Annotated in this window: 103 protein-coding genes, 1 tRNA gene and 1 riboswitch (2 of these 105 running past the window's edge); of the genes, 75 read left to right on the top strand and 29 right to left on the bottom strand. The window is 73.2% G+C overall.

Going from position 1 to position 113,833, the window contains the following annotated elements:
• Positions 1-967: the 5' portion of an iron chelate uptake ABC transporter family permease subunit gene (locus tag AA0Z99_RS07805; RefSeq protein ID WP_413316532.1), read on the bottom strand. The gene continues 203 nt to the left of window position 1, outside the view; 967 of the gene's 1,170 nt are visible here — the first part of the coding sequence; its start codon is at positions 965-967; its stop codon lies off the left edge, out of view.
• Positions 964-1,971, bottom strand: coding sequence for an ABC transporter substrate-binding protein (locus AA0Z99_RS07800; RefSeq protein ID WP_413316531.1), 1,008 nt, complete (start codon positions 1,969-1,971; stop codon positions 964-966). Before AA0Z99_RS07800 ends, AA0Z99_RS07805 begins: the two co-directional genes overlap by 4 nt.
• A gap of 197 nt (positions 1,972-2,168) precedes the next feature.
• Here AA0Z99_RS07800 and AA0Z99_RS07795 point away from each other — a divergent pair, with 197 nt between their 5' ends.
• From AA0Z99_RS07795 to AA0Z99_RS07760, 8 genes are all read left to right on the top strand, one after another.
• Entirely contained in the window at positions 2,169-3,017 is an 849-nt protein-coding gene (locus tag AA0Z99_RS07795) for a nitrilase-related carbon-nitrogen hydrolase (protein ID WP_413316530.1), read from the top strand.
• A gap of 9 nt (positions 3,018-3,026) precedes the next feature.
• Positions 3,027-4,463 carry a dihydropyrimidinase gene (gene hydA, locus AA0Z99_RS07790; protein WP_413316529.1) on the top strand — a complete coding sequence of 479 codons (1,437 nt, stop codon included), beginning with the start codon at positions 3,027-3,029 and terminating at the stop codon, positions 4,461-4,463.
• A 13-nt stretch (positions 4,464-4,476) separates the two neighbouring features.
• Positions 4,477-5,511 carry a TIGR03842 family LLM class F420-dependent oxidoreductase gene (locus AA0Z99_RS07785; protein WP_413316528.1) on the top strand — a complete coding sequence of 345 codons (1,035 nt, stop codon included), beginning with the start codon at positions 4,477-4,479 and terminating at the stop codon, positions 5,509-5,511.
• 120 nt (positions 5,512-5,631) lie between these two features.
• Entirely contained in the window at positions 5,632-6,975 is a 1,344-nt protein-coding gene (locus AA0Z99_RS07780) for an aspartate aminotransferase family protein (protein ID WP_413316527.1), read from the top strand.
• Positions 6,976-7,014: 39 nt separating this feature from the next.
• Entirely contained in the window at positions 7,015-7,725 is a 711-nt protein-coding gene (locus tag AA0Z99_RS07775; protein ID WP_413316526.1) for a Type 1 glutamine amidotransferase-like domain-containing protein, read from the top strand.
• A complete protein-coding gene (locus tag AA0Z99_RS07770; protein ID WP_413316525.1) occupies positions 7,722-8,456 on the top strand; it encodes a uracil-DNA glycosylase in 735 nt (244 codons plus the stop codon). Before AA0Z99_RS07775 ends, AA0Z99_RS07770 begins: the two co-directional genes overlap by 4 nt.
• Positions 8,453-8,848 carry a hypothetical protein gene (locus AA0Z99_RS07765; RefSeq protein ID WP_413316524.1) on the top strand — a complete coding sequence of 132 codons (396 nt, stop codon included), beginning with the start codon at positions 8,453-8,455 and terminating at the stop codon, positions 8,846-8,848. The genes AA0Z99_RS07770 and AA0Z99_RS07765 overlap by 4 nt, the downstream gene beginning before the upstream one ends.
• Positions 8,845-10,329 carry an amidase gene (locus AA0Z99_RS07760; RefSeq protein ID WP_413316523.1) on the top strand — a complete coding sequence of 495 codons (1,485 nt, stop codon included), beginning with the start codon at positions 8,845-8,847 and terminating at the stop codon, positions 10,327-10,329. Before AA0Z99_RS07765 ends, AA0Z99_RS07760 begins: the two co-directional genes overlap by 4 nt.
• 59 nt (positions 10,330-10,388) lie before the next feature.
• Here the strand turns inward: AA0Z99_RS07760 and AA0Z99_RS07755 are convergent, their stop codons facing one another.
• Positions 10,389-10,889, bottom strand: coding sequence for a hypothetical protein (locus AA0Z99_RS07755; RefSeq protein WP_413316522.1), 501 nt, complete (start codon positions 10,887-10,889; stop codon positions 10,389-10,391).
• Between the two features lie 34 nt (positions 10,890-10,923).
• On the opposite strand from AA0Z99_RS07755, the gene AA0Z99_RS07750 reads away from it, so the two are divergent.
• Entirely contained in the window at positions 10,924-12,183 is a 1,260-nt protein-coding gene (locus AA0Z99_RS07750; protein ID WP_413316521.1) for a glycosyltransferase, read from the top strand.
• Positions 12,184-12,309: 126 nt separating this feature from the next.
• Here the strand turns inward: AA0Z99_RS07750 and AA0Z99_RS07745 are convergent, their stop codons facing one another.
• The 4 genes from AA0Z99_RS07745 to AA0Z99_RS07730 form a co-directional block, all read right to left on the bottom strand.
• Positions 12,310-13,113, bottom strand: coding sequence for a PspA/IM30 family protein (locus tag AA0Z99_RS07745; protein ID WP_413316520.1), 804 nt, complete (start codon positions 13,111-13,113; stop codon positions 12,310-12,312).
• A 136-nt stretch (positions 13,114-13,249) separates the two neighbouring features.
• Complete coding sequence (locus AA0Z99_RS07740; RefSeq protein ID WP_413320811.1) at positions 13,250-15,361, bottom strand: TPM domain-containing protein; 2,112 nt, start codon at positions 15,359-15,361, stop codon at positions 13,250-13,252.
• 133 nt (positions 15,362-15,494) lie between these two features.
• On the bottom strand, positions 15,495-16,325 hold the full coding sequence (locus tag AA0Z99_RS07735; RefSeq protein WP_413316519.1) for a hypothetical protein: 831 nt from the start codon (positions 16,323-16,325) through the stop codon (positions 15,495-15,497).
• A complete protein-coding gene (locus AA0Z99_RS07730) occupies positions 16,322-16,882 on the bottom strand; it encodes a sigma-70 family RNA polymerase sigma factor (RefSeq protein WP_413316518.1) in 561 nt (186 codons plus the stop codon). The genes AA0Z99_RS07735 and AA0Z99_RS07730 overlap by 4 nt, the downstream gene beginning before the upstream one ends.
• A gap of 270 nt (positions 16,883-17,152) precedes the next feature.
• On the opposite strand from AA0Z99_RS07730, the gene AA0Z99_RS07725 reads away from it, so the two are divergent.
• Positions 17,153-18,085 (top strand): hypothetical protein, encoded by a 933-nt coding sequence (locus tag AA0Z99_RS07725; protein ID WP_413316517.1) that lies wholly within the window; start codon positions 17,153-17,155, stop codon positions 18,083-18,085.
• Positions 18,086-18,250: 165 nt separating this feature from the next.
• Here the strand turns inward: AA0Z99_RS07725 and AA0Z99_RS07720 are convergent, their stop codons facing one another.
• The gene (locus AA0Z99_RS07720) at positions 18,251-20,122 is read right to left on the bottom strand and encodes a phosphoenolpyruvate carboxykinase (GTP) (RefSeq protein WP_413316516.1); all 1,872 of its coding nucleotides are present in this window, start codon (positions 20,120-20,122) and stop codon (positions 18,251-18,253) included.
• 170 nt (positions 20,123-20,292) lie between these two features.
• Between AA0Z99_RS07720 and AA0Z99_RS07715 the strand changes: the two genes are divergently transcribed.
• Together AA0Z99_RS07715 and AA0Z99_RS07710 are read left to right on the top strand one after the other, a co-directional pair.
• Positions 20,293-21,726, top strand: a complete 1,434-nt coding sequence (locus tag AA0Z99_RS07715) for a helix-turn-helix domain-containing protein (protein WP_413316515.1) — start codon at positions 20,293-20,295, stop codon at positions 21,724-21,726.
• Positions 21,727-21,907: 181 nt separating this feature from the next.
• Positions 21,908-22,576 carry a low molecular weight phosphatase family protein gene (locus AA0Z99_RS07710; RefSeq protein ID WP_413316514.1) on the top strand — a complete coding sequence of 223 codons (669 nt, stop codon included), beginning with the start codon at positions 21,908-21,910 and terminating at the stop codon, positions 22,574-22,576.
• Between the two features lie 178 nt (positions 22,577-22,754).
• On the opposite strand, the gene AA0Z99_RS07705 is transcribed toward AA0Z99_RS07710, so the two are convergent.
• From AA0Z99_RS07705 to AA0Z99_RS07680, 6 genes are all read right to left on the bottom strand, one after another.
• Positions 22,755-25,013 carry a heavy metal translocating P-type ATPase gene (locus AA0Z99_RS07705; RefSeq protein ID WP_413316513.1) on the bottom strand — a complete coding sequence of 753 codons (2,259 nt, stop codon included), beginning with the start codon at positions 25,011-25,013 and terminating at the stop codon, positions 22,755-22,757.
• A 107-nt stretch (positions 25,014-25,120) separates the two neighbouring features.
• Positions 25,121-25,459: a heavy-metal-associated domain-containing protein gene (locus AA0Z99_RS07700; protein ID WP_413316512.1), complete on the bottom strand. Its 339-nt coding sequence runs from the start codon at positions 25,457-25,459 to the stop codon at positions 25,121-25,123.
• Positions 25,460-25,497: 38 nt separating this feature from the next.
• Entirely contained in the window at positions 25,498-25,812 is a 315-nt protein-coding gene (locus tag AA0Z99_RS07695; RefSeq protein WP_413316511.1) for a metal-sensitive transcriptional regulator, read from the bottom strand.
• 41 nt (positions 25,813-25,853) lie between these two features.
• Positions 25,854-26,447 carry a TetR/AcrR family transcriptional regulator gene (locus AA0Z99_RS07690; RefSeq protein WP_413316510.1) on the bottom strand — a complete coding sequence of 198 codons (594 nt, stop codon included), beginning with the start codon at positions 26,445-26,447 and terminating at the stop codon, positions 25,854-25,856.
• Between the two features lie 182 nt (positions 26,448-26,629).
• Positions 26,630-26,705, bottom strand: a tRNA-Arg gene (locus tag AA0Z99_RS07685).
• A 64-nt stretch (positions 26,706-26,769) separates the two neighbouring features.
• Entirely contained in the window at positions 26,770-27,402 is a 633-nt protein-coding gene (locus tag AA0Z99_RS07680) for a TetR/AcrR family transcriptional regulator (RefSeq protein ID WP_413316509.1), read from the bottom strand.
• Between the two features lie 156 nt (positions 27,403-27,558).
• Between AA0Z99_RS07680 and AA0Z99_RS07675 the strand changes: the two genes are divergently transcribed.
• A complete protein-coding gene (locus tag AA0Z99_RS07675) occupies positions 27,559-28,350 on the top strand; it encodes a transglutaminase-like domain-containing protein (RefSeq protein ID WP_413316508.1) in 792 nt (263 codons plus the stop codon).
• Between the two features lie 73 nt (positions 28,351-28,423).
• Here AA0Z99_RS07675 and AA0Z99_RS07670 read toward each other — a convergent pair whose 3' ends face one another.
• Positions 28,424-29,011: a hypothetical protein gene (locus tag AA0Z99_RS07670; RefSeq protein ID WP_413316507.1), complete on the bottom strand. Its 588-nt coding sequence runs from the start codon at positions 29,009-29,011 to the stop codon at positions 28,424-28,426.
• A gap of 61 nt (positions 29,012-29,072) precedes the next feature.
• Here AA0Z99_RS07670 and argS point away from each other — a divergent pair, with 61 nt between their 5' ends.
• Positions 29,073-30,731, top strand: a complete 1,659-nt coding sequence (gene argS / locus AA0Z99_RS07665; RefSeq protein WP_413316506.1) for an arginine--tRNA ligase — start codon at positions 29,073-29,075, stop codon at positions 30,729-30,731.
• A gap of 136 nt (positions 30,732-30,867) precedes the next feature.
• Here argS and AA0Z99_RS07660 read toward each other — a convergent pair whose 3' ends face one another.
• Positions 30,868-31,536, bottom strand: a complete 669-nt coding sequence (locus tag AA0Z99_RS07660; RefSeq protein WP_413316505.1) for a DNA-3-methyladenine glycosylase — start codon at positions 31,534-31,536, stop codon at positions 30,868-30,870.
• A 102-nt stretch (positions 31,537-31,638) separates the two neighbouring features.
• On the opposite strand from AA0Z99_RS07660, the gene lysA reads away from it, so the two are divergent.
• The 12 genes from lysA to AA0Z99_RS07600 all read left to right on the top strand — a co-directional run bounded on the left by lysA (position 31,639) and on the right by AA0Z99_RS07600 (position 43,308).
• On the top strand, positions 31,639-33,093 hold the full coding sequence (gene lysA / locus AA0Z99_RS07655) for a diaminopimelate decarboxylase (protein ID WP_413316504.1): 1,455 nt from the start codon (positions 31,639-31,641) through the stop codon (positions 33,091-33,093).
• Entirely contained in the window at positions 33,090-34,400 is a 1,311-nt protein-coding gene (locus AA0Z99_RS07650; RefSeq protein ID WP_413316503.1) for a homoserine dehydrogenase, read from the top strand. Before lysA ends, AA0Z99_RS07650 begins: the two co-directional genes overlap by 4 nt.
• A 9-nt stretch (positions 34,401-34,409) precedes the next feature.
• Complete coding sequence (thrC, locus tag AA0Z99_RS07645) at positions 34,410-35,486, top strand: threonine synthase (protein WP_413316502.1); 1,077 nt, start codon at positions 34,410-34,412, stop codon at positions 35,484-35,486.
• On the top strand, positions 35,483-36,439 hold the full coding sequence (gene thrB / locus AA0Z99_RS07640) for a homoserine kinase (RefSeq protein WP_413316501.1): 957 nt from the start codon (positions 35,483-35,485) through the stop codon (positions 36,437-36,439). Before thrC ends, thrB begins: the two co-directional genes overlap by 4 nt.
• A 156-nt stretch (positions 36,440-36,595) precedes the next feature.
• Positions 36,596-38,818 carry a transcription termination factor Rho gene (gene rho, locus AA0Z99_RS07635; RefSeq protein ID WP_413316500.1) on the top strand — a complete coding sequence of 741 codons (2,223 nt, stop codon included), beginning with the start codon at positions 36,596-36,598 and terminating at the stop codon, positions 38,816-38,818.
• 1 nt (position 38,819) lies between these two features.
• Entirely contained in the window at positions 38,820-39,902 is a 1,083-nt protein-coding gene (prfA, locus tag AA0Z99_RS07630; protein WP_413316499.1) for a peptide chain release factor 1, read from the top strand.
• Between the two features lie 64 nt (positions 39,903-39,966).
• Complete coding sequence (locus AA0Z99_RS07625) at positions 39,967-41,178, top strand: MFS transporter (protein ID WP_413316498.1); 1,212 nt, start codon at positions 39,967-39,969, stop codon at positions 41,176-41,178.
• 9 nt (positions 41,179-41,187) lie between these two features.
• On the top strand, positions 41,188-41,433 hold the full coding sequence (locus tag AA0Z99_RS07620; RefSeq protein WP_413316497.1) for a PLDc N-terminal domain-containing protein: 246 nt from the start codon (positions 41,188-41,190) through the stop codon (positions 41,431-41,433).
• Positions 41,434-41,461: 28 nt separating this feature from the next.
• Positions 41,462-42,013 carry an AAA family ATPase gene (locus tag AA0Z99_RS07615; RefSeq protein WP_413316496.1) on the top strand — a complete coding sequence of 184 codons (552 nt, stop codon included), beginning with the start codon at positions 41,462-41,464 and terminating at the stop codon, positions 42,011-42,013.
• A gap of 79 nt (positions 42,014-42,092) precedes the next feature.
• Entirely contained in the window at positions 42,093-42,443 is a 351-nt protein-coding gene (locus AA0Z99_RS07610; protein ID WP_413316494.1) for an SdpI family protein, read from the top strand.
• 51 nt (positions 42,444-42,494) lie between these two features.
• Positions 42,495-42,558: riboswitch (guanidine-III (ykkC-III) riboswitch) on the top strand.
• Between the two features lie 10 nt (positions 42,559-42,568).
• Positions 42,569-42,883 carry a DMT family transporter gene (locus AA0Z99_RS07605; RefSeq protein WP_413316492.1) on the top strand — a complete coding sequence of 105 codons (315 nt, stop codon included), beginning with the start codon at positions 42,569-42,571 and terminating at the stop codon, positions 42,881-42,883.
• Positions 42,880-43,308: a DMT family transporter gene (locus tag AA0Z99_RS07600; protein WP_413316490.1), complete on the top strand. Its 429-nt coding sequence runs from the start codon at positions 42,880-42,882 to the stop codon at positions 43,306-43,308. Before AA0Z99_RS07605 ends, AA0Z99_RS07600 begins: the two co-directional genes overlap by 4 nt.
• Before the next feature lie 24 nt (positions 43,309-43,332).
• Here AA0Z99_RS07600 and epsC read toward each other — a convergent pair whose 3' ends face one another.
• Positions 43,333-43,887, bottom strand: coding sequence for a serine O-acetyltransferase EpsC (gene epsC / locus AA0Z99_RS07595; RefSeq protein ID WP_413316488.1), 555 nt, complete (start codon positions 43,885-43,887; stop codon positions 43,333-43,335).
• Between the two features lie 6 nt (positions 43,888-43,893).
• Positions 43,894-44,823: a cysteine synthase A gene (gene cysK, locus AA0Z99_RS07590; protein WP_413316486.1), complete on the bottom strand. Its 930-nt coding sequence runs from the start codon at positions 44,821-44,823 to the stop codon at positions 43,894-43,896.
• Between the two features lie 169 nt (positions 44,824-44,992).
• On the opposite strand from cysK, the gene prmC reads away from it, so the two are divergent.
• The 14 genes from prmC (at position 44,993) to AA0Z99_RS07520 (ending at position 56,956) form a co-directional block, all read left to right on the top strand.
• Positions 44,993-45,859 (top strand): peptide chain release factor N(5)-glutamine methyltransferase, encoded by an 867-nt coding sequence (gene prmC / locus AA0Z99_RS07585; RefSeq protein WP_413316484.1) that lies wholly within the window; start codon positions 44,993-44,995, stop codon positions 45,857-45,859.
• 25 nt (positions 45,860-45,884) lie between these two features.
• Positions 45,885-46,583: an L-threonylcarbamoyladenylate synthase gene (locus tag AA0Z99_RS07580; RefSeq protein WP_413316482.1), complete on the top strand. Its 699-nt coding sequence runs from the start codon at positions 45,885-45,887 to the stop codon at positions 46,581-46,583.
• Between the two features lie 4 nt (positions 46,584-46,587).
• Positions 46,588-47,796 (top strand): glycosyltransferase family 4 protein, encoded by a 1,209-nt coding sequence (locus AA0Z99_RS07575; RefSeq protein WP_413316480.1) that lies wholly within the window; start codon positions 46,588-46,590, stop codon positions 47,794-47,796.
• Complete coding sequence (locus AA0Z99_RS07570) at positions 47,793-48,254, top strand: hypothetical protein (protein WP_413316478.1); 462 nt, start codon at positions 47,793-47,795, stop codon at positions 48,252-48,254. The genes AA0Z99_RS07575 and AA0Z99_RS07570 overlap by 4 nt, the downstream gene beginning before the upstream one ends.
• Before the next feature lie 165 nt (positions 48,255-48,419).
• Positions 48,420-49,247: a F0F1 ATP synthase subunit A gene (gene atpB, locus AA0Z99_RS07565; protein WP_413320809.1), complete on the top strand. Its 828-nt coding sequence runs from the start codon at positions 48,420-48,422 to the stop codon at positions 49,245-49,247.
• Between the two features lie 40 nt (positions 49,248-49,287).
• A complete protein-coding gene (gene atpE, locus AA0Z99_RS07560; protein WP_072313035.1) occupies positions 49,288-49,527 on the top strand; it encodes an ATP synthase F0 subunit C in 240 nt (79 codons plus the stop codon).
• Positions 49,528-49,534: 7 nt separating this feature from the next.
• Complete coding sequence (locus AA0Z99_RS07555; RefSeq protein WP_413316475.1) at positions 49,535-50,080, top strand: F0F1 ATP synthase subunit B; 546 nt, start codon at positions 49,535-49,537, stop codon at positions 50,078-50,080.
• The gene (locus tag AA0Z99_RS07550; protein WP_413316473.1) at positions 50,080-50,865 is read left to right on the top strand and encodes a F0F1 ATP synthase subunit delta; all 786 of its coding nucleotides are present in this window, start codon (positions 50,080-50,082) and stop codon (positions 50,863-50,865) included. Before AA0Z99_RS07555 ends, AA0Z99_RS07550 begins: the two co-directional genes overlap by 1 nt.
• 26 nt (positions 50,866-50,891) lie before the next feature.
• Positions 50,892-52,526, top strand: a complete 1,635-nt coding sequence (atpA, locus tag AA0Z99_RS07545; protein ID WP_413316471.1) for a F0F1 ATP synthase subunit alpha — start codon at positions 50,892-50,894, stop codon at positions 52,524-52,526.
• 23 nt (positions 52,527-52,549) lie between these two features.
• Positions 52,550-53,437, top strand: coding sequence for a F0F1 ATP synthase subunit gamma (locus tag AA0Z99_RS07540; protein WP_413316469.1), 888 nt, complete (start codon positions 52,550-52,552; stop codon positions 53,435-53,437).
• 18 nt (positions 53,438-53,455) lie between these two features.
• A complete protein-coding gene (gene atpD, locus AA0Z99_RS07535) occupies positions 53,456-54,919 on the top strand; it encodes a F0F1 ATP synthase subunit beta (protein ID WP_413316467.1) in 1,464 nt (487 codons plus the stop codon).
• Complete coding sequence (locus AA0Z99_RS07530; RefSeq protein WP_413316465.1) at positions 54,919-55,179, top strand: F0F1 ATP synthase subunit epsilon; 261 nt, start codon at positions 54,919-54,921, stop codon at positions 55,177-55,179. The genes atpD and AA0Z99_RS07530 overlap by 1 nt, the downstream gene beginning before the upstream one ends.
• Positions 55,176-55,910 carry a YaaA family protein gene (locus tag AA0Z99_RS07525; protein ID WP_413316464.1) on the top strand — a complete coding sequence of 245 codons (735 nt, stop codon included), beginning with the start codon at positions 55,176-55,178 and terminating at the stop codon, positions 55,908-55,910. Before AA0Z99_RS07530 ends, AA0Z99_RS07525 begins: the two co-directional genes overlap by 4 nt.
• Positions 55,911-56,002: 92 nt before the next feature.
• On the top strand, positions 56,003-56,956 hold the full coding sequence (locus AA0Z99_RS07520; protein WP_413316462.1) for an aldo/keto reductase: 954 nt from the start codon (positions 56,003-56,005) through the stop codon (positions 56,954-56,956).
• 78 nt (positions 56,957-57,034) lie between these two features.
• Here AA0Z99_RS07520 and AA0Z99_RS07515 read toward each other — a convergent pair whose 3' ends face one another.
• The 3 genes from AA0Z99_RS07515 to AA0Z99_RS07505 all read right to left on the bottom strand — a co-directional run bounded on the left by AA0Z99_RS07515 (position 57,035) and on the right by AA0Z99_RS07505 (position 62,025).
• Complete coding sequence (locus tag AA0Z99_RS07515; protein ID WP_413316460.1) at positions 57,035-58,057, bottom strand: LCP family protein; 1,023 nt, start codon at positions 58,055-58,057, stop codon at positions 57,035-57,037.
• 102 nt (positions 58,058-58,159) lie between these two features.
• Positions 58,160-59,893, bottom strand: a complete 1,734-nt coding sequence (locus tag AA0Z99_RS07510) for a gamma-glutamyltransferase family protein (protein ID WP_413316458.1) — start codon at positions 59,891-59,893, stop codon at positions 58,160-58,162.
• The gene (locus AA0Z99_RS07505) at positions 59,890-62,025 is read right to left on the bottom strand and encodes a heavy metal translocating P-type ATPase (RefSeq protein ID WP_413316456.1); all 2,136 of its coding nucleotides are present in this window, start codon (positions 62,023-62,025) and stop codon (positions 59,890-59,892) included. Before AA0Z99_RS07505 ends, AA0Z99_RS07510 begins: the two co-directional genes overlap by 4 nt.
• Before the next feature lie 158 nt (positions 62,026-62,183).
• Here AA0Z99_RS07505 and AA0Z99_RS07500 point away from each other — a divergent pair, with 158 nt between their 5' ends.
• The 9 genes from AA0Z99_RS07500 (at position 62,184) to AA0Z99_RS07460 (ending at position 79,723) form a co-directional block, all read left to right on the top strand.
• Complete coding sequence (locus AA0Z99_RS07500) at positions 62,184-63,257, top strand: hypothetical protein (RefSeq protein ID WP_413316454.1); 1,074 nt, start codon at positions 62,184-62,186, stop codon at positions 63,255-63,257.
• 9 nt (positions 63,258-63,266) lie between these two features.
• Positions 63,267-64,451, top strand: a complete 1,185-nt coding sequence (locus AA0Z99_RS07495; protein WP_413316452.1) for an NAD(P)/FAD-dependent oxidoreductase — start codon at positions 63,267-63,269, stop codon at positions 64,449-64,451.
• Between the two features lie 58 nt (positions 64,452-64,509).
• Entirely contained in the window at positions 64,510-65,352 is an 843-nt protein-coding gene (locus AA0Z99_RS07490) for a PP2C family protein-serine/threonine phosphatase (protein WP_413316450.1), read from the top strand.
• A complete protein-coding gene (locus tag AA0Z99_RS07485; RefSeq protein ID WP_413316448.1) occupies positions 65,352-66,710 on the top strand; it encodes a serine/threonine-protein kinase in 1,359 nt (452 codons plus the stop codon). Before AA0Z99_RS07490 ends, AA0Z99_RS07485 begins: the two co-directional genes overlap by 1 nt.
• Entirely contained in the window at positions 66,707-72,427 is a 5,721-nt protein-coding gene (locus tag AA0Z99_RS07480; RefSeq protein ID WP_413316446.1) for an Ig-like domain-containing protein, read from the top strand. Before AA0Z99_RS07485 ends, AA0Z99_RS07480 begins: the two co-directional genes overlap by 4 nt.
• A 17-nt stretch (positions 72,428-72,444) precedes the next feature.
• Positions 72,445-73,395: an AAA family ATPase gene (locus AA0Z99_RS07475; RefSeq protein ID WP_413316444.1), complete on the top strand. Its 951-nt coding sequence runs from the start codon at positions 72,445-72,447 to the stop codon at positions 73,393-73,395.
• A 57-nt stretch (positions 73,396-73,452) separates the two neighbouring features.
• Complete coding sequence (locus tag AA0Z99_RS07470) at positions 73,453-74,631, top strand: DUF58 domain-containing protein (protein WP_413316442.1); 1,179 nt, start codon at positions 73,453-73,455, stop codon at positions 74,629-74,631.
• A complete protein-coding gene (locus tag AA0Z99_RS07465) occupies positions 74,628-76,781 on the top strand; it encodes a transglutaminase-like domain-containing protein (protein WP_413316440.1) in 2,154 nt (717 codons plus the stop codon). The genes AA0Z99_RS07470 and AA0Z99_RS07465 overlap by 4 nt, the downstream gene beginning before the upstream one ends.
• A gap of 170 nt (positions 76,782-76,951) precedes the next feature.
• Positions 76,952-79,723, top strand: coding sequence for an FtsK/SpoIIIE domain-containing protein (locus tag AA0Z99_RS07460; RefSeq protein ID WP_413316438.1), 2,772 nt, complete (start codon positions 76,952-76,954; stop codon positions 79,721-79,723).
• Here AA0Z99_RS07460 and ald read toward each other — a convergent pair.
• Both ald and AA0Z99_RS07450 read right to left on the bottom strand, forming a co-directional pair.
• On the bottom strand, positions 79,690-80,802 hold the full coding sequence (ald, locus tag AA0Z99_RS07455) for an alanine dehydrogenase (protein ID WP_413316436.1): 1,113 nt from the start codon (positions 80,800-80,802) through the stop codon (positions 79,690-79,692). The two genes, AA0Z99_RS07460 and ald, sit on opposite strands and share 34 nt — an antisense overlap.
• Complete coding sequence (locus AA0Z99_RS07450; protein ID WP_413316434.1) at positions 80,802-82,136, bottom strand: aminotransferase class III-fold pyridoxal phosphate-dependent enzyme; 1,335 nt, start codon at positions 82,134-82,136, stop codon at positions 80,802-80,804. Before AA0Z99_RS07450 ends, ald begins: the two co-directional genes overlap by 1 nt.
• A 47-nt stretch (positions 82,137-82,183) precedes the next feature.
• Between AA0Z99_RS07450 and AA0Z99_RS07445 the strand changes: the two genes are divergently transcribed.
• Both AA0Z99_RS07445 and dxr read left to right on the top strand, forming a co-directional pair.
• Positions 82,184-82,684, top strand: coding sequence for an OsmC family protein (locus AA0Z99_RS07445; RefSeq protein ID WP_413316432.1), 501 nt, complete (start codon positions 82,184-82,186; stop codon positions 82,682-82,684).
• Positions 82,681-83,775, top strand: a complete 1,095-nt coding sequence (gene dxr, locus AA0Z99_RS07440; RefSeq protein ID WP_413316430.1) for a 1-deoxy-D-xylulose-5-phosphate reductoisomerase — start codon at positions 82,681-82,683, stop codon at positions 83,773-83,775. The genes AA0Z99_RS07445 and dxr overlap by 4 nt, the downstream gene beginning before the upstream one ends.
• A gap of 39 nt (positions 83,776-83,814) precedes the next feature.
• Here dxr and AA0Z99_RS07435 read toward each other — a convergent pair whose 3' ends face one another.
• The gene (locus tag AA0Z99_RS07435; protein WP_413316428.1) at positions 83,815-84,408 is read right to left on the bottom strand and encodes a hypothetical protein; all 594 of its coding nucleotides are present in this window, start codon (positions 84,406-84,408) and stop codon (positions 83,815-83,817) included.
• A gap of 46 nt (positions 84,409-84,454) precedes the next feature.
• Here AA0Z99_RS07435 and AA0Z99_RS07430 point away from each other — a divergent pair, with 46 nt between their 5' ends.
• A complete protein-coding gene (locus tag AA0Z99_RS07430; protein WP_413316426.1) occupies positions 84,455-85,783 on the top strand; it encodes a M50 family metallopeptidase in 1,329 nt (442 codons plus the stop codon).
• A 104-nt stretch (positions 85,784-85,887) separates the two neighbouring features.
• Here the strand turns inward: AA0Z99_RS07430 and AA0Z99_RS07425 are convergent, their stop codons facing one another.
• Positions 85,888-86,838 carry an RNase H family protein gene (locus tag AA0Z99_RS07425; protein ID WP_413316424.1) on the bottom strand — a complete coding sequence of 317 codons (951 nt, stop codon included), beginning with the start codon at positions 86,836-86,838 and terminating at the stop codon, positions 85,888-85,890.
• Positions 86,839-87,014: 176 nt separating this feature from the next.
• On the opposite strand from AA0Z99_RS07425, the gene ispG reads away from it, so the two are divergent.
• The 9 genes from ispG to AA0Z99_RS07380 all read left to right on the top strand — a co-directional run bounded on the left by ispG (position 87,015) and on the right by AA0Z99_RS07380 (position 96,476).
• Positions 87,015-88,157 carry a flavodoxin-dependent (E)-4-hydroxy-3-methylbut-2-enyl-diphosphate synthase gene (gene ispG, locus AA0Z99_RS07420; RefSeq protein WP_413316422.1) on the top strand — a complete coding sequence of 381 codons (1,143 nt, stop codon included), beginning with the start codon at positions 87,015-87,017 and terminating at the stop codon, positions 88,155-88,157.
• A 20-nt stretch (positions 88,158-88,177) separates the two neighbouring features.
• On the top strand, positions 88,178-89,404 hold the full coding sequence (locus AA0Z99_RS07415) for an MFS transporter (protein WP_413316420.1): 1,227 nt from the start codon (positions 88,178-88,180) through the stop codon (positions 89,402-89,404).
• Between the two features lie 82 nt (positions 89,405-89,486).
• A complete protein-coding gene (locus tag AA0Z99_RS07410) occupies positions 89,487-90,494 on the top strand; it encodes an AAA family ATPase (RefSeq protein ID WP_413316418.1) in 1,008 nt (335 codons plus the stop codon).
• A gap of 41 nt (positions 90,495-90,535) precedes the next feature.
• The gene (locus AA0Z99_RS07405) at positions 90,536-91,390 is read left to right on the top strand and encodes a DUF58 domain-containing protein (RefSeq protein ID WP_413316416.1); all 855 of its coding nucleotides are present in this window, start codon (positions 90,536-90,538) and stop codon (positions 91,388-91,390) included.
• The gene (locus AA0Z99_RS07400; RefSeq protein ID WP_413316414.1) at positions 91,377-91,898 is read left to right on the top strand and encodes a hypothetical protein; all 522 of its coding nucleotides are present in this window, start codon (positions 91,377-91,379) and stop codon (positions 91,896-91,898) included. The genes AA0Z99_RS07405 and AA0Z99_RS07400 overlap by 14 nt, the downstream gene beginning before the upstream one ends.
• A complete protein-coding gene (locus AA0Z99_RS07395) occupies positions 91,889-92,878 on the top strand; it encodes a hypothetical protein (RefSeq protein WP_413316412.1) in 990 nt (329 codons plus the stop codon). The genes AA0Z99_RS07400 and AA0Z99_RS07395 overlap by 10 nt, the downstream gene beginning before the upstream one ends.
• Positions 92,878-93,870 carry a VWA domain-containing protein gene (locus AA0Z99_RS07390; protein WP_413320807.1) on the top strand — a complete coding sequence of 331 codons (993 nt, stop codon included), beginning with the start codon at positions 92,878-92,880 and terminating at the stop codon, positions 93,868-93,870. The genes AA0Z99_RS07395 and AA0Z99_RS07390 overlap by 1 nt, the downstream gene beginning before the upstream one ends.
• Complete coding sequence (locus AA0Z99_RS07385; protein ID WP_413316410.1) at positions 93,867-94,652, top strand: hypothetical protein; 786 nt, start codon at positions 93,867-93,869, stop codon at positions 94,650-94,652. Before AA0Z99_RS07390 ends, AA0Z99_RS07385 begins: the two co-directional genes overlap by 4 nt.
• A 60-nt stretch (positions 94,653-94,712) precedes the next feature.
• Positions 94,713-96,476 (top strand): proline--tRNA ligase, encoded by a 1,764-nt coding sequence (locus tag AA0Z99_RS07380; RefSeq protein WP_413316408.1) that lies wholly within the window; start codon positions 94,713-94,715, stop codon positions 96,474-96,476.
• A 51-nt stretch (positions 96,477-96,527) separates the two neighbouring features.
• Here AA0Z99_RS07380 and AA0Z99_RS07375 read toward each other — a convergent pair whose 3' ends face one another.
• Entirely contained in the window at positions 96,528-98,003 is a 1,476-nt protein-coding gene (locus tag AA0Z99_RS07375; protein WP_413316406.1) for an alanine/glycine:cation symporter family protein, read from the bottom strand.
• Positions 98,004-98,156: 153 nt separating this feature from the next.
• Here AA0Z99_RS07375 and nusA point away from each other — a divergent pair, with 153 nt between their 5' ends.
• The 5 genes from nusA (at position 98,157) to AA0Z99_RS07350 (ending at position 102,948) form a co-directional block, all read left to right on the top strand.
• A complete protein-coding gene (gene nusA, locus AA0Z99_RS07370; protein WP_413316404.1) occupies positions 98,157-99,146 on the top strand; it encodes a transcription termination factor NusA in 990 nt (329 codons plus the stop codon).
• 26 nt (positions 99,147-99,172) lie between these two features.
• On the top strand, positions 99,173-99,457 hold the full coding sequence (locus tag AA0Z99_RS07365; protein WP_413316402.1) for a YlxR family protein: 285 nt from the start codon (positions 99,173-99,175) through the stop codon (positions 99,455-99,457).
• A gap of 70 nt (positions 99,458-99,527) precedes the next feature.
• Positions 99,528-102,293: a translation initiation factor IF-2 gene (gene infB / locus AA0Z99_RS07360; protein WP_413316400.1), complete on the top strand. Its 2,766-nt coding sequence runs from the start codon at positions 99,528-99,530 to the stop codon at positions 102,291-102,293.
• Positions 102,294-102,358: 65 nt separating this feature from the next.
• Positions 102,359-102,802 carry a 30S ribosome-binding factor RbfA gene (gene rbfA / locus AA0Z99_RS07355; protein ID WP_413316398.1) on the top strand — a complete coding sequence of 148 codons (444 nt, stop codon included), beginning with the start codon at positions 102,359-102,361 and terminating at the stop codon, positions 102,800-102,802.
• Complete coding sequence (locus tag AA0Z99_RS07350; protein ID WP_413316396.1) at positions 102,802-102,948, top strand: hypothetical protein; 147 nt, start codon at positions 102,802-102,804, stop codon at positions 102,946-102,948. The genes rbfA and AA0Z99_RS07350 overlap by 1 nt, the downstream gene beginning before the upstream one ends.
• Positions 102,949-103,098: 150 nt before the next feature.
• Here AA0Z99_RS07350 and AA0Z99_RS07345 read toward each other — a convergent pair whose 3' ends face one another.
• Positions 103,099-104,511, bottom strand: coding sequence for an RNB domain-containing ribonuclease (locus AA0Z99_RS07345; protein ID WP_413316394.1), 1,413 nt, complete (start codon positions 104,509-104,511; stop codon positions 103,099-103,101).
• 90 nt (positions 104,512-104,601) lie between these two features.
• Complete coding sequence (locus AA0Z99_RS07340) at positions 104,602-105,474, bottom strand: A/G-specific adenine glycosylase (protein ID WP_413316392.1); 873 nt, start codon at positions 105,472-105,474, stop codon at positions 104,602-104,604.
• Positions 105,475-105,511: 37 nt separating this feature from the next.
• On the opposite strand from AA0Z99_RS07340, the gene AA0Z99_RS07335 reads away from it, so the two are divergent.
• Both AA0Z99_RS07335 and AA0Z99_RS07330 read left to right on the top strand, forming a co-directional pair.
• Complete coding sequence (locus AA0Z99_RS07335) at positions 105,512-107,023, top strand: DUF418 domain-containing protein (protein WP_413316390.1); 1,512 nt, start codon at positions 105,512-105,514, stop codon at positions 107,021-107,023.
• A gap of 96 nt (positions 107,024-107,119) precedes the next feature.
• Positions 107,120-107,821, top strand: a complete 702-nt coding sequence (locus AA0Z99_RS07330) for a uridine kinase (protein ID WP_413316389.1) — start codon at positions 107,120-107,122, stop codon at positions 107,819-107,821.
• A gap of 348 nt (positions 107,822-108,169) precedes the next feature.
• Here the strand turns inward: AA0Z99_RS07330 and AA0Z99_RS07325 are convergent, their stop codons facing one another.
• Positions 108,170-109,174, bottom strand: a complete 1,005-nt coding sequence (locus AA0Z99_RS07325; protein WP_413316387.1) for a ketopantoate reductase family protein — start codon at positions 109,172-109,174, stop codon at positions 108,170-108,172.
• A 97-nt stretch (positions 109,175-109,271) separates the two neighbouring features.
• On the opposite strand from AA0Z99_RS07325, the gene AA0Z99_RS07320 reads away from it, so the two are divergent.
• The 7 genes from AA0Z99_RS07320 to AA0Z99_RS07290 all read left to right on the top strand — a co-directional run.
• Positions 109,272-109,982: a 4a-hydroxytetrahydrobiopterin dehydratase gene (locus AA0Z99_RS07320; RefSeq protein ID WP_413316385.1), complete on the top strand. Its 711-nt coding sequence runs from the start codon at positions 109,272-109,274 to the stop codon at positions 109,980-109,982.
• A 9-nt stretch (positions 109,983-109,991) separates the two neighbouring features.
• Entirely contained in the window at positions 109,992-110,885 is an 894-nt protein-coding gene (truB, locus tag AA0Z99_RS07315; RefSeq protein ID WP_413316383.1) for a tRNA pseudouridine(55) synthase TruB, read from the top strand.
• A 9-nt stretch (positions 110,886-110,894) separates the two neighbouring features.
• Entirely contained in the window at positions 110,895-111,266 is a 372-nt protein-coding gene (locus AA0Z99_RS07310) for a hypothetical protein (protein ID WP_413316381.1), read from the top strand.
• Positions 111,267-111,338: 72 nt separating this feature from the next.
• The gene (locus AA0Z99_RS07305; protein WP_413320805.1) at positions 111,339-111,752 is read left to right on the top strand and encodes a hypothetical protein; all 414 of its coding nucleotides are present in this window, start codon (positions 111,339-111,341) and stop codon (positions 111,750-111,752) included.
• Positions 111,749-112,729, top strand: coding sequence for a bifunctional riboflavin kinase/FAD synthetase (locus AA0Z99_RS07300; RefSeq protein WP_413316379.1), 981 nt, complete (start codon positions 111,749-111,751; stop codon positions 112,727-112,729). Before AA0Z99_RS07305 ends, AA0Z99_RS07300 begins: the two co-directional genes overlap by 4 nt.
• Positions 112,730-112,808: 79 nt before the next feature.
• Positions 112,809-113,819: a deoxyribose-phosphate aldolase gene (gene deoC / locus AA0Z99_RS07295; RefSeq protein ID WP_413316377.1), complete on the top strand. Its 1,011-nt coding sequence runs from the start codon at positions 112,809-112,811 to the stop codon at positions 113,817-113,819.
• A gap of 7 nt (positions 113,820-113,826) precedes the next feature.
• Positions 113,827-113,833: the start of an aldehyde dehydrogenase family protein gene (locus tag AA0Z99_RS07290; protein WP_413316375.1), read on the top strand. The gene runs 1,433 nt beyond the window's last position; 7 of the gene's 1,440 nt are visible here — the first part of the coding sequence; its start codon is at positions 113,827-113,829; its stop codon lies off the right edge, out of view.

The raw sequence follows: 113,833 nt of genomic DNA, 5'->3' as shown, positions 1-113,833 counted from the left end.
GCGGCACGACGAGGCCGATGAAGCCGATCGCGCCGGAGACCGACACCAGCACGCCGGTCACGAGGGCGCAGGCGACGAGCAGCAGCCACCGCGTGCGGCGGGCGTCGACGCCGAGCGCGCCGGCCGCGCTGTCGCCGAGCGCGAGCGCGTCGAGCACTCGCCCGCTCGCGAGCAGCGGCAGCGCGAGGGCGACCCCGGCGAGGGCGATCGCCGCGCTCGTCCAGGTGATCGACGCGAGCGAGCCCAGCAGCCAGGCGAGGATCTCGCGGAACGCGTCGCCGGCGGCGCTCCAGAAGATGACGAGCGAGACGACGGCGCTGGCGGCGGATGCGACGACCACGCCCGCGAGCACGGTGCGGGTGGGTGTCGCCCCGCCGGCCGCGCCCGCGAGGCCGAGGGTCGCGAGCAGCGCGAGCAGCGCCCCGGCGAAGGCCGCGACCGGCAGCAGCGCGCCGAGCCCGGCGATCAGCACGAGCACGGCGCCGACCGACGCGCCGGAGGAGACGCCCAGCAGGTAGGGGTCGGCGAGCGGGTTGCGCACCAGCGCCTGCATGACGACACCGACGATCGCGAGGCCCGCGCCCACCGCGCAGGCGGCGAGCACGCGGGGCAGGCGCAGGTCGGCGACGATCGCGTCGTCGATGGCATCGAGCGGGGTCGCGCCGATGCCCGCGCGGGCCGCGAGGGCGGCGAGCGCATCGCCCGGCGCGATGCCCGCGACGCCGAAGCACACCGCCGCGAGCGCGAGGGCGAGCAGTCCGACGCCGAGCAGCGGCAGCGCCCAGCGGCGCCCGCGACGCGGACGCTGCGGGATCGCTCGCTGCTGCTGCGCCACCGAGGGGGCGACGCGCGCTCCCTCGGGGCTCGAGGCAGCGCTTCGCCCGCTCGCTGCCTCGGCGGCGTGCGCGAAGGGTGCGCCGTCGCGCTCGCCGGTGCGCTCCGGGCGTGTGCGCTCCGCGCGCGTCATCCGAGCGCCATCGGTCGCACCGCGTCCGTCACCAGCTGCACGGCCTCGACCGAGCCGACGCCGGCCTCCGCCATCGGGAAGGGGATGGTGACGAAGCGCTCGGCCTGCACGGCCTCGAGCTGGGCGGTCGCGGGGTTGGCGCGCAGCCGATCGATCTTCGACGCCGCCGTGTGCCAGGGAGCGTCGACGAGCACGATCACGTCGGGGTCGCTCGAGGCGAGCGCCTCCCACGACATGGTCGTCCAGGTCTCGTCGACCTCGGCGGCCACGTTCGTCAGCCCCGCCGCGTCGAGCACCAGCTGCGGTGCCCCGGAGCCCGCGCCGACGTACGGCGCATCCTCGCCGGAGGAGTACCAGAGGGCAGTCGGTGCTGCACCCGCTCCCTCGTCGGAGACCGGCTCGATGGCCTCGAGCGCAGCGCGCTGCTCGTCGGCGAGCGCTGCGCCGGCCTCGGGCACGCCGAGCGCCGCGCCCGCGTCGCGCAGCTCGGTCAGCAGGGCGTCCCACGTCAGCGGCGGTACGTCCGTCGACCAGCACGCGGCGGGGGAGACCCACGTCTGCACGCCGAGCGCGTGCAGCTGCGCGCGGTCGCCGACCGCCTCCGGCGCGAACGCCGACTCCCAGCCCGCCACCACGGCATCCGGATCGAGGTCGAGCACGGCCTCGCGCGAGGGCATGCCCTCGATGGTGGGGGCGTCTGCGCCCTCGAGCGGCCCGTCGAGGAAGGCGGTCGAGACGAGCGCATCGCCCAGGCCGAGCGCCACGACGAGCTCTGCCGCAGTCGACTTGATGGCGACGATGCGCTCGGCGGGCTCGGCGAGCGGCGGCACCTCGATGCCGCAGTCGTCGATCCCGACAGGGACGACAGCGGCGCCTGCGCTCGGCTGCCCGCTCGGCTCGCCGACCGGCTGCACGCCCGACGGCGCGCATCCGGCGAGCGCGAGCGCACCGAGCGTCACGGCGAGGGCCGCGAGGCGGCGAGGGGCGGGCATCGGGTGGGGCACGGATGTCTCCTGGGCATGCTGACGCGAACGGTGTGATGCGGTTCGCGCGCGGTGGTGATGCCCGGCGCGCCATCGAGTCTACGGGAGTCGCCGGGCGCTGGTGGCGTCAGCGCCAGCGCCCCTACCCATTCGCGCCCCGGTGAGGTTGACTGGCCCTTCGGCGACTGCCGACTCCTGACGACGAAGCGGAGGACACGATGACGACGGTGCGCGCAGCGATCACGCAGACCACCTGGACGGGCGACAAGGCGTCGATGCTCGATCGCCACGAGGCGTTCCAGCGCGAGGCCGCCGCGCAGGGCGCGCAGGTCATCTGCTTCCAGGAGCTCTTCTACGGGCCCTACTTCGGCATCACGCAGGACAAGCGGTACTACGACTACGCGGAGCCCGCCGACGGCCCGATCGTGCAGCGCTTCGCGGCCCTCGCCAAGGAGCTCGGCATGGTCACGATCCTGCCGATCTACGAGGAGGAGCAGACCGGCGTCTACTACAACTCGGCCGTCGTCGTCGATGCCGACGGCTCGATCCTCGGCACCTACCGCAAGCACCACCTGCCCCACCTCGACCGGTTCTGGGAGAAGTTCTACTTCCGCCCAGGCAACCTCGGCTACCCCGTCTTCGACACCGCCGTCGGCACGGTCGGCCTCTACATCTGCTACGACCGGCACTTCCCGGAGGGCTGGCGAGAGCTGGGCCTGAACGGGGCGCACATGGTCTTCAACCCCAACGCCACGAAGCCCGGGCTCTCGAACCGCCTGTGGGAGGTGGAGGGCCCCGCTGCGGCCGTCGCGAACGGGTACTTCGTGCTGCAGCCCAACCGGGTCGGCCGCGAGGACAACGAGTACGGCGACCTGGCGGTCGACTTCTACGGCACCAGCCAGGTGATCGACCCTCGCGGCGAGTTCGTCGGCGAGCGCGGCTCCGCCACCGGAGAGGAGCTCATGGTGCGCGACCTCGAGATGGATCTCGTGCGCGAGATGCGCGACGACTGGCAGTTCTACCGGGATCGCCGGCCCGACTCCTACACCCGGATCGCGAAGCCGTAGGGGGCGAGCATGGGCACCACCCTCATCCGCGGCGGCACCGTCGTGACCGCCACCGGCCGCTCGCTCGCCGACGTGCTCGTCGACGGCGAGACCATCCGGGCCGTCCTGCAGCCCGGCAGCGAGCTCCTCGGGGTCGACCTCGCCGCATCCGTCGACACGGTGGTGGATGCCACGGGCAAGTACGTGATCCCCGGCGGCATCGACGCGCACACCCACATGGAGATGCCCTTCGGCGGTACGCAGGCCAGCGACACCTTCGAGACCGGCACGCGCGCCGCGGCGTGGGGCGGCACGACCACGATCATCGACTTCGCCGTGCAGACGGTCGGTCAGCGAGTGCAGGACTCCCTCGCGGCGTGGCACGAGAAGGCCGCGGGGAACTGCGCCATCGACTACGGCTTCCACCAGATCGTCGGCGACGTCGACGACGCATCGCTCGCCGCGCTCCGCGGCCTCGAGGCGGAGGGCGTCACCAGCTACAAGCTCTTCATGGCCTACCCCGGCGTCTTCTACTCCGACGATGCGCAGATCCTGCGGGCGATGCAGGTCGGCGCCGACACGGGCCTGATGACGATGATGCACGCCGAGAACGGGCCCGCGATCGACGTGCTGGTGCAGCAGCTGCTCGCCGAGGGCAAGACCGATCCGTACTACCACGGCATCGCCCGCGCCTGGCAGATGGAGGAGGAGGCGACGCACCGCGCGATCATGCTCGCCAACCTCACCGGCGCGCCGCTCTACGTCGTGCACGTGAGCGCCAAGCAGGCCGTCGCGCAGCTCGCCGCCGCTCGCGATGCGGGTCAGAACGTCTTCGGCGAGACGTGCCCGCAGTACCTCTACCTCTCGCTCGAGGATCAGCTGGGCGCCTCGAGCGACGAGTGGGGCAGCTTCGAGGGGTCGAAGTGGGTGTGCTCGACGCCGCTGCGCTCGAAGCACGAGCACCACCAGGACGAGCTGTGGAGCGCGCTCCGCACGAACGACCTCCAGATGGTCTCGACCGACCACTGCCCCTTCTGCATGAAGGATCAGAAGGAGCTCGGGCTCGGCGACTTCTCGAAGATCCCGAACGGCATCGGCTCGATCGAGCACCGGATGAACCTGCTCTACCAGGGCGTCGTCGACGGCCACATCACCCTCGAGCGCTGGGTGGAGATCACCGCGACCACGCCGGCGCGCATGTTCGGCCTCTACGGCCAGAAGGGCGTGATCCAGCCCGGCGCCGACGCCGACATCGTGGTCTACGACCCGAGCGGCCACACCTCGATCGGGCTCGAGAAGACCCACCACATGCAGATGGACCACGCCGCATGGGAGGGGTACGAGATCGACGGCCACGTCGACACCGTCATGAGCCGCGGCCGCATCGTGGTGGACGGCGACCGATACCTCGGCAGCGCCGGCGACGGCAGGTTCGTCAAGCGCGGCCTGAGCCAGTACCTGCTGTAGGGCGAGGAGCACCATGGACATCGGCGCCGTCTTCCAGACCAACCCGCCGTCGGCACGGGTCGTGCAGCTCTCGCAGCTCGCCGAGGCGCACGGCTTCAGCCACGTCTGGACCTTCGACTCGCACGTGCTGTGGCAGGAGCCCTACGTGATCCTGTCGGCCGTGCTGGCGGCGACCCGGCGCGTCACCGTCGGCACCTTCGTGACGAACCCCGCGACGCGCGACTGGAGCGTCACGGCCTCGACCTTCGCGACGCTCAACGAGATGTACGGCAACCGGACGATCTGCGGCATCGGCCGCGGCGACTCGGCGGTGCGCGTCGGCGGGGGCGAGCCCACGACCCTCCAGCAGCTGCGCGAGGCCGTGCACGTGATCCGCGAGCTCGGCTCCAGCCGCGCGGTCGCGGTGGGCGACGCGACGCTGCGCCTGCCGTGGTCGGAGGGCTCGGAGGTGCCGGTGTGGGTCGCCGCCTACGGGCCGCGCGCGCTGGCGCTGGCCGGCGAGGTCGGCGAAGGGTACATCCTGCAGCTCGCCGACCCCGAGATCACCAAGTGGATGATCGAGCACGTGCGCACCGCCGCCGACGACGCCGGTCGCGACCCGATGTCGGTGAAGATCTGCGTCGCCGGCCCCGCCTATGTCGGGGACGACCTCGCGCACCAGCGCGACCAGTCGCGATGGTTCGGGGGCATGGTCGGCAACCACGTCGCCGACATCGTCGCGCGCTACGGCCACAGCGGCGCCGCGAGCGGCAGCGGCGCGATCCCCGCAGACCTCGCCTCCTACATCGAGCAGCGCCAGGGGTACGACTACAACTCGCACGGCAGGGCCGACAACGACCACGTCGACTTCGTGCCGGATGCGATCGTCGACCGCTTCTGCGTGCTCGGCACCGCCGACGACCACATCGAGCGGCTCACGCAGCTGCGCGACCTCGGGGTCGACCAGTTCGCCGCCTACGTCATGCACGACGACAAGGAGGAGACGCTGCGGCAGTACGGCGAGCGCATCATCCCGGCCCTGCGCGCGAGCGCGAAGGCGCGGTCCTGACCGGCGCTGGCGCCGGATTTGCGAGATATCTGATCTCACCGCGCATCCGCCCGATAGCCTACGGACGAGGGGCCCGCTGCGCCGAGGCGCGGGCTGCCTGACTCGAGCGAGGAGCGACCCATGACGACCCTGTTCCACCACGACGCCCAGGGCACCAGCGACCTGCGCGCAGAGGACGGCGAGCGCGCCCGCGAGCTCGACCGGCACATCCTGCACTCCTGGTCGAAGCACGGCAGCACCAACCCCTTCACGATCGCGCGCGGCGAGGGCGTGCGCCTCTGGGATCACGAGGGCCGGGAGTACCTCGACTTCTCCAGCCAGCTCGTCAACGCCAACATCGGCCACTCGCACCCCAAGGTCGTCGCCGCCATCCAGCGGCAGGCGGCCGAGCTCGCCACCATCGCGCCCGCCACGACCAACCTGCGCCGCGGCGAGGCCGCAGAGCGCATCCTCTCGAAGATCGAGGGCATGGCTGCCGTCTTCTTCACGAACGGCGGCGCGGATGCGGTGGAGAACGCCATCCGCATGGCGCGCGTGCACACGGGCCGCACGAAGGTGCTCTCGCACTACCGCTCGTACCACGGCAACACCGGCGCGGCGATCAACGCGACGGGCGACACCCGGCGCGTCGACAACGAGTACGCGCTGGGGCACGTGCACTGCTTCGGCCCCTTCGCCTACCGCTCGGAGTTCTGGGCCGAGACCGAGGAGCAGGAGTGCGAGCGGGCGCTGCAGCACGCCCGTCGCGTGATCGAGTCGGAGGGTCCTTCGACGTTCGCGGCGATCCTCGTCGAGGCCGTGCCCGGCACCGCCGGCATCCTGGTGCCGCCGGCCGGCTACCTGCAGGGCCTGCGCGAGCTGGCCGACGAGCACGGCATCGTGCTCATCGTCGATGAGGTGATGGCAGGCTTCGGCCGCACCGGCGAGTGGTTCGCGCACCAGCACGACGGCGTGCGGCCCGACCTCGTGACCTTCGCGAAGGGCGTGAACTCCGGCTACGTGCCCGTGGGCGGCGTGATCATCAGCCCCGAGATCCTCGCGACCTTCCAGGAGCGGCCGATCCCGGGCGGGCTCACGTACTCGGGCCATCCGCTCGCCGCCGCGTCGATCGTCGCCTCGATCGACGCGATGACGGAGGAGGGCATCGTCGAGCACGCCGCCCACCTGGGGGCCGACATCCTCGGCCCGGGCCTGCGCGAGCTCGCCGAGCGCCACCCCATGATCGGTGAGGTGCGCGGCCGCGGGTGCTTCTGGGCGCTCGACCTCGTCGCCGACCGCGCGACGCGGGCGCCGGTCGACGCATCCGTCATCGCCTCGCTGAAGGGCGCGCTGCTCGAGCGCGGCTACCTGCCCTTCGCGGCCGACAACCGCCTGCACGTCGTGCCGCCGCTCGTGATGAGCGACGAGGATGCGCGCCGCGGGCTCGAGATCCTCGACGAGGTCCTCTCGGCGCACGGCTCCTGACCGAGCAGCTCCCGCGTCGAAGGATGGCAGACTCGATCCATGAGCATCCACCTGCTGGGCGGCGGCTGGGCCGACGACGAGTCGACATGGACGGGCCGCTTCATCGACGAGGCGCGAGAGCGAGCCGGCGGCCCGCCCGTGATCGCCGTCGTCCTGTGGGCGGCCGACGAGGCTGAGGGCGCCTCCTGGCACGCCGACTACGTCGACGACATGACGAGGCTCGGCGCGGGAGAGGTGCGGGTCGTGCAGCTCACCGCCGAGCGCACCCTGCTGCCCACCGACCTCGGCAGCGCCGACGGCATCTTCATCGGCGGCGGGCTCACGCCCGGCTACCACGCAGCGGTCATGCCGGCGGCGGACACGATCCGCGGGCTGGTGTCCACCGGTGTGCCCTACGCCGGCTTCTCGGCGGGGGCGATGATCGCCGGCGACGTGGCGCTGCTCGGCGGCTGGCGCATCGGAGGCGTGCCCGTCTGCCCCGAGGCGTGCTCCGAGCAGCTCGACGACGTCACGCTCGACGCGGGCCTCGGCCTCGTCGACCTCGTCGTCGACGTGCACGCGGCGCAGTACGGCACGCTCTCGCGCGCGGTCGCGATCGTGCACGCGGGGCTCGCCGACCGCGTCGTCGCGATCGACGAGAACACCTCGCTCATCGTCGCGGCCGGCGGGCTCGTGGTCGCGGGCGAGGGCAGCGTCTGGACGGCCGACCGCGACGGCGAGCGCGTCAGCGTCGGGGTGCTCGCCGCATGACGGCACGCCCGCTCGCCCAGCTCATCGAGGCGGGATGGGCGGATGCGCTGGCGCCGGTCGAGCACGTCGTGCACGACCTGGGCGAGCGGCTGCGCGCCGAGACCGCCGCTGGCCGGCACTACCTGCCGGCGGGCGAGCGCGTGCTGCGCGCCTTCGCGCAGCCGCTCGAGGACGTCAGGGTGCTGATCGTCGGCCAGGACCCGTACCCGACGCCCGGGCATCCGATCGGCCTGTCGTTCGCGGTCGAGCAGCACGTGCGGCCGCTGCCGTGCTCGCTGCAGAACATCTATCGAGAGCTGCACGACGACCTCGGCATCGCTCCGGCCGAGCACGGCGACCTGAGCGCCTGGAGCGAGCAGGGCGTGCTGCTGCTCAACCGCGTGCTCACGGTCGAGGCGGGGCAGCCCGCCTCGCACCGCGGCTGGGGCTGGGAGCAGGTGACCGAGGCGGCGATCAGGGCCCTCGTCGCCCGGCGCGGTCCCGACGGCTCTCCCGCACCGCTCGTCGCGATCCTCTGGGGCGCGCAGGCGCAGTCGCTGACGCCCCTGCTCGAAGGCGCATCCGTCATCGCCTCGCCGCACCCCTCGCCGCTGAGCGCTCGCCGCGGCTTCTTCGGCTCCCGGCCGTTCTCCCGCGCCAACGACGCGCTCGTCGCGCAGGGCGCGCATCCGATCGACTGGCACGTGCCCGCCGCGGGCGTGTCAGTGTCCGATGGCACGATGGCGCCATGACCGAGTTCGACCAGTGGCGCGCTGATCGTGAGCGTGCCGATGTGCAGGCAGCGGCGCTCGCGGGCGACATCGGGGCGACGGTGACCGACCTCGGTCCCGGCTTCTGGATGGTGTCGGTCAGCGGGCAGACGCGCGGCTTCGTGATCCAGGTCGAGGTGAAGGGGGAGGTGCGCTTCGACGCGCGCCTGCGCCACCTGAACCCGCGGCAGGGCACGCGCATCGGGGAGTACTGGGAGCTCGCGAAGGCGGTCGCCGCCATCGTCGCCGAGCCGCCGCGCTACGTGGGGCGCGACCCGTTCCGCGAGCTCACGAACTACGTCAGCCGCGACGAGATGCGCGAGCGCACCGAGCGCAAGCGGCTGCAGCGCCGCGCCGGGCGGTTCCTGGGATGAGCGACGCCTTCGCGCAGCCGACGGCGATCCACGAGCTGGGCGCGCTCGAGCTCTGGCGGTTGCTGCACGCGCGCGAGCTGAGCGCCGTCGAGGTCGCCCAGCACCAGCTCGACCGCATCGAGCGGCTCGACGCGGCTTCGGCCTTCGTGCACGTCGACGGCGAGCTCGCCCTCGAGCGCGCCCGCGCCGCAGACGAGTCGAGCGACCGCACGGGCATCGTCCACGGGCTGCCCTTCGCCGACAAGGATCTGACGCCGCGCGCCGGGCAGCCGGCGTCGATGGGCAGTCGCTGGCTCGAGGGCGCCGTCGCCGACGCCACGCACCCGGTGGCGCAGGTGCTCGACGACGGCGGCGGTGTCGTGCTCGGCCGCACCGCTGCCCCCGAGCTCGGATTCGCGGGCTACACGCGCTCCGCGCTGCACGGGGCCACGACGCTGCCCGGCCACCCCGGCCTGCACGCGGGCGGCTCCTCCGGCGGCGCCGCGGCCGCGGTCGGCCAGGGGCTGCTGCCCTTCGCCCCCGGCTCCGACGGCGGCGGCTCCATCCGCATCCCCGCCGCGACCTGCGGGCTCGTGGGCCTGAAGCCCACCCGCGGCCGCATCCCCGCGCAGGGCGGCGTCGGCGCGGTGGGCGGCCTCGTGACGGCGGGGGCGATCGCGCGCTCGGTCATCGATGTGGCGCTCCTCACCGACGCCCTCATCGGGCGCCGGAACGGCGTCGTCCGGCATCCGCTGGTGCTCCGCTCGCCCGAGCGCGACGACGGGTCGCTGCTCGCGCCGGCGATCCGTGGCGAGGGCCGCTTCCGCATCGCCGTGCTGACCGGCGGCACGCCCTGGGACGCGACGCACGACATCCGCATCTCTCCGGAGGCGACGGCCGCCGTCGACGTGACCGTGCGAGCGCTCGCGGCCCTCGGGCACGAGCTGGGCGAGGTGGCGCTGCCGGATGCCTCGGGCGACCTGGGCGTTCCGGGCGTCGGCGGGTACGCGGCCGCCTTCACCGACCTGTGGCGGGGCGGCGCGGCGACGATCCCCATCCCGGTGGGGGAGCGGGATCGGCTCGAGCCGCTCGCTCGCTGGATCGTGGAGACGAGCGACGCCCTCACCGCAGGCGGCCTGGCGCGGGCGCAGCTGTGGGCGACGGAGTACGAGCGGCGCGTGCTCGCGGCGTTCGGGCCGTGGGATGCGGTGCTGACGCCGACGACCGCGCTCACGCCGCGGCCGCTGGGCTGGTACCCGATCGACGACGGCGAGGCCGACTTCGACGCGCAGGTGCTGCACACGCCGCACACCTCGTTCGTCAACCTCACCGGGCTGCCCGCGATCACGCTGCCCGTGCACGAGACCGTCGAGGGGCTGCCGATGGGCGCGCAGCTGATCGGGCGGCCGGGGGAGGAGGGCACCCTGCTCGCCATCGGCCGCCAGCTCGAGCGCCGCATCCCGTGGACGGCGCGGGCCCTCGCCCGATTCCCGACCGGCTGATCGGTCGGGTCGTACCTGGTGGGGCGCGGGCAACCGGTCGACCGGTCGAGCGGCGGGGATCAGGCGTCGCGCTGCGCGTCGGGGCCGCGCTTGGGCAGGTAGCCCCCCTGCTCCAGCCCCGCCTCGATCTCGAAGCGGTTGCGCTTCGCGTCGATGCCGGCTGCGTAGTACATCGGGATGAACCAGAGGCCGTAGCGCTCCCACTGCTGGCGGTGCACGTCCTCGTGCTCGAGCACCGCGGGCGAGTCGGATGCGCGGGTCAGGAAGGTCGCGCCGACGGTCGTGCCGCCGCGGCCGAACGCCCACTGCGGCAGCCCGGTGATCACGTGCAGCTGCCCGACGCGTCGCTCACGCCCGCCGAGGGCTCGCCCCCACAGCCGTGCGGCCTGCGTCGCGAACCTGGCTCCCGCGCGCGCGACCGGTGGCGCGGTGATCGCGCGGAAGGCGGGGCCGCCGACCGTGCGCCCGAGCGCTCCGACGGCGGCGCCTGCGCGAGCGAGGGGGCGCGTGCGCGGGCCTGCGCCGGGCGCTGCTGCCTGCGCGGATCGGGATGCTGCCATGCCGCCGACGATAGCGCGCGGATATCCTGGGACCATGCGCCACGAGCCCTCCGGCATCCCCCATGCGGCGCCTCCCGAGCCGCCGCTGCGGATCGCCGTCGTCTCGATGCACACCTCGCCCGCGGACCGACCGGGCAAGGGAGACGCAGGCGGCTTGAACGTGCTCGTGCTGGCGAGCGCGATGGCGCTGGCCGCGCGGGGCAACCGGGTCGATCTCTTCACCCGATCGGCGGGAGCCGAGCACATCGAGTCGCTCGCGCCGGGGGTCACGCTCCACTGCCTCGACACCGGCGGAGGCATCGTGCGCAAGCACGAGCTGGCCAACCTCGCCGACGCGTTCGGCGAGCGGTTCGAGCGGTTCGCCCTCGCGGCGCCGGAGCCCTACGACGTGATCCACGCGCACTACTGGCTGTCGGGGCTCGCCGCGCTGCCCGTCTCGCTGGCGCTCGGCATGCCGATCGTGCAGACCTTCCACACGCTGGCGGAGGAGAAGAACCGGCGCCTCGGCGACGGCGACCGGCCGGAGCCCGAGCGGCGCCTGCTCACCGAGCGCTACCTCGCGAACGAGGTCGACGCGATCGCGGCGGTGTCGCGGGCAGAGGTCGACGTGCTCTGCGACCGCGTCGGTGCCGCCGCCGAGAGGATCTGGCTCGTGCCGCCGGCCGTGGACACCATGCTCTTCCAGCCCGGCACGATCGCCTCGCGCACGGATCTCCGCGCGCGGCTGGGCGTGCGGCCGGAGGACGGACTGGTCGTCTGCGTCGGCCGCGTGCAGCCGCTGAAGGGCCAGGATCTCGCGGTGCGGATGCTCCAGCACCTGCCCGGCGCTGTGCTGGTGCTCGCCGGTGATGCGACGCCGGGCGACGAGCGCTACCTGGAGGCGCTCCACGACCTCGCGCGCGAGCTGGGCGTGGAGCGCCGCGTGCGCCACATCGGCAGCCTCGCACGCGAACCGCTCGCGCAGCTGCTCGACGCCGCCGACGTGGTGGTGGTGCCCAGCCGCACCGAGTCGTTCGGCCTCGTGCCGCTCGAGGCCGCCGCATCCGGCACCCCCGTGGTGGCCGCGCGTGTGGGCGGGCTGCTCGAGTCGGTCGTGGACGGCGAGACCGGCATCCTGATCGACGGCCGGGATCCGATGGACTGGGCGCTCGCCGTCGGCTCGATCCTCGACGACGACGATCTGCAGGTCGAGCTGGGGCTGGCGGGCAGGCGCGTGGCCTGCCGGCGCGACTGGCAGGATGTCGCGCTCGAGCTCGAGCAGCTCTACCGCACCGCGATCCGCGCCCGAGCCTGACCAGTCCGCCGGCCGGCGCGCGCGGCCCAGGCCGCACGCGTCACGAGAACAGCCCGCACGCCAGAGGGGGCCGGCCCGCAGGCCAGCCCCCTCCCGACGATCAGCGCGATCGTTCGATCACCGCGATCAGCGGTCGACGACCTCCGCGTCGACGGCGTCGCCGGAGCCCTGCGAAGCACCCTGCTGCGACCCCGTCGCGCTCGCGCCCAGCTGCCCCTGCGCACCGCCGTGCTTGAGGGCGGCGAGGCGAGCCTCGATCTCGGTCTCGCGGCCGACGTCCTCCAGCGCCTCGAACTGCGCGTCGAGCGATGACGCGGCGAGCTCCTGCTGGCCCATGACCCGGGCCTCCTCGCGGCGGATCTTCTCCTCGAAGCGACCGATCTCGCTCGTCGGGTCGAGGATGTCGATCGACTTCACGGCATCGTGCACCTGCGTCTGCGCCTGCGCGACCTTCGAGCGCGCGATGAGCTCCGAGCGCTTCGACTTGAGCTCCTCGAGCTTGCCCTTCATCGTGTCGAGGCCGGTCTTCAGCTTGTTGACGACCTCGTTCTGCGACTGGATCGACGGCTCGGCGGCACGTGCCTCCGACTCCGACTGCATCTGCTTGCCGATGGCGACCTTCGCGAGGTTGTCGAACTTCGCGGCGTCGGGCGAGCCCGAGGCGCGCAGCTCCTCGGCGCGCTGCGATGCGGCCAGTGCCTTGCGGCCCCAGTCGTCGGCGGCGCGCACGTCCTCCTGGTAGTCCTGCTCCTGCAGGCGCAGGTTGCCGATCGTCTGCGCGATGGCGGCCTCGGCCTCTGCGATCGAGTTCGTGTAGTCGCGCACCATCTGGTCGAGCATCTTCTGCGGGTCCTCGGCCTGGTCGAGGAGCGCGTTGATGTTGGCCTTCGCGAGCTGCGCGATGCGGCCGAGGATGGACTGCTTGGACATGGTGTTCCTTCCTGCGGGTGCCGCCGTGGCGGCCTGGTCCGTCGATGTGCCTGATGTGTGGATGAGGACGGGTGGATGGGGACAGGTGGATGGGTCGGGCTCGTGGGGTGGAGCGCCCGGCTGCGGTCGCCGCGGCTCAGTCGCCGAAGCTCCCGCCTCCGCCGCCGAAGCCGCCCCCTCCGCCGCTGAAGCCGCCGCCTCCGAAGAAGCCGCCGCCTCCGCCGCCGAAGGAGCCACCGCCGCCGGAGAACAGGTCGCCGAGACCGCCGCCCCCGCCGCCGCCCGAGCCGCCCGCGAACGGGTCGGAGTAGGCGCCGCCGGAGCCGCCGCGGCCGGCGTCGTTCATGATGTCGCCGAGGATGTAGCCGAGCAGGCCACCCGTGAGCATGTCCTGCCCGCGCCCGCCGCCACCGCCGCCCCAGTTGCTCCCGCCGCGACCGCGCCGACCGTAGTAGGGGTTCGGCGACATGCCGCCCCAGCCTTCGATGTCACCGGAGGCATCCTGCATCGCCTGCTCGGCGTGCTGCGAGGCCGACTGCGCGAGCTGCGAGGCCTGCGCAGGGTCCTGCTGCTGGATCCGCAGCGCCTGCGCCAGCTCCTGCTGGGCGGTGGCGAGCAGCTGCCGCGCGTGCGATCCGACGGCGATGCGCCGGGTGGCGATGTAGTCCTCGGCGCGGTCGATGTTGGCCCGAGCGGAGGCGATCCACCGCTCGAGGTTCGCGCGGTGGCGCTGCGCCTCGGCGCCGCCCTGCCGCACCTGGCCGGTGGCCTCGTCGAGGCGCTGGTTCGCGCGCTGCAGGTTCGCGAGCACGGTGAGCGTGTCGGTGGGGCGCTGCTGCGCGATCGCGACCTGCTCCTCGACGTGGCGGATGAGCGGCGCCAGATCCGTCGTCGGCGTGCTCTTGAGCGTCTTCGCGGCAGCGATGTCGCCGAGCGAGTCCTGGACGAGCTCGGTGAGCTGGCGCGCGGAGGTGCCGAGGTCGCCCTCGGCGCGCTCGACCGCCGCGATCAGGCCGGAGGCCTGCGCGAGCGCCGCCTCTGCCGCGTGCACGGCGAGCGCCGCCTCGGAGCCGTTGGAGGCGGCGACGGCTGCTCGGCCCGCGGCGATCGACTGGTCGATGTTGGGCAGCTGCCGCTCGGCTCCCGCGATGTTCTCCCGGACCGGGTCGATCGAGGCGCCTGAGTGCACGTCGTCGAGACGGTCGAGGATCTGCTTGGCGTTCGCGATGCGCCCATCGAAGGCCTGGCGCGACTGCGCGAGCTGCTCGAGCACCTGCGGCGCGGTGCGCTCGAGGTCGCGCAGCTGGCCGAACGACTCGGCGTGGCTCGCGAGCTCCTCGCCGGCGCCCTGCGCGATCTGCAGGATGCGGCTCGACCAGTCGTGCACCTCCTGATCGGTGTCGGGGAACGCGTCGTCGAGCTGCTGCTGCAGCCCGAAGGCCTCCTGCAGCCCGCCCTTCGCCTTGTCGAGCGCCTCGCGGTAGGGCCGCACGGCGTCCTCGCCGAACTGCGCGCCCGCGAAGGCGAGCTCCTGCTCGCTCTGCTGCACGGTGTCGTCGAGCTGCACGAGCGCGATGTCGGCGCGCTGCTTGAGCTCCTCGAGCCCCAGCTGCTGCTGCTTCGTGAGCTCTCGCTGCTCCTTCTTCTGTTTCGAGCGCTTCGCCCCGCGGTAGGCCAGGAAGCCGCCGCCGCCGACGACGGCCGCGCCGCCCACGAGCGCCACGACCGGCCAGACGGCCGATCCGTCGACGTTCACCTCGGTGCCGCCGCCCCCGCCGGTGCCGCCGCTCGCCAGCGCCTCGTCGATCGCGCCAGCCATCGCCGTCACACCGCCTGCCACGTCACCGTTGTTGAGCGCCGGCACGAGCGCCTGCTGGGCGACCTGGTCGACCTCGGCCTCGGAGAGCGGGTAGGCGTTCGCGACCGCGCGGCCCCACTGCCCGTCGTCCCACGCGATCGCCACGAGCAGCGCATCCTGCGGCAGGCCTGACGCCTCGGCGCTCTCCACGGCCCACTGGCCGCGGTCGACACCGTCGAAGCTGTCCACGACCACGGCGAACAGGTCGGCCTCCGACTCCGCGTTGTGCTGCTCGAGCGCGGCGGCGACATCGGCCACGTCGCCCGAGAACTGCCCGGTCGTGTCGACGAAGGTGTCGCCGCCGAGGTCCACGGGCGCCTCGGTCGCGAGGCCTCCGGGCACGAGAGCGCTGGCCGAGAGCCCCAGCAACCCGGCGGCACCCAGTGCCACGACTGCCAACGGGCGGACGATCCGGACCTGCATGTGCGCTCCCAGCCGCCGACGTCTCGGGTGTCGGCTTGGCGCGAGTCTAGCCACGGCAGATTGCCGGCAACCTTGGAATCGAGGGCCCGTGGTGCCGCTGTCAGCGAACGTCGAAGGGCTCGCCGAGGAGCGTCACGCGCTCGGCGGCGCCGCTGCCGCCGCGCGCGATCTCGACGGTGAGGAGCGGTGCGACGAGGGCCTCCGCGTCATCTGCGCCCGGTTCGGGCCCGGGGGCGACGGATGCGCTCAGCGGGCATGCGCTGCGCGGCCCGAGCTCGACCGCGACGACCTGCGCGCCGCCCGCGGGCAGCTGGATGCTGCCGGTCGGGCCCTGCCGGATCCCCGCATCGATGGTGCGGCCGCCCGGCGCGATCGTCGCGCTGCCCGTCGCCAGCACGCGCACGCTCACCGGCGCGCCCGAGCGATCGACGACCTCGAGCTCGGCCGCGCCATCGGCGGGGTCGTCGAGGAACCGCAGCGCGAGCCCCGCATCGCCTGCGGTCAGCGCGGCGCACGGACCCGAGCCGGGCGAACCCGTGCCGTCGCTCTCGGAGGCACCGGTGTCGCCCTCGCCCGCGTCGGCGGGAGCCCCCGGCGTCCCCGACTCGGTGCCGGGCGCAGCGGGCCCGGGCGCCTGGGATGCGGCACCGGATCCCTCGCTCGACTCCTCCACCCCTTCCTCCGCCCCCGACTCCGGCTGCCCGCCGGAGTCGCTCGAGGTGGAGGCGATGCCGCCGGCGCCGAGGCCCTGCAGCCCGGTCACCGCGAGCGGCGCCACGATCAGCGCCCCCGCGATCGTGGCCGCCGACGAGAGCGCGACGGTCTTCGGTCGTCGCCGACGCTTCGCGGCTGCGATCGCGGCGTCCGCGTCGAGCCTGGCGGTCGGCGCGGGCACGTCGCGCAGGCGTCGCCGCAGCTCGTCGTCGCTCATGCGCCGGCCTCCTTCGACCGCGGTGCCGCGGGCTGCTGCTCGCCCAGCGTGCGCGCCTCGCGCTCCTGCTCCCGCGCGAGCATGACCCGCAGCTTGCCGAGCGCGTCCGAGAGGTACCGCTTGACGGCGCCGGATGAGATGCCGAGCTCGCCCGCGATCTGCTCGACGGTGCGGTCCTCGTCGTAGCGCAGCACGATGCAGGCGCGCTCGCGCGGCGAGAGGCGCTGCAGCCGCGCCGCCATGTCGAGCCGCTCGCCCGTCAGCGTCGAGCCCGAGTCGACGCGCTCGCGCTCGCCCACGAGCGGCGCGATGCGGCGCCACCGCTGACCGCGCCGGGCGCGATCGAGGAATCGGTTGGCGATCGCCTTGCGCACGTAGGCCTCTGCCTGCGTGACCTCGAAGCCGTTGCGCAGCCGGCCGAACGTCGCTGCCAGTGCGTCCTGCACCATGTCGCGGGCCTCCTGTTCGTCCCCGGTGAGCAGCATCGCGTAGCGCACCAGTGCTTCGCCGCGCTCGGAGACGAGCTCGGCGACGACCAGCTCCCACTCGGCGCTCACGCGCAGCTCCCTCTCCTCACCACGACGAACGACCGCAGCCGAAGGTTGGGGTCGCAGCCAGCAGCATCCCCACATCCTCCCCGATCAGCGCGCCTCCCGCCCCCCTCTCTCCCCCTCTCACCCCCTCGATCGCCGCAGAGTTGCAGTGCGTGGCCCGTGCTTCGCGCATCCGCGAGCCGATCGCTGCAACTCTTGCGCTTGCCTGCGCGCTCTCCACACATGGGGGGCCGTGAGGGGCGCGGATGAGCGTCGGGCGGGCATCCTGCGCGCATGGGGTCTCAGCTGCCGCCGCCGTTCGATCGACGGCCCTTCCTCGTGCGCGACGCGCTGCGAGCAGGGGTGGGCCGCGGCAGGCTGCGCGGCAGCGACCTGGCAGCACCCTTCCGGGGTGTGCGCGCCCCTCCGGTCGGCGACCTGCACGCCCTGATGCGGGCGTACGCGCCGCTCATGCCGCTCGAGCACTCGTTCGGCGGCCTGACGGCGGCGCGCTTCTGGGGCTTGCCGATCGCGAGCGCCTGGGCGCAGGACGAGCCGCTGGTGATCGCTCGGCCCAAGGGCGCGACCCGTGGGATGACCGCCGGCACGCGGCACATCGCCTACGACGGCGAGCGGCTGTCGGTCGTCGAGGTCGACGGGCTGCGCGTGCTGGAGCCGCTCTCCGCCGCGCTGGTGCTCGCCCGCGAGCACGCTCACGAGGCGATGGTGCAGGTCGTCGACGCCCTGCTCACCCCTTCGCGCTGGTATCCGGGGCTTCGGCTGCCGCGCGAGCGGAGCCGTCCGTTCACGACGCCCGAGCGCATCGTCGCCTTCAGCGCCGCGTGCAGAGGCCTCGCGGGCGTCGCCGCGCTGCGGGCGGCGGCCGCGGATGCGCGGGTGGGCGTGGACTCGCGCTTCGAGACGATCACGCGACTGCTGATCGTGGAGGCGGGGCTCCCCGAGCCCGTCGTGCATCCCGCTGTCGTGATCGACGGCGTCGCCTCGAGCCCAGACCTCGGCTACCCCGAGCTGCGCATCGCGATCGAGTACGAGGGCGACGGCCATCGCGACGCGAAGCAGTGGCACGTCGACATCGAGCGCTACGCCCGCTTCGAGGCCGCTGGCTGGATCACCGTTCGCGTCACGCGCGACCACATGGCGCGACGTGGCGCTCACTTCGTGCAGCGCATCCGCGCTGCGCTCGCCCGGCGCGACCGCGCACGCTGAGCGTCGCGCTCTGAGCGTTGCGCTCTGAGCGTTGCAGTGAGTGGCGCCGGATCGCTGGGCCTTGGCGCCGCTCACTGCAACTCTGCGGTGGCCGGGGGGAGAGGGGGAGGGAGGGAGGGAGGGAGGGAGGGAGGGAGGGAGGGGAGAGGGGGGAGGGGAGGGGCGTCAGACGAGCGCGGGCTGCGACTGCTGCGCGTGCTCGAGGCGCCACCGCACGTGGTTCAGCTGGCGCACGAGGCCCGTCGGCAGCGAGTGGCCGAACTGCCCGAAGAAGGCCTCGACGTCGACGAGCTCCCCCAGCCAGGCCTTCGGCTCGACGGCGAACAGCTCGTCGACCACGGCCGGGTCGAGGTCGAGGCCGTCGAGGTTCAGCGCGCCCTCCGCCGGCATCACGCCGATGGCGGTGTCGATGCCCGTGGCCTCGCCCGAGACGCGCCCCGCGATCCACTCGAGCACCCGCGCGTTCTCGCCGAAGCCCGGCCACAGGAATCCGCCGTCGTCGTCGCGGCGGAACCAGTTGACGGAGAAGATCTTCGGTGCGTGCCGACCGAGCCGGTGCCCCATGTCGATCCAGTGCGAGAAGTAGTCGCCCATGTTGTAGCCGCAGAAGGGCAGCATCGCGAAGGGGTCGCGACGGATGTCGCCGACGGTGCCCTCCGCCGCGGCGGTCTGCTGGCTCGAGACGGTCGAGCCGATGTAGACGCCGTGCTCCCAGTCGCGCGCCTGCATCACGAGCGGCACCTGCGTGGGCCGGCGACCGCCGAAGATGATCGCGTCGAGCGGCACGCCCTCGGGCGCATCCCAGTCGGGAGCGATCGACGGGGCCTGCTCGGCGCGCACGGTGAAGCGGGCGTTCGGATGCGCTGCCGGTCCGTTGGCGGGGTCGTGTGGGCGCCCCTGCCAATCGACGAGCCCTGCGGGCGCCTCCTTCGTCATGCCCTCCCACCAGACGTCGCCGTCGGCGGTGAGCGCCACGTTCGTGAAGATCGTGTCGTGGGTCATCATCGCCATGGCGGTGGCGTTCGTCTGCTCGCTCGTGCCGGGCGCGACGCCGAAGAAGCCGTTCTCGGGGTTGATCGCCCACAGCCGCCCGTCGGGGCCCGGGCGCATCCACACGATGTCGTCGCCGATGGTCTCGACGCTCCAGCCGGGGATCGTCGGCTGCAGCATCGCCAGGTTCGTCTTGCCGCACGCCGAGGGGAAGGCGCCGGCGAGGTGCAGGACGCGGCCATCCTCGTGGCGCATGCGCAGCAGCAGCATGTGCTCGGCGAGCCAGCCCTCGTCGCGGGCCTGCACCGAGGCGATCCGCAGCGCGAAGCACTTCTTGGCCAGCAGCGCGTTGCCGCCGTAGGCGGAGCCGAAGGACCAGATCTCCCGCGTCTCGGGGAAGTGGGAGATGTAACGGGTGGTGTTGCACGGCCAGGGCACATCCTGATCGCCCTCTGCGAGCGGGGCGCCGATCGAGTGCACGGCGGGCACCCAGTCGCGCGTGCCGTGCATCGCCTCGAGCGCGGCGGTGCCGACGCGCGTCATCGCGTGCATCGACGCCACGACGTAGGGGGAGTCGGTGATCTCGATGCCGAGCTTCGAGATGGGGCCGCCGACGGGCCCCATGGAGAAGGGGATGACGTACATCGTGCGGCCGCGCATGGCGCCGTCGAACAGGCCGCCGAGCACCTGCCGCATCGACGCCGGGTCGCGCCAGTTGTTCGTGGGGCCGGCGTCATCCGCATCCTCGGCGCAGATGAAGGTGCGGCTCTCCATCCGAGCGACGTCGTCGGGGTGGGAGCGCGCGAGGTAGCTGCCGGGACGCTTCGGCACCGGCACGATCGTGCCGGCGTCGAGCATGACGTCGATCAGCCGCTGGAACTCCTCCGGCGTGCCGTCGGCCCACTCGATGCGCGCCGGCTCCGTGAGCTCGGCGATCGACGCCACCCAGGAGACCACGCCGGGGTCGGCGCCCTCGGGAGCGCTCACCAGATGCGGCTTGACGGGCTTGGCGGTGGAGCGCGTCGGTGCTGGGGGGAGGATCGTCATGCCCCGAGTCTTCTCCGCGCCGGGCACGCAGGGGCGCTTGGTGAGGAGAAGGATCGACGCATCCTTCACGTCGACGAAAGTTGCAGCGTCGAGGCCCATCCTGAGCGAACCGTGACGCTGTTCGTCGGGAATGCTGCGAAGATTCGCGAGAAGTTTCGTATGCTGGTGTCATGGTCGACGCCGCAGTCCTGGGACACCGCATCCGTCACTTCCGCGCATCCGCCGAGCTCACCCTCGACGCCCTCGGGGAGCGCATCGGGCTCGCTGGCAGTCAGCTCTCGCTCATCGAGAACGGTCACCGCGAGCCGAAGCTCAGCCACCTGCAGGCGATCGCCGACGTGCTGGGGGTGACGACCTCGCAGCTGCTCGACCCCGAGCCTCCGAGCGAACGCTCGCGCCTCGAGCTCGACCTCGCTCGCCTCCAGGAGGGCGCGAGCTACCGCCGCCTCGGCCTGCCGGCGGTGCGGCCCACGCGCTCGATGGGCGACGAGGTGCTGCGGGCGCTCGTCGGCCTCCACCGCGAGCTCGACCGGCGCGCCCGCGAGGCGATCGCCACCCCCGAGCAGGCGCGGCGCGATGCCACCGACCTGCGCCACGCCATGCGTGCCCGCGACAACGCGCTCCCAGAGCTCGACGAGCTGGCCGAGGAGCAGCTGCGGGCAGTGGGCTACGAGGGCGGCAGCCTCACCCACCGCACCGTGAGCGAGATCGCGGCTCGGCTCGGCTTCGAGCTGGTCTACGTCACCGACCTGCCGCACTCGACGCGCTCGGTCACCGACCTCGAGACGGGACGCATCTACCTGCCGCCGGCGTCGATCCCCGGCGGCCACGGGCTGCGCTCCATGGCGCTCCAGGCGATCGCGCACCGCCTGCTCGGCCATCGCGAGCCGCGCGACTACCGCGAGTTCCTGCAGCAGCGCCTCGAGATCAACTACTTCGCCGCGGCCACGCTGATGCCGCGCACGAAGGCCGTCGAGTACCTCACGCGAGCCAAGAAGGAGCGCAACCTCGCGGTCGAGGACTTCCGCGACGCCTTCGGGGTCACGCACGAGACCGCGGCGATGCGCTTCACGAACCTCGCGACCCGCGACCTCGACCTGCGCGTGCACTTCCTGCGCGTGCAGGAGGACGGCGCGCTGTCGCGGGTCTACGAGAACGACGGCCTCCCCGTGCCGGTCGACGCCTCCGGCCACGCCGAGGGGCAGCTGGTCTGCCGCAAGTTCGCCGCCCGCAGCGCGTTCGAGCGCACCTCGCGCACGACGGAGTTCTACCAGTACACCGACACCCCGGGCGGCACCTTCTGGTGCTCGACGCAGATCGGCTCCGGCGCTGACGGGGAGTTCTCGATCTCGTTCGGCGTGCCCTTCGACGCGGCGAAGTTCTTCCGCGGCTCGCAGACCGCGTTCCGGCAGAGCTCGACCTGCCCCGACGACCGGTGCTGCGCCCGACCCGATGACGCGCTGGCAGGGCGCTGGCGCCAGAAGTCGTGGGCCTCCGCCCGCATGCACCAGCACACGCTCGCGCCTCTGCCCAGCGGCACCTTCCCGGGCGTCGACGACGCCGAGCTCTACGAGTTCCTCGAGCGCCACGCGCCGGCGCTCTGATCGGTCAGGGCTCCTCCGGCACCGCGCAGGGCGAGCGGATGCGACGGCGTCGCCCGCTCGCGCCGCGCCTTGGCACGGGGCGGGGGCGGCCATAGCCTGATCTCGTCACGCCGCCAGAGGAGCTGCCATGCCCCACGATGCCGATGGTCCGCACACCGATGGTCCGCGCCCGGAGGCCTCGATGGCCGCGTCCCGGAGCACGGGCGACCGGGCTGCGCACGGCGGAGCCACTGACGGACTGCGCTCGCCGGAGGAGGCGCTCCGCCGCGGCGCCGCGCATCTCGCCCAGCAGCACCCGGCGCTGCCGCCCGCCCTGGTGGAGCGCATCGTCTTCGAGTCGCACGAGGCGCTCGCGCGCGGGGCACGCGTGCGCGCCCAGCTGCCGGCGCTCGCCCTCCGCTTCGCCGGCGATCGGCTGCGGGCCCTCGAGCGCGCGCAGGGGGTCGCCACGGGCGAGAGCGCTCCGCTGCGGGTGCTGGTCGAGTCGATCCGCAACGACGGCATCTCGCAGATGGCTGCCGCCTACCTCAACGACCTCGGCGCCGGGCGGCTCGAGGCGCTCTCGGCGGCGATCAACCCCGCCGACGAGGTGCTGCGCACCGTCGCCGACGTGATGGACGAGGATGGCGTGCCGCTCGACGACAGCTTCCCGAAGCCGATCACCGACGACGTCGCGAACGCCGCCGATGTCATCGTGACGATGCTGATCGAGCATCCCTTCGCGCTGCGCGCCGGTCAGCGCGTCGAGGCCTGGGACTTCGACGACCCGGCCGGACTCGGCACCGAGGAGGTGCGGCGCATCCGCGATCGCGTGCGGGCTCGAGCGCAGGCCTTCGTCGACCGGCTCTGACTCGGCGGCGGGCGCCGAGGGCCGTCGCGCCCGCCGTGCTCTGATCCGCGCCGTGCACCGTGCGCCGTGCGCCGTGCGCCGTGCGCCGTGCGCCGTGCGCCGTGCGCCGTGCGCCGTGCGCTGATGCGCGCCGAGGGCCGTGCCCCGATCCGCGCAGCGCGCCCGGTGCCGCGTGCGCCTACGCGCGGGGCGAGAACCGCCGCAGCGTCAGCGAGTGCAGCACCACGAACACGCTCGAGAGGGCCATGGCGGCCCCGGCGATCAGCGGGTTCAGGAGCCCTGCCATCGCCAGCGGGATCGCTGCCGCGTTGTAGCCGAACGCCCAGAAGAGGTTGCCGCGGATCGTGCGGAGCGTGCGCCGAGACAGCGCGATGGCGTCTGCCGCGCCGGCGAGGTCGCCGTGCACGAGGGTGATGTCGGCCGCCTGCTGCGCGGCGTCGGTGCCCGTGCCCATCGCGAGCCCGAGGTCAGCCACCGCGAGCGCCGCCGCGTCGTTCACGCCGTCGCCGGCCATCGCCACGCGGCGTGCGCGCGAGCCGTCGCCGCCGGCCTGCTCCTCGCGCACCGCCTCGACCTTCTCGGCGGGGCTCACGCCGGCGATGACGCGTTCGATGCCCACCTCGTCGGCGACGGCGCGGGCGGCGCGCTCGTGGTCGCCGGTGAGCATGACCACGTCGATCCCGAGGGCTGCGAGCCGCTGCACGGCAGCCCGGCTCGTCGCCTTCACGGTGTCGCGCACCGCGATGATCGCGCGGAGCTCCCCGTCCCAGGCGACGGCGAGCGCCGTGGCGCCCTTCGCCTCCGCCGCCTCGAAGGCCTCCGCGAGCGGGGCCGGCGTCGAGACGGACCAGTCGGAGGCGAGCCACGCGGGCTTGCCGACCTGCACCGGGAGGCCGTCGACGAGTCCCACGACGCCGGCACCCGGTGCCGCCTGCACGTCGGTCGCGCGGAGCATCGGGCGCCCTGCCGACGCGCCTGCTGACGCGCCTGCTGCGTGCGCCTCGGCCGCATCCGCTGCGTCGACGATCGCGCGCGCGATCGGGTGCTCGCTCGCGCGCTCGACGGCTGCCGCGATCCGCAGGGCCTCGCCGGCCTCCTGGCCCGCTGCCGCGACGACCTCCTCCACGCGCATCCGCCCCTCGGTGACGGTGCCGGTCTTGTCGACGAGCATCGCGGTGATGCCGCGGCTCGACTCGAGCACGCGCGCGTCGCGGATGAGGATGCCCAGCTCGGCACCGCGGGTCGTGCCGGCGAGCAGTGCCGTGGGCGTCGCGAGCCCGAGGGCGCACGGGCAGGCGATGATGAGCGTCGCGACGGCGGCGGTGAACGCGGCGGTCGCGTCGCCGGTGAGGACGAGCCAGCCGACGAGCGCGAGGAGTGCGAGCACGAGCACGGTCGGCACGAAGAACTGCGAGACGCGGTCGGCGAGGCGCTGCACATCGGCCTTGCCCTCCTGCGCGCGCTCGAGCAGGGAGGCGATGCGGCTGAGCTCGGTGTCGGCGCCCACGCGGGTGGCCTCGACCAGCAGCACGCCGTGGCCGTTGATGGTGGCGCCGACGACCTCGCTGCCGGCGCGCACCTCGACGGGGAGCGACTCACCGGTCAGCAGCGATGCGTCGATCGCCGAGGCCCCCTCGACGACGACGCCGTCGGCGGCGACCTTCTCGCCCGGCACGACCCGGAACCTGTCGCCCACGCGCAGCTCGGCGGCGGGGATGCGCGACTCGACGCCGTCGCGGATCACGCTCGCCTCCTTGGCGCCGAGCCTGGCGAGCGAGCGCAGCGCCTGCTGGCTGGAGCGCTTGGCGCGATGCTCGATCACGCGGCCGGCGAGCAGGAACGCCGTCACGATCGCGGCGACCTCGAGGTAGAGCTCGTCGCCGTGGCTGCCGAACCACTGCATCTCCATGCGCATGCCGATGCGGCCGGCATCGCCCACGACGAGCGCCCAGAGCGACCAGCCGACGGCGGCGATGACGCCGAGCGAGACCAGGGTGTCCATGGTCGCGGCGCCGTGGCGCAGGTTGACGGCTGCAGCGCGGTGGAACGGCCATGCGCCCCAGGTCGCGATCGGCAGGGTCAGCGCGAGCGCCACCCACTGCCAGCCGGCGAACTGCAGCGCGGGTGCCATCGAGACCAGCAGCACCGGTGCGCCCATGACGGCGGATGCGACGAGCCGCGTCACGAGCTTCGGCCCGCTGGTCGTGGGCTCGACCTCGGGCTCCGGCACCGCGGCCGTGTAGCCGGTCTGCTCGACCGTGCGGATCGCGTCCGCGACCGTCGTGCCCTGGGGGAGCGAGACGTGCGCGACCTCGGTCGCGTAGTTGACGGTGGCGGTCACGCCCGGGAGCCTCTGCAGCCTGCGCTCGATGCGGTTGGCGCAGGAGGCGCAGGTCATGCCGCCGATCTCGAGGTCGATCGAGGTGGGATCCGTCATGACCCCAACGATACCCCTGGGGGGTATCACCCGCAACCCAGGCGGAGGCCCAGACGCGCAGAGCGCCGATCCGTGGGGGGATCGGCGCTCTGCGCAGGCGGCGGAGGTCAGCGCTCGACGAGCGTGTACCCGGCCTCGGTGACCGCGGCGCGCACGTCGTCGAGGCGCAGCGGCGCGTCGGATGCGACGGTGACGCTCGAGCGCCCGCCGGCGACGAGCTGCACGTCGACGGCCTCCACCCCGGCGAGACCGGAGAGCTCCTCGGTGACCGAGGAGACGCAGTGGCCGCACGTCATGCCCTCGACCTCGAAGCGCTGGGTGGTGCTCGCCTCCGTCGCGCTGGCGACCGAGTCGGTGGAGCAGCAGCCCCCGCCGCAGCAGCCCCCGGCCTGCTCGTCGGCCTGCGGTCCGCCGTCGCGGCTGGTGATCTCGATGTTCTGCAGCATGGGATGCCCTTCTGGTCTGGTCGGTGAGTGGTGCTCGCTCAGGAGCGGACGAGCCGCGCGATCGCGGCGCTCGCCTCTGCGAGCTTCTCCTGCGCGACGGGGCCGCCCTGCTCGGCCGCCTCGGCGACGCAGTGGGCGAGGTGATCCTCGAGCAGCTGGAGCGCGACCGTCTCGAGCGCCTTCGTGGCGGCCGAGACCTGCGTGAGCACGTCGATGCAGTACGCGTCCTCGCCCACCATGCGCGCGATGCCGCGCACCTGGCCCTCGGCGCGGCTGAGCCGCTTGAGCAGGGCTGCCTTGTCGGCGGCGTAGCCGTGCGTCGACGGGCTGGAGGGTGCGGTCTCGATGGTCATGATGCCGCCATCATACCCCCAAGGGGTATGACCGACAAGCGTCAGGCAGCGATGGCGCTGACGTGCTCGGGCGTGGCCCAGCTGCGCCAGATGGCGGCGAGCATCGCACCGAACAGCGGCTCGGCCTCTTCGGCGGGGAAGTGGCCGATGAGCTCGAGCGCGATGAAGCCGTGCACGCCGGCGAAGATCGTGCGCGTGGTCGTGTCGGGGTCGCCGTGCAGGATGCCTGCCTCGATCGACTCGGTGACCGCCGCGAGCAGCGGCTCGGTGGTGCTCGCGCGCGCCTCGGCGATCGCGGGGGAGTCGTTGGTGCGGCCGAAGACGACCTGGAACATCGCGGAGTGCTCGCTCGCCCAGGAGCGCATCGCGTGCACCAGGGAGACGATGTGCTGCACCGGATCGGCGACCTGCGCAGCCGCCTGCGCCTCCACGAACGAGCGTGCGGCGCGGACGGTGATCGCCTCCAGGAGCTCGCCCCGCGAGCCGAACAGCGAGTAGACGGCAGAGGTGGAGGTGCCGACCGAGGCCACGAGCGGTCGCAGGGAGAAGTCGGGCCCGTCCACAGCCATCAGGTCGGTCGCGGCCTCGAGCAGTCGCTGGCGCAGATGCTCGTCGTGGAGTCGAGGTCGTCCCATGCTCATAATCTTACGCTGTTTTGAGGGTTTGCTCAGCATTGCGGTCGAACTCGCAGGATCCGCAACTCTTGCATCGACGCAAACGAGGTGGTGTGGCAGGATGCGCGCCTGGGCGGTTCCTGAGGCCGCGTTCCGCGGCGGTCGGGAGCATCGAGCTGCTGACGCGCAGCGATCGACGTGCGTGGTGCCCCCAGCAGGATTCGAACCTGCGGCCTTCTGCTCCGGAGGCAGACGCTCTATCCCCTGAGCTATGGGGGCCGGGCTGCCGTGGGCAGCGTCGACCAATCTAGCACCGCCCGAGCGGGTGCTCAGGACGCGCGGCTCACGGCTCGTGCGTGAGGCCCTGGGCGAGCTCGACGAACGCCGCGTCGATCAGGTCGGGGATCGTGCCGGCTGCGCCCTCCGTCGTGTCCCAGACGCGGATCGCGGTCTTGACGGCGGCCACCGCGGCGCCGGCGAGCAGTCGCGGGTAGGCGGCGGTCGCGGGATCCTCGCCGGCGCGCTCGGCGATGGCCGCGCGGATCGCGTCCTCCAGCTCGTCGTACTGCGCCATCCGATGCGGCAGCAGCACCGGGTAGCGCCGGATCAGCGCTTCCTTCTCCCGCAGCATCTGCAGCCGCTCAGGGGACCACGCGCGGATCGCGTCCCGCAGCACGACGCTCAGCGACTGCAGCGGCAGCTCCTCCGACGGGCGGTCGGCGAGGCCTGCGACGAGCTCGTTCGGGCCGATGTCGTGCGCCGCGACGACGGCGGCCTCCTTCGAGACGAAGTAGTTCGAGACCGTGCGCGGCGAGACGAAGGCCCGGTCGGCGATCTGGTCGATCGTGACGGCGTCGAGGCCGAGCTCCAGCGCGAGCGAGTACGCAGCATCGGCGATGGTGCGGTGCGTCAGCAGCTTCTTGCGCTCGCGGAGGCCGAGCTGCGGCTCATCGGCAAGCGGCTCAGTCTCAGACATCAGGCTCCTGGGTCAGGGCCGGCGAGCGTCGGCGGGCGGGGCGAGTCTGTATCGTAACAGTGTTCGCGACGAGGTGCGATCCGTTTCGGCAAGCCTGCGCTCACCGCATGCCGATGGCAGGGTCTGGCGGGCATCGCTGTGGGAGGATCGACCTTGATGCGAACCGCGCGTGCTGCCTTCTCGATGTCGCTCGTCGGCGACACCGAGTTCGTGCTGCTCGCACTCCCTGCCGAGGCGTACGGGTCGCAGGACAGGATCAGCGTCGCCGTCGACGGCGCTCCCGTCGAGTGGCGCATCGCCGCCGGCGCCCACGACACTCGGCAGCTGCTGTTCACGGCCCCGGCGGGCCAGCTCGAGGTGGACGTCGCGTCGAGCCTCCAGAGCCTGCGGCGACCGATCGGCGACGGCGACCCCGCGCGCTACCTCGAGGACTCCCGCTACGTCGAGGCCAGCGCGCTGCGCGGCTTCGTCGACGAGCGGTTCGGGCGTGCGAGCGGGTTCGAGGCCGTCGACGCGATGCGCAACTGGATCGCGCGCGGCTTCACCTACTCCCCGGCGATGTCGGCGATCGACGACACCGCCGTGTCCTCGATGGAGAAGGCCGGCGGCATGTGCCGCGACTACGCGCACGTCATGATCGCGCTCGCCCGCGCGGCAGGCATCCCGGCGCGCTACGCCGGCGTCTACGCCCCAGGGCTCACGCCTCCCGACTTCCACGCCGTCGCCGAGGTGCACCTCGACGACGACTGGTGGGTCGTCGACGCCACCGGCCTCGCCCCTCGCGGCAGCCTCATCCGCATCGCCACGGGCGCCGACGCGCTGGAGACGGCGTGGGCGACGACGACGGGCAACCCGGTGCGGCTGACGAGCCTCGCGGTCGAGGCGACCGACGACGCCCTCCCCCAGGGGACGATCGACGACCCGCGCCAGCGCTACCGCATCCTCTGAGCCGCGCGCCGAGCGGACCCAGCGCGGGCGCTCCGCGAACTGCTGCCCGGCGCGCGTGGCTGTCGCGACCGGGTCAGGAGAGGTTCGCCGCGACCTGCTCCAGCACCGTCGCGGCATCCTGCTCCGTCACGAAGTACTCCGAGGCGACGCTCAGCAGCGCGTCGCCGTCGAGCGTCGTCGCGACACCCACCTCGCCGACCGCCTCGAACGTCGGCCCCGTCGCCCCCTGCGCCTGCGGCAGCACGGCGATCACGAGCCGGTCGGGCCCCGTGACGTGCTGGTAGGCGCAGACCGTGCCGCCGGCATCCGCGATGTCGGCGGTCGTCCCGGGCAGCTCGCCCCGCTCGCCGGTCGGCGCGAAGTTCGGGTTGAAGGCGTAGAGGTCGTCGGCCGTGAACACCTCGGAGCACGCGATCTCACCCGCGACCGGCGGGGTCGTGGGCTCCGCCGGCTCCGAGCCGGCGGGCTCGCTCGGCGTCGGCGTCGGCGTCGGCTCGGCCGAGCCGCCCGCGGAGGGCGTCGGCTGCGCGCTCGAGGACGGCGTGGGCGAGTCCGTCGGGGCCAGTGCGCCGGGCTCGCAGCCGGTCAGCGCGACGGCCGCGGCGGCCGCGACGATCGCGACGGGGAGGAGGCGACGGATGCGGTGACGAGGGCTCGGCATGCTGCCAGCGTACGGCGCAAGGACGGCGGGCCGAGGCAGCCGCGCGCACTAGCATCGAAGGATGCAGCCCTTCGAGATCTCTGCCGCCGTGCTCGCCGCCGTCCGCTCCGCGGTGGGGCGACGCGCCGCCGAGATCGAGGTGCGCGAGCGCGACATCGTGCTCGAGCGCCCGCGCAACCGCGACCACGGCGACTGGGCGACGAACGCCGCGATGCGGTTCGCCAAGAAGGCCGGCGCGAACCCCCGCGAGCTCGCCGAGGAGATCGCGGCGGAGCTCGCCGCGGTCGAGGGGATCGCCGGCGCCGACGTGGCTGGCCCCGGCTTCATCAACCTGCGCCTCGCGGCCGGCGCCGCGGGCGAGCTCGCGCGTACGATCGTCGAGGCGGGCGAGGCGTACGGGCAGGGCGACGCGCTGCAGGGCGTGCGCATCAACCTCGAGTTCGTCTCCGCCAACCCGACCGGGCCCATCCACATGGGCGGTACCCGCTGGGCGGCGGTCGGCGACAGCCTGGGGCGCGTGCTCGAGCGCCAGGGCGGCCTCGTCACCCGCGAGTACTACTTCAACGACCACGGCGGCCAGATCGACCGCTTCGCCCGCAGCCTCGTCGCGGCGTTCCGCGGCGAGCCCACGCCCGAGGACGGCTACGGCGGCGCCTACATCGCGGAGATCGCGCGCAAGGTCGACGACGCCTACGACGGCGACCTCCTCGACCTGGGCGATGCCGAGCTGCAGGAGGCGTTCCGCGCCAACGGCGTGCAGCTGATGTTCGAGGAGATCAAGCGCGACCTGCACGAGTTCGGGGTCGACTTCGACGTCTACTTCCACGAGCACCAGGTGCAGTCCGACGGCTCCGTCGAGCGGGCGATCGAGACGCTGCGCGAGCGCGGCCACATCTTCGAGCAGGAGGGAGCGCTCTGGCTGCGCACCACCTCGTTCGGCGACGACAAGGATCGCGTCGTCGTGCGCTCGAACGGCCAGCCCGCCTACTTCTCCGGCGACCTCGGCTACTACCAGAACAAGCGCGAGCGCGGCTTCGAGCAGAACATCATCATGCTCGGCGCCGACCACCACGGCTACGTCGGCCGCATGATGGCGATGTGCGCGGCCTTCGGCGACACCCCCCACGAGCACCTCGAGCTGATGATCGGCCAGATGGTCAACCTGATGCGCGACGGCGCGCCCGTGCGCATGTCGAAGCGCGCCGGCACGATCGTCACGATGGAGGACCTGGTGGATGCCGTCGGCGTCGACGCCGCCCGCTACGCGCTCGTGCGCTCGAGCGCCGACACGCCTCTCGACATCGACCTCGAGCTGCTGACGCAGCGCACGAACGACAACCCCGTCTACTACGTGCAGTACGCGCACGCGCGCATGTCGGCGGTGGGCCGCAACGCGGCGGCGGCGGGCGTCGACCGCAGCGAGTTCGACCCCTCGCTGCTCGAGCACCCGAGCGAGTCGGCGCTGCTGGGCGCGCTCGCCGACTTCCCGCGCGTGCTCGCGCAGGCGGCCGAGCTGCGCGAGCCGCACCGCGTGGCGCGCTTCGCCGAAGAGCTCGCGGGCCTCTACCACCGCTGGTACGACGCGTGCCGCGTGACGCCGGTCGGCGACGAGCCCATCACGACGGTGCATCGCACGCGGCTGTGGCTGAACGACGCGACCGGGCAGGTGCTGCGCACCGCGCTGTCCACCGTCGGCGTCTCGGCGCCGGAGCGCATGTAGCGCCGGCCCCTGCACGCCTCGCCAGCGCCCTGCTCGCGGCCGCAGGCGTCCTCAGGGGAGGACGGATGGGCGAAGCGCACCGGATCCATGGCGCACTCGCTGCCTCCGCGGCGGCGCCCTCGTCTCGCGACTCCGCTCAGCGCGCGCGCGTGCGGGGCACCGCGGCGCGGTAGGTCGAGACGCTCGGCTCGCCCGGCACCCAGAAGCGCCACGGGAAGTCGGAGGCGTCCCCGCCGGGACCGCTGACGCCCACGCGCGGCCCCGTGCGGAAGGGCAGCGGCGCCGCGGCGGGCACGAACGACCAGCGCGCCGCCTCGTCCTCCGCCCGCTCGCTTCTGGCGGCCTCGGCCGCCGGACCCAGGCGCGCCCCGTCGTCCGCGAGCGTCGCCCCGAGGGCCTGCGCCACGTTGCCCGGCCCGCGGGCGGGCTCGCCGACGAGGGGGGAGCGGCGCCGGGCCGCGCGCCGCTCGAGCGCCAGTGCGAGCCCCTCGACCACCTCGCCCGCCCGCACGAGCACGCCCCACCCGCTGCCGGCCGGCCCGGCGACGATGTTCACCGCGTGGTGCATGCCGTACGTGAAGTAGCAGTAGACGTGCCCGCCGGGCCCGAACATGGTCGCGTTGCGGGCGGTCCGCCCGCGGAAGGTGTGCGCCCCCGGGTCGTCGCTGCCGCGGTAGGCCTCGACCTCGGTGACGCGCACGGCCACGGCCCCCGCAGCATCCGCTCGACGCAGCACGCCCCCGAGCAGCAGCGGCGCGAGCTCCACCGGATCGCGCTCGAACCACGTCGCGTCAGGTGTCGGCACGCACGGCACGGTATCCGACGGTTGCCTAAGATGGTGTCAGCGCCACAAGCGCAGACGCCGCCTGCCAGACAGGCCACCACCCCTCGTACGGACGGAGCCCCCGTGCCGCATCCGCTCGCCCTGGAGCTGCCCGAGCTGCCCGACCGGGCCGACGCCAACGCGCTCGCCGAGGGCGTCTGGCCGGCGGGTGCTGCGCGCGACGGCGGCGTGCTGCACGTGCAGGGCGCCTCGGTGGTCGACATCGCGGCAGAGCACGGCACGCCCTTCCTGCTCGTCGACGAGACCGTCGCCCGCGACCGCGCCAGGCGGATCCGCATCGCCTTCGAGACCGCGTTCGCCGCGCCCGAGGGCGCAGCCGCCGTCGACGTCTACTACGCCGGCAAGGCGCTGCTGACCGCCGACGTGGCGCGGTGGATGCGCGCGGAGGGACTGCGCATCGACGTGTGCACCGGCGGCGAGCTCGCCGTCGCGCTCCGCGCGGGCGTCGAGCCGAGCGCCATCGGGTTCCACGGCAACAACAAGTCCGTCGGGGAGATCGAGGCGGGCGTGGCCGCGGGGGTCGGCACCTTCGTCATCGACTCGCCGATCGAGGTGGAGCGGATCGCAGCGGCCGCCGAGGCCGCTGGGCGCGTGCAGCGCGTGCGGCTGCGCATCTCCGTGGGCGTGCACGCCTCGACGCACGAGTTCCTCGCCACGAGCCACGAGGATCAGAAGTTCGGCATCCCCGTCGCCGATGCGCCCGCCGTCGTGCGGCGCATCCGCGCGCTGCCGAGCCTCGAGCTCGTCGGCCTCCACACGCACATCGGCTCGCAGATCTTCGACCACGAGGGCTTCGCCGCCTCGGCCCGGCGCATGCTCGCGCTGCACGCCGAGCTCGCCGACGGCGACGAGCCGCTCGCCGAGCTGAACCTCGGCGGCGGCTTCGGCATCGCCTACACCGCGGCCGACAGCCTCGAGCCGATCGAGGCAATCGCCTCGAGGCTCGCGGCAGCGGTGCGGCAGGCAGCGAACGAGCTCGGCATCGCGGTGCCGCGGATCGCGATCGAGCCGGGCCGCTGGATCGTCGGGCCCGCCGGCATCACCGTCTACACGGTCGGCACGGTCAAGCCCGTGCGGCTCGGCGAGGGGACCCGCACCTACGTCTCCGTCGACGGCGGCATGGCCGACAACGCCAGGCCCGCGCTGTACGGCGCGCAGTACTCCGCGCGCATCGCCTCGCGGTCGTCGGATGCCGCTCCCGCGCTCGTGCGGGTCGCGGGCCGCCACTGCGAGTCGGGCGACATCGTCGTCGACGCCGAGTGGCTGCCCGGCGACGTCGCGCCCGGCGATCTGCTCGCCGTCGCCGCCACCGGCGCCTACTGCCACTCGCTCGCCTCCAACTACAACGCGGCCCCCCGTCCGCCGGTGCTCTCGGTGTCGGCCGAGCCCGGCGGCGGCGCGCTCGTGCGCACGCTCGTGCGCCGCGAGTCGATCGACGACGTGCTCGCGCGCGACGCGGGCCTCCACCCGGATCCCGCCGCCGTCCCCGACCCCAGCAACGGAGCCGCATCCGCATGAACGCCTACCGATCCCTCCGCATCGCGCTGCTCGGCGCCGGCAGCGTCGGCTCCCAGGTCGCGCGGCTGCTGCTCGAGCAGCACGACGAGCTGGCCGCGCGCGTCGGCGCGCCCCTCGAGCTGGTCGGCATCGGCGTGCGCGACGTCGACGCGCAGCGCGACGTGCCGCTGCCGCGCGAGCTGCTCACCACGGACCTCGACACGCTCGTCGCCGGTGCCGACATCGTCGTCGAGCTGCTCGGCGGCATCGAGCCCGCCCGCAGCCTGCTGCTCGACGCCATCGCGGCCGGCGCCGACGTCGTGACGGCCAACAAGGCGCTCGTCGCGGCGCACGGCCCGGCCCTCTTCCAAGCGGCCGAGACGGTCGGCGCGCAGGTCGCCTACGAGGCGGCCGTCGGCGGCGCGATCCCCATCATCCGACCGCTCGAGCAGTCGCTCGCTGGGGACCGGGTGACGCGCGTCATGGGCATCGTCAACGGCACGACCAACTTCATCCTCGACCGCATGCACACCGAGGGCTCGTCGCTCGAGGAGGCCCTGGCCGTCGCGACCGAGCTGGGCTATGCCGAGGCCGACCCGACCGCCGACATCGAGGGCTTCGACGCCGCCAGCAAGGCGACGATCCTCGCCTCCCTCGCCTTCCACACCGAGGTGCCCGCCTCGGAGGTGCACCGCGAGGGCATCACGGGCGTGACCGATGCGATGGTGCAGCAGGCCGAGCGCACCGGCCGGGTGCTGAAGCTCGTGGCGATCTGCGAGCGGCTGCCGGGAGCGCCCGGCGACGTCGGCGGCGCCCGCGACCGCGTCTCGGCGCGCGTGCATCCCGTGTCGCTGCCCGCGACGCATCCGCTGGCCGCCGTGCACGAGGCCATGAACGCGATCTTCGTGACCGCCGAGTCCGCGGGCGACCTGATGTTCTACGGCGCGGGCGCCGGCGGCCCCGAGACCGCGTCCGCCGTGCTCGGCGACCTCGTCTCGATCGCCCGCCGCCACGTAGCCGGCGGCCCCGGCATGCCCGGCTCGACGCACGCGAAGCTCGGCCTCGCGCCGTTCGGCGACGTGGTCGCCCGGCACGAGGTGGCGCTCACGGTCGACGACCGGCCGGGCGTGCTCGCCGCGGTCGCCGGGCTCTTCTCCGAGCAGGGCGTCTCGGTCGAGTCCGTGCGGCAGGATCCGACCGACGGCAGCGCAGCCCTCGTGCTCGGCACCCACGCCGCGAGCGAGGCGCGCATCGCGGATGTGCTCGAGGCGCTCGAGGCGCACACCGACGTGGAGCGGATCGACAGCGTGATCCGTCTCATCGACTAGGAGAGAACCATGGCGAACCGGAATCAGTGGCGCGGCGTGCTGCGCGAGTGGGCCGACGTGCTCGACGTGACGGATGCGTCGACGGTCGTCACGCTCGGCGAGGGCGGCACCCCGCTCATCGAGTCGAGGGCGCTGTCGCAGATGACCGACGCGCGCGTGCTCGTGAAGTTCGAGGGGCTGAACCCCACGGGGTCGTTCAAGGATCGCGGCATGACGGTGGCGCTCTCGCGCGCCGTCGAGCGCGGAGCGAAGGCCGTGGCGTGCGCGTCGACCGGCAACACCTCCGCCTCCGCCGCCGCCTACGCGGCCGCGGCGGGGATCCAGGCGATCGTGCTCGTGCCGGAGGGCAAGATCTCGATGGGCAAGCTCGCGCAGTCCGTCGTGCACGGCGCGCGCATCGTGCAGGTGCGCGGCAACTTCGACGACTGCCTGGAGATCTCGAAGGAGCTCGCCGAGCGCTACCCGGTGCACCTGGTGAACTCGGTGAACGACGACCGCATCGAGGGGCAGCAGACCGCGGCGCTCGAGATCGTCGACGTGCTGGGCGACGCCCCCGACATCCACTGCATCCCGGTGGGCAACGCGGGCAACATCACGAGCTACTGGCGCGGCTACTCGCTCGCCGAGACCTCCGGCGTCGCGACCAAGCGGCCCCGGATGCTGGGCTTCCAGGCCGCCGGTGCTGCGCCGATCGTGCACGGCGAGGTCGTTCGGCAGCCCGACACCGTCGCGACCGCGATCCGGATCGGCAACCCCGCCTCCTGGCAGCAGGCGATCGACGCGCGCGACGAGTCCGGCGGCTTCATCGGGGCGATCGACGACGCGGCGATCCTGCGGGCGCAGCGGCTGCTCGCGTCGTCGACCGGCGTCTTCGTCGAGCCGGCCTCGGCGATCTCGGTCGCGGGCCTGCTCGAGCGCCACGCCGCCGGTGAGATCCCCGCCGGCTCCACCGTCGCGCTGACCGTGACCGGGCACGGCCTCAAGGATGCGCAGTGGGGCCTGAAGCTCGAGGACGGCTCCGACGCGGCGCCCGAGTCCGCGGACGCCGACACCACGCAGGTCGCGCAGCTGCTGGGCCTGGCATGACGGGCGCGGTGACGGTGCCGCTCGGCCGGCGGGTGCGGGTGCGCGTGCCGGCGACGAGCGCGAACCTCGGCCCCGGCTTCGACACGCTCGGGCTGGCGCTGAACGTGCACGACGAGCTCGAGGTCGAGGCGGTCGCGGAGGGCGTGCGCGTGACGGTCTCCGGCGTCGGCGAGGCGGGCGACGAGCTCAGCGTGCCGACCGACGAGACGAACCTCGTCGCGCGATCGATCCTGCACGTCTTCGACCGCGTCGGCGTGGAGGCGCCCGGGCTCCTGCTCGAGGCGCGCAACAGCATCCCGCACGGGCGCGGCATGGGCTCCTCCGGCGCGGCGATCGTGTCGGGCGTGCTGGCCGCGAAGGGCCTGCTCGAGGGCATCGTGCCCGTCGGCGACGACGACGTGCTGCGCTTCGCGACCGAGCTCGAGGGGCACCCCGACAACGTGGCTCCCGCCATCTTCGGCGGCCTCACCATCGCCTGGGTCGACGAGACCGGACCGCGCCAGAAGCAGCTCGCCGTGCACCGCGGCGTCTCGCTGCTGGTCGCCGTGCCGGAGGCCACGATGTCGACGAAGCTCGCGCGCAGCCTCCAGCCCGAGGCCGTGCCGCACGCCGACGCGGTCTTCAACGTCTCGCGATCCGCGCTGCTCGTGGCTGCGCTGACGCAGAGCCCGGAGCTGCTGCTCGACGCCACCGAGGATCGCCTGCACCAGTCGTACCGGGCGAGCGCGATGCCGCAGACGAGCGCGCTCGTCGGTGCGCTGCGCGCCGCCGGCCACGCAGCCGTCGTCTCCGGTGCCGGGCCCTCGGTGCTGGTGCTGGCGGCCGACCCCGCCGCCCGGCTGGATGCCGCGCGGATCGTCGAGGACGCGCCGGATGCGTGGACTGCGCGCCTGCTGGCCGTCGACATCCGCGGTGGTACAGTGGAGGCCATCCCCACCAGTGCCGCGGCGTAGCCCGGCTGGGGTGTTCCAGACTCCAACTCTCTGCATCTCTGATGCGCTCGACCGCCGGGCAGCTGTGACAGCTGCCCTGGCCGTGGGCGCAGCGGGAGACAAGGTCCCATGCCCGCGGCATCGCGCGCGGGCCAACCCGTAAGGAGCACTCGCGCCATGACCAGCGAGACGATCGACAGCGTTCCGGCAGCCGAGGCAGCCGACACCACCACCGCCTCCGAGCAGCCCGCGGCCACCGCCGGCGCGTCGGCGGCAGGGCAGGCTGCTGCAGCCGAGGCACCGGCAGCGCCCAAGCGGCGCTCGCGCCGCGCGACGACGTCGTCGGTGGCCGAGCAGGCCGCTGACGCAGCCGCCCCGGAGTCGCCCTCGGCAGCCGCCGCGGGCGACGCCCCTGCCAGCGAGGCCGCCGCGGAGAAGCCCGCCACGAAGCGCCGCGCGAGCACGCGCCGCACCGCGGCCGAGAAGCGCGCCGACGAGGCAGCGGCGGCCGAGCCCTCCGACGCCGAGCCCGCAGACTCCGGCACCGACGCCGACGGCTCCGCCGCTGCGGAGGCACCGGCCGAGAAGCCGGCGAAGCGCCGCGCGAGCCGCTCGCGCAAGGCCGCCGACGAGTCGCCCGCCGAGACCAGCGGCGAGCAGGCCTCCGAGCCCGCGGCGGACGACGCGCAGCCTGCGGGCCGAGGCAAGGCCCGGGGCAAGGGCCAGCAGGGCGCGGCCGACCAGGCTGCCGGAGACCGGGCGCAGGCAGGCGGCGGCGACGCCGAGGAGCCGCAGGACGAGCAGGGCAGCCGCGACAGCGCGCCCGCTCGCGACGCGCGCGGTGACGACGACGGCGCCTCCGGCTCCCGCCGCGGCCGTGGCCGCGCATCCGACGACCGCGATGACGCCGAGCAGCCGGGCGACGACCGTCGCGGCCGTCAGCAGCAGCGCGGCCAGGAGCAGGACGACGACGAGCAGCAGGGCGGCTCGCGCCGTCGCCGCAGCCGCGGCAAGGGCGGCCAGAACGGCGACCAGCAGGACGCCGGGCAGCAGCGCGGCAACCAGCAGCGCGGCCAGCAGCAGGACGACGACGGCGACGACGAGGGCGGCTCGCGCCGCTCGCGCGGCCGCGGCCGCGGCCAGAGCGGCGCCCAGCAGCAGGCCGAGCAGGATGCCGCGTCGCGCCGCACCCGCGGCCGCGAGCGCACCCGCACCCGCGGGCAGGACGCCGAGCCCGAGATCCACGAGGACGACGTGCTGCTGCCCGTCGCCGGCATCCTCGACGTGCTCGACAACTACGCCTTCGTGCGCACCTCCGGCTACCTGCCGGGGTCGAACGACGTCTACGTCTCGCTCGCCCAGGTCAAGAAGCACGGCCTGCGCAAGGGCGACGCCGTCGTCGGCGCCATCAAGCAGCCGCGCGAGGGCGAGCAGCAGTCGGGCCGCCAGAAGTACAACGCGCTCGTGCGCGTCGACTCGATCAACGGCCAGACCACCGAGGAGTCGCTCAACCGCGTCGAGTTCTCGAAGCTCACGCCGCTCTACCCGCAGGAGCGCCTGCGGCTCGAGACGACGCCGAACAAGCTCTCGACGCGCGTCATCGACCTCGTGTCGCCGATCGGCAAGGGCCAGCGCGGCCTGATCGTCTCGCCGCCGAAGGCTGGCAAGACGCTCGTGATGCAGGCCATCGCGAACGCCATCGCCGAGAACAACCCCGAGGTGCACCTGATGATCGTGCTCGTCGACGAGCGCCCCGAGGAGGTCACCGACTTCCAGCGCACCGTCAAGGGCGAGGTCATCGCGTCGACCTTCGACCGGCCCGCGGAGGATCACACGATCGTCGCAGAGCTGGCGATCGAGCGCGCGAAGCGCCTGGTCGAGCTCGGCCACGACGTGGTCGTGCTGCTCGACGGCATCACGCGCCTGGGCCGCGCCTACAACCTGTCGGCGCCGCCCTCGGGCCGCATCCTCTCCGGCGGCGTCGACTCGAGCGCGCTCTACCCGCCGAAGAAGTTCTTCGGCGCGGCGCGCAACATCGAGCACGGCGGCTCGCTCACCATCCTCGCCACGGCGCTCGTCGAGACCGGTTCGAAGATGGACGAGGTGATCTTCGAGGAGTTCAAGGGCACGGGCAACATGGAGCTCCGCCTGTCGCGCCACATGGCCGACAAGCGCATCTTCCCCGCTGTCGACGTCAACGCATCCGGCACGCGCCGCGAGGAGATGCTGATGGGCGTCGAGGAGACGAAGGTCATGTGGAAGCTGCGCCGGGCGCTCGCCGGGCTCGAGACCCAGCAGGCGCTGGAGCTCGTGCTCAAGCAGCTCAAGGAGACGCAGTCGAACGTCGAGTTCCTGATGAAGGTCTCGAAGTCGATGCCCGGCCAGCACGACAAGGACTGACGTGTTCGAGTCGGTCGCGGGGCTCATCGCCGAGCACGCCGACCTCGAGCAGCAGCTCGCCGACCCGGCGCTGCACGCCGATGCCGGTCGTGCGCGCCGGGTGAACCGGCGCTACGCCGAGCTCAGCCAGGTGAAGGCTGCGCACGAGCGCTGGCGCGGGGCGCTCGACGACCTCGAGGCGGCGCGCGAGCTCGCCCGCGAGGACGACGCCTTCGCCGAGGAGGTGCCGGCGCTGGAGCAGGCCGCGCACGAGACCGAGGAGAGGCTGCGGCGCCTGCTGATCCCGCGCGACCCGGATGACGGGCGCGACGTGATCATGGAGGTCAAGGGCGGCGAGGGCGGCGAGGAGTCAGCGCTGTTCGCGGCCGACCTCGTGCGCATGTACTCCCACTACGCCGCGAGCCGAGGCTGGAAGGTCGAGATGCTCGAGTCGACGGCGAGCGACATGGGTGGCTTCAAGGACGTGCAGATCGCCATCAAGGGCTCGTCGAACGACCCCGCGCAGGGCGTCTGGGCGTCGCTGAAGTACGAGGGCGGCGTGCACCGCGTGCAGCGCGTGCCGGCGACCGAGTCGCAGGGCCGCATCCACACCTCGACCACCGGTGTGCTGGTGTTCCCGGAGGTCGATGCGCCCGACGAGATCCAGATCGACCAGAACGACCTGAAGATCGACGTCTACCGCTCCTCGGGCCCGGGAGGGCAGAGCGTGAACACGACCGACTCGGCGGTGCGCATCACGCACCTGCCGACCGGCATCACGGTGTCGATGCAGAACGAGAAGAGCCAGCTGCAGAACCGCGAGGCGGGCATGCGCGTGCTGCGCGCGCGCCTGCTGGCGCGGCAGCAGGAGGAGCTCGACGCTGCCGCCTCGGACGCGCGGCGGTCGCAGATCCGCGGCATGGATCGCTCCGAGCGCATCCGCACCTACAACTTCCCCGAGAACCGCATCGCCGACCACCGCACCGGGTTCAAGGCCTACAACCTCGACACCGTGATGGACGGCGCGCTGCAGGCCGTGATCGACTCGTGCATCGCCGCCGACGAAGAGGCGCGCCTGGCCGCGCTCGCGGGCGACGAGGCCTGATCCGCTGATGCCGCGCATGCCCGGGCGGCGGCGTCGCGGGCGTGCGCAGGGGGACGCGAGCCCGATGGGGGCCGCGTTCTGGCGCTTCTGGAGCGTCGAGCTCGCGACCGAGACCGGGATCGGCCTCGCCGTCATCGCCCTGCAGACCATGGTGCTGCTCGACCTCGGCGGGGGAGCGACCGAGGTCGGCTGGCTGTCCTCGGCGCGCTTCCTGCCCTACGTGGTGCTCGGCCTCGTCGTCGGCGCGCTCGTCGAGGGGATGCGCCGCCGCACGGTGATGATCGTGAGCGACCTCGCCCGCGCGCTCGTGCTCGGCGGGCTCGCGGCGGTGTGGCTGGTCGGCGGCGGCGCGCTCTGGGTGCTGCTGCTCGCGGTCGTGCTGCTCGGCACCGCGAGCCTCCTGAACGACGCCGCCTCGCAGGCGTTCGTGCCGCGGCTCGTCGATCGCGAGCGGCTGCTGCCGGCGCATCAGCGGCTCGACGCCGGCTCGAACGTCGCCCAGTCGGCGGGGCCTGCGGCCTCCGGCGCGGTGATCGCGTGGCTCGGAGCGCCGATCTCGCTGCTGCTGGCCGCGCTCGCGCACCTGGTCTCGGCGATCGTGCTCTGCACGCTGCCGAGGGATGCGCGCGCCGCCCGCCGGCCCCAGGGGCTGTGGTCCGCGATCGGCGACGGCCTGCGCTTCGTGCACCGGCATCCGCGCCTGGGGCCGCAGGCCCGCTGGACCCACGCGTGGTTCCTCTGCAACGGCGCCGCGATGACGCTGCTCGTGCCGCTCGTGCTGCTCGAGCTCGGGACCGGCCCGGCGGGCCTCGGCCTCGCGATCGGTGCGCTGGGGGCGGCGACCCTCGCTGGCACGGCGCTCGCCGGCGCCGTCGCCGGCCGACTCGGCCTCGCGCGCACCGTCCTGCTCGAGCGCTCGGTGCTGCCGTTCGCGTGGTCGCTCGTCGCCCTCCCCGGCGTGCTGCAGCTGCCCGCGGCGGTCGGTCTCGCGCTCGTGCTCGCCGGGCTCGTCGCGGCCGGCATCGTCATGGGCCTGTCGAACCCGAGCGAGATGGCGCTGCGCCAGCGGGCGACGCCCGACAGGATGCAGGCGCGCATGAACGCGACGATGCGCACCGTCAACCGGGCGATGATCGTCGTCGCAGCGCCGCTGGGCGGCCTGCTCGGCGACGCGATCGGCGTCGGCCCTGCGCTCGCGATCGTCTGCGCGGGCTTCGCCGTCGCGGCCGTCGGGCTCGCGCGCTCGCCCTTCGCCCGCGGTCGCACCGCCCGCTAGGCTCGCAGCATGATCGCCCTGGCGCAGGCCGCGAACCCGCTGCTCCCGGCGACCTACGACGTCGTCTGGTCGCTGGTCGTCATCGTCGTGGTCGCGCTGGCGGCCGCCGCGCTGTGGCAGATCCTTCGCGCTCGCGAGCTCTCGGGTACGCACGTGCTGCTGTGGGTGCTCATCGTGCTCGTCGCGCCGGTCGTCGGCGCGCTCGGCTGGTTCGTGCTCGGTCGGCCGCGGCGCCGAGCGAACGCCTCCGCCTGACGGGCGCGCCCGGGCGTAGGCTCGCGCCATGGCCCAGGTCACGCTGCTGTGCGGTCCCGCGGGAGCCGGCAAGTCGACGCTCGCGCGCGAGCTGGAGGCGGCGGGCGCTCTCGTGCTCTCCTACGACCGCGAGTCCTGGGCGCGGGGAGTGCGCGACGGGCTGCCATCGGTCGAGCTGATGCAGCAGATCGACGCCGAGCTGCACGAGCGGCTCGCCGAGGCGATCGCCCGAGACCGCTCGGTCGTGCTCGACGCGTCCCTCTCCACGCGCGCGATGCGCGACCGGTGGCGGATGCGCTGCGGCGCCATGGGCGTGCCGGTCGAGCTGGTCGTCGTGCGGGCGCCGCTCGACGTGCTGCTGGAGCGGGTGCGCGCTCGCACCCCCGGGCCCGATGCGGTGCGGCTCGACGAGGAGGTGCTCGCGGCGTACGTCGCGGCGTTCGAGTGGCCGGGGGAGCACGAGGCGCACCGCACGGTCGACACCGGCGCGGAGCCCGCCACCGTCCCGACCGCCGGCGCTCCGGATCCCGACCCCTCGCGGAGAGCCCGACCTGGTGCACCGGGTCGGGATCGGCGGTGAGGGTCGGCGTCCCGGCCCGCGGCCGCTCGGGGCGCGGCCGCTCGGCGGTGCGGCCGTGCTGCCGTGCCAGGATGAGGGCATGCAGGCCTGGCTGATCGTCGCAGCGCTCGCGCTGCTCGCGGGAGCGGCGTCGCTGATCGCGGTCACGCACCTCGCCGGCGTCGGGCGGCTGCATCGGCACCGCTTCCTCGGCCTCCGCTCTCGGGCCGCGCTCGCCTCCGAGGAGCGCTGGCGCCGCGCGCACCGCGCCGCGACGCCCATCGCGTGGCTCACGGGAGCCATCGGGGCGATCGCGGCCGGCGGGGCGCTCGCGTTCGCAGCGACACCCGACGCGCAGACCGAAGCGCTGGTGCTCGTGGTGTTCAGCGCCGTCGTGCTGGGTGTCGGCCTCGCGCTCAGCGCCCAGCGCGCCGGCGCCGCGGTGCGCTGACCGATGCCGCTCCGACCTCGGCGAGGAGCCGCCGACTCGGCTAGGATGGGTGCTGGATCCGACGCAGGATCCGCGGACGAGGGAGCCGTACCCGCATCGCGACAAGACGGCCGGAAGGACTCGTCATGTCGTGGCTGATCCTGGTCGCCTCCGGCCTCCTCGAGGCCGTCTGGGCGACGGCGCTCGGTCGCTCGAAGGGCTTCACGAAGTGGCGGCCGACCGTCGTCTTCGCGATCGCGCTCGTGCTCTCGATGGTGGGGCTCGCCATCGCGATGCAGGAGATCCCGACCGGCACGGCGTACGCCGTCTGGGTGGGCATCGGCGCGGGCGTCACGGCGCTCTGGGCGATCGTGACGAAGGCCGAGCGCGCCACCTGGGTGCGCGTCGGCCTGATCGCGCTGCTCATCGCCTCCGTCGTCGGCCTGAAGGTGTTCGCATGAGCGGCGCCGTGCACGAGAGCGGCGAGACCGTCGAGCCGTCGGCTCCGCGCGCGGGCATCGTGCGCCTCGCCTGGCCCCTCCTGCTGGTCTCCGCCGTGCTCGAGGCGGTCTGGGCGACGGCGCTCTCGGCATCGGCGGGGTTCACGCTGCCGCTGCCGACGGTCGTCTTCGCCGTCGCGCTCGCCCTCAGCATGGTGGGGCTCGCGCTCGCCGCGCGCAGCATCCCGATCGGCACCGCCTACGCCGTCTGGGCGGGCATCGGTGCTGCGCTGACGGTCGCGTGGTCGATGCTGACCGGCTCGCAGGCGCTCAGCTGGCCCGTCGTGCTCTGCGTCGCGGGGATCATCGTCGCGGTCGTGGGCCTCAAGCTCACGAGCGGGCACGACGAGCACGGGCCGCGCGCCGAGGCACCGCTCGAGCGCTGATCCGGCCCGCGCGGCAGCGGCAGGTCAGATCGAGTACTCGATGTGCGGCAGCTCCGCGTCGGCGGTGCGGGCGACGGGCCGCGCGGGGATGCCGACGAGGGTCGTGCCGGAGGGCGCGTCCTGCAGCACCACGGCGTTTGCCCCGACCTTGACGTCGTCGCCCAGCGCGACGGGGCCGAGGATCTTCGCGCCCGCGCCCACGAGCACGCGGTCGCCGAGGGTCGGGTGCCGCTTGATCGCGGCGTTCGCCGTGCCGCCGAGCGTGACGCCGTGGTAGAGCATGACGTCGTCGCCCGTCTCGGCGGTCTCGCCGATCACGACGCCCATGCCGTGGTCGATGAAGAAGCGGCGGCCGAGGCGCGCGCCGGGGTGGATCTCGACCCCCGTGAAGAACCGCGCGAGCTGGCTGCCGGCGCGCGCGAGGGAGCGCGCACCGGCGTGCCAGAGGCGGTGGTTGACGCGATGGGCCCACACGGCGTGGAGGGTCGAGTAGGTGAGCGCGATCGTCAGCGCCCCGCGGGCGGCGGGGTCGTGCCGCTTCGCGCTCTCGATGTCCTCTCGGATGTTGAGCAGGCCCATGCAGCGTCAGACCAGGTCGGCGTAGATCGGCATCGACAGGTAGCGCTCGCCCGTGTCGCAGACGATCGCCACGATCGTCTTGCCCGCCGATTCGGGGCGCTTGGCGACCTCGAGCGCCGCCCAGAGGATCGCGCCCGACGAGATGCCGGCGAAGATGCCCTCCTCGGCCGCCAGTCGGCGGCCGAGGCGCACGGCGTCGTCGAGCTCGACGTCGACGACCTCGTCGTAGACCTCGGTGTCGAGGATCTCTGGCACGAAGTTGGCGCCGAGGCCCTGGATCTTGTGCGGTCCCGCCTGCCCCTTGGTCAGCAGCGGCGAGTCCGCGGGCTCGACGGCGACGAGGTGGATGTCGGGGTTCAGCTCCTTCAGGCGGCCGCCGGCGCCGGTGATGGTGCCGCCGGTGCCGATGCCGGCGATGAAGACGTCGACCTCGCCGTCGGTGTCCGCCCAGATCTCCTCCGCGGTCGTCTCGCGGTGGACGCGCACGTTCGCCTCGTTGGCGAACTGGCGCGCCAGGATCGCGCCCGGCGTCTCGTCGACGATCTGCTGCGCGCGCTCGACGGCGCCGCGCATGCCGTCGGCGCCGGGGGTGAGCACGAGCTGCGCGCCGTAGGCCTTGAGGATCGCGCGGCGCTCGACCGACATCGTCTCGGGCATCGACAGGATCACGGTGTACCCGCGGGCAGCGCCGACGAGGGCGAGCGCGATGCCGGTGTTGCCGCTCGTGCCCTCGACGATGGTGCCGCCGGGCTGGAGCTCTCCGGAGGCCTCGGCCGCGTCGATGATCGCCTTGCCGATGCGATCCTTGACGGACGCGGCGGGGTTGAACGACTCGAGCTTGAGCAGCACGGTCGCGTCGGTGTCGTCGAGCCGCTGCAGCCGCACGAGGGGAGTGCCGCCGATCGTGGCGGTGATGTCGTCGAAGATGCGCGCCATGCCGTGTCCTTTCATCGGGTGGAAGCCTGGCTTCTATCCTACGGGTCTCGCCTCTCCGTTCGCTGAGGGGCGAGCGGCCCCGCCGATCGCGCCCCGCGGCCCTTCGACACCCTCGGCTCCCGCGGCGCGAAGCGGCGCAGGCGAGCGCGGCGCCGCTACCGTGGTGCTCGTGGCGCATCCGGCTGTGGCAGAGATCATCGGCGAGGCCCGCTCGCACCTTGCGGCGGTCGGCATCGAGGGGCCCGACGCCGAGCTGCTCGCCGCCTGGGCGATGGGCCGCAGCCTCGGCGAGCTCCGCGTCGACATGACCCTCGGCCGCGTCATCGACGCGGAGGCGCTCGCACGGCTCCGCTCGGCCCTCGCGCGCCGCGCGGCGCGCGAGCCGCTGCAGCACATCACCGGCCTGGCGCCGTTCCGCCACGTCGAGCTGGCGGTGGGCCCGGGGGTCTTCACCCCGCGGCCCGAGACCGAGCTGCTCGTCGACGTGGCGCTCGACCACCTCCGGCAGCAGTCCGACCGCGCGCCGCTCGTGCTGGACGTCGGCACCGGCAGCGGCGCGGTGGCCGTCTCGATCGCGCGCGAGAGCGCGGCTCGCGTCGTCGCCGTGGAGACGAGCCCGGCCGCCTACGTCTGGGCTCGTCGCAACCTCGCGGCGCTCGCGCCCGAGACGGTGCTGCTGCACGCCGACGCGCGCGACGCGGCTGCGCTCGCCTCCGTCGGCGTCACACCGGGGGCGCTCGCCGCGCTCGTCTCCAACCCGCCCTACGTGCCCCACGCCTCCGTCCCCGCCGATCACGAGGTGCGGCGGTTCGACCCGCAGGGGGCCCTCTACTCCGGCGCCGACGGGCTCGACCTCGTCCGCGACCTCGTCTCGCTCGCGGCCGACCTGGTGCGGCCCAGGGGCCTCGTGGCGTTCGAGCACGCGGAGGAGCAGGGCCCTCGGATCGTGCAGATGCTCGAGGACGCGGGGTTCTCGAACGGCCGCACGCGACGGGACCTCGCGGGGCGCGACCGGGTCACCGCCGCCACCAGGTAGTGAGCCGCACGACTACCATGGGCGAGTGCCCGCGATCCACGACTGCGCCGATCCCGCCTCCCTCCTCGCGGGGGTGCGGGCGGCTCGCACGGCGATCGCCGCCGGCCAGTGCATCGTGATCCCCACCGACACCGTCTACGGGATCGCGGCCGACGCCTTCTCGCACGCGGCGGTCGCCGGACTGCTCGCGGCCAAGGGCCGCGATCGAGGCTTCCCGCCCCCCGTGCTCGTGGCCGACCGGCACATGGCGACGGCGCTGGCCGAGCGCGTCCCGCCCGAGATCGAACCGCTGCTCGACGCCCACTGGCCGGGGCCGCTCACGGTCATCCTGCGCGCGCAGCCCTCGCTCACCTGGGATCTCGGCGACACCGGCGGCACCGTGGCCGTGCGGGTGCCCGATCACCCGATCGCGATCGAGCTGCTGCGCGAGACAGGCCCGCTCGCCGTCTCGAGCGCCAACAAGCACGGCATGCCGGCGGCGACCGAGGCGGCCGCCGCCGCGGAGATGCTGGGCGACAGCGTCGCGGTCGTGCTCGACGCGGGCGCGGTCGGAGGCACGGACGGCACCGGTCAGCGCCACGAGTCGGCGGGGGAGCCCGCCCCGAACAACGGCTCGACGATCCTGGACTGCTCGAGCGAGGGCACCGTCCGCATCGTGCGCCAGGGCGTGCTGCCGCGAGCGACCATCGCCGCCGTCCTGGGCGAGCTGCTCGCGGAGGGGTGATGCCGTGATCTTCCTGCTGATCACGCTCACGGCAGCGGTCGTCACCTTCGTCGCCTGCCGGCTGGTGCTGCGCTTCGCGCTCAAGCACGGCATCCACCCGCCGGTGCGCGAGCGCGACGTGCACTCGCGCCCCACGCCCCGCCTCGGCGGCGTCGCGATGTGCATCGGCCTGCTGGTGACCTTCGGCATCGCCTCGCTGATCCCCGACCTCGCGGGCGTCTTCGCCGAGCCGACGCGCATCGTGGCCCTGCTGGGCGGCGCGATCGCGATCTGCATCATCGGCGTGCTCGACGACCTGTTCGACCTCGACTGGATGCTGAAGCTGGGTGCCCAGATCCTCGTCGCCACGGGGGTCGCCTTCTTCGGCGTGCAGATCGTCAGCCTGCCGATCGGCGGGCTCACGGTGCCGTCGTCGACGATGGCGATCGTGCTGACGGTGCTCATCATCGTGCTCGTCATGAACGCCGTGAACTTCATCGACGGCCTCGACGGCCTCGTCGCGGGGACCACGATCATCGGGTCGACGGCGTTCTTCGGGTACATCTGGATCATCAGCCAGAACTTCAGCCAGCAGAACGCCTACTTCTCTCTCGCGAGCCTCATCACCGCGATCATCGTCGGTGTCTGCCTGGGCTTCCTGCCGGTCAACTGGCACCCTGCCCGCATGTTCATGGGCGACGGGGGAGCCCTGATGCTCGGGCTCCTGACGGCGGCGAGCGCCATCGCGGTGACGGGGCAGATCGACATCGGCACGATGGGCGGCCGCAGCCAGATCCTGCCTGCCTTCATCCCGGTGCTGCTGCCGCTGGCGATCCTGCTGCTGCCGATGACCGACTTCGTGCTCGCCGTCGTGCGACGCGTCATCAACGGCAACAGCCCGTTCGCCGCCGACCGCAAGCACCTGCACCACCGGCTGCTCGACATGGGCCACTCCCACCTCGGCGCCGTGCTCATCTTCTACGCATGGACGACGGTCGTCTCCGTCGGCTGCCTGCTCTTCCTGCTGCCGATGCCGTGGTGGGTCGCGGTGGGCATCATGCTCGCGGGGTTCGTGCTGTGCGGCATCCTCACGGCGGCCCCCGTCAGCCGGCGCGTCTGGCGCACGTTCCTGCGGGTGGTGCGCGAGCGGCGCGCGGGGCATGGGAAGATGGCAGCGACCGATGTCGACGCGCGCGTCGGCACCCAGGCCGAGCCTCAGGGGGATCCCCGGTGACCACGACCCAGATCATGCAGCGCATCCTGCTGTGGGGCGGCATCCTGGCTGCGGCCGTCGCCGTCCTCGGCGGCGTGGTCGGATGGTTCCTGGCCGAGGGAGCCGGCGTCGCCTCCGCGCTCGTCGGCACGGCGCTCGCGATCGTCTTCTGCATGCTCACGGCCGGCAGCATCGTGCTCGCCCTGAAGCTCTCGAAGGGCGAGATGGTCTCCGGCGCCTTCTTCGGCGTGGTGCTCGGCGGATGGCTGCTGAAGTTCGCGCTGTTCATCGTGCTGGTCTTCGTGCTCGGCGAGCAGGACTGGCTGCACCGCGGGGTCGCCTTCGGCTCGCTGCTCGTGGCCGTCATCGGCTCGCTCGTGATCGACTGCGTCGTGATCGCCACGAGCCGTCAGCCGACCATCGACAGCGACGCCGACGACGAGACCCAGGGGCGGCCCGCCTCCGGCGCTCGCGCCTGAGATCGTGGGCCGGATCTGGCCGAGCGGCGGGCGTCGCTCTGCTAGAGTCATGAGTGCTCCCCCCACTGCATCGCTCATCTTCGAGCGTGTCCGCGCGAGGGGGCGCACCGACGTCGAACCGGCGCCAGGCGCCATGAGGTTGAGGAAGAGACGCTGAACGCCTTGATGACGCTGCTGGCCGCCGCAGGAACCGAGCCTGAGCCGTTCCATCCGCCGAGCCTGGCCGACTTCTTCCCGCCGGTCTTCCTCTTCGCGGAGCCGACCATCCCGTGGTTCGACGGCGAGTCACCGATCTTCGGCATCAACCGCATCATCCTGGTGCGCTTCATCGCGGCGGCGGTGCTGATCCTCGTGTTCGTGCTCGGCACGCGCAAGCTGCGCCTGATCCCGACCCGCGGCCAGAGCCTCATCGAGATGGGCCTGGGCTTCGTGCGCGACAGCATCGCCATCGACCTGCTGGGCGAGAAGGACGGCAAGCGCTTCCTGCCGCTCATCACGACCATCTTCTTCATGGTGCTGGCGATGAACCTCACGGGCATCATCCCGGGGCTGAACATCGCGGGCACCTCCGTGATCGGCGTGCCCCTCGTGCTCGCGCTGGTCGCCTACATCGCGTTCATCTACGCGGGCATCAAGAAGCACCCGGGCGCCTTCTTCAAGAACGCGCTGTTCCCGCCCGGCGTGCCGAAGGCCCTCTACGTCATCGTCACGCCGATCGAGGTCCTCTCGACCTTCATCCTGCGCCCGGTCACGCTGACGCTGCGACTGATGATGAACCTGCTCGTCGGCCACCTGATGCTCGTGCTGTTCTTCGCCGCGACGCACTTCTTCCTCTTCAGCGCCGGGGGCCTGTTCCCGCTGCTGAGCGTCGGCACCCTGGCCTTCGGCTTCGCCTTCACGGTCTTCGAGCTGCTCGTCTCCGTGCTGCAGGCCTACGTCTTCGCCATCCTCACGACCGTCTACATCCAGCTCGCGCTGGCTGAAGAGCACTGACCAACCCCCGGACTCCCGGAACTCAACGGAAGGAAACACCGTGGACAACGCCACGACCATTCTCGCCGAGATCAACGGCAACATCGGCACCGTCGGCTACGGCCTCGCCGCGATCGGCCCGGCCATCGGTGTCGGCATCGTCGTCGGCAAGACGATCGAGGGTGTCGCGCGCCAGCCCGAGCTGCAGGGCCGCCTGACGGTCCTGATGTTCATCGGCATCGCGTTCACCGAGGCGCTGGCCTTCATCGGCATCGCCACGTACTTCTTCATGACGAACTGACGTTCGCATGCTGACTCTTCCCCTGCAGATGGCGGACGAGGCGGAGCTCCCGAACCCCCTCCTCCCCGCCTTCTACGACATCCTCTGGTCGCTGGTCGTCTTCGTCGTCCTCCTGCTGATCTTCTGGAAGGTCGTCCTGCCTCGCATGCAGAAGCTGCTCGACGAGCGCTCTGCCGCGATCGAGGGCGGCATCAAGAAGGCCGAGGAGGCACAGGCCGAGGCCGCTGCCGCGCTGGAGTCCTACAACACGCAGCTCGCGGAGGCACGCGCCGAGGCGGCCCAGATCAAGGAGAAGGCTCGCGCCGACGCCTCCAAGATCGAGGCCGACCTCAAGGCTCGCGCCGTCGAGGACGCGGAGCGCATCACCGCGCAGGCGCAGCAGCGCATCGAGCAGGAGCGCCAGGCGGCGTTCTCGTCGCTGAAGTCCGAGGTCGGCACGCTCGCCCTCGACCTCAGCGAGAAGGTCGTCGGCGAGTCGATGGACGACTCGCGCTCCTCGGCCATCGTCGACCGCTTCCTCGCCGACCTCGAGCGCGAGGGAGCGAACCGCTAGTGGGCAGTGCGACCAGCCAGGCACGGGCCGGCATCGACGAGGCGCTCAGGGCGCAGCCCTTCGCGGGGCTCGAGGACGCGCGGGAGCTCTTCCGGGCGACGCGCGCGCTCGAGCGCAGCTCGCAGGTGCTCTCCTCGCTGACGGATGGCACGGCGACGCCCGACTCGCGCGCGGCGCTCGCCGTCCGCGTGCTCGGGCAGCTGGGCTCCCCGGCGCAGGCCGTGGTCGCGCACCTGGCTCGCCAGCGCTGGTCGAGCGCCGACGACATCCTCGCCGCGATCGACAGCGCGGGCATCCGCGTGGCCGTCCGCGCAGCGGGCGGTGCCGACGTCGCCGGCGAGATCGCCTCGTTCCAGCGGATCGTGGGCTCCGACCCCGAGCTCGAGCTGGCCCTTGGCGGGCTGCGCGGCACGGCCGACGACAAAGCGCGGCTCGTCGAGCGCCTGCTCGGCGGGCGCTCGCACGAGGCCACGCTCGCGATCCTCGACCACCTCGTGCGCGCCCCGCGCGGCCGTCGCATCGGGCAGCTGCTCCGCGGCGCCGCCGCAGAGGTCGCTGCGGCAGCGGGCAACGCGCTCGCCACCGTCACCACCGCGAGGGCGATCCCCGCTGCGCAGCTCGACCGGCTCCGCGCCGGGCTCGAGCGCCAGTACGGCCGCTCGCTCCAGCTGCAGCAGATCGTCGACCCGGCAGTCCTCGGAGGGCTCCGCGTCTCGGTCGGCGACGACATCATCGACGGCACCGTCCGTTCCAAGTTCACCGACCTGCGCCTGAAGCTCGGCTAGGTCGAAGCATCCGAAGAGGAAGACACATGTCAGAGCTCACCATCAGCCCCGACGAGATCAAGGGCGCCCTCGCCGACTTCGTCTCGTCCTACGAGGCGCAGTCCTCCACGACTGCCGAGGTTGGCCACGTCATCGACGCAGCCGACGGCATCGCGCACGTCGAGGGCCTGCCCGGCGTCATGGCCAACGAGCTCGTCCGCTTCGCGGACGGCACCCTCGGCCTCGCGCAGAACCTCGACGAGGCCGAGATCGGCGTCGTCGTGCTCGGTGAGTTCGCCGGCATCGAGGCGGGCATGGAGGTGACCCGCACGGGCGAGGTCCTCTCGGTCCCCGTCGGCGAGGGCTACCTCGGCCGCGTCGTCGACCCGCTCGGCAACCCGATCGACGGCCTCGGCGACGTCGCCACGAGCGGCCGTCGCGCCCTCGAGCTCCAGGCGCCCGGCGTCATGCAGCGCAAGTCGGTGCACGAGCCGCTCCAGACGGGCATCAAGGCGATCGACGCCATGATCCCGGTCGGCCGCGGCCAGCGCCAGCTGATCATCGGCGACCGCCAGACCGGCAAGACGGCCCTGGCGATCGACACGATCATCAACCAGAAGGCCAACTGGGACTCGGGCGACGTCACCAAGCAGGTGCGCTGCATCTACGTCGCGATCGGCCAGAAGGGCTCGACCATCGCCTCGGTGAAGGGCGCGCTCGAGGACGCCGGCGCCATGGCCTACACGACCATCGTCGCCTCGCCCGCCTCCGACCCTGCAGGCTTCAAGTACCTGGCCCCCTACTCCGGCTCGGCCATCGGCCAGCAGTGGATGTACGAGGGCAAGCACGTCCTGATCATCTTCGACGACCTGTCGAAGCAGGCGGAGGCCTACCGCGCCGTGTCGCTGCTGCTGCGCCGCCCGCCGGGCCGCGAGGCCTACCCGGGTGACGTCTTCTACCTGCACTCCCGCCTGCTGGAGCGCTGCGCGAAGCTCTCCGACGAGCTGGGCGCCGGCTCGATGACGGGCCTCCCGATCATCGAGACGAAGGCCAACGACGTCTCGGCCTACATCCCGACCAACGTGATCTCGATCACCGACGGCCAGATCTTCCTCCAGTCCGACCTCTTCAACGCCAACCAGCGTCCCGCGGTCGACGTCGGCATCTCGGTCTCGCGAGTCGGCGGTGACGCACAGGTCAAGTCGATCAAGTCGGTCTCCGGCACGCTCAAGCTCGAGCTGGCGCAGTACCGCTCGCTGCAGGCGTTCGCGATGTTCGCATCCGACCTCGACGCCACCTCGCGCCGTCAGCTCGAGCGCGGCGCGCGCCTGACCGAGCTGCTGAAGCAGCCGCAGTACTCGCCGTACCCGGTGGAGGAGCAGGTCGTCTCGATCTGGGCCGGCACGAACGGCAAGCTCGACTCGATCGAGGTCGGCCAGGTGCTGCAGTTCGAGTCCGAGCTGCTCGAGCACCTGCGCAACAACAGCACGGTCCTCACCGCGATCCGCGAGAGCAACAAGCTCGACGACGACGTGAAGGCGCAGCTGGAGTCCGAGGTCGACGAGTTCACCCGCAACTGGCAGGGCAACGCGACGCCCAGCATCACGGACCCGGGCACCGAGTCGAACAACCCGATGGTTGAGGACGTCAACCAGGAGCAGATCGTCAAGGGCCGTCGCTGACGCGAGCTCGCTGAGGAGGCGGAATGGGAGCCCAGCTCCGGGTCTACACGCAGAAGATCAAGTCTGCGCAGTCGACCAAGAAGATCACGAAGGCGATGGAGCTCATCGCTGCATCGCGCATCCAGAAGGCGCTCGTGCGCGTGAAGGCGTCGAACCCGTACGCCCGGGCGTTGACGCGCGCGGTGAGCGCGGTCGCGACGTTCTCGAACGAGGCGCACCCGCTGACCGTGGAGCGCGCTGAGCTGAAGCGGGCGGCGATCGTCGTCGTCACGAGCGACCGCGGCCTGGCCGGCGCGTTCAACTCGCAGATCATCCGCGAGGCGGGGGAGCTGCGGGCCAAGCTCGAGGCGGAGGGCAAGGAGGTCGACCACTACCTGGTCGGCAACAAGGCCGTCGGCTACTTCAAGTTCCGGCAGCGCCCCTACGTCCAGGAGTGGACGGGGCAGTCGGACGTGCCGAGCCCCGAGCTCGCGCAGGAGATCGCCGAGCGCGTGCTCGAGGCCTACGTCTCGGAGCAGGTGGACGAGATCCACGTCGTCTACAACCGCTTCGTCAGCATGATGACGCAGGATCCGACGACCGTGCGGCTGCTGCCGCTCGAGGTCGTGGAGGCCGATGCCGGCGACACCAGCGCCGAGCACCTGCCGCTCTACGAGTTCGAGCCGGAGCCCGCTCGCGTGCTCGACGCGCTGCTGCCGGTGTACGTCGAGAGCCGCATCTTCAACGCGCTCCTGCAGTCGGCCGCCGCGAAGCAGGCTGCCACGCAGAAGGCGATGAAGTCGGCCTCCGACAACGCCGACAAGCTCATCACCGACTACACCCGCCTGCGCAACAACGCGCGCCAGGCCGAGATCACGACGCAGATCTCCGAGATCGTGGGCGGCGCGGACGCCCTCGCCTCGGCGAAGTAGCCACGAAAGGCAACCACCATGACCATCACTGACACCCACGAGGCCCCGCAGAAGCAGGCCGGGGTCGGCCGCATCGCTCGCGTCACCGGTCCCGTCGTCGACATCGAGTTCCCGCACGACGCGATCCCCTCGGTCTACAACGCGCTCAAGACGACCGTCGACTTCGGCGACGGCACCGAGACGCAGGAGATCACGCTCGAGGTCGCGCAGCACCTCGGCGACGACCTGGTGCGCGCCATCGCGCTGAAGCCGACCGACGGCCTGGTCCGCGGCCAGGAGGTGCGCGACACGGGCGAGCCGATCATGGTGCCCGTCGGCGACATCACCAAGGGCAAGGTCTTCAACGTCATCGGCGAGGCCCTCAACCTCCCCGAGGGCGAGACGCTCGAGGTGAGCGAGCGCTGGGGGATCCACCGCAAGGCGCCGTCGTTCGACCAGCTCGAGTCGAAGACGCAGCTGTTCGAGACCGGCATCAAGGTCATCGACCTGCTGACCCCCTACGTGCAGGGCGGCAAGATCGGCCTCTTCGGCGGTGCCGGTGTCGGCAAGACCGTCCTCATCCAGGAGATGATCCAGCGCGTCGCGCAGGACCACGGCGGTGTCTCGGTGTTCGCCGGAGTCGGCGAGCGCACGCGCGAGGGCAACGACCTGATCCACGAGATGGAGGAGGCGGGCGTCTTCGACAAGACGGCCCTCGTCTTCGGCCAGATGGACGAGCCGCCGGGCACGCGCCTCCGCGTCGCGCTGAGCGCGCTGACGATGGCGGAGTACTTCCGCGACGTCCAGAAGCAGGACGTGCTGCTCTTCATCGACAACATCTTCCGCTTCACGCAGGCCGGCTCCGAGGTCTCGACGCTGCTGGGCCGCATGCCCAGCGCCGTCGGCTACCAGCCGAACCTCGCCGACGAGATGGGCATCCTGCAGGAGCGCATCACCTCGACCCGCGGCCACTCGATCACGTCGCTCCAGGCCATCTACGTGCCTGCGGACGACTACACCGACCCGGCCCCGGCGACGACGTTCGCGCACCTCGACGCGACGACCGAGCTGTCGCGAGAGATCGCGTCGAAGGGCCTCTACCCGGCCGTCGACCCGCTCACCTCGACCAGCCGCATCCTCGACCCCCGCTACCTGGGCGAGGACCACTACCGCGTCGCGACGACCGTCAAGCAGATCCTCCAGAAGAACAAGGAGCTGCAGGAGATCATCGCCATCCTCGGTGTCGACGAGCTGTCCGAGGAGGACAAGATCGTCGTGAACCGCGCGCGCCGCATCCAGCAGTTCCTCTCGCAGAACACCTACATGGCGAAGAAGTTCACCGGTGTCGAGGGCTCGACCGTGCCGCTCAAGGAGACGATCGAGTCGTTCGACGCGATCGCCAAGGGCGAGTTCGACCACGTCGCCGAGCAGGCCTTCTTCAACGTCGGCGCCATCTCGGACGTCGAGGAGAAGTGGGCGCAGATCCAGAAGGACAACGGCTGATGGCACTGACCGTCAGCATCGTGTCCGCGCTCGAGGAGGTGTGGACGGGTGAGGCCTCGCAGGTGATCGCCAAGACCACCGAAGGCGAGATCGGCATCCTCTCGGGTCACGAGCCGGTGCTCGCCGTGCTCGCCGACGAGGGGCAGGTGCGCGTCACGGACGCCTCCGGCACGGTGCACACGGTCGATGCGGCAGACGGCTTCCTCTCGGTCGACCACGACCGCGTGGAGATCGTCGCTCGGAACGCCAAGCTCGCGTGATCGTCCTGCTGCCGCCCAGCGAGACGAAGGCGGCAGGCGGGAGCGGCGCGAGCCTCATGACGGCCAGGCCGGGTGAGTCCCTGTGGGGATTCCCCGGGCTGGCCGTCGCCCGTTCCCGGGCGCTCGACGCGCTCGACCGCCTGGTCGCCGCCGGTCAGGACGAGTCCACGCCCGCGAAGGCCAGGGCCGCCGCCGACAACGCCGCCGTCCGCAGCTCGCCGACGATGCCCGCGATCGACCGCTACACGGGCGTGCTCTACGACGCGCTCGATGCCGCGTCGCTCGACCTCGACGCCCGCGCGTGGGTCGAGCGCCACGTCGTGATCCAGTCGGCGCTGCTGGGCTTCGTGCGCGCATCCGATGCGATCCCCGCCTACAAGGTCTCCGAGCACACGACGCTGCCGGGCGTGCGCATGCGCGAGCTCTGGGGCGATGCCGGGCGCGTGATCGAGGGCTTCGCGCTCGACCTGCGCTCCAAGGCGTACGCGCAGCTCGCGCCGGTCGCCGGGGCGGTGCCGATCGAGGTCGTCTCGCCCGAGGGCAAGGCGCTCAACCACTGGAACAAGGCGGGCAAGGGCGCGCTGGTGCGCTCGCTCGCGCAGTCGGGGGTCGAGGTCGAGTCGACGGATGCGCTGGTGGCGTGGTCGGCGTCGGCCGGCGTGCCCCTCACCCGCACCGAGACCGGCGTGCGGCTCGTGGTGCGGGATCCCCGCTTGGTCTCCGCGCGATAGCAGACGATGCGCTCGGCGCGGACGGAGTTCGCCGTGCCCGCGTCGCCCGCCGTGTCAGGCACCGCCCACCGGCGCGCGCCTAGGCTGGCAGCATGACGCGCACACTCGGGAACAGCGGCATCGAGGTCTCGCCCATCGGCCTCGGATGCAACAACTTCGGCCGCAAGGGCACCCGCACCGAGGATCAAGCGGGCACCGACGCGGTGATCCACGCGGCGATCGATCACGGCATCAGCCTGTTCGACACCGCAGACATCTACGGCAACCCCGCGACGACCTCTGAGACCCTGATGGGCGCCTCGTTCGCCAAGGCGGGCAGCGCCGCGCGCGACAAGGTGGTGCTCGCCACCAAGTGGGGGCACCAGCAGCTCGCGATCGAGGGCACCGAGGCCTGGGGTCCGAAGGGCGCCAGGCCGTACATCCGCAACGCGGTCGAGGCATCGCTGCGCCGCCTGCAGACCGACCGGATCGAGCTCTACCAGCTGCACACCCCCGATCCCGAGACGCCGATCGAGGAGACCGTCCGGGCCCTCGACGAGCTCGTCGACGAGGGCAAGATCATCGCCTACGGCCACTCGAACCTCAGCCCGGAGCAGATCGCCGAGGCCGCGGCGGTCGAGACGCCGAACGGCTTCGTGACGGCGCAGGACGAGTACTCGCTCGTCGCTCGCGACGTCGAGAAGGAGGTGCTGCCGGCGGTGCTCGAAGCCGGCATCGGGTTCCTGCCCTACTTCCCGCTCGCGAACGGCCTGCTCTCGGGCAAGTACTCGCGCGGCACGGGGCCGGCGGATGCGCGGCTCACGGCGCTGAAGCCGCAGCTGCTCGACGGCGTCGACTGGAGCCGCATCGACGAGTACGAGCGCATCGCGCGCGGCGCGGGCCGCTCGATGCTCGAGACCACCTTCCAGTGGCTGCTGGCGCAGCCGGCCGTGACGAGCGTGATCGCCGGAGCGACCCGGCCGGAGCAGGTCGCGCAGAACGCCGCAGCCGGCGGGGCCTCGCTCGATGCCGCCACCGTCGAGGAGATCGCGCACCTGTTCGCGTAGGGCGCGCCGCCCCGGCCCGTGGCTGCCGGGGCGCGCGCGCCCTCGGGCCGCGCAGGCGCGCGTGCGCAGCCGGCTCGGTCAGTAGTCGGTGCCGTGCCGGTCGACGTAGGGCTGGATGTCGCCGGCGCGCAGCGCTTCGCCGAGGTCGGCGGTCTGCGCCTGGTCGACGACGTTGACCGACTGCCCGCCCTGGTCGCCGAAGCCGGTGATGGGCGCCATCAGGCTGACCACGTCGTCCCGCTCGAGCTGCTGACTCAGCGAGGCGAGCGCGACCATGTCGTCGATCGAGAGGTCTCCGGTGATCTTCAGCCGCTCGGCGAAGTGCTGGAAGACGGTCAGCAGCTGCACGGGATCCTCGGTCGCGATCTCGTCGATGCGCTCGAGCATGCCGATGACCGCGGCCCGCTGCCGCTCGGTGCGATCCAGGTCGCCGAGCGGCAGGCCCTTGCGCTGGCGCACGTAGATGAGGCCGTCGGTGCCGGAGAGGTGCACCGGATCGGCGGTGAAGTCGACGACGCGGCCCGTGCTGTTGACGGTGACCTGCGTCGGGTGCTGGTTCTCCACGTCGAAGCCGTCGAGCGCTCGAGTCAGGGCGATGAAGCCCTCGAAGTCGGCCTGCACGACGTAGTCGATCTCGAGCCCGCCGAACATCGACGACACCGTCTCGACCATCACCGAGGTGCCGCCGCGGGCGAAGGCCGAGTTGATCTTGCCGGAGCCGAAGCCGCCGGCGAGGGGCACCCACGAGTCGCGGGTGATCGACACCAGCGCGAGCGTCTCGCGATCGGCAGAGATCTGGGCGAGCATGATGGCGTCGGCCTGTCCGGTCATGCTCCCGGGCGTGCGGGAGTCGGTGCCGAGCAGCAGCGCGGTGACCGCCCCCTCTGGCAGCGGGTCCGCCGGGCCCGTCGGGGTGGGGGTGGGGGTCGCCGTCGGCGCGGGGGCCACGATCGTCGGCGTCGGCGTCGCGGTGGGCGACGGCTGCGGCTGCGCTTGGGGCACGCAGCCGGTGATGGCCAGCGCCGCGGCCGCTGCGAGGGCGGTCAGCCGTGCTGCCGCGCCCGCCGGGAGCCCTGCTCGTCGTCGTGCCTTCGTCTGCATCCCCGCCACCTCGTGCTCGCCTCGCGCTGCCGCTGCATGGTCGTCGCCCGCTGCGTCGACCCGCCTCGTCGAGGCTAGCGGCTGGCGTGTGCGGGCGCCCGGTCAGCGCAGTGCGGCGTAGCCCTGCTCGCCGCGGGCGTTCGAGGCGGCCCTGATCGTCCCGTCGGGCTCGTGCGACGCGAACGAGAGGCGCCCGAGCGACCAGGGACCCGCATCCGTCACCAGGTGACCGCGACGGCGGAGCTCGGCGATCGTCGCCTCGCCGAGGCGCGACTCGACGTGCAGCCCTCCCGGCTCCCAGACGCGCGGCTCGAACGACGAGACGAGGTGCGTGATGTGCCAGGCGGGCGCGTCGATCGCAGCCTGCGGCGAGAGCCCGAGCACCCGCATGCCGAGCAGCATCGAGAGCTGCCACTGATCCTGCTGGTCCCCGCCGGGGGTGCCGAGCGCCGCGACCGCTCCGTCGTCGTCGACGAGCATCGTCGGCGACAGGGTGGTGCGGGGGCGGATGCGCGGGCCGAGGCTCGTCGGCAGCCCCGGCTCCAGCCACAGCATCTGGGCCCGCGTGCCGAGGCAGAAGCCGAGCTCGGCGATCGTGGGGCTCGACTGCAGCCAGCCGCCGGAGGGGGTGGCGGAGACGACCATGCCGTCGCGGTCGACGACGTCGATGTGGCACGTGTCGCCGCGCGTCGGCTCGCCGGCGCCGGCCGCGCGCTCGACCGTGCCGGCCGTGCGCAGCGCTGGCATGCGGGGCTCGCCCTGCAGCGCGCCGGGGCGGAGCTCGAGCGATGCGGTGTCGCCGATCAGGGCGCGGCGCGACGCCAGGTAGTCGGGGGAGAGCAGCTGCGAGAGGTCGGCGCCGTCGCCGAACCACGCGTCGCGGTCCGCGAAGGCGAGCTTCGTCGCCTCGGCAGCGAGGTGCACCGCGTCGGCGTCGAAGGCAGCGGGCGACGGCGGCCGCGTCGGCAGCAGGGGATCGAGCAGGCCGAGGGCGGCCAGCAGCGCGGGACCCTGGGTCCACGCGCCGGCCTTGTGCACGGTCGTGCCGCGCCAGGGCATGGAGGTCGTGGGCTCCCAGCTCGGTCGCCAGCTCGCCAGGTCGTCGCCGGAGAGCAGGCCGGCGTGGGCGTCGCCGGACGAGTCCATCACCGGGGTGCGGCTGTGGCGGTCGACGGCCTCGGCGACGAAGCCCTCGCTCCATGCGGCGATCGCCGCGTCGCAGGCTGCCTCGCGCGGTCGGCCGCTGCCGGCATCGGCGAGCCGGCGATAGGTGGCGCCGAGCGCCGGGTTCTGGATCACCGCCCAGTCGTCCGGCGCAGGGTATGCCCAGAGGGCGGCGGAGGCGGGCCAGTGCTCGCGGAAGTAGCCGGCCCTGCCGGCGATGGTGCGGGCGACGCGCGGCAGCACCCGATGGCCGCGCTCGGCGAGCTCGATCGCGAACGCCAGCACCTCGGCGGGCGCCCAGGTGCCGTGGTCGCGCAGCAGCGCCAGCCACGCGGGCACCGCTCCCGGCACCACGGCGGCGAGCAGGCCGGTGCCGGGGATGTGCTCGATGCCCTCGCTGCGCATCCGCTCGATCGTCGCGGCCGCCGGTGTCACGCCTTGGCCGCACAGCACGACCGGCTCGGCGCCCGGCGTGCGCAGGATGAGGGGGAGGTCTCCGCCGGGGCCGTTGAGGTGCGGCTCGACGACGTGGAGCACGAAGCCAGCGGCTGCGGCCGCATCAGCCGCGTTGCCGCCGCGCTCGAGCACGGCCATGCCGCTCGAGGAGGCGAGCCAGTGCGTCGAGGCGACCGCCCCGAAGGATCCTGTGAGCTCCGGTCGCGTGCGCATCATGCCGCAACGGTATCCGCCGATCGCGTCGCCGTGCTGCGTGCCGGGTGGAGGTCGAGGCGCCGCAGCAGCTGCGCGTTCAGCGCCACCACCACGGTCGACGCCGACATCAGCAGCGCCCCGACCGACATCGGCAGCACGAAGCCGAGCGGCGCGAGGATCCCGGCGGCGAGCGGCACCGAGAGCAGGTTGTAGCCCGCGGCCCACCAGAGGTTCTGCACCATCGTGCGCGTGCTGGCGCGCGAGAGGCGCACCACCGACACGACGCTGCGCGGATCCGAGCTCGCGAGGATCACGTCGGCCGAGGCGATCGCGACCTCGGTGCCGGCGCCGATCGCGAGCCCCACATCGGCGCGCGCGAGGGCCGGCGCATCGTTCACCCCGTCGCCGACGAAGGCCACGACGCGCCCCTCCTCCTGCAGGCGCGCCACCTCGCGCTCCTTGTGCTCGGGGCGCACGCTCGCCGCGACCCGGTCGATGCCGAGCTCGCGCGCGACCGAGGCGGCGACCGCCTCGGCGTCGCCCGTGATCATCGCGACGTCGATGCCGAGCGCGTGCAGCGCATCCACCGCCTGCTCCGACTCGGGGCGGATCGCGTCCGCCAGCCGCAGCGCGCCCGCCACCTCGCCGTCGACGACCACGTGCAGGATGATGGCGCCCTCGGCCCGCCACGGCTCGACGGCCGGCAGCTCGGCAGCGCCCTCCTCCTCGAGCATGCGCGGCCCGCCGACGCGCACGCGCCGCCCCTCGACGGTGGCCGTGACGCCGACCGCGGGGGAGGAGGCGACGTCGGATGCGCGGGGCACGGCGATGCCGTCGCGCTCCGCCGCGCGCACGATCGCCCGGGCGAGCGGGTGCTCGCTCTCGGCCTCGGCAGCGGCGGCGACGGCGAGCAGGCCGGGCTCGCCGCCCGCCGGAGAGGCACCCGCGACCGAGCGCACCTCGACGACCTCGGGCTCGCCGGCGGTGAGCGTGCCGGTCTTGTCGAACAGCACCACGTCGACGCGGCGCATCGTCTCGAGCGCCATGCGATCGGCGATGAGCACCCCCGACCGCGCGGCCCGCTCGGTCGCGATCGACACGACGAGCGGGATGGCGAGGCCGAGCGCGTGCGGGCAGGCGATCACGAGCACCGTCACGGCGCGCACGACGGCGTCGTCCGGCGAGCCGAGCGCTGCCCAGGCGATCGCGGTGATGCCCGCGGCGCCGAGCGCGAACCAGAACAGCCAACCCGCGGCCCGATCGGCGAGGCGCTGCGCGCGGGACGTCGAGGCCTGCGCATCGGCGACCAGGCGGCGGATGCCCGCGAGCGCCGTCTCGTCGCCGACGGCGTCGATGCGCACCCGCACGCTCGAGTCGGTCGCGATCGTGCCGGCGACGACGCGGTCGCCCACGCCGCGAGCCACGGGCCGCGACTCACCCGTGATCATCGACTCGTCGAAGCTCGCCGAGCCATCGACGATGACGCCGTCGGCGGGCGCACGGGCGCCCGGCCGCACGAGCGCGACGTCGTCGAGGCGCAGGCGCTCGGGAGCGACCGTCTCGGTGCCGCCGCCGTCGAGCACGCGCTCCGCCTCGTCGGGCAGCAGCGCGGCGAGCGAGTCGAGGGCCGACGAGCTCTGCGCGAGCGAGCGCATCTCGATCCAGTGGCCGAGCAGCATGATCACGACCAGCAGCGCGAGCTCCCACCAGAAGTCGAGCCGATGGTCGGCGAGGCCGAGCGTCGAGGCCCAGGATGCGCCGAAGGCCACGCTGATCGCGAGCGCGATGAGCAGCATCATGCCGGGCGCGCGCGCCCGCAGCTCGCTGACGGCCCCGCGCAGGAACGGCCGCCCGCCGATGGCGAACAGCAGCGTGCCGAGCACGGGGGAGACCCCGTGCAGCCAGGGCCAGGGCGGCAGCGCGTAGCCGACGATGGAGGCGAACATGCCGCTCAGCAGCACCGTCGGCACCGCGAGCGCCAGCATCCACCAGAAGAGGCGCCGGAAGGTCGCGCCGTGGTCGCCGTGGCCGCCGTGATCGTCGTGGCCGCCGTGATGCGCGTGGTCGCCGTCGACGGCTCGCGCGCGTCGTCCCGAGTGCTCGGCGGTCGTCATCGCCGCATCCGTCCGGGTGTGCTGCTGGGGCTCGCTCATGCGGAGAACCTATACCCCTAGGGGGTATCGCGCAAGCGCCGGACGCGGGGCTCGCGGTGGTGCTGCGCGAGCCCGCGCGCGTGCGCAGTCGCGCGCCCCGTCGTGCGCCCTGTGGAGAGCGATCCCGGCGACTCGGCCCGATGCCGCACCCTCCGCCCATGGAGACCGTCCGCATCCGCACACCCCAAGCCCTGCTCCGCCTGCTGCCGAGGCTCGTCGGCGATCCCGGCGCGCCATCGCTCGTCGCGCTGCCCTTCGCCGGGGGCCGCTCGGGCATGCCGATGGTGCTCGACCTGCCGCAGCAGGAGAGCGCGGCGGGGGTCGCCGCCACCATCCGCGCCGGAGCGCCCGCTGCCGACGCCGTCGCGCTCGTGGCGTGCCTCGAGACGAGCCTCGGCACGGGGCCGCTGCCGATGCGCGCGACCCTGCAGCGGCTGGTCGCGCACCTCGGTCGCCTCGGCGTCGGCACGCTCGAGCTGCTCGCCCTCGGCCCGGATGCCTGGGGCGACTACGCCCATCCCGGCGCCGTGCGCGGCCCGCTGGCGGAGCTCGACCTGCTCGAGGACCCGGCGCCGGGCCTCGCCGCGCCGACCGGCGCTCCCGCCGTTCCGGAGGGCGACGCCGGCGAAGGTGCGCAGGCCGTCTCGCGCTGGCTCGCGCTGCTCGAGCCTCGGGACGTCGCCGCGGCCGGCGCCGACGCGCTCGCTGCGCTCGAGCTCGCCACCGCGCTCGCCCCGCAGCTCGCTCTGCCGCCCGGCGCCGCGGGCGACGCGCCCGCGCGAGCAGCGGCCCTCGCGATCGCGCTGGTCGCGAGGCCGTCGGTGCGCGATCTCGCGATCGAGGTCGCCGTCGACGGCGTCGAGGTGGCTGCCGCCACGCAGGCGGCGAGCGGCGATCCAGACTCGCTCGCGGCCCACGCTGCCGCAGGCCGCTTCCTCGGCATCGGTCCCGCGCCAGACCCCCTGCGCCTGCAGGATCGCCTGCGCCGCTGGAGCGCGATCACCGCGGCGGCGCCGCTCGAGGCGAGGGCGCCGCTGCTCGTGATCGTGGGGTTCCTCCACTTCTTCCTCGGGCGCGGTCGGAGCGCGGGCCGCTGCGCCGAGCTCGCGATGGCCATCGACCCCGCGCTCACGATGGCGCCGCTGCTCCGAGACATCGTGGACGCGAAGCGCGCTCCCGACTGGGTGCTCGGCGAGCGCGACGCCCAGGTGCCTCCGCTCGGCGGGCAGTAGCGTCGACCCATGGCGAGCGAGCATCGGCACGACGTCCTGATCATCGGCGGCGGCAACGGGGGCATCTCCGCCGCGGCCCACCTGCAGCGACGCGGATGCCGAGACATCGCGCTGGTCGACCCGGTGGAGCAGCACGTCTACAAGCCCCTGCAGCACTACGTCGGCACGGGCATCGCGTCGCCGCGCGAGCTCTCCCGTCCGCAGGCTCCGCTCGTGCCCGCCGGCGTCGCCTGGCACCGCACCGCCGCCGTCGAGATCGACCCCGTGCAGCGCATCGTCCGCTGCGCCGACGGCACGCGACTGCGCGCAGCCGACATCCTGCTCGCCCCCGGCATGCAAGTCGACTGGGCGCGGCTGCCCGGTGCAGCGCACGCGATCGCCGCGGGCACGGCCGTCTCCACCTTCGCGATCGAGGAGCTCGAGCGCACGCGCGAGCGCATCGCGGCGTTCGCCGGCGGGCGCGCGGTCTTCCACGTGCACGAGCAGCCCGCGTCCGGTCTCGAGACGGCGTTCAAGCCCCTCTTCATCGCGTGCGACCTGTGGCGCTCGACCGGCGTGCTGGAGCGCACGCACGTCGTGCTCGTGCACGAGGGAGCGCGACTCCACCGCGTCGGCGCGATCGAGCGCGAGCTGCACCGCCAGCTGCGCGCCCTCGGCGTCGAGGTGCGGCTCGGGACTCGGGTGGTCGGCGTCGAGGGCGACGTCCTGGCGCTCGAGGGGCCCGAGGGCAGCGTGCGCGAGCGCGCCGACCTCATCCACCTGCACCCGCCGTACGCCCCCGCCGCCGTGATCGCCGACTCGGGGCTCGACGCTCCCGGGAGCGGCGGCTTCGCCGCCGTCGACGTCGAGACGCTGCGGCACCCCGAGCATGCGCGCGTCTGGGCGATCGGCGACGGCGCCGACCTCGGCGACGCGCGCACGGGCGGCGCGCTGCGCGTGCAGGTGCGGATCGTCGTCGAGAACATCCGTCGCTCGCGCGCGGGCCTGCCGCTCGAGCGCTACGACGGCTACACGGTCGCGCCGATCGCCACCTCGCGGCGCAGCCTCTCCTTCGGCGAGTACGATCGCGCGCTGCGCGTGCGCCGGACGCTGCCGGTCCCCGACGAGATCCGCTCGAGCCCCCTGTGGCACCTGCTGGATCGTTACGGGCTGCCGCAGGTCTACTGGCACCGCATCCTGCGGGGGAGGCTGTGACCGCGCCGTCGGCCCTGCGATGTGCTTCCGACCGCTCCGGCATGGGAGACTGGAAGGCGTGACCCATATCGGAGCGGCGACCGGCGAGCACGCGACACAGGGCCCGGAGGGGCGTCGGTTCGCGGTGCGATGGGCCGGTGCGACCGACACCGGCTTCCGCCGGCAGCACAACGAGGACTCCCTCGTCACGCAGCCGCCGATCTTCGCGGTCGCCGACGGGATGGGCGGGCACTCCCACGGCGACCTGGCGAGCAAGGCCGTGGCGGAGGAGCTCGGCGGGCTCGCCGGCATCGAAGCGGTCGAGCCGATCGACGTGGTCGACGCGCTGCGCCGCGCGACGGACGCGATCGAGAAGCTCGGCGACGGAGAGGGCGCCGCGGGCACCACCGTCACCGGCTGCGCGTTCGCGATGCACGACGACGCGCCGCACTTCGCCGTCTTCAACGTCGGCGACTCGCGCACGTACGCCATGCTCGGCGAGCGCCTGACCCGCATCACGGTCGACCACTCCGTCGTCCAGGAGCTGATCGACGCGGGCCTGCTCACCGAGGAGGAGGCGGAGACGCACCCCGAGTCGAACGTCGTCACCCGCGGCGTCGGCGCGGGCATCGATCCGGTGCCCGACTACTTCCTGCTGCCGATCATGCCCCAGCTCCGACTCCTGGTGTGCTCCGACGGGCTGACGAAGGAAGTGCACGACATCGACATCGAGCGGCTGCTGTGGGAGCACGACGATCCCGCGGACGCCGCCAGCGCGCTCGTCGCCGCTGCGCTCGACAACGGCGGGCGCGACAACGTGACCGTCATCGTCGTCGACGTCACGAAGGCACCGACGGTCGACGACGTCGACCGCACGGTGCCGCGGACGACGCTGCGCGACGAGGAGACCAGGCGGCCCTGATGGCGAGGCGGCTCCCCTCCGCTCCGCCGGTCCTGCCCGGCTACTCGCACCTCCACGTGCTGGGCACCGGCGGCTACGCCGATGTCTTCCTCTACGAGCAGGCGCTGCCTCGCCGCCCCGTCGCGGTGAAGGTGCTGCTCGCCGAGCTCGTCGACGAGGACGTGCGGCGATCGTTCCGCACCGAGGTGAACCTGATGGGGCGCCTCTCCTCCCACCCCGGCATCCTCACCGTCTACGGAGCGAGCGTCGCGAGCGACGGCCGGCCGTACCTCGTGATGGAGCTCGCCAGCCCCGAGCTCGGCGAGCGGTTCCGCACCGAGCAGCTCGCGCCCGAGGCGGCCATCCGCATCGGGATCCGCATCGGTGCCGCGGTCGAGACCGCGCATCGCGCGGGCGTCCTCCACCGCGACATCAAGCCGGCGAACATCCTCACGACCTCCTTCGGGCATCCGGTGCTGAGCGACTTCGGCATCGCCGGCCTGCAGCACGACACCACCGAGGCGGCGGGGGTCTCGATCCCGTGGGCGGCGCCGGAGGTGCTGCGGGGGGAGACGGGCGGTTCGGTGGCGACCGAGGTCTGGTCGCTCGGCGCCACGATCTTCTCGCTCATCGCCGGTCGCAGCCCTGCGGAGCAGCCGGGCAGGGCCAACGACCACGACGCGCTCAGCGCCCGCATCATGGCGCACGAGCTGCAGCCCTCGCGCGCGATCCCCGCACCGCTGCGCGCCGTGCTCGACACGGCGCTGTCCGCGAAGCCCGCCGACAGGTACCCGAGCGTCGAGGCGATGCTGCTCGAGCTCCAGCGCGTGCAGCGCGAGCTCGGCTTCGCCGAGACGACGATCGAGGTCGAGGTCGACGCGTGGGCGGCCGAGCCGATCGCCGACGCCGAGGAGGAGGAGGCAGCGGATGCGCTGCGCCTGCGCCGCCGTCGCTCGCGTCGGCCAGCGGGCATCACGGGCAGCCGCGTCGACATCTCGCAGTCGACCGGCCGGCGCCAGCCGCAGAAGCCCAAGCGCTTCGCGATCGGCCTCGGCATCGGCGTCGCGAGCGTCGTGGTGCTGGGCATCGTCGCGGTCGCGGCGGTCGCCCTCTCCAGCGTCTCGCAGCAGATCCCCGTGGTCGCAGCGATCGATGCGGCTCCGGAGCCCGGCCGGGTGGTGTTCACCTGGCCCGACCCCGGCCTCGTCGACACCGACACCTATCACGTGCGCACGCCCCAGGGCGATGCGCTGATCCAGGGCGGCAGGGAGTTCACGCTCACGGGCGAGGCCGGGGAACCGCTGTGCATCACGGTCGCGGTCAACCGCGACGGCTCGACGGGCGCGCCGACCGAGGCCTGCGCGGAGCCGCTGCCGTGAAGCGCCGCATCGCGGGAGCGGTCCTCGGCGGGCTCCTCGCCGCCGGCGTGGTCCTCGGCGCGGTGCTGACGCCCGGCTACGCCGCGCTGGAGCCGCGGCTGGACGGGTCGAGCGTGTGGATCGCGAACTCCGACGCCGGAGCGATCGGCCTCGCGAACACGGCCAACAGCACGATCGAGCAGGTCGTGCGCGTCGGCGGGGCCGACGAGGTGCACCAGGCCGCGAGCGGCACGGTGGTGATCGACCGCGACGCATCCACCGCGCGTGTCGTGCGCGACGGCACCTCGCAGGCCGGTCCGGCGGTGCCGATCGTCGCGGAGGCCGTCGTCGGGGTGCGCGGAGATCGGATCGTCGTCACCTCGCCCGCCACCGGCGACGTCTGGCGCACGACCACCGGGGCGCTCGCCGAGGGCACGGCGCTCGGCGAGCCGGTGGTGGCGCTCGGTCGAGGCGGCGTCGCCGTGCTCGGCGAGCACGACCTGCTGGCGGCATCGCCGGGCCTCGGCAGGGTGCTCCGCGTCGACCAGGCCGGCGAGACCGTCGCCAGCGAGCGCGCGCCCGTGTCTCCGACCGCGCCGGAGCTGCAGCTGACGGCGCTGGGCGACACCTGGGTGCTCTACGACGCCGGCTCCGGCGTGCTCTCGACCCGCACGTGGCAGACGAGCGTCGACGCCACCGGTGTCCGCCTGCAGCAGCCGGGCGACGCGGAGACCTCTGTGCTCTACGCCACCGAGGACTCGGTCGTGCGCCAGCAGGTGGGGGTCGAGCGTTCCACGGTGCTCGTCTCCGGTCCGCTCGGCGCGGCTGCCCGGCCGGTCGTCGACGAGCGATGCGCCTTCGCCGCGTGGAGCGACGGTTCGGCATGGCGCGCGTGCGACGGCGAGGAGCCCGTGGTCCTGGCTCTGGACGGGGTCGCGAGCGACGCCGATCTGCGCATCGTGCAGCGGGGGAGCGCGACCGCCGCGGTGGCGACCGGCAGCGGCGAGGCCTGGGCGATCGACCGGGACGGCAGCCGCATCAGCGGCTGGCGCCTCGACGAGGAGGTGCCGGAGCCCGAGGCCCCGGCTGACGGCGAGACGGTCGAGGAGACGGTCGAGGCCGACCCGCAGCCTCCGGTCGCGGTCGACGACGAGCTCGGCGCTCGGCCCGGCGAGGTGAGCGTGCTGCCGGTGCTCCTCAACGACAGCGACGCCAACGGCGACCCCATCGTCATCACCGAGGTGAGCGTCGATCGACAGGACGCCGCCGTCTCGATCACCCCGGACGGTCGCGGCATCCGCTTCGAGGCGCCCGCCGAGGGCGACGCCGTCGTGCAGTACGAGATCTCCGACGGCGTCGACACCGACACCGCGACGGCGCTCGTCGCCACGCGTGCCGGCAACGAGGCGCCGGAGCTCGTGCGCCCGCTGCAGGCGACGCTCGAGGCCGGGGGCGAGATCGTGCTCGACGCGCTCGACGGCTGGGTCGACCCCGACGGCGACGCGCTCGCGGTGGTGCGCGCAGAGGCAGAGGCTCCCGACCGCGTCTCGGTGCGCTCCGACGGCCGGCTCGAGTTCCGGGACGGCCTCGCCGGTGCGCAGCGAGAGGTGCTCGTGACCGTCACCGACGGCACCGAGGAGACGACCGAGCCCATCGCGCTCACCGTGCACGCCGGGGCCGTGCCGATCGCCGCGCAGCCGGTCACGGCAGTCACCCGGGTCGGGCAGGAGCTCGTGCTGGAGCCGCTGCTCGCCGCCCGCGGCGGTGCCGGCGCGCTCACCCTGCACAACGTCGTGCGCGACGACCTGCCGGTCGAGCCCGACTTCTCGGACGGCACCATCCGCGTCACGCCCGCCGAGCCGGGCACCATGCGCTTCACCTACGTCGTCACCGACGGCACCTCCACGATGGACGGCCGCGTCGTGGTGCAGGTGCTGGAGGGGGCCGACGCCTCGTCGGCACCCGTCACGCAGCCGCTGCGCGCATCCGTCCCCTCCATCAGCACGGTCGAGCTCGACGTCGACGACCTCGCCTTCGACCCCGCGGGCGGGGTGGTCGCCCTGACGACCGCATCCGCCGACACCGACGCCGTGCGGGCGGAGGTGCTCGACGGCGAGCGGCTGCGGCTCGCGCTCGCCGACGACCTCGACGGGGAGGCCAGGGTCGACTACACCGTCACGAACGGCATCACGACCTCGATCGGCACGCTGCAGGTGTCGCAGGCGGGCGGGGCGACCGTGCAACCCCCGATCGCGCGCGACGACGTGGTGACCGTGCGACCGGGAGGCCTGGTCGAGATCCCGGTGCTCGCGAACGACGAGCAGCCCGATGGGCTGCCGATCGCGCTCGAGCAGCAGCTCGTCGCGGCGCCGGAGGATGGCCTGCTCTTCGTCGACGGCGACCGGATGCGCTACGTCGCCGGCAGCGAGCCCGGCACGTTCACCGCCGCCTACAGCGTGCGCGGGCCCGACGGCCAGACCGCGAGCGCCGAGGTCGCGCTGCGCGTGGTCGACGCCGCCGAGCGCACCAACGCGGCACCTGTCGCGCCGACGGTGGAGGCGCGCGTGGTCGCGGGCGCGAGCGTGGACCTCGCCCTGCCGCTCTCGCACGCCGACCCCAACGGCGACCCCGTCCAGCTGCTCGGTCCATCGACCGCCCCTGCGCTCGGGTTCGTCACGCAGCAGGGCTCGACGCTGCGCTACCAGGCCGGCGAGGTGTCGCCCGGCAGCGACGAGTTCCGGTATCGCATCGTCGACGAGCCGGGCGCGGTGGCAGAGGGCGTCGTGCGCATCACGGTCGTCGAGCAGGGACCGGCGCTGCCGCCCGTGCTCGGCGCGGACGAGGCCAGGATGCGGCCGGACTCGACGCTCGTCGTCCCGGTGCTCGACAACGACAGCGACCCCGCCGGGCTGCCGCTCGAGATCGTCGGCGTGGAGGCGGTCACCGAGGGCGCGAGCGCCGAGGTGCGCGACGGTGCGGTGCACGTGAGCGCAGGAGCCGCCACCGCCGACATCGGCGTGCTCGTGACGGTCGAGAACTCCGCCGGCACCCAGGCGACCAGCTGGCTGCGCATCGACGTCGACGAGGAGGCCCCGCCGCCGCAGCCCGACCTCGCCGACGTGCAGGTGGCGATCCAATCCATCGCCGACGGGGGCACCGTCGTGATCGATCCGCTCGCACAGGCCTCCGTCCGCGACGGCCGCGCAGACGCGCTCGAAGCGGCACTCCCGCTCGCGATCGACGGCGTCGAGCTGCGGGAGGACGGCGCGATCGAGATCGCGGTCGCGGAGCGCACGCGCTTCGTGCCCTACGCCGTCGTCCGCACCGACGACCCGTCGGCGGCGGCGACCGCGGTGATCGCGGTGCCGGGGCGTGCCGACGCGCTGCCCCAGCTGCGCCCGGGCGTCGCACCGCTCGTCGTGCAGTCGGGTGAGGCGCTCGAGATCCCGGTCGACGACGTCGTCGTCACGGTCGACGGCGAGGGCGCGCTCATCACCGACGCGAGCGGCGTCGTCGCCTTCCCGACGGACGGCACGAGCCCCGTCATCGACGAGCGCACGCTGCGCTTCGTGCCGCAGGCCGGCTACTACGGCCCCGCCTCCATCACCTTCGAGGTCACCGACGGCGACAGCCCGACGGATGAGGAGGGGCGGGTGGGCACCATCGTGCTGCCGATCGACGTGGTCGCGGGCAGCGACGTGCCCCTCAGCGTGCTCGGCACCTTCGTGCAGCTCGAGTCGGGGGCCGAGCGCGAGATCGACCTGACCCGCATCACGAGGAGCCCGGACCCGGCGCGCCTCGACGATGCGGCCTGGAGCATCGTCGGCGGCGTCCCGCCGGGGTTCCGCGCCTCGCTGCAGGGCTCGACGCTGCGCGTGGCGGCACTGCCCGAGACGCTCGCGGGCACGAGCGCCGACCTCCGGATCGGGGTGCGCGACGCGGCCGGCCAGGGGGTGGCGGGCATCGTGCGGCTCGCGACGATCACCTCCACGAGGCCGCTGGTCGCGCCGCTGCCGGATGCGGTGACCGTGCAGCGCGGGCAGAGCGCCACCGTGCTGCCGCTCGAGAACGACGCGGCATCCAACCCCTTCCCTGCGCCGCTGCGCATCGCGGCGGTCAGCGAGGAGGGCGCCGACGCGCGAGGCGTGCGGGCGGAGCAGGTCGGCGACGCCGTCACCGTCTCCGTCACCGCCGACGCGGTCATCGGCACGACCTTCGTCCGGGTGCTCGTGCTCGACGCCACCGGGGATCCTGCGCGCGGCGTCTGGAGCCCGATCTCGGTCACCGTGCAGGATGTGCCGGAGCCCCCCGCTCCGCCCGTGCAGGCCTTCGGCGAGCACGTCGACGGCGTGATCACCATGGCGATCGATCCACCGGCGGCGAACGGCAGCCCCATCACCGGCTACCGGCTGGTGGGCGACGGCGTGGTCTACCCGTGCGGCAGCGAGCCGCGCTGCCGCATCGAGGGGCTGCCGGCGGGCGTCGAGCTGCGGCTGCGCGCCATCGCGACGAACGCGCTGGGCGACAGCGAGCAGTCGGCCCCCTCGGAGCCGGTGCACGCCGACCGCCGCCCGGCCGCGGTGCGCGGGGTCGTCGCGACGCCCGCGACGGAGCCCGGCTCGGTGCGCGTCGCCTGGCAGTCGGTGCCGCAGCCGCAGGGCGGCACTCCGGTGGAGGGCTACCTCGTGCGCATCTCGGGCGACGGCGGCGACCGCATCCTCAGGGTCGGCGCCGGCGAGCGCGCCGCGGTGCTGCGCGACCTCACGCCCGGCCGCGCCTACGGCATCGCCGTCGCCGCGGTGAACGGCGCCGGCGTGCCCGACGAGGGCTGGCGATGGCCCGCCGCTCCGGTGCCCTTCACCGCGGTCGGCGAGCCCTCGACGACGCCGGTGCTCCTCACCGGTCGCACCGCCAGCAGCGTCACCGCGAGCTGGTCGGCCGTCGACGCAGGGGGCGCCGCGGCCGTCGGCTACACGATGCGGATCGTGCCGGTCGCCGACATCGCCGGCTTCCGCTGCGCGAGCACCGGCACGGGCACGCCGGCCGGCACCACCGCGCGCACCGGCTCGCTCCCGGTGCAGGAGGGCTCGCGCGTGGTCGTCGCGGTCATCGCCGACAACGGCTGGCACTGCTCCGTCTCCACCTCGGAGCCGATCTTCGGCAAGCCCTCGCCGATCGCCGCGGGCGATGCGCGAGTGAGCGCCGGCGTCGCGCAGGTGCGCGACGATGCGCTCGACCTGCAGCTCACCGATGTGCCCGCGCTGCCGGCCGGCCAGTGGTTCGAGGCGCGGGTGCGCCAAGCGCCGCAGGCGACGCAGCCCGTCTGGGCGCGCGTCGCCGAGGGCGACTTCCTGACGCCGACCACCACCTCCTTCGTCTACGGCCGCGACGCATCCGTCGAGCTCCGCGTCTGCGCGCCCGCAGGCGCAGGCTCGACCCCCAACTGCTCCGACCCCACCGCGGTCGCGACCGCGATGCCGCTGCGCCTGCGCGCCGCGGTCGAGTCGTGCGTGCCGCTCGTGCCCCTCGGCGCGACCAGCCCGACGAACGCGGCCGGCGCGGTCGACAGCGAGGTCGTCGCCTCCTACCGCGTCGGCGGCATCTGGACGGCGGAGCAGCCGGCCTCCGAGCCCGTCCCGGCGGGGGCGACCCAGGTCCGGGCGACGGGGGTCGTAACCTATCGGGAGTCCGGACCGCACCGGGATCCCGTCCCGACCGTCTCGGGGTGCGGGCTGTGAGCAGGGAGGAACCCGCCGTGAGCGTCGATGTCGCGAGCATCCAAGAGCTGGCCGAGCACGTCGTCGACCGGGTCGAGCGCGTGCTGGTCGGCAAGCCCCTCGCGGTGCAGCTCTCCCTCACGGCGATGCTGAGCCACGGCCACCTGCTGATCGAGGACAACCCCGGCACCGGCAAGACCTCGCTCGCCCGCGCGCTGGCCGCCACCATCGACGGATCGGCGAGCCGCATCCAGTTCACCCCCGACCTGCTGCCCGGCGACATCACCGGCATGAGCGTCTGGAGCCAGGGCCGCGGCGAGTTCGAGTACCGCCAGGGCCCGGTCTTCGCGAACATCGTGCTCGCCGACGAGATCAACCGCGCGAGCCCCAAGACGCAGTCGGCCCTGCTCGAGGTGATGCAGGAGGGCCGCGTCACGGTCGACGGCATCGCGCACCCGGTGCCGCAGCCGTTCATGGTGATCGGCACCCAGAACCCCATCGAGCACGCCGGCACCTACCAGCTGCCCGAGGCGCAGCTCGACCGATTCGCCCTCAAGGCCTCCATCGGCTACCCCGACCACGCCTCCACCCTCCGGATCCTGACCGACTCGGGCGCGGCGGTGCTGCCCGAGGAGATCGAGGCGGTCACCGACGCCGCCGCCATCCAGGCGATGGCAGCGGCGATCCGCACGGTGCACGTCGAGGCATCGATCGTCGACTACGTCGCTCGCCTGGTCGAGGCGACGCGGGAGGCCGACGAGGTGCGCCTGGGCGTCTCGGTGCGCGGCGCGCTCGCGCTCGTGCGCACGGCGCGCGCATGGGCGGCCATCCACGGCCGCGACTACGTGACGCCCGACGACGTGAAGGCCCTCGCGGTGCCGGCGCTCGCGCACCGGCTGGTGCTGCAGCCCGAGGCGGAGTTCGACGACGTGCGCCCCGAGAGCATCGTGCAGCAGCTGATGCTGACGGTCGCGCCGCCCCGGCGCTGATCGCCGTGGCGACCCTGCTGGTGCTCGAGCCGTCGAGCCGCTGACACCGAGCATCCCGTGCAGACCCTGCGAGCAGCGCTCAGCGCGATCACCCCCTGGGGGTGGACGCTGCTGGCGGCCGTGGTGGTCGGCATCGTGCTCGCCCGTGCGCTCGGTTGGGCCGAGGGGCTCGTCGCCGCGGTCGCCGCGGCGGTGGTGCTGCTCGCGGCCGTCCCGTGGATCGTCGGCGAGCGCTGGGCGCGCGCCCGCATCGGGCTCAGCGCCGAGCGCGTGCCGGTGGGGGCCGATGCCCTCGCGCTCATCGAGGTCTCGCGGCCGACGCGCGCCGCGACCCCGAGCCAGGTCGACCTCGACGTGGGCGGTGTCGAAGCAGTGCTCGAGATCGCTCCGATCGAGGTGGGCGGCCGCCTCGTGCGCTCCGTGCCGCTCGACACCTCGCGCCGCGGGCTCCGCACGGTCGGGCCGGCCACGATCATGCGCACCGACCCCTTCGGGGCCCTCGAGCGCCGACACCGGCTGACGGAGACGCGGACCCTCGTCGTCCATCCGCGCGTCGTGCGCCTGCCAGGCGGAGCCGGCGGCATCGTCCGCGACCTGGACGGCGAGGCGGCGGCGGAGCGCACGGCGGACGACGTCTCGTTCCACAGCCTGCGCGAGTACTCGCCCGGCGACGATCGCCGGCTCGTGCACTGGCGCTCGAGCGCCAAGCACGGCAGCCTCCTCGTGCGCCAGTTCGAGCCCTCCCGCCGCGCCGACACCTTGATCGTGCTCTCCACGCGCGCCGACGAGTACGACGGCGATGACTTCGAGCTCGCGCTGTCGCTCGTCGGAACCCTGGGGCTGGCAGCGATGACCGACCGGCGTCGCCTCCGCATCGTCGAGAGCCCGGGCACCGAGCGCGGGGAGGCGCAGACGATCGACGCGGCCACCCGCGAGCGGCTGCTCGACGCGCTCGCGGTGCTCGAGCCGCGCCGCGAGCACGGCATCTCCGCAGCGGCTCGCGCGTCGCGCGGTGCCGCGCCCGGCAGCCTCGCGTGGCTGATCACCGGCTCCACGGTGCCGCCGCGCACGCTCCGCACCGCCGCGAACGGCATGCCTGCCGGTGTGGTGTCGGTCGTCGTGCGCGCCGCGGTGGGGGCGCTCCCGTCGCGCTCGCGCCTCGGGGACGCGGATGTCGTCACCGTCGGCGCGATCGAGGATCTGTCGCGCGGCATCGGGCAGTCGAGGCAGCGATGATCCAGCGCGCTCCCGCCGTCGGCGTGCTGCTGCTCGCCATCCTGACCGCCTGCGTGCCGTTGTGGTGGGTCTTCGGCACCATGCAGCTCGTCGTCGCCGTCGCGGTCGCCCTGCTCGTGGGGGCAGCGCTCGCGAGCCTGGCCGCCGTGCGCCGTTGGAGCGCCCTGCCGGTGCTCTGCACCGGCGCGGCCGCCCTCGCGCTGCTCTCCGTGCCGCTCGCGAGTCCCCAGCGCATCCCGCGCGGCGAGTGGCTGCCGGCCTTCGCCGACGCGATGGCTGCGATCGTGCTCGCGTGGCGGCGCCTCCTGACCATCGGGCTGCCCGTGGGCACGGGCGACGCGCTGCTCATGGCGCCGATCGTGCTGGTGCTCGTCGGCACGGTGATCGGCGTCTCGATCGCGCTGCGCTCGCCGCGCGCCGAGGTCGCGGCCCTCGTGCCCGCCGCCATCGGGGTGTGGTCGATCCTGTGGGGGCCGCGCGAGCTGCCGGAGCCGTGGCTGACGGGCCTCGCCGCACTGGTGCCGATCGCCGGCTACGTCGCCGTGGTGCGACAGGCGCGCCGACGCAGCCGCGCCCCGCGCGCACTCTCCTCGCTCGCCCGACGCGTCGGCGCCGGCGCCCTCGTCGCCGCCGTCGCCCTCGGCGGGGCGTCCATCGCGGGTGCGCTCGTCGAGCTGCCGGAGCGCGCGGTGCTGCGGGGCGAGAGCCCGAGCTCGATCGAGCTCGCCGGCGCCTCGCCGCTGTCGGCCTACCGCGGCTTCTGGGCGGCCGACGCCCGCGAGGCCACCCAGCTCACGGCCACGGGCCTCGAGCCGGGGGATCGCATCCGCCTCGCCGCCCTCGACAGCTACGACGACGAGGTGCTCGGCGTCGGTCGGACGCCGTTCGAGCGCGTCGCCGCCGCCGAGGAGGGCGCGGGGCGCGTCGTGGGCGTCACCATCGGCGAGCTCGCCACCTCCTGGCTGCCGATCGTGGGCGAGCCCTCCGCGGTGCGCTTCGTCGGCGATCGCGCCGAGCGGCTCGCGTCGAGCCTGCACCGCAGCGACGAGCTGCGCGCGCTCGTCGTCGAGGGCGGCATCGCGCAGGGCGACGGCTACCAGATGCTCGCTCGCGAGGTCGATCCGGTCGTGCCGCCGGAGGGGATCGCCGAGCTCGAGCCGGCCGAGCCGCGGCAGGGCACCGTCTCGCTGCCCGAGAGCATGCTCGAGGCGCTCGCGGCCTGGACGGGCGGCGAGACGAGCCCGGGCCCGCGGCTGGCGGCCGCGCTCGAGGGTCTGCGCGCCGACGGCTACGTCAGCCACGGGGTGCTGGAGGACGAGGTGCCCTCGCGCCCCGGTCACTCGCTCGAGCGGCTCGAGGCGCTGTTCGAGGAGCCCATGGTCGGCGACGCCGAGCAGTACGCGACGGCGGCGATGCTGCTCGCCCGCCAGCTCGGCTTCGACGCGCGGGTGGTGGTCGGCTTCACCCCCGAGGACATCGCGCAGGGCGAGCCCACGAGCGTCGTCGGCGCCGATGCGGACGCGTGGCTCGAGGTGCGCACGCGGTCGGGCTGGGTGGGAGTCGACGTGATGCCCGAGATGCGCCCGATCCCCGAGCAGGAGGACGGCTCGCCGACCGTCGTCGAGGAGCCGCCGCTCCAGCAGGCTCCGGCACCGGCGCCCGGAGGTCAGCGCGAGGGCGCGGATCCGGCCGCGCCGAGCGCGCCCGCCGACACCGACGACGGCCTCTCGCGGCTGCTCCAGACCGTCGCCGCCATCGCGGCGGTGCTCGGGCTGATCGCCCTCATCGCGGCGATCCCCGTCGGGCTGCTCGTGGCGAAGCTCGTGCGACGTCGGCGTCGCCGGCGGGCAGCGGGGCTGCGCGATCGGGCCGAGGGGGCATGGGCCGAGGTGATCGACGGCCTGCGCGACCGCGGCGAGGCCCCGCTCGTGGCCGGCACGCGGCTGGAGCAAGCGGGCGACAGCGCGCGCATGCGCGAGCTCGCGCACCGCGTCGACCGGGCGGTGTTCGCCGCAGCGCCGCCGACCGAGCCGGAGGTGAGCGGCGCCTGGCGGATCAGCCGTGCCGTGCTCGCGGAGCGCGACGAGGGCGAGGGCTGGCTGCGCCCGCTGCTCGCCCGGCTCAACCCGGCCTCGCTCACGCGCCGCTGAGCGGGCGAGCCGAGCAGCGGCACCGGTCTGCAGCGGGACCGGCCTGCAGCAGCACCGTGCAGCGGCACCGATCCGAGCTGCCGCCGGGCCCACACCGCCTGATCCGCCGTTCTCCACAGCGCCGCTCTGCGCCGGTGCGGGGCGGCCTCCGCCCGACGCATCCTGCGCGCATGCAGACCCGCATCGACCTGCCCCGGCCGCCGACCGAGCCGGAGCCACTTTCGTTCCCACTGCTGGCGAGCCTCGCGCCGGTGCTCGGCGCCGCTGCGCTGTGGCTGCTGCTGCAGACACCCACAGTGCTGGTCTTCGCGCTGCTGGGCCCCGTCATCGCCCTCGCGAGCATGGGCGACAGCCGGCGCACGCGCCGCCGACGACGCGAGCGCGACGCCGAGCGCTGGCGCATCGAGCTCGCCGAGGTGGGCGACCGCGTCGATGCCGCGCTCGACGAGCGCCGGGCGGCGCTCGCGGCCGCGCATCCGGGTGCTCGGGCGATCGCCGCGAAGCCGCCGCACGACCCCCACCGGTGGCGCGCCGCGGCCGACGCGCCCGTGCACGTGGTGCTGGGCACCGGCCCGCTCGCCTCCGGGCTCACGATCGAGGGGGCGCTGCCTGCCAGCGATCCCGCCGTGCAGCGCCTGGGCGCGATCGAGGCCGTCGCTCGCCTGCGCTCCGCGGCCGCGGTGCTCGAGGGGCCGATCGTGGTCGACGCGCGTGAGGGCATCGGCATCGTGGGCCCGAGGCCCGTGGCGCTCGCCATCGCACGGGCGGTGGTCGTGCAGGTCGCGGATGCGGTGGCACCCGACGCCGCCGAGGCGATCGCGCCCGACACCGGCGCCTGGGCGTGGCTCGAGGCACTGCCGCACACGCTGCATCGCGAGCCCGGCGACGCCGTGCGCCTCGTGGGCGACGACGTGGAGGTGACGGTCGCCGTGGCCGACGATGCCGCAGCGCTGCCGCGCGAGTGCCGGATCGTCGTGCGGGCGGCGCTCGATGTCGCGCGGGTGGGCGAGCGCTCCTGCATGCCCGCCGCCCTGACCGAGCGCGAGGCAGAGGCCGCCATCGCCACGCTCGCAGCAGCCGCCGCGCACGCAGGCATCCGGCGCGCGGGCGGGCTGCCGCCGCGCATCGACCTCGAGGCGCTCCCGATCGGGGCCGGCGGCCTCGCCGCGGTGTTCCTCGCCGATGACGCGCCGGTCGAGCTCGACCTGGTGCGGGACGGACCGCACGCCGTGGTCGGCGGCACGACGGGCTCCGGCAAGAGCGAGCTGCTGATCGCCTGGGTCGCCGCGATCGCCGCGGGCAGGTCGACCGCGGAGGTCTCCTTCCTGCTCGTCGACTTCAAGGGCGGCGCCTCGTTCGCGCCGCTGCTGGAGCTGGCGCACTGCGTCGGCGTCATGACCGACCTCGATCAGGCAGGCGCGCTGCGGGCGATCGAGAGCCTGCGGGCCGAGCTGCGCCGGCGCGAGCAGCTGCTCGCGGCGCAGGGCGCGCGATCGATCGAGGAGGCCCGCGGCGTCGCGCGGCTCGTGATCGTGGTCGACGAGTTCGCGGCCATGCTGCACGAGCTGCCGGATCTGCACCGGCTGTTCGTCGACCTCGCGGCCCGGGGGCGCTCGCTCGGCGTGCACCTGGTGCTCTGCACGCAACGGCCTGCCGAGGCGGTGCGCGACTCGCTGCTCGCCAACTGCGGCATCCGCATCTCGCTCCGCGTCACCGACGAGCACGACGCGGTCGCGGTGACGGGCAGCACCGCGCCGGCGTCGATCCCGCTCGAGGCTCGCGGCCGCTGCGTCGTGCGCGTGAGCGGGGGAGCGACGCGCATGGTGCAGGCAGCGATCGCGAGCCCCGAGCACCTCGCTCGCCTGGTCGCGGGCGCGGCGGCGCAGCCGCGGGCCCCGCGGCCATGGCGCGAGCCGCTGCCCGACTCGCTGCCGCTCACCGCGGTCGGCCTCGAAGCCCGGCCAGAGGTCGAGCCGCGATCCCCGGCCGAGGTCGAGCCAGGTGCGGCGCGCGCGGCGCACGTCGACGCAGCGCCCGACGGGGGTGCGCGCGGCGCGCGCGTGCGGCTCGGTCTGCTCGACCTGCCGGCGCAGCAGCGGATCGCGCCGGTCGTCTGGCGACCAGCCCGCGACGGGCCGCTCCTCGCGGTCGGCGGTGCGGTGAGCGGCCGCACGAGCCTGGCCGAGCTCATCGCCCTCCAGCTCGAGACGCCGGTCATCGACCGCGAGGACGCGCTGTGGGATGCGCTGCAGAGCCCGGGCCCGCTCGTGATCGACGACCTCGACCTGCAGCTCGCGCGCCTCGACGACGAGCAGCAGGCTGCGGTCGCGCACGGCATCGCGAGGCGGATGCGCGAGGGCGCGCCGGTGGCGTGCACCGCGCGGCGCGTCTCGACGGCGATGGGGCAGGTGGCTCCGCTCGCCGAGCTGCGCATCCTGCTGCGCATCGCCAGCCGCCAGGAGCACGTGGTGGCCGGCGGCGACGGCAGGCTGCACGACGGCGGGCTCCCGCCCGGAGCGGGGTGGCTGCAGGACCAGCGCATCCAGCTCGCGCTGCCGCCCTCGCGGGCGCCGCGGCGAGAACCGCTGGGAGTGCCGCTGCCGCGGGGCCCGGCTGCCGTCGTGCTGGGGGTCGGCGCAGCGCTGCCCCCAGCGCTCGACCGCCTGGCCGGAGGCAGCGCGCCCGCGAAGCCGGGCACCGATGAGCGCGCGGCGCTCGTCGTGGGCAGCGTCGCCGAGTGGGAGGCCGCCTGGGGCGCGCTCGATCGGCTCCGCGCCGAGCGTCCGGTGCTCCTGCTGGGCGTCGACGCGCGGGGCCTTCGGCAGCTGATCCGCCACGCGCCGCATCCGCCGCCCATGCGCGAGGCGCCCGCCTGGGTGCTCCGAGACGGGCGATTCGCGCGGCTGCGTTACGCCAGCAGCGAGGCGAGCGGTGCTGCCTGAGCGTCGAGCGCGGAGGCGACGGCGGCGTTCGCCACCTGCCCACCGGTCGTGTTCAGCCCCTCGGCGAGCCCCGCGTCCGCGGCCAGCGCCGCGCGCCACCCGTGATCGGCGATGCGCGTCGTCGCGTGCAGCGTGGCGTTCGTGAGCGCCTGCGTCGAGGTGCGCGGCACGGCACCGGGCAGGTTCGCGACGCACGCGAACAGGGTGTCGTGCACCGCGAACGCCGGGTCGTCGTGGGTCGTCGGCCGCGAGTCGGCGAAGCACCCGCCCTGGTCGATGGCGATGTCGACGAGCACCGAGCCGGGCCGCATGCCCGCGACCATCGCGCTCGTGACGAGCTTCGGCGCCTTCGCACCCGGGATCAGCACCGAGCCGATCACGAGGTCGGCGTCCTGCACCGACTCCTCGACGGTGACGCGGTTCGAGTGCAGCGTCTGCACCCGACCGCCGTAGATGGTGTCGAACTGGCGCAGCCGGGGCAGCGAGACGTCCAGCACCGTCACTCGCGAGCCGAGCCCCACGGCCATCTCGACCGCCGCCGTGCCCGCGACGCCGCCGCCGAGCACGACCGTGTGCCCGGCGCGCGTGCCCGGCACACCGCCCAGCAGCAGGCCGCCGCCGCCCGCCGGCGCCATCAGGAGGCCCGCGCCCTGGATCACCGAGAGCCGGCCGGCGACCTCGCTCATGGGGGCGAGCATCGGCAGCGAGCCGTCGGGCGCGCGCACCGTCTCGTAGGCGATCGCGGTGGTGCCGCGCTCGATCAGCGCCTGCGAGAGCGCAGGCGCCGCAGCGAGGTGCAGGTAGGCGAAGAGCGTCAGATCCTCTCGCAGGAGGTCGAGCTCGTGGGCGATCGGCTCCTTGACCTTGAGCACGAGCTGCGCTGCCCACGCCTCGGCCGCGGTCTCCACGATCCGCGCTCCCGCAGCGGCGTACGCGGCATCCGCGATGCCGCTGCCGACGCCTGCACCGCGCTCGACCACGACCTCGTGACCGCGCGCCACCAGCTCGGTCGCGCCGGCCGCGGTGAGCGCGACCCGCTGCTCAGCCGGCTTGATCTCGCGCGGCACCCCGACGAGCATCAGGCGGCGCTCAGCACCGACTCGATGGCGCGGTCGATGACCTCGACCGCTTCGCGCAGCTGCTCGTCGGTGATGGCGAGGCTCGGCAGGAAGCGCAGCACGTTGTAGTCGGTGCCCGCGGTCAGCACGAGCACGCCGTCGCGGCCGGCGGCCTCCGAGATGGGACCGGTGGCGATCGGAGCACCCGTCTCAGGGTCGATGAGCTCGACCGCGAGCATCGCGCCCTTGCCCCGCACCTCGATGATCTGCGGGTGGCGCTCGGCCAGCCCGTCGAGCAGCGGCCGCAGCACCCGCTCGATGCGCTGCCCCTCCGCGTTCAGGTCCCTCGACTCGATCTGCTCGAAGACGGCGACCGCCGCGGCGCACGAGACGGGGTTGCCGCCGAAGGTGCCGCCGATGCCGCCCACGTGGACGGAGTCCATGATCTCGGCGCGACCGGTGACGCCGGCGAGCGGCATGCCGCCGGCGATGCCCTTCGCCGAGAGCACCATGTCGGGCACCCAGCCGAAGTGCTCGGAGGCGAAGGTCTTGCCGGTGCGGCAGATGCCCGACTGCACCTCGTCGGCGATCATGACGACGCCGTTGGCCGTGCACCACTCCTGCATCGCCGGCAGGTAGCCGTCGGCCGGCACGATGAAGCCGCCCTCGCCCTGGATGGGCTCGATGACGAGGCAGGAGAGGTCGCTGACGCCGACGTGCTTCTCGAGGTAGTACTGGGTGCGCTCGGCGGCATCCGCGCCGCTCAGGCCGTCGTGCAGTGGGTAGGAGCCCGGCGCGTGGAAGATGTCGGAGGCGAGCGGGCCCATGCCGGTCGCGTAGGGCGCCGGCTTGTAGTTCATCGTCATCGTGAGGTTCGTGCGGCCGTGGTAGCCGTGCTCGACGACGGCGACCGCGCGGCGGCCGGTGAACTTGCGCGCGATCTTCACGCCGTTCTCGACGGCCTCGGAGCCGGAGTTCACGAAGAAGGACTTCTTGTGGTGGTCGCCCGGGGTGTGCGCTGCGAGGTACTCGGCGACGCGCACGTACGGCTCGTAGGGCGTCGTGCCGAAGAGCGAGTGGGTGAGCTTGCCCGCCTGCTCGCGCACGGCCTCGACCACCGCGTCGTTCGTGTGGCCGATGGTCGTGACGCCGATGCCGCATCCGAGGTCGATGAACCGGTTGCCGTCGACGTCGGTGATGATCGCGTCGTGCGCGGAGGCGATGAAGACCGGCAGCTGGTGCGGGATCGCCTGCGGGACCGCCTGCGCCTTCCGCTCGATGAGCGCCCTGGAGTTCGGACCGGGGATCTCGGTGACGACGGAGCGGGAGACGGCGGGGGCTGCGATGTCGGTCATGCACGAATCCTACGCCGGAGGCGATGCGCAGCGCATACGGTGGTGGCATGCCGATGCAGCACTCCTACGCCGTCGAGGTCGAGTGGACCGGGGCGGGCGATCAGGGCACCGCCACCTACCGCTCCTACACGCGCGATCACGTCGTGCGCATCGACGGCCTGCCCGACATCCTCGGCTCCGCCGACAAGACGTTCCGGGGCGATCGGGCCCGCCACAACCCCGAGCAGCTGCTGCTCACCGCGCTCGCGCAGTGCCACATGCTCAGCTACCTGCACCAGGCGGCCAGCCGCGGCATCGTCGTCACCGCCTACCGCGACGCGGCGACCGCGACGATGGAGACCGCCGGCACCGGCGGGCGGTTCACGCGCGCGGTGCTGCAGCCGGTGGTCACGATCACGGATGCGTCGCAGGCGGCGGACGCGATGGACGCGCACGCGCAGGCCAGCCGAGACTGCTTCATCGCCGCGAGCGTCGCGTTCCCGGTGCTGCACGAGCCGACCGTCGTCGTCGACGGCCAGGTCGTCGCCTCCGGCGGGGCGCACGCATGAGCGGGGGCGATCGCCGGCGCGTCATCGTGCTCGGCTCGACGGGCTCCGTGGGGGTGCAGACGCTCGACGTGATCCGCGACAACCGCGACCGCTTCGAGGTCGTCGGCCTCATCGCCGGCAGCGATCGCGCCGGGATCGAGGCCCAGCAGGCCGAGTTCGGCGGCGAGGTCGCGCTCGGCGCCGCCGCGGCGGTCACGATGATCGAGTCGGTGGACGCGGACGTCGTCGTCAACGGCATCACCGGCTCCGTCGGGCTCGCTCCGACGCTCGCCGCCCTCGACGCGGGCCGCACGCTCGCGCTGGCCAACAAGGAGTCGCTGATCGCCGGCGGCGACCTCGTGATGCGCCGCGCGGCACCCGGCCAGATCGTGCCGGTCGACTCGGAGCACTCGGCCATCGCCCAGTGCCTGCGCTCGGGCGACCACGGCGAGGTGCGGCGGCTCGTGCTCACCGCATCCGGCGGGCCCTTCCGAGGCTGGAGCCGCGAGCGGATGGCCGACGTGGCACCGGCGGATGCGCTCGCGCACCCCACGTGGGACATGGGCCTGATGGTGACGACGAACTCGTCGACGATGGTCAACAAGGGCCTCGAGGTGATCGAGGCGCACCTGCTGTTCGACGTGCCGCTCGATCGCATCGAGGTGACGGTGCATCCGCAGTCCATCGTGCACTCGATGGTCGAGTTCGTCGACGGCTCGACGATCGTGCAGGCATCACCGCCCGACATGCGCCTGCCGCTGTCCCTCGGGCTCGACTGGCCGCACCGCGTTGCGGGCGTCGGCGCGCCGCTCGACTGGAGCACGGCGTCGTCCTGGACCTTCGAACCGCTCGACGACCGCGCGTTCCCCGCGGTGGCGCTCGCGAAGCGCGTCGGGCAGCTGGGATCCACGTACCCGGCGGTCTTCAACGCGGCGAACGAGCAGGCCGTGCACGCCTTCCACCGGGGCGACATCGGCTACCTCGACATCATCCCCACGATCGAGCGGGTGCTCGAGCAGCACGAGCCGGGCCGGCTGACGCTCGAGCGCGTGCTCGACGCCGAGCGCTGGGCGCGTCGCATCGCCGACGAGGTCGCGGGCGTCGACCGCTGACGCAGGGCCGCACGGCCCTGACCGCGCGGTGCTGCCGCGTCACGCCCCGGCGCGCGGCTCTACCACGACCACGACGTCGGCCGCATCGATCGCGGCGACCACGGCCCCGGCGTCCTCCCACCAGCGCGCGTAGTGCTCCGGATCGCGGTTGATCTGCACCCCGTGCGCGACGCGCGTCGGGGTGAGCGCCTCGCGGCCCTCGAGCCGCTCGAGCGCCCGGAAGAAGAGCACGGCCGAGCCGTACGCATCCATGCGGACCTCATAGGCGCCCCACCCCGTGCGCTGCTGGAACAGGCCACGCGAGTCTGGCCCTGCGTCGTCGCCGTGATCGATGACGCGCAGGCTCGACTCGCCCATCGCGGTCATCACGCCGATGCGCACGTCGCGCTCGTCGAGCCCCAGGTCGCGCCCCGCCTGCATGACGATCGCCGCGTTCGCGAGCTGCCCGCGATCCCAGCCGGCCGCCTCGCGGGGCAGCTCGCCCTCGACGTGCGCCGTCTGCGCGACCGGGTCGGCCGCCGGCCGCGTGACCACCCACGCGAGCACGACGACCAGCAGCACGCCGAGCGCGGCGAGCACGATGGCGCGACCGTTCGAGTCGGTGCGCGGCACGCGCTCACGGGTGGTCGACATGTCGGCCAGCGTAGGCACATCGCCTATGGCACTACTGTTGCCGCTGATGGATGCCGTCCTCCTCTTCACCGCGGGCGTGCTCGTCGTCGTCATCGGCCTCGCCGTCTCGATCGGCCTGCACGAGCTCGGGCACCTGTGGCCCGCGAAGCTCTTCGGCGTGCGCGTCGGGCAGTGGATGATCGGCTTCGGGCCGACGATCTTCTCGTTCCGCCGCGGCGAGACCGAGTACGGCGTCAAGTGGATCCCGCTCGGCGGCTACATCTCGATGTCGGGCATGTTCCCGCCGCTGAAGCCAGGCGGCGAGTCGCGGGACGCGTCCACCGGCTTCCTGGACACGCTCGTGCAGGACGCCCGCGACTCGAGCGCCGACACCATCCACGAGGGCGAGGAGCATCGCGCGTTCTGGCGGCTCGCCACGTGGAAGCGCGTGATCATCATGGCCGGCGGGCCGTTCATGAACCTCGTGATCGCCGTCGCGCTGTACGCCGTCGTGCTGTGCGGCTTCGGCATCGCGGTGCCCTCGACGACGATCGCGAGCGTGTCGGAGTGCGTGATCGCGGCATCCGCCGACCGCACGGACTGCGAGAGCGGCGACCCGCTGGCGCCCGCGGCAGAGGCGGGCATCGAGCCGGGCGACGCGATCGTCTCGATCGCGGGCCAGCCCACCGAGCGATGGGCCGACATCCAGGCCGCGGTGCGCGACCTCGCGGGGGAGCGGGTGCCGGTCGTCGTGGAGCGCGGCGGTGCGCAGCTGGAGCTGCAGATCACGCCCCTCGCCAGCGAGCGCTACGTCGTCGACGACCTGGGCCGCATCGTCGAGTCCGGCGGTGAGCGCGTCACCGAGACGATCGGGTTCGTGGGCGTCGGCCCGCAGTACGTCGTCGAGCAGCAGCCTGCCACCGCGGTGCTGCCCACCGTCGGCGACAACGTCGTGCGGGTCGGCCAGATGATCCTCAGCCTGCCGCAGCGGCTCGTCGACGTCGCGCAGGCCGCCTTCGGCACGGAGGAGCGCGACCCGAACGGCCCGATGTCGGTCGTCGGCGTCGGTCGCATGGCGGGCGAGATCGCGTCGCTCGACCAGATCCCGATCCTCGAGCGCATCAGCGCCATGGTGCAGCTGCTGGCGAGCCTCAACGTGGCGCTGTTCGTCTTCAACCTGATCCCGCTGATGCCGCTCGACGGCGGCCACATCCTCGGGGCGCTGGTCGACGCGGTGCGGCGCGGCTGGGCCCGCCTGCGCGGCCGGGCGGCGAAGCCGCTCGACACCGCGAAGTGGGTGCCGGTCACGCTGGCCGTCACCGCCGTACTCGGCGTCATGAGCGCCCTGCTGATCTACGCCGACATCGTCAAGCCCATCAGCGTCTTCGGCGGCTGACCCGCCCCCGTCCTGACCGGCGCCCCCCGCACGTGAGTGGCGCCTCCCGCACGTGAGTGGCGCCTCCCGCACCTGAGTGGCGCCTCCCTCCGTGCGCGCTCGCGCTACCGCTCGCGCGTGCCCTGGTGGAAGCGCTGGCGCCAGTGACCGCCGACCCGCACCCACAGCGAGGAGCGCAGCGCCGGCTCCGCGCCGACCGAGCGCCAGACGAGCAGCAGCGCGTCGGGGGAGAGCTCGCGCGTCGAGAGCACCTCGAGCTCGACCGGCTGCGGCAGCGGCGCGACCTCGGCGAGCAGCTCGTCACGAGACCAGCGGCGGCCGGAGGCGCCGATCTCCTCCCACTCGGGGTGCAGCAGCGCGGCGACCGAGGCGGGGTCTGCCCGCACCGCGTCGGTGAGCAGCGATCGCTCGAGGCGGACGACCTCGGCCTCGACCGGCGCGTCGTCGAGGAAGTCGAACCCGTCGAAGAGGTCGGGGGCAGGGGTCTCGTGACGCGTTCGGACTGCGGCCGAACGCTCCTCCTCCGGCGGATGGACAGGCGAGGCAGCGGCCGCCTCGGTTGCCGATCCACTCGCGCGCGTCGCCCCGCCGAACCCCGGTCCCGCATCCGGGATCTTGCCCTGCTGGTACGCGGCCGCGGCGCCGTTCGCCAGCCGGTCGGCGGCCTCGTTCAGCGGATGGCCGGCGTGGCCCTTCACCCACTCGAAGCGCACGACGCGGCCGGAGGCCGTGCGGGCGCTCATGAGCTCGTCGAGCTGCTGCATCAGCTCGCGGTTCATCACCGGCTTGCCGTCGGCCTTCTTCCAGCCCTTGCGCTTCCATCCGGGCATCCACTGCGTGATGGCCTTGATGACGTACTGGCTGTCGCACAGGATCAGCAGCTCGTCGACGCCCTCCGTCTGCTGCAGCAGGTCGACGACGGCCTGCAGCTCGCCGATGTTGTTCGTGCCCTGCCGCTGCCCGCCGGCCGCCCAGCGCTCGTCGTCGATGTACCAGCCCCAGCCCGTCGGTCCGGGGTTGCCGAGGGAGGAGCCGTCTGCCGCTGCGGTGATCACCCGTCGATCCTGCCAGCCCGGCGCGTCGCCGCGGCGCCCCTCGTGGCACGCGCGCCGCGGTCCGCCAACCGGTCAGAGCGCCATCCGACCGGATCATCCGGTCGCACGTGCGCGCGACCGGTTCGCGGTCGGCGATCCGGCGGCAGTCCATAGCAGCGCCGCGTAGGCTTGCTGGCATGGCAGCCATCAACCTCGGCAAGCCCGAGCCGCTCACGCTCGCGCCCCGTCGCAAGAGCCGGCAGATCAAGGTCGGCAAGGTGCTCGTCGGCGGCGACGCACCCGTCTCGGTGCAGTCGATGACCACGACGAAGACCACCGACATCAACGCGACCCTGCAGCAGATCGCCGAGCTCACCGCCACGGGTTGCGACATCGTGCGCGTCGCGGTGCCGAGCCAGGACGACGCGGATGTGCTGCACATCATCGCGAAGAAGAGCCAGATCCCGGTGATCGCCGACATCCACTTCCAGCCGAAGTACGTCTTCCAGGCGATCGACGCGGGATGCGCCGCAGTGCGCGTCAACCCCGGCAACATCCGCAAGTTCGACGACCAGGTCGGCGCGATCGCCAAGGCCGCGCAGGCGGCAGGGGTGAGCCTGCGCATCGGCGTCAACGCCGGCAGCCTCGACCCGCGCCTGCTGCAGAAGCACGGCAAGGCGACGCCCGAGGCGCTCGTCGAGTCCGCGGTGTGGGAGGCGAGCCTGTTCGAGGAGCACGACTTCCACGACTTCAAGATCTCGGTCAAGCACAACGACCCGGTCGTGATGGTCAAGACCTACCGCATGCTCGCCGAGCGCGGCGACTGGCCGCTGCACCTCGGCGTCACCGAGGCGGGCCCGGCCTTCCAGGGCACCATCAAGTCGACGACAGCCTTCGGCATCCTGCTCGCCGAGGGCATCGGCGACACGATCCGCGTCTCCCTCTCGGCGCCGCCCGCCGAGGAGGTCAAGGTCGGCATGCAGATCCTGCAGTCGCTCAACCTGCGCGAGCGCAAGCTCGAGATCGTCTCCTGCCCGTCCTGCGGGCGCGCGCAGGTCGACGTCTACACGCTGGCGGACGCGGTCACCGAGGGCTTGAAGGACGTGCAGGTGCCGTTGCGGGTCGCCGTCATGGGATGCGTCGTCAACGGTCCGGGCGAGGCGCGCGAAGCCGACCTGGGGGTCGCCTCCGGCAACGGCAAGGGGCAGATCTTCATCAAGGGCGAGGTCGTCAAGACCGTGCCGGAGGCCGAGATCGTCGCGACGCTCATCGAAGAGGCCCGCCGCATCGCCGACGAGGAGGGCCTCCCCGCCGGTGAGGCGGAGGTCGTGACGGCCTGACGCACGTGGATGTGCGGGCGGTGCAGCGCCGCACCCTCACCGTCCTCTCGGCCGGGCAGGCGCTCGGCGGCCTCTCGAACGGCGTGGCGCTGGGCGTCGGCTCCCTGCTGGTCGAGCAGGTCACGGGGGATCCCGCGCTCGCCGGCCTCGCCGCCACGATGCTCACCCTCGGCGGTGCGCTGCTCGCGGTGCCGCTCGCGCGGCTTGCCGCTCGGCGCGGTCGTCGGATCTCGCTCACCTCCGGTGCCCTCATCGCGCTCGTCGGCGCGCTCACCCTCGCGCTCGGCGGCTCGATCGGCAGCGCGTGGATCGTGCTGCCGGGCTTCCTGATGCTCGGCGCCTCCACGGCGATCAACCTGCAGTCGCGCTTCGCCGCCACCGATCTCTCCGCGCCGGAGCGCCGTGGCCGCGACCTCTCGCTCGTGGTGTGGATGACGACGATCGGCGTCATCGTCGGCCCCAACCTGATCCCGGCGGGCGACGCGCTCGGCACGGCGCTCGGGCTCCCGCACCTCGTCGGCGCCTACCTGATCTCCGCCGTCGCGCTCGCGCTCGCGGCGCTGCTGCTGTGGCTCGGGCTGCGGCCCGATCCGCTGCTCACCGCTCGCGGGCTCGTCGAGCCCACCGATCGCGCGGTCCCTCGCCTGCGACTGCTGCGGCACCCGAGGGCGCTCGCAGCAGTGGTCACCATCGCCTGCGGCCAGGCGGTGATGGTCGGCGTGATGGCGCTGACGCCGGTGCACCTGGGCCACCACGGGCACGGCCTCACGATGATCGGGCTGACGATGAGCGCGCACACCGCGGGCATGTACGCGCTCTCGCCGGTCTTCGGCTGGCTCACGGATCGCGTCGGCGCGCGCACGGTCGCGATCGGCGGTGCCGCGATGCTCACGGCCGCGGTGCTGACGGGGCTCTCGCTCGACTCGCACCTGGCTCCCATCCCGCTCGCGCTGCTGGGCCTGGGCTGGAGCGCCGCCACGGTGGCAGGCTCGACGCTCGTCGCCGGCGCGGTCGCCGCCGACCTCCGGCCGGCCCTCCAGGGGCGCAGCGACCTCGCGATGGGGCTCGCCGGAGCCGGAGCCGGCGCGGTCGCGGGACCCGTGCTGGGGCTGGTCGGCTACGCGGGGCTGAACGCGGCGATGCTGCCGGTGATCGCGGTGCTGGTCGTCGCCGCCGTGCTCGCGACCCGCGCGCCCGTCTCGCTCAGTGCTCCTCCAGCGAGCGCCTCGCGGGAGCAGATACCGTGACCGGGGCGAGATCCCACCTGACCGAGCCCCGCCAGAGAGACCAGCGACCGCGACTGCGGCGACCGAGCGCAAGGAGCCACGCGTGACCACTGCAGTCCCCGGACGGGATCCCATCACTCCCGAGGAGCTGGAGCGCGCGAAGGCGATCATCCGCTCGATCGAGCAGGCCTTCCAGTCGACCGTCGTCGGCCAGCACCAGCTGCTGCGGTCACTGCTCGTCGCGCTGCTCACGGGCGGGCACGTGCTGATGGAATCGGTGCCGGGGCTCGCGAAGACCACCGCGGCCGCGACGCTGGCGCGCGCCGTCACCGCGTCGTTCCACCGCATCCAGTGCACCCCCGACCTGCTGCCGAGCGACATCGTCGGCACGCAGATCTACGACCAGCACACGGCGGAGTTCCGCACCCAGCTGGGGCCGGTGCACGCCAACTTCGTGCTGCTGGACGAGATCAACCGATCCAGCGCCAAGACGCAGTCGGCGATGCTCGAGGCGATGCAGGAGCGCCAGACGTCCATCGGCGGCGAGACCCACCCGCTGCCCTCGCCGTTCCTGGTGCTCGCGACGCAGAACCCGATCGAGCAGGAGGGCACGTACACGCTGCCCGAGGCGCAGCTGGACCGCTTCCTGCTGAAGGAGATCCTCACCTACCCCTCGCCGACCGAGGAGGCCGAGATCGTGCGGCGCGCCGAGGCGGGCGTCTTCGAGGCCGGCCACAGCGAGCCGGTCGCCTCGCTCGACGACGTGCGGTTCCTGCAGGGTCTCGTGAAGCGCGTCTACGTCGACCAGGCGATCACCAACTACGTCGTGCAGCTCATGTACGTCACGAGGCACGCCGAGGACTACATCGGTGCGCAGCTCGCCGGATACATCGAGTACGGTGCGAGCCCGCGCGGCTCGCTGTCGTTCTCGCAGGCATCGCGGGCCCTCGCGCTCGTGCAGGGGCGCGACTGGGTGATCCCGGAGGACGTCAAGGATCTGCGGCACGCGATCCTGCGCCACCGCATCATCCTCGGCTACGAGGCCGAGGCCGACGGGGTGCAGAGCGAGCAGATCATCGACGCCATCTTCGGCGCCGTCAGGACCCCGTAGGTCGCACGATGGAGCGACGGCTGCGGAAGGTGAGGACGACGATGTCGATCCACGCGCACCGTCGCACCCTCGAGCTGCTCGACGGCGAGTACGCCTCCATCCACCACGGGCGGAGCCACGACTTCGACGACCTGCGCGAGTACCAGCCGGGCGACGAGGTCAAGGACATCGACTGGAAGGCAACGGCCCGCAGCCACGTGCCGCTCATCAAGCGCTACATCGCCGCTCGCCAGCACAACGTGCTGATCGTCGTCGACTCCGGGCGCAACATGGCGGCGACGGCGGAGTCGGGGGAGCCGAAGCGCGATCTGGCGATCCTCGTGAGCGGCATCATCGGCTACCTCGCGACGCGGCACGGCGACCGCGTGGCGCTGCTGATGGGCGACGCCGATCGCCGGCAGGACATGCCGGAGGGCGGCTCCGAGTCGCACCTGGAGCTGATGCTGCGGCGCATCGACGAGGCCATCAGGGTCGACGGCCCGCGCTCCGACCTCGAGGCCGTGCTCGAGCACGCGGTGCGGCGGATGCGTCGGCGGTCGCTGATCGTCGTCGTCGCCGACGACGTCGCCTACACCCACGACCTCGACGTGCACCTCGGCCGCTTGCACACCCGGCACGAGGTGCTGTGGCTCTCCATCGGCGACGCCGACCTGATGGACAGGGGGCGCGCGCTCGACGAGCTCGTGGGCGTCGACACCGGTGTCGGGCTGCCCGCCTTCCTGCGTCGCGACCGCGGGCTGCAGCGCGCCTTCGACGGCGCGATCGCCGAGCGCCGCGAGCGCCTGGAGACGGGCCTGCGATCGCTCGGCATCGCATCCGCCCGCATCTCCTCCTCGGAGACCGCGATCAGCTCGATCTTCTCGCTGCTGCAGAGGCATCGCCGTGCTCGGCGCTGAGCTCGCGGGTGCGCGGCCGGCGCTCGTCGCCGCGCTCGCGATGCTGCCCGCTCCCGACACCTACGGCCCCTTCGGCTACTGGCCGTGGTGGGTCCTCGGGGCATCCGCGATCGCGCTCGTGGCCGCCGCCTACGCCGTCGCGTGGGCGTGGACGCGCCCGCGCGGGGTCCTCACCCCGCCACCGCCGCCGCCGGTGCCGATCGACGTGCGCAGCGTCAAGGAGAAGTACCTGGCGATGATCGACGAGGTCGCGGCGGAGCACCGGGCGGGGGAGCTCGACCCGCGCCGGCTCTCGCAGCGGCTGAGCCTCGTGTTGCGGTTCTTCGCGCACGAGTCGACCGGCGTGGTCGCCGAGGTCATGACGCTGCGCGACCTCGGCGCCGCCGACCTGCCCGCGGTCGAGGGCGCGGTCTCGCAGTACTACCCCTCGTCCTTCCGCCGCGCCGCGAAGCACGATCCCGACGCCGCGATCGCCGCAGCCCGTCAGGTGGTGTCGACGTGGATGTGACGCTCCTGTGGCCGTGGCTGCTCGGCGCGGTCATCGTGGTCGCCCTCGTGCTCGCCGCGCTCGGCCTGTGGCTCCCTCGCCGACGGCGCGATCGGGGCCTCCCCGTCGCGCACGTCGACCGGATGACGGGGCTCGCGGCGTTCCGCGGGGCGCTGCTGCGCTACCGGCTCTGGATCGGCGGAGCGCTGCTGCTCTCCCTGGTCGGCGCGGGCGTCGCGGGCACCGTGGCGTCTCGGCCCTCCGGCGTGCACGCGAACCAGGAGGACGACTACAAGCGCGACATCGTGCTGTGCCTCGACGTCTCCGGCTCGATGGTGGACGTCGATGCCGAGATCCTCGGCGTCTACCAGCAGATCGCCGCCGAGCTCGACGGCGAGCGCATCGGCATGCGCATCTTCGACGCGTCGAGCGTCATGTCGTTCCCCCTCACGAGCGACTACGACTACATCGCCGCGCAGCTCGGGCGCTACCAGCGGGCGCTCGAGGGCACCCTCGGCCCCGACGAGCAGTTCAACTACCTGGCGGGCACCGCGAGCGGCCTCGGCGCCTCCCTGGTGGGCGACGGCCTCGCCTCCTGCGTGCTCGACTTCGCCGACCTGGAGGCGAGCGAGCGCCCGCGCTCCATCATCCTGGCGACCGACAACGTCGTGAACGGGCAGCAGATCTTCTCCCTGCCGCAGGCCGGGCAGCTCGCCGTCGACAACGAGGTGCGCGTCTACGCCATCAACCCCTTCGACTGGGGCGGCGACATGGAGTCGCAGGAGCTGCGCGAGGTCTCCGAGGGCACGGGCGGCGCCTACTTCCCGCTCGACTTCGCGCAGACGGTGCCGCAGATCGTCGAGCGAGTGAACGCGATCGAGGCCGGCTACATCGAGACGCCGCCGCAGATCCAGCTGGTCGATCGGCCCGGTGCCCTGCCGCTCGTCGTGCTCGTCGTCGTGGCGGCGCTGTGCGGCGTCGCGTGGAGGGTCCGCCTGTGATGCTCACGTTCCACCCCACGCTGCCGATCCTGGTGATCGTCGTCGGCGCGCTGGCGCTCGCGCTCTGCGCCTGGCAGCTCGCGACGGTGCGCGGGCGCAGGCTGGCGTGGTCGAGGCGCACGCTGCTGGTGCTGCTCGCGGTGGCGATGGCCTTCCGCCCGGCGCTCCCCGGGGGCGAGGTGCCGACCGCATCCGTCCAGGCTCGCGTGTTCGTGATGGTCGACACCTCGCAGTCGGTCGCCGCGGAGGATTGGGGTGGCGAGCCTCGCCTGAGCGGCATGCAGGAGGACGTGGTCGAGATCGCGCGCTCCTTCGCGGGCGCCGACATCTCGGTGATCTCCTTCGACTCGCAGGCGAGCCTGCGGGTGCCGCTCACCGACGACGGCTCGGCGGTCATCGAGATGGTGCGCGCGCTGAAGCCGGAGATCGCCCAGCAGTCGCGCGGCACCTCGGTCGCGGTGGCGCACGAGCTGCTGCGCACGGAGCTCGAGCGCAGCGAGGCCGAGGATGCCGCATCGCCCGCGATCGTCTTCTACCTCGGCGACGGCGAGCACACCGCCGAGGAGGCGCCGGCGTCGTTCGCCGACGCCGGCGCGCTCATCGACCGCGGCCTCGTGCTCGGCTACGGCACCGAGCAGGGCGGTCGCATGCGCGTCTCGAGCTTCGATCCCGCGCAGCAGGAGCAGTACGTGCAGGATCCCGCCGGCGGAGACGCGGTCAGCCGCATCGACGAGGACCGCCTCCGCGGCATCGCCGACGAGCTGGGCATCACGTACCTGCAGCGGGCGCCCGGGCTGCCGATCGCCGACGCCCTCGGACCGATGGCGGCGCTCGACAGCGCCGCCGATCTCGACCGGACGGAGGAGGCGCGGCTGGAGGTCGCGTGGATCCTCGGCATCCCGGTCGCGCTGCTGATCGCCTGGGAGGCCTTCAGCCTCGCCCGATCGCTGCGCACGACGCGCGGGATCCTGCCGAAGCAAGGCGAGCGATGAGTCGCACGGCAGCACGAGCGCGCCGCCAGCGCCGCCCCCTCACCGACGACCGGCGTCGGACGCTGCGGTGGTGGTTGATGCTCGGCCTCATCCCGGTCGCGATCGCGGCGCTCGTGGTGGGCGGGAAGCTCATCAGCATCAGCGTGCTCTCGCAGACCGCCATCGATCGCTTCGAGGCTCGCGCCTACGCGCAGGGCGCGGATGCGGCACGAGGGCTCGAGGGCTGGAACTGGGTCGAGACCTGGAAGGCGCCCTTCGCCGTCGGCGTGCACCTGACGATGGCCGGCACCCTCGAGGAGGGTCGCGCGAAGCTCGAGGAGGCGCTCGAGCTGCACGGGGAGCCCGAGACCGCTCCGCAGCTGCACGAGCACTGCGTGATCGTCGCCTCGCTCGTCACCGCGATCGAGAAGCAGGGCGACGCCGCGCGAGAGGCGGAGAGCACGAGCGACGCCAACGCCTTCTACTCCGAGGCGCTCGCCCTCATCGAGGCGCAGCCGGAGGGCTGCTTCGACGAGCCGCTGGCGGGGGAGGCGGATACCGCCGAGCAGCTCGACGCGGCGGTGCCTCGGATCGAGGAGAAGATCGAGGACGAGTCCGGCGAGGGCGAGGGCGACGGCGAGGGCGAGGGCGAGGGCGACGGCGAGGGCGAGCCCCAGACGCCCGAGGAGCAGCTCGAGGAGCAGAACCAGGAAGCCCAGGAGCAGCAGCAGCAGCAGGATCAGTACGACGAGGACGGCGACCAGGGCGGCAGCGGCGGGCCGAGCGTCGACCAGCCGTGGTGACCGACGGCGGCCGGCGCCGAGCGGCCTGCCGCGCTGACGCCTGCGCCTAGACTCGCAAGCGTGATCCGCCTCTCCCAGCTCTTCTTCACCACGCTCCGCGAGGACCCGGCCGAGGCCGAGGTCGCGAGCCACCGCCTGCTGCTGCGCGCCGGCTACATCCGCCGCGCCGGGGCCGGTCTGTACTCGTGGCTGCCGCTGGGCCTGCGGGTGCGCCGCAACATCGAGCGCATCGTGCGAGAGGAGATGGAGGCGGCCGGCGCGCAGGAGGTGCTCTTCCCCGGACTGCTGCCGCGCGAGCCGTACGAGCGCTCGGGCCGCTGGACGGAGTACGGCGACGGCATCTTCCGCCTGCAGGATCGCAAGGGCGCCGACCACCTGCTCGCGCCCACGCACGAGGAGGTCTTCACGCTCCTCGTGCAGGATCTCGTCTCGAGCTACAAGTCGCTGCCGCTCACGATCTTCCAGATCCAGGACAAGTACCGGGACGAGGCACGGCCGCGCGCCGGCCTGCTGCGCGCCCGCGAGTTCACGATGAAGGACGCCTACTCCTTCGACGTCTCCGACGAGGGCCTCGCCGCCTCCTACCAGCGCCAGCGCGACGCCTACGAGCGGATCTTCCAGCGGCTGGGCCTCGAGTACGTGATCGTCGCGGCCGACGCCGGCGCGATGGGCGGCTCGAAGTCGGAGGAGTTCCTGCACCCGACACCCGTCGGCGAGGACACCATCGTGCGCTCCGCCGGCGGTTACGCGGCCAACGTCGAGGCCTTCGAGACGGTCGCGCCCGACCCGCTGCCGATCGAGGGTCAGGCGGATGCGGTGGTGCGGGAGACCCCGCGCACCCCCACGATCGAGACCCTCGTGGCCGACGCCAACGTGCGCTTCCCGCGCGAGGACGGCGTCGAGTGGACGGCCGCCGACACCCTGAAGAACGTGGTCCTGCGGCTGACGCACCTCGACGGCAGCCGCGAGCTCGTCGTCGTCGGCATCCCGGGCGACCGCGAGGTCGACGAGAAGCGCGTCGAGGTCGCCTTCCAGCCGGCGGAGGTCACCGCCGCCGACGAGGAGGACTTCGCGGCGAACCCCGGGCTCGTCAAGGGCTACATCGGCCCCTGGTCGGCCGCCGGGCCCGTGCTCGGCGAGGAGTCGAGCACCGGCATCCGCTACCTGCTCGACAAGCGCGTCGCCGACGGCACCGCGTGGATCACCGGCGCGAACGAGGCCGGCAAGCACGTCTTCGGCCTGGTCGCGGGCCGCGACTTCGTCGGTGACGGATGGGTCGAGGCGGCCGATGTGCGCCCCGGCGACCTCGCGCCCGACGGCTCCGGCCCCGTCGTGCTCGAGCGCGGCATGGAGGTCGGTCACGTCTTCCAGCTGGGCCGCAAGTACGCCGAGGCGCTCGGGCTCAAGGTGCTCGACGAGCACGGCAAGCTCGTCACCGTCACCATGGGCTCGTACGGCATCGGCGTCACCCGCAACCTGGCGGCGATCGCCGAGATCGCGCACGACGACAAGGGCCTCGTCTGGCCGCGCGAGGTGGCGCCGTTCGACGTGCACGTCGTCGCCACGGGCCGCGACGAGGCGATCTTCGCCGTGGCGGAGCGCGTGGTCGCCGAGCTCGAGGCACGAGGGCTCGACGTGGTCTTCGACGACCGCCCCAAGGTCTCGCCCGGCGTCAAGTTCGGCGATGCGGAGCTGATCGGCGTGCCGCAGATCGTGGTCGTCGGCCGCGACGCCGTCGAGGGCTCGGTGGAGGTGTGGGATCGCGCGACCGGCGAGCGCGCCAAGGTCGAGATCGCGCAGCTCGAGGCGGCGCTCGGCCGCTGAGCACGACGAATGGCGCCGCTCCTGCTGAGCGGCGCCATTCGTCGTGCGCGGTCAGCGCGCGCGCGTGTCCTGCGCGGGGTCGACGACCTCCCACTGGCCCGTCACCGACTCGGCGTCCTCCCACACCTCGATGCCGCGGACCTCGGGCAGCATGTCGCGGGTGAAGACCGGATCCTTGCCCGCGCGCCGCTGCTCGTCGTAGTTCTTCAGCACCTTGAAGGCGACCTTCGAGAGCAGGCCGATGGCGACGAGGTTGACGATCGCCATCAGGCCCATGAGCAGGTCGGCCGTGTTCCAGATGGTCGCGGTGGCGACCACGGCACCGCCGAGCACCGCTGCGACCGCGAGCACGCGGTAGATCGTCAGCGCGATCGGGTGCTCGGTGATGAACTCGATGTTCGACTCCCCGTAGTAGTAGTTGCCGATGATCGACGAGAACGCGAGCAGGAAGACGATCACCGCGAGCGCGATGCCCGCCCAGGCTCCGAGCTGACCCGTGAGCGCCTCGAGCGTCAGCGCGATGCCGCGGGGGGCGTCGCTGAGGTCGGGGGTTGTCGACAGGATGATGAACGCGGTGATCGAGCAGACCAGGAAGGTGTCGAAGTAGACGCCCAGCGTCTGCACGAGCCCCTGCTTGGCGGGGTGGGTGACGGCGGCGGAGGCGCTCGCGTTCGGCGCCGAGCCGAGGCCGGCCTCGTTCGAGAACATGCCGCGCTTGACGCCCTGCATGATGATGATGCCGATCGCGCCGCCCGCCACCTGCTGGAAGCCGAACGCGCCGGCGAAGATCTCGCCGAACACCCGCGGGACCTCGGTGATGTTCATCCCGACGACGAGCAGCCCGAGCAGCAGGTAGAGCAGCGCCATGGCCGGCACCAGCGCCTGCGTGACCTTCGCGATGCGCCGCACGCCGCCGAAGACCACGAGCGCGGTGAGGATCGCGATGCCGATGCCGATGCCCCACGGCAGCAGCGGGGAGTCGGAGCCGACGGTCGAGGTGATGCTGTCGACGATCGTGTTCGCCTGCAGCGACGAGAAGGCGAAGGGGAAGCACACGATCAGCAGGACGGCGAAGAGGATGCCCATCCAGCGCTGCCCGAGGCCACGCTGGATGTAGTACGCCGGGCCGCCGCGGAACCCGTCCGCGTAGCGGTGCTTGTAGACCTGGGCGAGCGTGGACTCGATGAACGCGGAGGCGCCGCCGACGAAGGCCATGGTCCACATCCAGAAGATGGCACCGGGGCCGCCGACCGCGATCGCCGTCGCGACGCCGGCGATGTTGCCGACGCCCACGCGGCTCGCGGCCGAGATGGTGAAGGCCTGGAAGGAGGAGACCGACTGCGCGCTGCCGTCGCGAGCCTTGGGCGTCTTGTCGCCCAGCACGCGGAACATCGCCGGCAGCAGCCGCAGCTGCACGACGCCGGAGCGGATCGTGAAGTAGAGGCCGAGGAGAGCGAGCACCGGCAGCACGACCCAGGTCCACCAGAAGTCACCGGCGGCGAGGATCAGATCGTTGAGAGCGTCCATGGACGTACACACTAGGCCTATGGACGTGCTCAGCGTGACCTGTGCGGTCGTGGTGGGGAGAGGGGCGGCCTCGCCGGCTGCGTGCGAGACGCGGTAGACTGATCGGTCGGCATTCGTCGCCGCACGGAACGCAGGAACAAGAGGAGCCCACAGGTGAAGATCGAGCTGAGCGTGCTGAAGACCGTCGAGCGCGAGCGGGAGATCTCCCAGGACGACCTCATCCGCATCATCGAGCAGGCGATCCTGCAGGCGCACCTGCGCTCCGGGGAGAAGGCCGATGCCGCCGCGCCGCAGCCGCGGGTGGAGGTCGACCGCCGCACCGGCGAGGTCACGCTCTACGAGCCCGAGCTCGACGAGGACGGCAACCGCATCGGCGAATCGGTCGCGACGACCGACGACTTCGGCCGCATCGCCGCCTCCGCCGCGAAGCAGGTCATCTTCCAGGCGCTGCGCGAGAAGAGCGACGAGACGGTCCTCGGCGCCTACAAGGATCGCGAGGGCGACATCATCGCCGGCGTCGTGCAGCAGGGGACGAACCCGCGCATGGTGCAGGTCAAGCTCGGCGACGACATGGAGGCGATGATGCCGCCGGAGGAGCAAGTGCCGGGCGAGGCCTACACGCACGGCAAGCGCCTCCGCGTGTACATCACGAAGGTCGAGCGAGGCCAGCGCGGACCGCAGGTGACCGTCAGCCGCACCCACCCGTCGCTCGTGCGCCGCCTGTTCGCGCTCGAGGTGCCGGAGATCGCCTCCGGTGCCGTCGAGATCGTCGCCATCGCCCGCGAGGCGGGTCACCGCTCGAAGATCGCCGTGCGCGCGACGCAGCCGGGCATCAACGCGAAAGGCGCGTGCATCGGCGAGCTGGGTGCGCGCGTGCGCGCGGTCCAGGCAGAGCTGGGGGAGGAGAAGATCGACATCGTCGACTTCTCGGAGGACCTGCCGGCCTTCGTCTCGAGCGCCCTGAGCCCGGCGCGGGTGTCGGACGCCTTCATGCTCGACGAGAAGACGAAGGCGGTCAGGGCGCTCGTCCCCGACTTCCAGCTGTCGCTCGCGATCGGCCGCGAGGGTCAGAACGCGCGGCTGGCGGCGAAGCTCACCGGGGCCAAGATCGACATCCAGCCCGACTCGGTCATGGAGGACTGAGCATCCCGGGCGTGTCGCCTGGTATCGTGGAGACCATCCGAACGTGTCTTGGCTGCCGCGCGCGCACCGAACCCGCACATCTCGTGCGGATCGTGGCCCGCGACGGCGAGGCGGTGGTCGATCTCGATCGACGACTTCCGGGCCGAGGCGCGTGGGTGCATCCGACGCAGCAGTGCGCGGAACGTGCGCTCCGCGCCATTCCGCGAGCGCTGCGCCAGCACCGCCTGGATACGACGCCCATCGCACGATGGGCACAGGACGGGCTCGACCCGAGCCCCGACCGAAGGAATGAACGGCACATGGACAACTGATGAGCAGCTCGAAATGAGACCCGTCAGCAATTAGTCCGCCCTGTCCTGGGCGGACCAGGACAGGAGAGAAGTGGCAAACCCACGCGTTCACGAGATCGCCGCCGAAGTCGGCGTCGAGAGCAAGGTCGCTCTGGCCAAGCTCAAGGAGATGGGCGAGTTCGTCAAGGGACCGGCCTCGGCGGTCGCGCCCCCGGTCGCTCGCAAGCTCAAGGCTGCCCTCGCGGCAGAGGGCGGCGCCGCCGGCACGCAGGAGGCCGCAGCGGCCCCCGCGAAGCCCGCAGGCAAGACCGCCGCGCCGCGCAAGCCCGCGGCCGCACCGAAGGCCGACGCCGCAGCGGCGCCGACCCCCGGCGACCAGGCTCCGGCGGCAGCGGCTCCGGCCACGCCGGCAGCACCCGCAGCCGCACCCGCATCGCAGGCCCCGGCCGCACCCGCAGCCGAGCGGTCGCTGGCTGACGCCGCACCCGCGGCGGAGCAGGCTCCGGCCGCGGACGCCCCGGCTGCGCCCGCGCATGCCGAGGGCTCGAAGCCCGGCGACGCATCCGCGACGCCCGGCAACGCCATCCCGCGCCCGATGGCGCGCCCCGGCGCGCCCCGGCCAGGCAACAACCCCTTCGCCTCCAGCCAGGGGATGGGCCGGCCGCGCGGCGGCAACAACCCGTTCACCAGCAAGCAGGGCGGCGCTCCGCGTCCGGCTGCTCCTCGCCCCGGCGCACCGCGTCCGGGTGCTCCGCGCCCCGGCGCGCCCCGCCCGGGTGCTCCCCGCGGCGGCGGCGCAGGTCGTCCCGGCGCCGGCGGTGCCGGTGGCTTCCAGCGTCCCGGTCAGGGCGCGCCCAGCCGTGGCGCTCCCGGTCGCGGCGGTCCCGCCTTCGCGGGTCGCGGCGGCGGTCGCGGTCGCGGCGGCACTGCCGGAGCGTTCGGCAAGGGCGGCGCCAAGGGCAAGTCCCGCAAGTCGAAGCGCACGAAGCGGCTCGAGTTCGAGATGCGCGAGGCGCCGTCGATCGGCGGCGTCAAGGTCCGTCGCGGCGACGGCACGACCGTCGTGCGCATGCGCCGCGGCGCATCCATCGCCGACTTCGCGGAGAAGATCGACGCGAGCCCGGGCGATCTCGTGACCGTGCTGTTCCACCTCGGTGAGATGGCGACGGCGACGGAGTCGCTCGACGAGGCGACCTTCGAGCTGCTGGGTGCAGAGCTCGGCTACCGCATCCAGATCGTCAGCCCGGAGGACGAGGACAAGGAGCTCCTCGAGGGCTTCGGGCTCGACCTCGCGCAGGAGCTCGAGGACGAGACCGACGAGGACCTCGAGTTCCGCTCGCCGGTCGTCACGGTCATGGGTCACGTCGACCACGGAAAGACGCGACTGCTCGACGCGATCCGCGGCGCCAACGTCATCGACGGCGAGGCCGGCGGCATCACGCAGCACATCGGCGCCTACCAGGTGTGGCAGGAGCACGAGGGCTACGACCGCGCGATCACCTTCATCGACACCCCGGGTCACGAGGCGTTCACCGCCATGCGTGCACGTGGTGCGCAGGTGACCGACATCGCGATCCTGGTGGTCGCCGCCGACGACGGCATCATGCCGCAGACGGTGGAGGCGCTGAACCACGCGCAGGCCGCAGGCGTGCCGATCGTGGTCGCGGTGAACAAGGTCGACAAGGCCGACGCCAACCCGGCGAAGGTGCGTCAGCAGCTGACCGAGTACGGCCTCGTCACCGAGGAGTACGGCGGCGACACGATGTTCGTCGACGTCTCGGCGCTGGCTCGCACCGGTATCGAGGACCTGCTGGAGGCCGTGCTCCTCACGGCTGACGCGGGTCTCGACCTGCGCGCCAACCCCAACAAGGAGGCGCGCGGCGTCGCGATCGAGGCGAAGCTCGACAAGGGCCGCGGCTCGGTGGCGACCGTGCTCATCCAGTCGGGGACGCTGCGCGTCGGCGACGCGATCGTCGCGGGCACGGCCTACGGCCGCGTGCGTGCGATGGTCGACGACCGCGGCGAGCTGGTCGAGGAGGCCGGCCCGTCGATGCCCGTCCAGGTGCAGGGCCTCTCGAGCGTCCCGCGCGCCGGTGACACCTTCATCTCGACCGATGAGGATCGCACCGCTCGCCAGATCGCTGAGAAGCGCGAGGCCGTGGAGCGCAACGCGCAGCTGGCGAAGGCTCGCAAGCGCCTCTCGCTGGAGGACTGGAAGACCGCGCTCGAGCAGGGCAAGGTCGAGACGCTCAACCTCATCATCAAGGGTGACGTCTCGGGTGCCGTCGAGGCGCTCGAGGAGTCGCTGCTGAAGATCGAGATCGACGACAGCGTGGACCTGCGGATCATCCACCGCGGTGTCGGCGCGGTCACCGAGTCCGACGTGAACCTCGCGACGGTCGACGACGCCGTGATCATCGGCTTCAACGTGCGGCCCGACCCGAAGGCCCGCGAGCGCGCTGCGCGCGAGGGCGTCGACGTGCGGTTCTACAACGTGATCTACGGTGCGATCGACGACATCGAGAACTCGCTGAAGGGCATGCTCAAGCCGGAGTACGAAGAGGTCCAGTCGGGCGTCGCCGAGATCCGCGAGGTGTTCCGCTCCTCGAAGTTCGGCAACATCGCCGGCTCGATCGTGCGCTCCGGCACGATCACCCGCAATGCCAAGGCGCGCATCATCCGCGACGGCATCGTGCTGGCCGATGGCCTCGCCATCGAGTCGCTGCGACGCTTCAAGGACGACGTGACCGAGGTCCGCACCGACTACGAGTGCGGCATCGGGCTCGGCAAGTTCAACGATCTGCAGATCGGTGACGAGATCGAGACCATCGAGATGGTGGAGAAGCCGCGCGTCTGATCGCGCACACGGGCATGGGGCGGCTGCGGTCGCCCCATGCCCGTCTTGAGACGAAGGAGGAACGCATGGGCGAGAACCCCAGGGCGAGGAAGATCGCCGACCGCATCCGCGAGATCACGGTCAACGCGCTCGAGCGCGAGGTCAAGGATCCGCGACTCGGCTTCGTGACGATCACGGATGTGCGGGTGACGGGCGACCTGCAGCACGCGTCGGTGTTCTACACGGTCTACGGCTCCGACGAGGAGCGCGAGGACACGGCGAAGGCGCTCACCAGCGCCACGGGCGTCGTGCGCCGCGAGATCGGCAAGGGCCTGTCGCTGCGGCTGACGCCGTCGATCGAGTTCATCCTGGACGCGCTGCCGGAGAACGCGTCGACGATCGAGCACCTGCTCGACGAGGCGCGCGTGCGTGACCTCGAGACGCAGCGTGCGCACGAGCGCGCGCAGTACGCCGGTGACGCCGATCCGTACCGCAAGCCGCGCGACCTCGACGAGGACCAGCAGGACTGATGCGCGCGGCGGCCGCCGGCGTCATCGTGCTCTCGATGGCGCTCGGCGGCTGCGCCGCGCACGACGACGGCACGATCCAGCTGTCGCAGGACGACGCTCCGCTCCGGCCGGGATCTCCTGATCTCAGAGGCGCACGCCTGGCCTGAGCCGCTCTGGCGAGTCGACGATGCGCTCGTGCATGCGCTCACGCTGGGTGCTCGGCCTCCCCAGCGACGACGCCGCGCTCTGCGCCACCGGCTGAGCGCTCTGCCGGCGAGGGGCGAAGTGCTGAGCCGCCTGCGGCGGGCACGGGCCGGTCAGGACTGCGCGAAGCGGAGACGCCGCGACGCGAGATCCGCCTCCACCAGCCGGACGGTGATGCGCTCGCCCGGCTGCGCGTCCGTCGCGCACGATGCCTCGGTCGGCGGGTCGATCAGCTGGATCGTCGCGCCGTCCTTCCGGGCATCGACCACGACGGCGTCGAACGCGTCGCCGACCCGATCGCGCAGCACCGCGATCTCCACGACATCGATCGACTCGCGCTCCAGCGTGCCGGCGACCTGGCCGGAGCTCCGCATGATCTCCGGCAGCCCCTCGAGGCCATCGCTCGCCCACTGCGGGATCTGCCGCCCGTTGGCGATCGCCTCGCAGTGCGCGAGCACGTACCGGTCGACCAGTCGGCGCAGCGGCGCCGTCGTGTGCGCATACGGTGCGCCGATCGCCGCCTGCTCGAGCTGCGAGGCGTCGGAGCCGTCGCCCAGCACCTCGTAGGAGGCGCCGCGGAAGAGCCGCCGGGCGGCCTGCAGGATCGCGAGCGTCGTCGGCTGCGCCCGGTCGAGGCGCCGGAGGAACGCCCCGTAGTGCTCGCCCTCCGCCCACACCTCGCCGATCGCCTCCACCTCGCGGCGGAAGTCGGCGACGTCGCCCGCCGGCGGCTGCGGCATCGTGCGCAGGATCCCGCGCTTCGCCCGCAGCATCATGGTCGCCGCCTCCATGCCCGTCATGAGCGAGATCTGCGCGTTCCAGCGCTCCACGGGCAGCAGCACGCGGCGCTCGATGACGTAGCGCTCGCCCTCGTGCGCGATCTCCTCCTCTGGCATGTCGAGGCTCGCGCCCTCGCGCGCCTCCTCGAGCGCGATGCGCAGCTCGCCGACCGCTCTGAGCAGGCCCAGCATCGCGTCGCCGCCGTCGATGCGCTCCTGTGCCTCGACGTAGGTCAGCTGCTCCCGCGACCGCACCCGCGCGCGCTCGAGCGCGGTGTCGACGACGTCGCCGCGTGCATCCAGTCGCATCGTCCAGACATATGCTCCGCGCTCCTGCCCCTCGAGCAGGCTCGCAGCGCCCTCGCTGACGACAGGCGGGTGCAGCGGCACGCGGCCGTCGGGGGCATACATCGTCTGCCCTCGCCGCCGCGCCTCGGTGTCGATCGCGCCGCCCGGCTCGACGAAGGCGGGCACGTCGGCGATGGCGTAGCGCACGACGAAGCCCTCGCCCTCGCGCTCGATGTGGAGCGCCTGGTCGAGGTCGGTCGAGCCGTCGGGGTCGATCGTCACGAACTCGACGCCGGTCTGGTCGGCGTCGGGCAGCGCCGGGGCGGCCGCGAACGCCTCGGCCTCGGCGATCGCCTCCGGCGGGAAGGCCTCGTCGAGCCCCAGATCGGCTCGGATCGCCGCGAGCGCCGCGGCCAGCTCGTCGGTCGTGTCGGTCAGTCGCTGGTGTCGCGCAGGCATGCCCACAACCTAACCCCCGCTCCCTCGCAACCGGCCAGCGGCCCTGGCGATGCGGGCCGTCGCGTGCGACGAGCGATCGCGCTCGAGCCGTCAGTCGGGGAGCCGGATGGCGCCGGCGTCGCGCACGATCAGGCCGTCGGCGGCCAGCGAGGCGATGGCGCGCTCGCGCTGCTCGGCGTCCGGCCAGAGCGGCGCGAGCTCGGCCTCGTCGAGCGGCACGTCGACGCCGCGCAGCGCCCGCAGCAGCGTGCCGCGCGCCTGCCGGTCGCTGCCGGCGAAGGTCGACTGCCGGGGTGCTCGCCTGCCCTCGAACGGCGGGTAGCCTGCCGCCCGCCACGCGCACGCATCGGCGATCGGGCACGCCTCGCACCTCGGCGCGCGCGCCGTGCAGACGAGCGCACCGAGCTCCATCAGCGCGATCGAGACCACGGATGCGTCAGCCGGCGCCGCGGGCAGCAGGGCGTCGACGTCGGCCAGGTCCTGTCGCTTCGCCGGGCCCGCCTCGCCCTGCCCGTGCACGGCGCGGGCGACGACTCGGCGAACGTTCGTGTCCACCACCGGATGGCGGTCGCCGAAGTGGAAGACCGCGACGGCCCGCGCCGTGTAGTCGCCGATGCCCGGCAGCGCGAGCAGCGCCTCCACGTCCCTCGGCACCTCGCCGCCGTGCCGCTCCACGATCGCGCGCGCGGTGTCCTGCAGCCGCAGGGCTCGGCGGGGGTAGCCGAGCGTTCCCCACTGGCGCAGCACCTCGTGGGTCGGAGCGTCCGCGAGCGCTGCGGGCGTCGGCCAGCGGTCGAGCCAGCGGTCGATCTCGACGGCGACGCGCGCGGCCTGCGTCTGCTGCAGCATGATCTCGCTCACGAGCGTGCCCCACGCGTCGAAGTCGGGGCGACGCCAGGGGAGGTCGCGGGCGCTCGCGCCGTACCAGGCGGCGAGCGCGACCAGCGACTGTCCACCGAGCATCCAGCCAGGGTATCCGTCCGACGGATACCGTCGTCGGGTGACCGATGCGCAGCACTGGCCCCAGCCCGCCCAGCCCGCCCAGCCGGGCCAGCCGGCCCAGCCGGTGCCACCCCCGCTCGGGCAGGTGCAGCCCGATCCTCCTGCGGTGCCGGAGCAGCCGTGGCAGCAGGCGCAGCAGCCGTGGCCGGCGCACCCGGCGCCCGCGCCGCATCCGCACCTCGAGGTCGACCGCGCCGCCGCTGCCACCGCCGCGCGCGGGCGCAGCCTCGCGCCGGATCTCGCGCGCGGCCTCATGCTGCTGCTCATCGCGCTCGCGAACGTGCCGTGGTGGCTCTTCGGCGCCGAGCACGGGCTGACCAACGCGCACGGCGTGGGGCATGAGGGCGCCGACCTCGGGTACCAGCTCTTCTCGCTCGTCGCGATCGACGGCCGCGCCTACCCGCTGTTCGCCTTCCTGTTCGGCTACGGCATCTGGCAGCTCTACAGCCGGCAGTCCGCCGCCGGCACGCCGTGGCGCACGGCCCGCAGGCTCCTGCAGCTCCGCCACCTCTGGATGCTCGCCTTCGGCGCCGTGCACGCGCTGCTGCTCTGGTTCGGCGACATCGTCGGCGCCTACGGGCTCACGGGGCTCATCGTCGCGTGGCTGCTGCTTCGGCGCTCCGACCGCGCGCTGAAGATCGTCGCCTGGGTGCTCGCGAGCCTGCTGCTGCTCTCCGGCGCCCTCATGCTCGTGGGCGCAGCCGTCCTCAGCAGCAGCGGCATCGCCGACTCCCTCCCCGATCTCGGGGGCTTCACGGTGTCGCCGGCGGGGGAGTCGAACTACCTGCTCTTCATGCTCGCGAGCTTCGGGGCATGGCTGCTCGCGACGCCCGGCCAGGTGATCGCGCTCACGGTGCCGCTCGCCGCGGTGCTCGGCATCCTGGCCGCCCGGCGCGGGCTGCTCGATCGGCCCGAGGAGCACCGCGCGACGCTCGCGCGCATCGCCGTCGGCGGCATCCTTATCGGCTGGACCGGCGGCGCGCTCGCTGCGCTGCAGTTCGCGGGCGCGCTGTTCGCACCGTCGATCGCGTGGGGCACGATGGGCATCTCCTCCCTGGCGGGCGTCGCGGGCGGCATCGGCTACGCCGCGCTGTTCGGGCTCATCGCCGCGGCGATCAGCCGCCGCAGCGCGCGGGGCGATGTCCAGCACGCGCACGACGGGCGTCTCGAGGGTCAGCAGGTCGAGGGTCAGCAGGTCGACGGCCAGCAGCGCGCGACGCAGCGCCACGGCATCGTCACGCGCACCATCACCGCGGTCGGCAAGCGCTCGCTCTCCAGCTACCTGCTGCAGTCGGTGCTGTTCGCGCCCATCCTCGCCGCCTGGGGCCTCGGCCTCGGCGAGACGATCTCGCCGCTGGGCGCCGCAGGCCTCGCTGTCGGGGTCTGGCTCGTCACCGCCATCGTCGCCGTCGTCCTCGACCTGCAGGGCAAGCGCGGGCCGGCCGAGGCGCTGCTGCGCCGCCTCGCCTACGGCAAGCGCCAGGTGGCGGCCCCGACTCCCGTGGTCTGAGGCGTGGCCCGTCGACGCATCCCCCTGCAGTGCGCGGCACGGCGAGAGGCGTCACCGGTCGACGCGTCGCACCGCCGCGCGCCGTAGGCTGACGGCATGGTCGACAGCGCTCTCCTCATGCGGGCCGCGTCCTGGACGCCGGAGCAGAAGGAGCTCTACACCCGCCTGACGGAGCTGATGCTGCGCAGGACGCCGCGCGGTCGCCGCCTGATCGCGGTCGACGGTCGAGACGCCGCGGGCAAGACGCACTTCGCGGATGCGCTGCAGGTCGCGTTCGCCCGCGCAGGGGTCGAGGCGTTTCGGGCGAGCACCGACGACTTCCACCGGCCGCAGGCCTTCCGCTACCGCCAGGGCAGGCACTCGCCCAAGGGGTACTACGAGGATGCCTTCGACATCGAGCTGCTCGATCGGGTGCTGCTGCAGCCCTTCCGCATGGGCGGTTCGACGGGCTTCATGACGCGCGCCTTCGACCTGCACCGCGACGCCTCGGTCGAGATGGAGTGGCAGACGACCGGCCCGGATGCGGTGCTGATCGTCGACGGCGTGTTCCTGCAGCGCCCGGCGCTGGCGGGCAAGTGGCATGCGGTCGTCTTCCTCGAGGCCGACGACCGCACCCGAGGTGAGCGGATGCGCGCGCGGGATGGCGCGCACCCGGACGTGCAGCACCCCTCGCACGCGCGCTACCGCGAGGCGCATGACCTCTACGAGCGCGCGCACACCCCTCGCGCGAACGCGACCTTCGTGGTCGACACCAGCGACTGGCGGAAGCCCTTCCAGGCGTTCGCCGACTCCTGCTGACCGCGCCCCTCGCCCCGCCCCAGCCACGCCCCCCGTGCCTGAGTGGCGCCTCCCGCCCTTGAGTGGCGGCTCCCGTGCCTGAGTGGCGCCTCCCGTGCCTGAGTGGCGGCTCCCGCCATCGTGCGGTGACGTCGAGCACCCAGGGCGTGGTGGGCGTCTGGGAGCCGCACACCCCCGGCGGTGGGGCGGATCCACCATACGCGCACCGGATGCGCTCGCCGGCCTCCGAGTGCGGCGCTCGCCACTGCATGCGCCTGCGCCGCCCCATCGTCGCGGTGCGCGGGATGCGCGGGCGCTCCGCTGGAGCCGCGAGCACACCCATGGACGCGCAGCGCGGCCAGCGTGCGCCTACGCCAGCTTCCGCACCACCGACGGGGCCAGGAACGCGCCGCTGCGCTCCACCTCGTGCACGAGCTCGACGAGCGCTGCGTTGATCGGCGCCGGGCGTCCGAGCCGCGCGGCCTCTGCGACGACGGCTCCGTTGATCGCGTCGACCTCCGTCGGCTGCCCGCGCCGGATGGACTGCTGCGTGGATCCCATGTTGGGCACGTCGCCGAGCCGTTCCCGGATGCGCAGGGGCACCTGCTGCGCGATGCGTCGCGGCGCGAAGGCCACCACGCGCACGAGCAGTGGCGTGAGCCCCTGCAGCGGCTGGAACCGCACGCCGGCGGCGAGCCCCGTGCGGGCGGTCTCGCGCATCGACGCCAGCAGCACGCGCCGCAGCCCGGGGTCGCCGATCACGTCCTGCACCGAGTGCCCGATGATCGCGGGGATCGCGTTGACCATGTTGATCAGCAGCTTGGTCCACTGAGCTCCCTCGATCGAGGGCGTCTCGCTGGTGGGCAGCGCGTCACGGAGCAGCGCCGCGAAGCGGGCTCCCTCAGCGCCGCCGACGATCGTGTCTCCTGTCGCCGTCACCGTCACGATGCCTGGCTCGAGCGAGTTGGCGGCCATCAGCGAGAGGCCCCCCGCGACGCGCTCGTGACCGAGCAGGCGCGCAGCGGCGCGCTCGCCGCCGAGCCCGTTCTGCACGACGAGCAGGGGGATGCCCTCGAGCGCGTTGCGGTTGGCCTCGAGCGCCGCGACAGCACCGGTCGCCTTCACTGCGAGGATCGCCACGTCGGGCGGTTCCGCGAGCGCCTCGAGCGCCGTCACGGCAGCGGTGTGCGCGCCGAACCCGCCCTTGATGCGCAGCCCTCGATCGCGGATCGCAGCGAGGTTGTCGCCCCGTGCGGTGACGGTCACGTCGTGCCCCGCCGCGTCCAGTCGTGCCGCGATCGTGCCGCCGATCGCGCCCGCCCCGATCACGGCGATGCGCTGCCGCGGGTGGTGTCGGCCGTCGTCGATCGCCATGCTGAGCAGGCTATACGCGACGAGCGGAGCGGGTGTCAGTGGGCTGACCTATGCTGCCGCCAGACTCGTGCGACGGCGCGCGAGGGAGAGGTCGACGATGGACGACGCACCCCGACTCACGGCCAAGCGGTTCCACGAGATGCCCGGCGTCGAGGATTGGCGCGTGCTCTTCTGGGGCGCGCACGCGCACTTCGCCTGCGAGTCCTTCGCGCACGCGGTCGAGCTGGTATCCGCCATCGGTGCTGTCGCCACGGCGGTGGGGCACGCGCCCGACGTCGACCTGCGCCCGCTCGGGGTGACGATCCGCACCGCGACCCGGCGCGATGGCGGCCTGACCCTACAGGACGCTCGGCTCGCCCAGGGCATCTCCGAGGCAGCGCGGCGGCTCGGCTGCAGGCCCGATCCGTCGACGCTCATGGTGACCGGCATCGCGGTCGCCCAGGACCGCGGCGCCGACGTGCGCCCGTTCTGGGCGGCGGTCATGGGCTACGAGCCGCTCGGCGAGGAGGACGCGATCGACCCGCAGCGGCGCAACCCGCACGTCTGGCTGCACGAGCTCGACCCGCCCAAGCCCGGTCGCGGCCGCACGCACATCGACATCTCGGTGCCCGCCGACCACGCCGAAGCGCGTGTCGCGGCCGCGGTCGCCGCCGGAGGCCGCGTCGTGCGCCACGAGGCCGGCCGGTGGTGGACCCTCGCGTCGCCCGAGAACCACGGCGTCGACATCGCGTCGTGGCCCGACATCGAGGACTTCGAGGAGGATCCCGGCGGCGGCCCCGCCGAGGAGCGCCCGGCGACGAGCGGCTAAGGTCGACGGGTGCCTGCAGCCCCCACGAACCCCGACGGCATCCTGCTCGTCGACAAGCCGCGCGGCATCACCAGCCACACCGCCGTCAGCCGTGCTCGCCGGGCGCTCGGCACCCGCAAGGTCGGGCACGCGGGCACGCTCGACCCGATGGCGACCGGCCTGCTGATCCTCGGCATCGGCCCCTCGACGCGGCTGCTCACCCACATGGTCGGGCTCGACAAGACCTACACGGCGACCATCGCGCTCGGCGCCGCGACCACGACCGACGACGCCGAGGGCGAAGAGACCAGCAGGGCGGATGCGTCGCACCTGTCGGGCGACGAGCTGGCGGTGCCGATGGCGTCGCTGACGGGCGACATCGAGCAGGTGCCCTCCTCGGTGAGCGCCATCAAGGTCGACGGACAGCGGGCCTACGCGCGGGTGCGAGCGGGGGAGCAGGTGGAGCTCCAGCCTCGTCCCGTCACCGTCGCGCGCTTCGACGCGCTCGCGTTCCGGCCGGGGGAGCTGGCAGAGGTCGACGTGATCGTCGACTGCTCGAGCGGCACCTACATCCGCGCCCTCGCGCGCGACCTGGGGGAGGCGCTCGGCGTCGGCGGTCACCTGCGGGCACTGCGGCGCACCCGCATCGGGCCCTTCGGGGTGGACGGCGCCCCGCTCGCGGACGCGCTGCCCGAATCGGGCGCCGAGGGCCTGCTCCTGCCTCCCGCCGAGGCGGCCGGGCGCATCCTGCCCGTCGCGCACCTGGACGACGAGCGCGCAGCCGACCTCGCGAACGGTCGGAGGACCGCATCGGTCGACGGCGAGCAGGGCATCCTCGCCGCCGTGCACGGTCAGCGGCTGATCGGCATCGCCCGCGTCTCCGGCAACCGGCTGCTGCCGGTCACCAACTTCCCCACGGCTTGAGGAGGGTGCATGATCAGCTGGCTCATGCTGGCGCAAGCGATCTCGCTGGGGATCGTCGGCGCGGTGGTGGCGGTCGTCGGCCTCACCCGCAGGCCGTTCAACGACTGGGTGCTCGGCGCCGCCGCCTTCACGATGCTCACGCTCGTGGTGCAGGCGGTGGCGTCCTTCATCGCACCCTTCCTCGGCGCGGGTCCGACCGGTGACCTGCTGGAGTACTGGGTCTACTTGATCTCCGCGCTCCTGATCCCGCCCGCCGCGGTGATGTGGGCGCTCATCGACAAGCGGGGCGAGTGGCAGACGCTCATCGTCGGCATCGCGATCCTGGCCTGCTCGGTGATGGCATACCGGATGCATCAGATCTGGTTCGTGCAGATGGCGTGAGCCGCTGCGACGCAGCGCAGCACCGCGCGGGCGCTCGCCGCTTGGCTCCGAGGGCGGGCGGCGCGCCGTAGGATCGATCGAGTGAGCGAGCGCAGGCATGCAGGCATCGGACGCGTCCTCATCGCGGTGTACGCGGTGCTGGCCATCGCGGCGACCGGGCGCTCGTTCGTGCAGATCGTGCAGCGCTTCGACGAGGCGCCGCTGGCCTACGCCCTGAGCGCTGCCGCGGCCGTCGTCTACCTCGTCGCGACCGTCGCGCTCGCGATGCAGCGCAGCCGTGCCGCGCGGGCGGTGGCGCTCGCGGCGGTCTGCTTCGAGCTGGTCGGCGTGCTCGTCGTCGGCACCCTGTCGATCGTGGCACCGAGCCTCTTCGGCCACGACTCGGTGTGGAGCTACTTCGGCATGGGCTACGTGTTCATCCCCGCGGTGCTGCCGTTCCTGGGGCTGTGGTGGCTCCACGCGAGCCGCGAGCGGGTCGCGGCGTGAGCGCGACCGGGGCCGGCGGCGACCCGATGGCCTGGATCGCCGAGCTCGAGGCGGTGCCGAGCGCCGTCACGATCGGCAAGTTCGACGGCGTGCACGTCGGCCACCAGCGCATCATCGAGCAGCTCCGCGAGCTCGCCGAGCCGACCAGCGAGGGCGACCCGCGCCTCGTGACGACGGTCGTCACCTTCGACCGCAACCCGCTGGAGGTCGTGCGCCCCGACGTGGCACCGCATCCGCTCGTCTCGCTCGCGACGAAGATCCGGTTGCTCGAGGCGGCGGGCGCCGATCGGGTCATCGTGATCCCGTTCACGGAGGCGACCGCCGCGCAGCCGCCCGAGGAGTTCGCCGAGCGCGCGCTGCTGGACGGGCTCGGCGCGCGGGTGCTGCTCGTCGGCGACGACTTCCGCTTCGGCTTCCGCGGCGCCGGCACGCCCGCGCTGCTGCGCGAGCTCGCCGAGCCGCGCGGCGTGCGGGTCGAGTCGATCGACGACATCTGCTTCACCGACGGTCGTCGCGTCTCGTCCACCTGGATCCGCGAGGCGCTCGACCTGGGCCGCATCGCCGAGGCCAACGAGATGCTCGGCCGTCGCCACCAGCTGCGCGGGGAGGTGGTGCGCGGCTTCCAGCGCGGACGCGCCCTCGGCTTCCCGACCGCCAACCTCGGCGCGCCGGTCGACGGCTTCATCCCCGCCGACGGCGTCTACGCCGCCATCGCGCACGTCGACGCTGGCACCTTCGCCGCGGCGGTCTCGATCGGCGACAATCCCACCTTCGACGGCGTGCAGGCGAAGACGGTCGAGGCCTACCTGCTCGACGTCGACCTCGACCTCTACGACCGCCCGATCGAGCTCGAGCTGGTCGACTTCGTGCGACCCATGCACCGCTTCGAGGGGCTCGGCGCCCTCATCGCGCAGATGCATCGCGACGTCGACGCCACGAGGTCGAGCGTCGCGCCGCTGCTGCCGGATCGCGCCTGACCGCCACTCGGTAGACTGCCGTCACCCATCCGCCCCGCCGCGCGGCCACGAGCTCGCCGCGGCGTCCTGAAGGAGCAGCGTGTCCCCATCCAGCCAGGCGCTCGCCCCCGCGCAGCGCGCCGTCCAGCTGCTCGGCGGTGACCTCTCCGAGGTCGCCCTCCGCCGGCACCTGGAGGGCCTGCCTGCCGTCGACGCGGTGGGCCTCGAGGCACGTGCCGCGAAGTTCGGCACGCGCTCGATCAAGACCACCTCGAAGGCCGCTGCGCTCGACGCGGTGATCCGCATGATCGACCTCACGACGCTGCAGGGCGCCGACACCAGGGGCAAGGTGCGCTCGTTGGTGGCGAAGGCGCTCGTGCCCGACGCCTCCGACCCCTCGACCCCCCGGCCGGCCGCCGTGTGCGTCTACGGCGACATGGTCGCGGGCGCCGTCGAGGCCCTCGGCAGCGCTTGGAGCGCCGGCAAGGACGACGGCATCAACGTCGCCGCCGTCGCGACCGCGTTCCCCGCGGGTCGCGCGAGCATCGCGGTCAAGCTGCAGGACACCCGAGACGCCGTCGCCGCTGGTGCCGACGAGATCGACATGGTCATCGACCGGGGCGCCTTCCTCGAGGGCAACTACGGCAAGGTCTTCGACGAGATCGTGCAGACCAAGGAGGCGTGCCGTCGCGACGACGGCACCTTCGCGCACCTCAAGGTGATCCTCGAGACCGGCGAGCTCGTGACGTACGACAACGTGCGCCGCGCCTCGTGGCTGTCGATCCTCGCCGGAGGCGACTTCATCAAGACCTCGACCGGCAAGGTGCAGCCGGCGGCGACGCTGCCGGTGACGACGCTCATGCTGCAGGTCGTGCGCGACTGGGAGCGGCTCACGGGCGAGCGCATCGGCGTCAAGCCCGCCGGCGGCATCTCGACCTCGAAGGACGCGATCAAGTACCTGATCGCGGTCGCGGAGACCTGCGGCGAGGCCTGGCTCGACCCGCACCTGTTCCGATTCGGTGCCTCGAGCCTGCTGAACGACGTGCTGCTGCAGCGCCAGAAGCTCACCACCGGCCGCTACTCCGGCCCCGACTACGTCACGATCGACTGAGGCCCCCATGACCT

It is taken from the genome of Agrococcus phoenicis (assembly GCF_047302415.1).
GTDB lineage: Bacteria > Actinomycetota > Actinomycetes > Actinomycetales > Microbacteriaceae > Agrococcus.
Note: the sequence above shows the minus strand (reverse complement) of the source record. Positions and strands in the feature narration are given on the sequence as shown.

Bases quoted from the DNA above. Each gene is read 5' to 3' on its own strand.
- ald (WP_413316436.1), bottom strand. From the start codon at position 80,802: ATGCTCGTCGGGGTGCCGCGCGAGATCAAGCCGGCTGAGCAGCGGGTC.
- thrB (WP_413316501.1), top strand. From the start codon at position 35,483: ATGACGGGCGCGGTGACGGTGCCGCTCGGCCGGCGGGTGCGGGTGCGC.
- AA0Z99_RS07625 (WP_413316498.1), top strand. From the start codon at position 39,967: ATGGGGGCCGCGTTCTGGCGCTTCTGGAGCGTCGAGCTCGCGACCGAG.
- atpA (WP_413316471.1), top strand. From the start codon at position 50,892: ATGTCAGAGCTCACCATCAGCCCCGACGAGATCAAGGGCGCCCTCGCC.
- AA0Z99_RS07485 (WP_413316448.1), top strand. From the start codon at position 65,352: ATGGCGAGGCGGCTCCCCTCCGCTCCGCCGGTCCTGCCCGGCTACTCG.
- AA0Z99_RS07325 (WP_413316387.1), bottom strand. From the start codon at position 109,174: ATGGCGATCGACGACGGCCGACACCACCCGCGGCAGCGCATCGCCGTG.
- AA0Z99_RS07755 (WP_413316522.1), bottom strand. From the start codon at position 10,889: ATGGCAGCATCCCGATCCGCGCAGGCAGCAGCGCCCGGCGCAGGCCCG.
- AA0Z99_RS07345 (WP_413316394.1), bottom strand. From the start codon at position 104,511: ATGCCTGCGCGACACCAGCGACTGACCGACACGACCGACGAGCTGGCC.
- AA0Z99_RS07795 (WP_413316530.1), top strand. From the start codon at position 2,169: ATGACGACGGTGCGCGCAGCGATCACGCAGACCACCTGGACGGGCGAC.
- AA0Z99_RS07460 (WP_413316438.1), top strand. From the start codon at position 76,952: ATGCAGACCCGCATCGACCTGCCCCGGCCGCCGACCGAGCCGGAGCCA.
- AA0Z99_RS07600 (WP_413316490.1), top strand. From the start codon at position 42,880: ATGAGCGGCGCCGTGCACGAGAGCGGCGAGACCGTCGAGCCGTCGGCT.
- AA0Z99_RS07675 (WP_413316508.1), top strand. From the start codon at position 27,559: ATGCGAACCGCGCGTGCTGCCTTCTCGATGTCGCTCGTCGGCGACACC.
- AA0Z99_RS07390 (WP_413320807.1), top strand. From the start codon at position 92,878: ATGCTCACGTTCCACCCCACGCTGCCGATCCTGGTGATCGTCGTCGGC.
- AA0Z99_RS07330 (WP_413316389.1), top strand. From the start codon at position 107,120: ATGGTCGACAGCGCTCTCCTCATGCGGGCCGCGTCCTGGACGCCGGAG.
- AA0Z99_RS07310 (WP_413316381.1), top strand. From the start codon at position 110,895: ATGATCAGCTGGCTCATGCTGGCGCAAGCGATCTCGCTGGGGATCGTC.
- dxr (WP_413316430.1), top strand. From the start codon at position 82,681: ATGAGCGGGGGCGATCGCCGGCGCGTCATCGTGCTCGGCTCGACGGGC.
- AA0Z99_RS07780 (WP_413316527.1), top strand. From the start codon at position 5,632: ATGACGACCCTGTTCCACCACGACGCCCAGGGCACCAGCGACCTGCGC.
- AA0Z99_RS07350 (WP_413316396.1), top strand. From the start codon at position 102,802: ATGCGCGCGGCGGCCGCCGGCGTCATCGTGCTCTCGATGGCGCTCGGC.
- AA0Z99_RS07465 (WP_413316440.1), top strand. From the start codon at position 74,628: ATGATCCAGCGCGCTCCCGCCGTCGGCGTGCTGCTGCTCGCCATCCTG.
- epsC (WP_413316488.1), bottom strand. From the start codon at position 43,887: ATGGGCCTGCTCAACATCCGAGAGGACATCGAGAGCGCGAAGCGGCAC.
- rho (WP_413316500.1), top strand. From the start codon at position 36,596: ATGACCAGCGAGACGATCGACAGCGTTCCGGCAGCCGAGGCAGCCGAC.
- AA0Z99_RS07495 (WP_413316452.1), top strand. From the start codon at position 63,267: ATGGCGAGCGAGCATCGGCACGACGTCCTGATCATCGGCGGCGGCAAC.
- AA0Z99_RS07765 (WP_413316524.1), top strand. From the start codon at position 8,453: ATGACCGAGTTCGACCAGTGGCGCGCTGATCGTGAGCGTGCCGATGTG.
- AA0Z99_RS07695 (WP_413316511.1), bottom strand. From the start codon at position 25,812: ATGACCATCGAGACCGCACCCTCCAGCCCGTCGACGCACGGCTACGCC.
- cysK (WP_413316486.1), bottom strand. From the start codon at position 44,823: ATGGCGCGCATCTTCGACGACATCACCGCCACGATCGGCGGCACTCCC.
- AA0Z99_RS07775 (WP_413316526.1), top strand. From the start codon at position 7,015: ATGAGCATCCACCTGCTGGGCGGCGGCTGGGCCGACGACGAGTCGACA.
- AA0Z99_RS07725 (WP_413316517.1), top strand. From the start codon at position 17,153: ATGGGGTCTCAGCTGCCGCCGCCGTTCGATCGACGGCCCTTCCTCGTG.
- AA0Z99_RS07530 (WP_413316465.1), top strand. From the start codon at position 54,919: ATGGCACTGACCGTCAGCATCGTGTCCGCGCTCGAGGAGGTGTGGACG.
- argS (WP_413316506.1), top strand. From the start codon at position 29,073: ATGCAGCCCTTCGAGATCTCTGCCGCCGTGCTCGCCGCCGTCCGCTCC.
- AA0Z99_RS07735 (WP_413316519.1), bottom strand. From the start codon at position 16,325: ATGAGCGACGACGAGCTGCGGCGACGCCTGCGCGACGTGCCCGCGCCG.
- AA0Z99_RS07555 (WP_413316475.1), top strand. From the start codon at position 49,535: ATGCTGACTCTTCCCCTGCAGATGGCGGACGAGGCGGAGCTCCCGAAC.
- AA0Z99_RS07605 (WP_413316492.1), top strand. From the start codon at position 42,569: ATGTCGTGGCTGATCCTGGTCGCCTCCGGCCTCCTCGAGGCCGTCTGG.
- AA0Z99_RS07710 (WP_413316514.1), top strand. From the start codon at position 21,908: ATGGCCGCGTCCCGGAGCACGGGCGACCGGGCTGCGCACGGCGGAGCC.
- AA0Z99_RS07435 (WP_413316428.1), bottom strand. From the start codon at position 84,408: ATGTCGACCACCCGTGAGCGCGTGCCGCGCACCGACTCGAACGGTCGC.
- AA0Z99_RS07430 (WP_413316426.1), top strand. From the start codon at position 84,455: ATGGATGCCGTCCTCCTCTTCACCGCGGGCGTGCTCGTCGTCGTCATC.
- AA0Z99_RS07770 (WP_413316525.1), top strand. From the start codon at position 7,722: ATGACGGCACGCCCGCTCGCCCAGCTCATCGAGGCGGGATGGGCGGAT.
- AA0Z99_RS07320 (WP_413316385.1), top strand. From the start codon at position 109,272: ATGGACGACGCACCCCGACTCACGGCCAAGCGGTTCCACGAGATGCCC.
- AA0Z99_RS07505 (WP_413316456.1), bottom strand. From the start codon at position 62,025: ATGAGCGAGCCCCAGCAGCACACCCGGACGGATGCGGCGATGACGACC.
- AA0Z99_RS07650 (WP_413316503.1), top strand. From the start codon at position 33,090: ATGAACGCCTACCGATCCCTCCGCATCGCGCTGCTCGGCGCCGGCAGC.
- atpD (WP_413316467.1), top strand. From the start codon at position 53,456: ATGACCATCACTGACACCCACGAGGCCCCGCAGAAGCAGGCCGGGGTC.
- AA0Z99_RS07785 (WP_413316528.1), top strand. From the start codon at position 4,477: ATGGACATCGGCGCCGTCTTCCAGACCAACCCGCCGTCGGCACGGGTC.
- AA0Z99_RS07385 (WP_413316410.1), top strand. From the start codon at position 93,867: ATGAGTCGCACGGCAGCACGAGCGCGCCGCCAGCGCCGCCCCCTCACC.
- AA0Z99_RS07520 (WP_413316462.1), top strand. From the start codon at position 56,003: ATGACGCGCACACTCGGGAACAGCGGCATCGAGGTCTCGCCCATCGGC.
- AA0Z99_RS07620 (WP_413316497.1), top strand. From the start codon at position 41,188: ATGATCGCCCTGGCGCAGGCCGCGAACCCGCTGCTCCCGGCGACCTAC.
- AA0Z99_RS07690 (WP_413316510.1), bottom strand. From the start codon at position 26,447: ATGGGACGACCTCGACTCCACGACGAGCATCTGCGCCAGCGACTGCTC.
- AA0Z99_RS07615 (WP_413316496.1), top strand. From the start codon at position 41,462: ATGGCCCAGGTCACGCTGCTGTGCGGTCCCGCGGGAGCCGGCAAGTCG.
- AA0Z99_RS07445 (WP_413316432.1), top strand. From the start codon at position 82,184: ATGCCGATGCAGCACTCCTACGCCGTCGAGGTCGAGTGGACCGGGGCG.
- AA0Z99_RS07715 (WP_413316515.1), top strand. From the start codon at position 20,293: ATGGTCGACGCCGCAGTCCTGGGACACCGCATCCGTCACTTCCGCGCA.
- AA0Z99_RS07340 (WP_413316392.1), bottom strand. From the start codon at position 105,474: ATGCTCGGTGGACAGTCGCTGGTCGCGCTCGCCGCCTGGTACGGCGCG.
- AA0Z99_RS07375 (WP_413316406.1), bottom strand. From the start codon at position 98,003: ATGGACGCTCTCAACGATCTGATCCTCGCCGCCGGTGACTTCTGGTGG.
- AA0Z99_RS07610 (WP_413316494.1), top strand. From the start codon at position 42,093: ATGCAGGCCTGGCTGATCGTCGCAGCGCTCGCGCTGCTCGCGGGAGCG.
- AA0Z99_RS07750 (WP_413316521.1), top strand. From the start codon at position 10,924: ATGCGCCACGAGCCCTCCGGCATCCCCCATGCGGCGCCTCCCGAGCCG.
- thrC (WP_413316502.1), top strand. From the start codon at position 34,410: ATGGCGAACCGGAATCAGTGGCGCGGCGTGCTGCGCGAGTGGGCCGAC.
- AA0Z99_RS07745 (WP_413316520.1), bottom strand. From the start codon at position 13,113: ATGTCCAAGCAGTCCATCCTCGGCCGCATCGCGCAGCTCGCGAAGGCC.
- ispG (WP_413316422.1), top strand. From the start codon at position 87,015: ATGGCAGCCATCAACCTCGGCAAGCCCGAGCCGCTCACGCTCGCGCCC.
- AA0Z99_RS07670 (WP_413316507.1), bottom strand. From the start codon at position 29,011: ATGCCGAGCCCTCGTCACCGCATCCGTCGCCTCCTCCCCGTCGCGATC.
- AA0Z99_RS07500 (WP_413316454.1), top strand. From the start codon at position 62,184: ATGGAGACCGTCCGCATCCGCACACCCCAAGCCCTGCTCCGCCTGCTG.
- AA0Z99_RS07540 (WP_413316469.1), top strand. From the start codon at position 52,550: ATGGGAGCCCAGCTCCGGGTCTACACGCAGAAGATCAAGTCTGCGCAG.
- hydA (WP_413316529.1), top strand. From the start codon at position 3,027: ATGGGCACCACCCTCATCCGCGGCGGCACCGTCGTGACCGCCACCGGC.
- AA0Z99_RS07705 (WP_413316513.1), bottom strand. From the start codon at position 25,013: ATGACGGATCCCACCTCGATCGACCTCGAGATCGGCGGCATGACCTGC.
- atpB (WP_413320809.1), top strand. From the start codon at position 48,420: ATGACGCTGCTGGCCGCCGCAGGAACCGAGCCTGAGCCGTTCCATCCG.
- rbfA (WP_413316398.1), top strand. From the start codon at position 102,359: ATGGGCGAGAACCCCAGGGCGAGGAAGATCGCCGACCGCATCCGCGAG.
- AA0Z99_RS07450 (WP_413316434.1), bottom strand. From the start codon at position 82,136: ATGACCGACATCGCAGCCCCCGCCGTCTCCCGCTCCGTCGTCACCGAG.
- AA0Z99_RS07680 (WP_413316509.1), bottom strand. From the start codon at position 27,402: ATGTCTGAGACTGAGCCGCTTGCCGATGAGCCGCAGCTCGGCCTCCGC.
- AA0Z99_RS07700 (WP_413316512.1), bottom strand. From the start codon at position 25,459: ATGCTGCAGAACATCGAGATCACCAGCCGCGACGGCGGACCGCAGGCC.
- AA0Z99_RS07720 (WP_413316516.1), bottom strand. From the start codon at position 20,122: ATGACGATCCTCCCCCCAGCACCGACGCGCTCCACCGCCAAGCCCGTC.
- AA0Z99_RS07515 (WP_413316460.1), bottom strand. From the start codon at position 58,057: ATGCAGACGAAGGCACGACGACGAGCAGGGCTCCCGGCGGGCGCGGCA.
- AA0Z99_RS07405 (WP_413316416.1), top strand. From the start codon at position 90,536: ATGTCGATCCACGCGCACCGTCGCACCCTCGAGCTGCTCGACGGCGAG.
- AA0Z99_RS07510 (WP_413316458.1), bottom strand. From the start codon at position 59,893: ATGATGCGCACGCGACCGGAGCTCACAGGATCCTTCGGGGCGGTCGCC.
- AA0Z99_RS07760 (WP_413316523.1), top strand. From the start codon at position 8,845: ATGAGCGACGCCTTCGCGCAGCCGACGGCGATCCACGAGCTGGGCGCG.